This window comes from Brenneria sp. g21c3 (assembly GCF_040240345.1).
Taxonomy (GTDB): domain Bacteria; phylum Pseudomonadota; class Gammaproteobacteria; order Enterobacterales; family Enterobacteriaceae; genus Brenneria.
In genome coordinates this window covers 1-102,184 of sequence record NZ_JBEIAB010000017.1, presented here as the reverse complement: position 1 = coordinate 102,184, position 102,184 = coordinate 1, and the positions used below count along the sequence as shown (strand labels likewise).

Genomic DNA, 102,184 nt, shown 5'->3' with positions numbered 1-102,184 from the left:
GTCGCCCTGAACCGTTTCCCAGATCCATAGGCCGCAGGCTTCAATTTTTTTCTTTCCCTGTGAAAACCAGCTATCGGGCGCGGCGGTAAAAAACGCCAGTGCGTGAGTGAGTTGCTGTCCCATCAGTGGTGACCTCCTGTTATTGTATTTGCCTCTGTATCCGTGCTATTCACCGTGTCTCGCCAGAGACGCTACTGTGACCCAGGACTGGGCGGCGCCAGTTCGTAACGCACGTTGGCGGATTGACGGTAAAGTCGGCGTCCTGCAACAGTATCTCGCCCGGGGCGATATTGCGGATGCCGGTAAAGGTTATCTGGTGGCAATAGGTCTTGCTCAACCCCTCGCTGGAAGTGGAGGATTCCACATTGAGGTCGGTTGCGCCGGAAACAGACAGCCGGTAGCGGGCGAACGTGGCGGTTCAAGGAAGAAAGCGGCGTGGGTATCGCGGAATAATGCTCCATGCGGTTTCCTATTTTCTGTCCATTGAGAAATTTAAGCAGTGCATTATGCCGCAACAATCAATAAAACGGTAAGAGAATTAAGCGATGAAGATCACAATAATATTCTTTTAAATCAAATTGTTATTATGATAATAATATCATTTGTCATTATTAGAAATGAGGTGTTGGAATATTTATACGGCAGGATAAAGGGAATGTTAATGGTTGTCGTCCTGCTATGCGTAAACCGGCAAATCCGCATATAAGGCTTATCGCTATCCGGGTCATACTTCGAGCTGTATGCATTGGCCCTGTACAGGGCCAACACTTTGCGTTGTTCAAAGCGACGGCGTTTTGTCCCGCAACTGGCATTATTTAGGCTATAAGGTTGCCCATCAGCCGTCTTGTTTTGGCGGTTCCGCAGGCGATTTCGGCGGTTCCGCCGGGGACAGCGTGAGCATCAGGCCTTCCTGGCGCATCCGGGCGGCCTCGTCGGGCAGATGAAGGCGATCCAGCGCATCGGCGCGCCAGGCGTAGTCATAGGCATCCGGACGCTGATCCAACGCGGCGCGGAACGCATCGCTGGCCTGCTGCCATTCGCCATGTTGCATCGATAGCTGGCCTAGCGTGCTGTTCAGCAACGGCGTCGCGCCCTGTTGTTTGATCAACTGGCGCAACATTTTTTCCAACCGATCGGGATCGCCGGACTTCAGGCGCGGCATCAACAGAACCAGCCGCTCGTCATACTGGCGTTTGAGCCCGTCCAGAATGATTTTCTGGGCGGTATCGTGGTCGTCGCACTCGATAAGGTGCTCCACCATCGCCACCTGCAAAGGCACTTCATGGCGGACTTTCCGGCTCTGGTTATTCCACCACTGTTTCAGTTCTTCACTGCCGCCGTCGGCCATCGCCTGATTCATCAGGCCGATATACGCCTGCTGCTCCAGCGCCTGCAACTGCGCGTCGTCATGCAGGTTCGTTTTGCGCATCGCGGGAATAATATCCAGCAACGCGCCGTAGGCATTGGTGCGCAGGAAAGCCTGCTCCGCCAGACGCAACACTTCCGGGTGGCGCGGGGCGACTTCCAACAGGCGATCCACGCCGTGACGGGCGGCATGGTCTTCATGACGCGCCAACTGGATGCGTACCCGGGTAATATCCACCGGCAGCTGATCGGTATCGGCGATTTCCGCGGCGCGCTCCAGATATTGCTTGGTGCGGAATTCGTCGCCGCGCTGCTGCGCCGCTTCCGCCGCCATCAGATAGTTAACCACCGGCTGATCCGCATGATCGGCATTGCGGGCCATCAATTTCTCTACCTGTCGATAATCGCCTTCCGCCAGTTTGAGCAGCGCGGCCTTGGTCTGTTTTCTGGCCCGGCTGCGTTTGCGGCCCAAAAACCAACCGCGGGTGCGGGCGCCGGTATGGAAAATACGGCGGATCGCCCACTCGATAACCAGCAGCGCCAGGAACAGCAACACCAGCATGATGACCAGACCGGTTACGCTGGTTTCAATATTGTAGTTGTCCGTTTGAATCAGTACGTATCCCTGATGACCGGCGACCATCGGGCCGACGATCACCCCGGCGATCAGGATGAGGAACAGCAGCAAAATTTTCAGCATGTTCAGCCCTCCTGCCGCGTCGCTGGCGTTTGCGCCAGTAAGTTGCGTACTCGCGTCTGCATCAGTTTTTCCAGTAGCGGCTGGCTTTGCAGCGTGGTCGGCACATCCATTGAAACTGACTGCTGGCTCAACGCATCCACGCTTTCCAGAAAGGCCTGGGTGTTGGGATCGCTGGTATCAAAATAGGCCCTGACCCAGGTGGCGGCGGTTTCCAGCGACTGTCTGTAGGTTTCGTTCTGATGGCGCGGGATGGCCTGGGCGGCCACCAGCAGACGGGAGCGGATATTCTCGCGCAGATAAATATCCTGATTCGGCGCCAGCAGCGGTTCCGCCGCGCTATCGCGTCGGCGAACGGTGATGAATTCCGCGATAAAGTTATGCCAGCTCTTGCTGAGATTTTGCCGCCATTCGCTGAGAGAGGCCGACAGCTCGGTGCTGTTCTCATCCATCGGCGTTTCATCGCTATTGTTGTCGGCAAGGCGCAGGTTATCCACCTGATCGGTCAACTGGTTCACTTTCAGAATGATGCCGTCGAAGTCGATCTGGCTGACGCCCGCCAGCGCGCTGATGTCGTTGGTGAGCGCGCGGCGCACTTCAATCACGCTTGGGTCATTCATTTCCGCCAGGCTGGCGTCCGCGCTTTTCAGCAACGCGCCCGCCGTGGTGACGTCTTTATCGCTCCATAATTTGCGGCCCGCCATTTTCACCAGGAAATCCGCCTGGGATAACAGCCAGGTGTTGGTGTCGTGCTCGGTCAGCGACGCCAGTTTTTGACTCATCTCATCCGACTGGCGGGTTAATGCGTTAAGGCGCTGCTCGGTGGCGTTCAGTGATTGGCTATGCGACTGCTGCGCGTCTTCCCACTGCCGTTGCCCCTGGTTGTACTGTTGTTGCAACGCGCTCAACTGGGATTCCAGACGCTGGATGACGGCGGCTTTCTGCTGCTCTTGTTGTTGCGTGTAGTAGTAAAGCCCGCCGCTCAGCGCCAGCGCGATAATAATGGCTATCGACCCCAGCAAGACGCCGCTTCGTCCGGACGGTTGCGGTTTGGGCTCCTGCTGCTGATGCGCGGGCTCAACCCGTTCTGCCACCGTTTCGGATGGGGTCGTGGGGGTATTGTGTTCCGTCATAATGGTACATCCCATGATCAGGTTTATTGTAGTGCGCGCATAAGCGCATCGTTGTCGGCATTATCGGCGATACGAATATGACGCCAGCCGAGTTGGCGGGCCTGGACGGCCAGTCGTTCGCTAACCACTATCAACTGACAACCCAGTAACCAGGAAGCCCGATAGTAATCAGGCACTAAAGTATAGATCCGTTGTAGCATTTCTCCGCTGGTGATCACCAGCGTATCGATACCGGCCTGTTGCCAGTGGCGGCTTTGTTCCGGTCCGTCATAATGAACGGGGCGGCGCTGGTAACATTCGGCGTAACTCACTTTCGCCCCTCGTTGCGCCAGCGTGTCGCCCAGCAGTTCCCGACCGCCGTTACCCCGTAATAATAGTGCGTGTTTACCATTAACATACTGTAATTCTGGTAATTGCAGTAAACTTTCGCTGGTCTCGCGCTCTGTTGGGTAGGCGACATGCCGCGCGCTGACTTTATGCAGCGCCAGCGCGGTGGCGCGGCCGATGGCGTAATAGCTCGGGTTTGACGGCCAGCCGGCGCCGCTGCGGCTTAACAGCGGATCGGCATAATCGATGGCATGGCGGGACAGCGCGAAGAGCAGATCGCCGGGGCGCAAGCTCGCCAGCATGGCGGGCAATTGCGCCAGTTCGCCGCCCGGCGAAAATTCGATCAGCGGGCTGTGATAAGCGCTGTAGCCCCGTTTTCTTAAGCGGGTCACCAGTTGTTCACCAGCCGGAGACGGACGGGTAACCAGAATCGTCATGATGAGGGGATGTCCCGATAAACCGCCTGGAGAATGGCTTTGGCGCCTTTGGCCAACAGCTCTTCCGCCAGCGCGACGCCGATCTGTTCCGCTTCGGACGGTTTTCCCCGGCGCTCGCCGGTAATGATTCGGCCGCCATCCGGCGAGCCGACCAGCGCGCGCAGCCACAGCGTATCGCCGTCCAGTTCGGCGTAGCTGCCGATAGGCACCTGGCATCCGCCTTCCAGACGCAGGTTCATCGCCCGTTCAGCCTGCACGCGGACGGCGGTGGCGGCATGGTTGAGCGGAGAAAGCAGCCGGCGGGTTTGTTTATCGTCCTGCCGGCACTCAATGCCGATCGCCCCTTGTCCTACCGCCGGTAACGAAATTTCCGGGCTGAGCGGGCTGCGGATCCGGTCTTCCAGCTTCAGACGTTTCAGTCCCGCCGCCGCCAGAATAATCGCGTCATAGTCGCCGCTATCCAGTTTCGCCAGCCGGGTGCCCACATTCCCGCGTAAATCGCGGACGATCAGATCGGGGCGCCGGGCGCGCAACTGGCACTGACGGCGCAGGCTCGACGTGCCGACGCAACTGCCCGCCGGCAGTTGATCAAGATCGGCATAATGATTGGAGACAAAGGCGTCGCGCGGATCGTCGCGCTCGCAAATCGTCGCCAGACCGAGGCCTTCAGGAAATTCAGCCGGGACATCCTTCATTGAATGGACGGCGATATCGGCGCGATCTTCAAGCAGCGCCAGTTCCAATTCTTTGACAAATAATCCCTTGCCGCCGACCTTGGCTAAGGGGGTATCGAGGATAATATCGCCGCGGGTCACCATCGGTACCAGTTCTACCCGAAGTCCCGGATGGTGGCGGCTCAGCAATTGCTGAACATATTGTGCTTGCCACAGCGCCAACGGGCTCTGTCGGGTAGCAATTCTAATGATATTGTCTAACATGCTTGATACCGTTTTTATCGTTTTCCGGCGCCATCGTATCATTGATAGTGCGCCAGTGTCAGGTGACGGACATCGGAGTCCGCCGGCAAAACGGCAGAAAATGAACGGGTTTGAAATGACATGTGACAGGCCGGATTTCTCAGGCGATAATTAAAACCGTAATGAAAGCAAGGAGGATAAGTCTAACTTTCTTTACTTTCTTTACGCTTAATCAGCAAGGTGTTAAATTGATCACGTTTCCAGCAATATCTTGCCCAACATTCTGCTAAATATAACCGTTGGCAAGTCAGGAATACGTTTTTTCTAAGCACTGATAATCAGGCGAAACGTCTTGTACTTCTATATCGAGACTTTGAAGCAAAGACTGGATGCGATCAACCAACTGCGTGTTGATCGGGCTCTGGCCGCAATGAAACCTGCTTTTCAGCAGGTCTACAGTCTTGTGCCGATTTTATTACATTATCACCACCCACTCATGCCGGGCTATGTCGAGGGCAAGGTTCCTCACGGCATTTGCTTCCACACGCCTGATGAAAAGCAGCAACAATACCTGGATAAAATCGAACTGCGCTGGGGACCGTTTGCCGACTCCCACGATAAGGGCGAATTGCCGATTACCGGCGTCTACTCCATGGGCAGCACCTCGTCTATTGGACAGAGCTGTAGTTCCGATCTGGATATCTGGGTTTGCCATCAATCCTGGCTGGATAACGAAGAGCGTCAACGCTTACAGAAGAAATGCACCCTGCTGGAAGAGTGGGCCGCCGCGCAGGGCGTGGACGTCAGCTTCTTCCTGATGGATGAAAACCGCTTTCGCCACAATGAAAGCGGCAGTCTGGGCGGCGAAGATTGCGGATCCACCCAGCATATTCTTTTACTGGACGAGTTCTACCGCACGGCGGTCCGCATGGCGGGCAAGCGTATCCTGTGGAATATGGTGCCGGTGGAAGAAGAAGCGAATTACGATGAATATGTCCTGTCGCTGTACGCGCAAGGCGCGCTGGCGCCGAACGAGTGGCTGGATCTCGGCGGGCTGAGCACGCTGTCGGCGGAAGAATATTTCGGCGCCAGCCTGTGGCAGCTCTATAAAAGCATCGACTCCCCTTACAAGGCGGTATTGAAAACGCTGCTGCTGGAAGCCTATTCCTGGGAGTATCCGGATACGCGTCTGTTGTCCATGGACATCAAAAAACGTCTGCACAAAGGCGAGATCGTCTCTTTCGGTCTGGATCCTTATTGCATGATGCTGGAACGGGTGACGAATTATCTGACGCAGATAAACGATCCGACCCGTCTCGACCTGGTGCGCCGATGTTTCTATTTAAAAGTGTGTGAAAAACTTTCCAGCGACCATGCCTGCGTCGGCTGGCGGCGCCAGATTCTGCAACAGCTGGTGCAAGAATGGGGTTGGAGCGACGATCATCTGGCGATGTTGGATAATCGCGCCAACTGGAAGATTGAACGGGTACGTGAAGCGCATAACGAACTGCTGGATGCGATGATGCAGGCCTATCGCAACCTGATTCGCTTCGCACGGCGCAATAATCTGAGCGTCAGCGCCAGTCCGCAGGATATCGGCGTCTTGACCCGCAAGCTGTACGCCGCGTTTGAAGCGCTGCCCGGCAAGGTGACGCTGCTGAACCCGCAGATTTCGCCCGACCTGTCGGAGCCGAATTTAACCTTTATTTATGTGCCGATCGGACGTGCGAACCGCTCCGGTTGGTATCTGTACAATCAGGCGCCGTCGATGGATGCCATCATCAGCCATCAGCCGCTGGAATATAACCGCTATCTGAACAAGCTGGTGGCCTGGGCCTACTTTAACGGCTTGCTGACGCCGAAGACGCATCTGCACATTAAAGGCAGCGAACTGTGCGATATCACCCGTCTACAGGCGCTGGTGTCCGATGTTTCCAGCCATTTCCCCTTGCGTCTGGCGGCGCCGACGCCGAAGGCGCTGTACAGCCCGTGCGAAATCCGCCATTTAGCCATTATCGTCAATCTGGAACATGATCCCACCGCCGTCTTCCGCAATCAGGTGGGGCATTTCGATTTCCGGCAGATGGATGTGTTCAGTTTTGGTCAACAGCAGCAATGTCTGGTCGGCAGCATCGATCTGTTGTATCGCAATTCGTGGAATGAAGTGCGTACGCTGCATTTCAGCGGCGAACAGGCGGTGCTGGAAGCGCTGAAAACGATTCTGGGCAAGATGCATCAGGATGCGGCGTTGCCGGAGTCGCTGGAAGTGTTCTGCTACAGCCAGCATTTGCGCGGGCTGATTCGTACGCGCGTGCAGCAGCTGGTCTCCGAATGCATTGAGCTGCGCCTGACCAGCACGCGTCAGGAACCGGGTCGGTTTAAAGCGGTGAAGGTCGCCGGGCAAACCTGGGGACTGTTCTTTGAACGGCTGAGCGTTTCGGTGCAGAAACTGGAAAACGCCGTTGAATTCTATGGCGCGATTTCCAACAATAAACTGCAAGGCGTGCCGGTTCATATTGAATCCAGCCATGTGCATTTACCCCCGGTGGTCGATGGCGTCGCCAGCGAGGGCATTATCCAATTCTTCTTTGAAGATTTGGATGAAAATCAAGGGTTTAATATTTATATTCTGGATGAGTCCAACCGGGTTGAAGTGTATCATCACTGCGAAGGCAGCAAAGAGGAATTGGTGCGCGACGTGAGCCGTTTCTATTCCTCCTCTCACGATCGCTTTACCTATGGATCCAGTTTTATCAATTTCAATCTGCCGCAGTTTTATCAGATTGTGCAACTGGACGGCCGCACTCAGGTGATCCCGTTTCGCAGCAGCGCGCTTTCTCATCTTTGCATTACCCCGGTGCTCGGCGATGCCGCCAAAGGTATGCAACAGCGGTTACAAATATTTTAATTCCCGGCGCCCCGCAGGCGGGCGACGCGCCAGCCTCCTTTCTCCGTTAGTCGTAGCATGCCGTCGCAGACGGCTTAGCTGAAGCGCACCGTTTCTCCGGCCTGGGTGGAGCAGGCGGCGGACAGCAGCGACATGAAATCTTCTCCGCTGCGATCGCACACCCAGCGTTTATCCTGATAGTTGAAGTGATAACCGCCGGTTTTGGTCGCCAGCCAAATCTGGTGCAATGGCTCCTGACGATTGATGACAATTTTTGTTTTGTTTTCAAAGGTCAGCGTCATCACGCCGCCGTTGGTTTCGTAATCGATATCGGCATCCCCGTCGAATTGGTCCAGCGTTTCTTCCAGTTGCAGCATCAGTTCGTCGGCTAATTGATGGAACTCGCTATCGTTCATTTTCGATTCCTATTGATTTTCATGATCCACCTGCGATTATAGAGAGCATGCATGCATGAATTACAGGTCTTAATGTTATGAAAAAGGTATTTCGCCGGTTTTTTCTGGCGTTATCGCTGCTGGCGTTGTTCGGCTGCGGTCTTAAAGGGCCGCTTTATTTTCCGCCGGAGGGCAAGTCGGCATCGCCCGACGCTCAGCAGCAGAGTGCGGATCACACACAGCAAAAATCGTCCGCGCGGCAGTAACCGGCGATGGTGTCTGATATATCTATCATTATGTTTATAACAGGTCACGATAGCGTTTACCGCGTCCGGTTAAGCCAGCGGAGTCAGGATAATGCAGTTCGCTAAAATGCATGGGTTAGGCAACGATTTCATGGTTGTTGATGCCGTCACGCAGAATGTTTATTTTTCACCCGAGCTGATCCGCCGCTTGTCGGATCGGCACTGCGGCGTGGGATTTGATCAACTCCTGGTGGTTGAGCCGCCGTACGATCCCGAGTTGGATTTCCATTACCGTATTTTCAATGCCGACGGCAGCGAAGTGGCGCAGTGCGGCAACGGCGCGCGCTGCTTCGCCCGTTTTGTGCGTCTGAAAGGGTTGACCAACAAGCGTGATATCGCGGTCAGCACCCAGACGGGACGGATGATCCTCAGCGTTACGGAGGACGACCTGGTGCGGGTGAATATGGGGGAACCCAATTTCGAGCCGCAGCAGATCCCTTTTCGCGCCATGAAAGCCGAAAAAACCTACATTATGCGCGTGGAGGAACACACCGTATTATGCGGCGTGGTCTCCATGGGCAACCCTCACTGCGTGATGCAGGTGGAGGAGGCGGCGACCGCCAATGTCGAGGTGTTGGGGCCGTTGCTGGAAAGCCATGAGCGCTTCCCTGAGCGCGCCAATATCGGTTTTATGCAAATCGTTGACCGCAATACCGTCAAGCTGCGGGTTTATGAACGCGGCGCCGGCGAGACTCAGGCCTGCGGCAGCGGGGCCTGCGCCGCGGTGGCCGTCGGCATTCAGCAGGATCTGCTGTCTTCACAGGTCAAGGTATCGCTGCCGGGCGGCGATCTGGATATCCACTGGGATGGGCCGGGACATCCGTTATTCATGACCGGACCCGCAACGCATGTTTACGATGGGTTTATTCATTTATGAAGAATGTCGAGGAGCAGGCGGAACGCCAGATCGCACTCAGTGACGACATGGTGTTGCAGTTCCTGCAACAGAATCCTGATTTCTTTATCCGCAATGCCCGGCAGATCGAGCAGATGCGCATACCGCACCCCGTCAGGGGAACGGTATCGCTGGTGGAGTGGCAGTTGTCTCGTCAACGGCACCACATCACCCAGCTTGAGGAAGAAATCACGTTGTTGATGCAGCAGGCGGGCGTTAACGAATCGCTGTTCAATCGCCTGCTGGGCCTGCAAACCGAGCTGGCGGCGGCGGATAGCCTGATGGATATGCTGGACAGGCTGCAACGCTGGGCGCGCAAGCTCGGGCTGTCGGGCGCCTCGGTTCGTCTGTTCAGCGACAAATGGCGTATCGGCGCGCCGTCTGATTTCACCCATTTATCGCTGAATCGTTCGGCGTTTGAGCCGTTGCGTATCCAGCGTCTTGGTCAGGCCAACCATTATCTGGGTAATCTGAACGGCCCCGAACTGTTGCTGCTGTTGCCGCAGGCCAAACAGGTGGGATCGGTGGCGTTATCCATGCTCGGCGAGGATCACGACCTGGGGCTGCTGATCTTCACCAGCCGCGATAGCCATCACTATCAGGATGGCATGGGAACCGTGCTGTTGCAGCAGATGGCGATGACGATTCTCCCCGCCATGCTGGCGCGCTGGATTGAACGGGTATGAGCCAACCCGCCGCGCCCGTCGCTCCCCGGCTTCAGTCGCCGGTTGACGATTTCCTGCGTTACCTGAAGGTGGAGCGTCAAATGAGTCCGTTGACGCTGAGCAGCTACGCCCGTCAGCTTGCGGCGGTTATCGCCATGGTTTCGTCCGCCGGCGTGGATGACTGGCGAACGCTGGATGCGGCCGGCGTTCGCGCCGTGGTTTCCCGCAGTAAACGCGACGGGCTGCACGCGTCCAGTCTGGCGCTGCGGCTGTCCGCCCTGCGCAGTTTCCTCGATTGGATGGTTGCGCGCGGCGAACTGGGCGCCAACCCCGCCAAAGGCGTGTCGACGCCGCGAGTCGGCCGTCATCTGCCGAAAAATATGGACGTGGATGAAATGAATCGTCTGCTGGATATCGAGCTCGACGATCCGCTGGCGGTGCGCGACCGCGCGATGCTGGAAGTGATGTACGGCGCGGGTCTGCGTTTGGCCGAACTGGTCGGCATGGACTGCCGCCATATCGATCTGGACAGCGGCGAAGTCTGGGTGTTGGGTAAAGGCAGCAAGGAACGCCGGCTGCCGATGGGCAAAACGGCGGTAACCTGGCTTGAGCGCTGGCTGGCGCTGCGTGAGTTGTTCGGGCCGCAGGATGACGCCATTTTTATTTCCAATCAGGGCCGGCGTATTTCCATGCGCAATGTGCAGAAACGCTTTGCGGAGTGGGGGGGCAAACAAGGCGTCAATAGCCATGTTCATCCGCATAAGCTGCGTCACTCATTTGCCACCCATATGCTGGAATCCAGCGGTGATTTACGCGCGGTGCAGGAATTGCTCGGCCATGCCAATCTTTCCACGACGCAGATCTATACCCATCTGGACTTTCAACACTTGGCGTCCGTATACGATGCCGCACATCCACGTGCCAAACGGGGAAAACATTGATGCATTTTTACCGACCATTAGGCCCCATCCGTGCGATAACCTTCGATTTAGACGACACGCTGTACGATAACGCCGAGGTGATACGGCGCACCAAGCAGGAATCGATCGCTTTTTTGCAACAGTATCATCCCGGTCTGAAAGATTTTCAGGAAGCGGATTTACAGCGCCTGCGCGACGAACTACGGGCGCAAGAACCTGAAATCTATCACGACGTCACGGAATGGCGGCGGCGGGCGGTTGAACAGGCGATGAAGAACATCGGCCTGAATGCCGACGAGGCGATGTGGGGGTCAATGGCGGCGATGGACAACGTCGCCTATTGGCGCAATCAGATCGTCATACCGGAAGAGACGCATCGTACGCTGGCGACGCTGGCCGAGCAGGTGCCGCTGGCGGCGATCACCAACGGCAACGCCGATCCCTATCAGTTCGGCCTGGAGCGCTACTTTGCCTTTGTGCTGCGCGCCGGTCCGGACGGCCGCTCAAAACCGTTCGCCGATATGTATCATCTGGCGGCGGAAAAGCTCAATCTGCCGCTTAACCAGATTCTGCACGTCGGCGACGATCTTACCACCGATGTCGCCGGCGCCGTGCGCTGCGGGATGCAGACTTGCTGGATCAACCTGCGGCAAGGCGACCTGATGCATATCGATGATGCCCGCTTGCTGCCGCATATCGAAATTTGCCGATTGGCATCGCTGACAGCGTTGTTATAATCACCTGTATATATACCCAATAGATTATGGCGGACTATCCTGCCCGCCTTCGGGTCAACGTTTTGCGTTGTTAAAAAACGATCCCGGCGTTTTTTCACGGCGCGGGAAGCGGCTTAACCGTCATGGCGGTCAATGCTTCCGCCGCCTGAACGATGCCGGGTTTGTCTTGTGTCAATAATCAGTGGTGACCGTGTTGCTTCGCGACGATACGGTTTCCCGTCAACGGATACCGTACCTATGGACGTTTCTGCTCTACTCGATGGCCTCAACGACAAACAACGAGAGGCGGTAGCCGCGCCGCGCAGCAATTTACTCGTGCTGGCGGGGGCGGGCAGCGGCAAGACGCGGGTGCTGGTGCATCGTATCGCCTGGCTGTTGTCCGTCGAAGGCTGCTCTCCTTATTCCATTATGGCGGTGACGTTCACCAATAAAGCCGCGGCGGAAATGCGTCACCGTATCGAACATCTGATCGGCACCAGCCAGGGCGGCATGTGGATCGGCACCTTCCACGGTCTGGCGCACCGTCTGCTGCGCGCGCATCATCTGGATGCCGGCCTGCCGCAGGATTTTCAGATCCTGGACGGCGAAGATCAGCTGCGTTTGCTCAAGCGCCTGATTCGCGCGCTGAATCTGGATGAGAAACAGTGGCCGCCGCGTCAGGCCATGTGGTACATCAACGGCAAGAAGGACGAAGGTTTGCGTCCTCAACATATCGAAAGTTACGGCAATCCGATAGAACAGACCTGGCAGCGGGTTTATCAGGCTTATCAGGAGGCCTGCGACCGGGCCGGGCTGGTGGATTTCGCCGAGCTGCTGCTGCGCGCCCACGAACTGTGGCTGAATAAGCCGCATATTCTGAATCACTACCGCGAACGCTTTACCAATATTCTGGTGGATGAATTTCAGGATACCAACCGTATTCAATATGCCTGGATCCGCATGCTGGCGGGGGATAGCGCCAATGTGATGATCGTCGGGGATGACGACCAGTCGATTTATGGCTGGCGCGGCGCGCAGGTGGAAAACATTCAGCTCTTTCTCCAGGATTTCGCCGGCGCGCAAACCATCCGCCTGGAGCAGAATTACCGTTCGACCAGCAATATCCTGAATGCGGCCAATGCCCTGATTGCGCATAACGGCGGGCGTTTAGGCAAGAATCTATGGACGGAGGACGCGGAGGGCGAACCCATCTCGCTGTACTGCGCGTTTAACGAACTGGATGAAGCGCGTTTTGTGGTCAACCGGATTAAAGTCTGGCAGGAGAACGGCGGCGCGCTGAGCGATAACGCCATCCTGTACCGCAGCAACGCCCAGTCGCGCGTGCTGGAAGAAGCCTTGCTTCAGCAGAGCATGCCGTACCGCATTTATGGCGGCATGCGCTTCTTCGAGCGGCAGGAAATCAAGGATGCGCTGGCTTACCTGCGCCTGATCGCCAATCGTAACGATGACGCGGCCTTTGAGCGCGTGGTGAATACGCCGACGCGCGGCATCGGCGACAGAACGCTGGACGTGGTACGGCAAACCGCCCGGGAGCGGCAGCTTACGCTCTGGCAGTCCACGCGTACACTATTGCAGGAAAAGGCGCTGGCGGGCAGGGCAGCATCGGCGTTGCAGCGTTTCGTCGAGCTGGTGAATGCGCTGGCGGATGAAACCGCTGAAATGCCGCTGCATGTGCAAACCGACCGGGTGATCAAAGATTCCGGTCTGTGGAGTATGTACGAGCAGGAGAAAGGCGAGAAAGGACAGGCGCGGGTGGAAAACCTTGAGGAACTGGTTACCGCGACGCGGCAATACAGCTATCAGGATGAAGATCAGGATCTGATGCCGTTGCAGGCGTTTTTATCGCATGCGGCCCTGGAAGCGGGGGAGGGGCAGGCGGATGCCTATCAGGATGCGGTGCAGTTAATGACGTTGCACTCGGCGAAAGGGTTGGAGTTTCCGCAGGTGTTTATCGTCGGCATGGAAGAAGGCATGTTCCCCAGCCAGATGTCGCTCGACGAAGGCGGCCGGCTGGAGGAAGAGCGCCGTCTGGCCTATGTCGGGGTAACGCGCGCGATGCGAAAACTGACGCTGACCTACGCGGAATCCCGGCGTTTATACGGTAAAGAAGCCTATCACCGGCCGTCCCGCTTTGTCGGCGAACTACCGGCGGAGTGCGTCGAGGAAGTCAGGCTGCGGGCCAGCGTGTCGCGCCCGGTCAATCACCAGCGTCTTGGCACGCCGATAAGCGAAACCGACAGCGGTTATCGCCTGGGCCAGCGGGTACGGCATGCCAAATTTGGCGAAGGCACCATCGTTAATCTGGAAGGCAGCGGCGAGCACTGCCGGATTCAGGTGGCGTTTCAAGGGCAGGGCATAAAATGGCTGGTGGCCGCGTATGCCCGGCTGGAAGCGGTATGATTTAGACCTGGCGGCCAATCACCGGCGAGCGGTCTGGCAGACGTCGGACGAGAATAAAAAGAGCAACAAGGAGCAGCGGCATGACATTGAAGCAGATTGTGGATGCTTTACGTCAAAAGAAATGGGTGGATTTAACCCACCCGATAACGGGCGATATCCCGGTTTTCAGCGCTTTTGAGGGCGTGAAGCGTAAAACGGTGTTCAGCGTTGAACAGCACGGTTTTTTCGCGGAGGAAGTCACGTTTACCACGCCGACCGGAACGCATATCGATTCGCCGGGGCATTTTGTCGCGGGCAAGCGCTATCTGGATCGCATTGATAATAAAGAGTTATTACTACCGCTGTCGGTGATTCACAAGCAGGAAGCGGTCGATCGCGACCCGGACTACCGTCTGACGGTGGATGACGTTTTGCAGTTCGAGGCGCAATGGGGAACGATCCCGGCGGACAGTTTCGTCGCCTTCGCCAGCGGCTGGAGCAAAAGATGGCCGGACGGGCGGGCGTTCGACAACAAGGATGAGCAGGGAAACAGCCACACGCCGGGGTGGTCTATCGAAGCGTTAACATTCCTGTTTGAACAACGCGGCATCAGCGCTGTCGGACATGAAACGCTGGACACCGACGCCGCCGTGGATTTTCGCCGCCACAACGCGCTGATCGGGGAATATTACGTTCTGGATCAGAACGCGTATCAGGTCGAAGTGCTGAACAATCTTGAGCAGATTCCGCCCACCGGCGCCTATATTCACGTGATGTATCCCAACTTTGCCGGTACGGCGAGTTTCCCTGTGCGCGCCGTCGCCTACCTGCCGGAAGACGCCTGACTGGAAGTCGTTTGAATAGTAAGATAAATTATGCTGGCTGATTATAATCAATGGACTGTAATATAATGGGATTTCCGGTGTTAAACGTTTTATCCCTTGCCGCGGGGATTATTATTGGTTTTGCATTGGCTGAACTCGTCAGTCGATGCAAGGGCATGACGTACCGTTTTGGCGTGATATATTCCTTTGTGTTTTTTGTTACATCGATTATATTTTCGCTCTTAATATTTGTTGCTGCCAGTTATGACCCAACATATACTCATATTTCAATGAATTATATTCCGTTGCTTTGTGCATTGTTTTATGGTTTTGTTGTGTTGGTTGTCGCTATTTTTTATTCATTAATAAAAAGAAGCACAGCAAAAAAAACTTTTATCCGCTGTGCGCTTTGTTTTTATATTCCAGCTTTTTTTATTGCCTTAGCGATTTAATCCCAATCGAGCCGGTATCTGCCGGGTTGTTTGAGCCACAAGTGACGACAAGGATGAGTAGGTTCCGCCCACCGGCGCCTATATTCACGTGATGTAACCCAACTTTGCCGATACGGCGAGTTTCCCGGCGCGTGCCATCGCCTACCTGCCGGAAGACGCCTGACTGCCAGGCGGGCGTCTGGCAAAAGAGGCGCTTTTGCAAAGACAGCTTGTCACATATGCCATGTCCGACTGGAAGTTGTTTGAATAGTAAGATAAATTATGCTGTCTGATTATAATCAATGGACTGTAATATAATGGGGTTTCCGGTGTTAAACGTTTTATCTCTTGCTGCGGGGATTATTATTGGTTTTGCATTGGCTGAACTCGTCAGTCGATGCAAGGGTATGACGTACCGCTTTGGTGTGATATATGCCTTTGTGTTTTTTGCTACATCGATTGTACTTTCATTTTTTATATTTTTATTTCTTGACTCGGCTTTATCATCGCCCTATAGATATATTCCATTAAATTATATACCATTAGCCAGTGCATTGTTTTATGGTTTAGTTGTTCTGATGATCGCTGTTTTTTATTCACTAATAAAAAGAAGCACAGCGAAAAAAACCTTTATCCGCTGTGCGCTTTGTTTTTATATTCCAGCTTTTTTTATTGTCTTGGCAATTTAATCCCAATCGAGCCGGTATCTTCCGGATTGCTTGATCCACAAAACATCGGATAAAATAACGAAATCGCCGCCTTTGTTATTTTTATCCCTATAGTGTTGAAAATCAGAGTTGTGAATTTTCGCGATTTTATTTCCTATGAATTGATAATAGTATTTTTTCGCTGATTCATTTAATTGTGATGTTGCCATTAAAATAAATTTACCTCGAGTTAATATTCCATTATCTGTCCAAACACCTAAGAATTGGTCACTTCCATTATTATTTATAAACTCAAATGTATCCTTTACATAAACACCGATATATCTTGTGTCAAAATATACTTTATTGTCTGTATCGCGAAACGCTGTGCCTAATAACCCTGTTTTTAGGTTAAACGTACCTAAAGCACCATACATATCGTCTAAGGTATCGAATATGTTATAGGGAAATGTACATGCGGCTATAAAATTATTCTGATAATACTGCTCCATCTCTCGAGCGGAAACCACCGGTCTGCCGATAATATTATAACGGCCGAAAGTATATGCTCCACGGCCATCCCACCCCAGCGCTTTCAGGCGTTTCACTACCTGTCTTAAGCCAGCCGGAGAATAAGCCCGAGTGGTTATCAGCTCATCGAATTTTTCTTTCACCCGAGGATAGTTTAATACCCATGACATTTTTATCGTTTCTTCATCGCAATGTTCGCTGGGAATATACAGCGCTTTCGGCATATCACGCCCGGATTTCCAACTTTCCGGCATTGCCCAGGCTGGGGAGCTAAACCAGCGATCCAACAGTTTTGCCGAGCGCTTCCATCCCATCTTACGCATGGCGGCTGGAATTTCCGTTACCTGCAACGGAGTCACTTCAACGCTGGAGGATGCATTACGTTCTTTCAGTTTGGTTTTTGCTTCGCTAACAATAAATTGAGCATTTTTATCCAGGATCCCTAACGACGCATTCCTGTTTGCTGATGACAGTCCCATAATAAAGCCTCAAATTTTCGGTTTAGGTGCGGATATAGCGATTTGAACTTTTTTAGCGGAAACGGTAACGGCCTTTTGTGAAGCGTAGTTAGCGGTCGTTGCTACATCACAAGCAATCTCAACCCCCTCTTCCAGCAGTGTGTAAGCGATGTTTTCTTGGGCGTTGTTCTTTATAAAGAATGAATGGGTATAATGACCGTCCTCTCTGTTGCCGGCTATTGGGTCTGTTATCTGTTGCTGTGATTGTCTTACCTTTCCGGCTGATTCATCCTCATCAACCACGCTCCATTCGTGATTATTCTGCGTATGAATTGCGATGGCGCCGCAAGAGGTTTTATGTCCCTGAAGCACTCTGGCTCTGCCATCGATTAGAAAACTCCTATCCCCTTCAATGAATATTGACCAGCACTTACACTGTGGACACCAGAACTTATGACCTACCGTGACGGCATATTTCCCCATGACGACAAAACTGGGTTCACCTTCCATTAGCGTGCCGCCGTGGGTTGTCGTATCGCCTGTGGTTATGCAAGCTCGTAACATAACTTTCTCCATTTTTAATTATGTTATTGATTTAAGTTGTGATTTTTTAATGACTATCCCTGTAGACAAAACCACTTGATTACAAGGGGATTGTGGCTGGGGCGCAGTTATTTTGTTCAATTTCGCGCTTTTGTCTATAGCTGAGCGTCTAACATGAATTAACGGAATCATTGGCTTAAATGGCGTGGACATCTCACGCCGGAAGCAACCGATTTATATCGTTATCTAACGTACGGAGAAGGCACATCAGCCGCGGTTTTAAAGTTGACAGCCTTTTTCATCTCGGCGTAACATGCGCGCATCATTATTCCTGGAGGACTTACGCCTTGGACGCTCCCAGTCGATGCTGGCTCAATAACCTGACCATTAGGTACAACTTCTAAGGCTATCCTCCCGTTGCTGATAGCCTCAGTGGTTGTCAGCGATCTCTTCATCAATGTCGCTGTGAGTCAGATCCGTCGAACGGACTGAAACCTGCCGGTGACGCTTTCACCCTTGTTTCTCTGCTTCAATCGCGTTGTCCATTCTTTTCTGTTCATGAAAAAGGAAGCAGTGGCCTATGCTGAGCGCATTTAAACTGGATAATTGCCGTTTATCTCGTCTGGAGCTGGACGATTCCGATGATCTCACCTCCTCTGTCTGGGTCGATTTGATCGAGCCGGAAGTCGACGAGCGTGAGAAAGTACAAAATGAACTGGGACAAAGCCTGGCGACCCGGCCGGAGTTGGAAGACATTGAAGCGTCCGCGCGTTTCTTTGAGGATGAAGACGGGTTGCATATTCACTCCTTTTTCTTTTTTGAGGATGCCGAAGACCACGCCGGCAACGCCACCGTGGCGTTTACCATTCGCGACGGCCGTTTGTACACGCTGCGTGAACGCGAGCTGCCGGCGTTTCGTCTCTACCGGATGCGGGCGCGTAATCAGACGCTGGTCGATGGTAATGCCTATGAACTGTTGCTTGACTTATTTGAAACCAAAATCGAACAACTGGCGGACGAAATTGAAAATATCTACAGCGATCTGGAGTCGCTAAGCCGCATCATTATGGAAGGCCGTCAGGGCGACGAGTACGATGAGGCGCTTTCCACGCTGGCTGAGTTGGAGGATATCGGCTGGAAGGTGCGTCTGTGCTTGATGGATACCCAGCGTGCGCTCAACTTCCTGGTGCGCAAGGCCCGCTTGCCTTCCGGCCAGTTGGAACAGGCGCGCGAGATCCTGCGCGATATCGAATCCCTGCTGCCGCATAACGAATCCTTGTTCCAGAAGGTCAACTTCCTGATGCAGGCGGCGATGGGCTTCATCAATATCGAACAGAGCCGCATTATCAAGATATTCTCGGTGGTCTCCGTGGTGTTCCTGCCGCCGACGCTGGTGGCCTCCAGCTATGGGATGAACTTTTCGTTTATGCCTGAGCTGAAATGGTCATTTGGTTATCCGGCCGCCATCGTGCTGATGATCCTGGCGGGTCTGGCCCCTTATCTTTATTTCAAACGCAAGAACTGGCTCTGAAACGCGTCGCGCGCCCTGGTTTGCGGCGCGCGTTGACGTTTTCCCTCGCGCGATTAATTTCCATGTTAATTATTTGTACAATCCGTTTAGAATGGCGGCAGTCGTCATATTACTGAAACAGGTTGTGTGCATGCGCAATAGCTCACCCTTAATGCAATGGGGGATTCTGTTCTCGGTCTCGCTGGTGCTGGGTGTTGTGCTTCAGGTCTATCACGTTCCGGCCGCGTTGTTGCTTGGCCCTATGCTGGTTGGGGCCGTCATGGGACTGAACGGCGCAACCATTCGTCTTCCCCCCGTCTTTTTTGCCGGTAGCAACGCGGTGCTGGGTTGTCTGGTGGCGCAAAGCCTGTCGCTGTCAATCCTGATGCCTTTATTGGACCACTGGTTGATGGTGCTGTTTATTCTGCTGGCGACCCTCGCCGCCAGCGGGTTGTCCGGCTGGCTGCTGATGAAATTCAGCGAACTGCCCGGCACGACGGGCGCGTGGGGCGCGTCTCCCGGCGGCGCTTCGGCGATGGTGGCCATGGCGGGGGATTTCGGCGCGGATGTGCGGCTGGTCGCGTTTATGCAATATTTGCGCGTCCTGATGGTAACGGCGGCGGCGGCTTTTGTTGCGCGTATCAGCCTGGGGGACGGGGCTGCGCACAACAGCGCCATGCTGATATGGTTTCCGGCGCTGGACTGGCGTTTCCCGGCGACCCTGAGCGTCGCCTTTAGCTGCGCATGGTTAGGGCGGCGGCTGCGCATTCCCTCCGGCGCACTGCTGGGGCCGATGATTATCGGCTCGCTGTTGCATTCAACCGGCGCGCTGACCTTGCAGACCCCGGAATGGCTGCTGGCGCTGGCCTATGCGATTATCGGCTGGAGCGTCGGTTTATCCTTTACCCGGGCGATTTTTCTGCTGGCGATACGCACCTTGCCGCAGATGATGGCGTCGATTATCGGGCTGATGCTGTTGTGCGGCGCGATGGCGCTGATGGTGACTCGGGTTCTGCCGATTGATCTGCTGACGGCTTATCTGGCGACCAGCCCCGGCGGGCTGGATTCGATTGCCATTATTGCCGCGGGCAGCAACGTCGACATGGCCTTTGTGATCGCGATGCAAACGATGAGGCTGTTCGCGACCCTGATAGTAAGCCCGCTCCTGTCGCGTTTTATCTCCCGGCGCATCGCGCCGTGATGCCGGCGGCTTGCCGCTGTTTATGCCGGTGATAAAACGCATCCAGAATAAACAACGCCAGCGCGCTCCAGATAAAAGCGAAGGTAATCATTTTATCTTCGCCGAACGTTTCGCCATAGCAGGTCACGGCCAGCAGGAACGTTAAGGTTGGTCCCAGATATTGGAAGAAACCCAGCGTAGACAGGCGCAAGCGCATGGCGGCGGCGGTAAAAAACAGCAAGGGAATGGTGGTGATAATACCGGCGCACATTAAAAGCAGGTTTAACGATCCGCTGTTTTCAGCCAGATGACTGCTTGGCGTATCGGCAATAAAAAACAGGTAAACGCTCGCGGCCGGCAGCAGCCACAGGGTTTCAATCAGCATGCCGATCTGGCCGTCAATCCCGATTTTCTTTCTCAGCAGGCCATATAAGGCAAAGCTGAAAGCCAGTCCCAGCCCGATGACGGGCAGCGAGCCGAAGGTCCAGAGTTGGACCAGCACGCCGGCGACGGCCAGCGACACGGCCAGCCATTGCAGATGGCGGAAGCGTTCGCCCAAAAACAGCATTCCCAGCATGACGTTCACCAATGGATTAATGAAGTAACCCAGGCTGGCTTCCAGCATATGGTGGTTATTGACCGCCCAGATATACAGCAACCAGTTGCCGCCGATTAATACGCTGGTGAATGCGAGCAGCAGCAGGCGTTTGACGTTTTTACAGGCGACGCGAACCTGACGCCATTTCCGGCCGATGCTCAACAGGATCAACATAAAGAAAAACGACCAGATAATCCGGTGCGTCAATATTTCATCGGCGGGTACATGTTCGAGTAGCTTAAAGTAAACGGGCGCAATACCCCAGATGGTGTAAGCGCCCAGAGCGAAAAAAATCCCCTTGCGGGTTTGCTGCGCATCCATGGGTGACTCGATAGAAAAAACGATATGGAAAAATAAGAGTTTATCCAAAACCGGGGGCATTTTCATTGTTATCCTCAGCCCGCAAGGTAAATAGCGGGAACAGGTGGATAAAAGGTTAATTAATTGTTTTTTTATTCATTAAATGTGTTTCAGACCAGAAAAAACCGAGAAACGGCGGAACGTTGATTCAAATAGCGGCGAACTGTGTAAAATGGCCCCTTTGGATTTCATGTGAGCCGCTCAGGCGTTCTGATTGACTCGCCGGGGGCGGCCGTCGGGATCGCGGATTTCCGGCTGACGAACATGACGGGAAGTAGACGTAGCCGATCGCTCAGGAGAAGAAGTGAATGCGTAAAATAGTAGGCATGCTGGTGATGCTGTTGGCGATACATGCTCAGGCGGAAGAAGCAACAATAGAGTCGGTGCATGACAAGCCCGCCGTGCGCGGCAGCATCATCGCCAGTCTGTTACAAAAGCACGATAGTCCGTTTATTCTTTATCCGTACGAGAGCAACTATTTACTGTATACCTACACCAGTAATATTAATAAGACCGCGATACAGAGCTATAACTGGAGCAACGCCGCTCGCAAAGATGAAGTGAATTTTCAGCTTAGTCTTGGTTTTCCTCTGTGGCGGGGTATTCTGGGCGATAATTCGTTGCTGGGCGCGTCCTATACCCAGCGCTCATGGTGGCAAATGTCCAATAAAAGCCAGTCTTCGCCGTTTCGGGAAACCGATTACGAGCCGCAGGTTTTCCTTGGCTGGGCGACGGATTACTCCGTGGCCGGCTGGACGCTGCGGGATGTCGAAGTCGGCTTCAATCATCAGTCTAACGGCCGTTCCGAACCGACATCGCGGAGCTGGAATCGCGCTTATGTCCGCCTGATGGCGCAAAACGGCAACTGGCAGGTGGATGTGAAACCCTGGATCCGTTTTTCCGACAGCCGCGACGATAACCCGGATATCACCAAATATATGGGACACTACCGTCTGCGCGTCGGCTATGTCTGGGGCGACAGCGTCATCAGCGCGGAAGGCCGCTATAACTGGAACACGGGCTACGGCGGCGGCGAGCTGGGCTGGAGCTATCCGCTGACGGAACACGTGCGCTTCTATACCAAAGTCTTCAGCGGCTATGGCGAGTCGCTGATTGATTATAATCACCGCCAGACCCGTTTCGGGGTTGGGGTGACGCTAAACGATATGTTCTGATTCTCGTCCCCGCACGGCCAAGCCGGCGGGCGGGCATCGTGGCAATATGCACGTAAACATTGCAGTTTTATCGGACGACGCTGAAAATGGCGTCTGGTTGAATTCATCAGATTGGGGAAGGCGTGTCTACGGCGGAAGTGTTAAATAAGGAAGCGCTGGCTGTGCAAATCCTGCGGGAGACGTTCGGTTATCAGCAATTCCGGCCGGGTCAGCAGGAAATTATCAATGCGACCCTTAGCGGGCAGGATTGTCTGGTGGTGATGCCGACCGGCGGCGGGAAATCACTGTGCTATCAAATCCCCGCGCTGGCGATGGATGGCCTGACGCTGGTGGTTTCTCCGCTCATTTCGCTGATGAAAGATCAGGTCGATCAGCTTCAGGCCTATGGCGTATCGGCGGCCTGTCTCAATTCGACCCAAACCCGCGAGCAGCAGTTTGAGGTGATGGCCGGCTGTCGTTCCGGGCAGATCAAACTGCTGTATATCGCGCCGGAGCGTCTGACCACCGACAGCTTCCTTGACCACCTGATGCACTGGAATCCGTCCCTGATCGCCGTGGATGAAGCGCACTGCATTTCCCAGTGGGGCCACGATTTCCGCCCTGAATACCGGGCGCTGGGGCAGGTGAAACGCCACTTTCCCGGTCTGCCGGTTATTGCGCTGACCGCCACCGCCGATGAAACCACGCGGCGGGATATCCTCCGCCTGCTGGATCTCCAATCGCCGCTGATACAGGTCAGCAGTTTCGACCGGCCGAATATCCGCTATACGCTGGTGGAAAAATTTAAACCGCTCGATCAGCTATGGATGTTCGTACAGGGTCAGCGCGGCAAAAGCGGCATTATTTACTGCAACAGCCGGGCCAAGGTGGAAGATATCAGCGCTCGTCTGCAAAGCCGCGGACTGAGCGTGGCGGCGTATCATGCCGGCTTGGACAACGAGCGTCGGGCGCAGGTGCAGGAAGCCTTCCAGCGCGATGACCTTCAGGTGGTGGTGGCGACCGTCGCCTTCGGTATGGGGATTAATAAACCGAACGTCCGCTTTGTGGTGCATTTTGATATTCCGCGCAATATTGAATCCTACTATCAGGAAACGGGCCGGGCCGGACGCGACGGTCTGGCGGCGGAAGCCGCGCTGTTTTACGATCCCGCCGATATGGCGTGGCTGCGGCGCTGTCTGGAAGAGAAACCGGCCGGACAGCAGTTGGACATTGAGCGCCACAAGCTGAATGCGATGGGCGCCTTCGCCGAGGCGCAAACCTGCCGCCGTCTGGTGCTGCTCAACTATTTCGGCGAAGGGCGTCAGCAGGCGTGCGGCAACTGCGATATTTGTCTCGATCCCCCCAAGCGTTATGACGGACTGGTGGAAGCGCAGAAGGCGCTCTCCTGCGTGTACCGGGTGGGACAACGGTTTGGCATGGGGTACATCGTCGAAGTGCTGCGCGGCGCGAATAATCAACGTATTCGCGAGTTCGGTCATGACAAACTGCCGGTTTACGGCATTGGCCGCGACAAGTCGCATGAACACTGGATTAGCGTATTGCGCCAGCTGATTCACCTGGGGCTGCTGAGCCAGAATATCGCGCTGCACTCCGCGTTACAGCTTACGGAGTCGGCCCGCCCGGTGCTGCGCGGCGAAGTCCCGCTACAGCTTGCGGTTCCGCGGGTGATTAATCTGAAGCCGCGCGCCAGTCAGAAAACCTACGGCGGAAATTACGATCGTAAGCTGTTCGCCAAACTGCGCAAGTTGCGTAAATCCATTGCCGATGAGGCCAACGTTCCGCCCTACGTGGTGTTCAGCGACGCCACGTTGCTGGAGATGGCCGAACTGATGCCGATTACCGCCGCGGAGCTGTTGAATATCAACGGCGTCGGGCAGCGCAAACTGGAACGCTTCGGCGCGCCCTTTATGTCGATGATCCGCGATCATGTTGATAATGACGACGAATAATCGACGCTATTTCCCGTCTAACACCATAGGAAATCAATGATGCTCATGCTGTTTCTGACCGTCGCTTTGGTTCATTTCATCGCCTTAATGAGCCCCGGACCGGATTTCTTGTTTATTTCGCAGACGGCGGCCAGTCGTTCGCGCAATGAAGCGATGCTGGGCGTGCTGGGGACTTCTCTGGGGGTAATGGTCTGGGCGGCGATTGCCCTGCTGGGACTGCATCTGTTGCTACAGCAGATGGCCTGGCTGCATCGCGTCATCACCATCGTCGGCGGCGCCTATCTGTGCTGGATGGGGTGGCAGATGTTGCGGTCGGCGCGGCGCAAGGCGCAATCCCACACCGAGCCGGAGGCGGTGGTCGCGTTGCCGCGGCGGGGGAAAACTTTTATGCGCGGTTTGCTGACCAACCTGGCCAATCCGAAAGCCCTGGTCTATTTCGGCAGCGTGTTTTCGTTGTTTGTCGGGGACGGCGTCGGCGCCGGGGCGCGTTGGGGATTGTTCGCCCTGATTTCGGTGGAGACGCTGGTGTGGTTCAGTCTGGTGGCGCTGGTGTTTGCGCTCCCTGCGATCCGCCGCGCTTATCAACGCCTGGCCAAGTGGGTGGATGGCGTGGCCGGCGTACTGTTTACCGGCTTCGGGCTGCATCTGATTTTTTCCCGCTGACGTTACCTGCCGCGGACGGTAAATCCGGCGGCGTTCGTCTAGGCTTTTCTGGCGCTGGCCAGCAGCGCGCCGACCAGGATAAACAGCGAACCGAAAATCCTGTTCAATAGGCGCATCTGGCGCGCGCCCTTCAGCCAGCCGGAAATCCGCGTGGCCAGCGTGGCGTAGCCAATCATCACCACAATGTCCACGATGATGGTGGTGGCGCCCAGCACCAGATACTGAGCGGCCTGGGGCTGATGGGGAATAATAAACTGTGGAAACAGGGCAGCCAGAAACACAATGCTTTTCGGGTTGGTCAGATTAACCAGAATGGCGCGTTTCAGCAGCTTACGGCGCGGCATGGCGCTGGCCAGCGCATGCATATCCAGCGAGCCTGCCGAGCGCCACTGCTGGAGCCCCAGCCAAATCAGGTACGCCGCCCCCAGCCATTTCAATATGTCGAAAAACATCATGGATTGCGACAGCAGCGCGCCGAGTCCGATCCCCACCAACACGATGTGTACGGCCAGGCCAATCTGTAAACCGGCGATTGAGGCAATGGTGCCGCGATAGCCGTGGCTGATGCCGGTGCTCATGGTATTGATCGCGCCCGATCCGGGAGAAAGACTGAGAATGAATGTTGTTAATAAATAGGTTAACCACCAGTCGAAAGTCACTTGCGGATGCTCCCTGAATCCTGTTTTTGATTGCGACATCTACGGGCCAATGCGTTGCATTGTTGAAAATCGCTCCAGGCGATTTTTTACTCGCCTCATCCCTGAGGCTCGCCCTACGGGCCAACGCGTTGCATTGTTGAAAATCGCTCCAGGCGATTTTTTATGGCGGGCTATCCCTGCCCGCCCCCTACGGGTCGTTGCTGCGCAACGCTGAAAATCGCTCCAGGCGATTTTTTACTCGCCTCATCCCTGAGGCTCGCCCTACGGGCCAACGCGTTGCGTTGTTGAAAATCGCTCCAGGCGATTTTTTGTGACACAATACGCCGATACCTATATTTGTTCTATAGCTCACAAAAACTTTCCGCTAGCTTTACTGGTCTGCCCCGGAGATGTGTGATGATTCCGTATTGCGATAGCCTGTTAACGCGAGAAGCGCAGTTCTCCGCCTTCGCTAACGGAAAATTACTGGATTTTTGGCGTCGGCGCGACGAAGGGGAGATGATCGGCGTCGATAACGTGCCGATCCGTTTTGTGCGTTTTACGTCTTCCCGCCACGATAAACTGGTTGTCGTCTTTCCCGGTCGTATTGAAAGTTACGTAAAATACAGCGAAGTGGCTTACGATCTCTTTCATAATGGCTATGACGTGCTGATGATGGACCATCGCGGGCAGGGGCGTTCCGGGCGCTTGCTTGCAGACCGGCATCGCGGGCATGTATTGCGCTTCAGCGACTATGTGGACGATGTCGATTTGCTGTGGCAACAGCAAATCGACGTTCAGGCCTATACCCGGCGATTTGCGCTGGCGCATTCGATGGGCGGCGCCATTCTGGCTCAGTTTCTGGCGCGCCGGCCGGCGGCGTTTGATGCGGCGGCGCTGTGCGCGCCAATGTGCGGCATTCACTTGCCGATGCCGCACTGGCTGGCCTGGCGAATTGTTGACTGGGCGGAACGCCACCCCTCGGTGCGCGACTATTATGCGATTGGCACCGGGCAATGGCGGGCGCTGCCTTATATGGTCAATGTGCTGACCCACAGCCGCGCGCGTTATCAGCGCAGCGTCAGAGCTTATGCCGACGAGCCGGCGCTACGCGTGGGCGGGCCGACCTATCATTGGGTGCGCGAAGCCATTATCGTGGGAAAACAGTTACTGGCGATGGCCGCCGATATCACCACGCCGATCCTGCTGTTACAGGCTGGGGAAGACTGTGTGGTGGATAATCGCAGTCAGGATGCGTTTTGTCAGGCTCTGGCGCGAAGCGGCCACCCATGCGCGGGCGGGAAGCCGCAGATTATTAAAGGCGCCCGGCACGAAATTCTGTTTGAGAAAGATGTTATTCGCGCCGAGGCATTCGGGCTGATTCTGGCTCATTTTGCCCATTATCATTAAATTTTGCGGCGAGCGCCGCGACATCCACCAGAGGTTAGAACTCACCGTTATGTACCATGTTGTCGCTTCCGATTTAGATGGCACGTTATTGTCGCCCGACCATACTCTGTCTCCTTATGCGAAAGAAACCCTTAAGCTATTGACTGAAAAGGGTATTCATTTTGTGTTCGCCACCGGGCGGCACTATATGGACGTGGGACAAATTCGGGATGGCCTTGGCATCAGCGCATTTATGATCACCTCTAACGGCGCCAGAGTCCACAATACGCAGGGCGAGCTGATTTTCAGTCATAATCTGGATGGGGACATCGCCCGCGATCTCTTCGGCGTGGTACACCACAACCCGGATATGCTGACGCATGTTTATCGCGATGACGACTGGTTTATGAACCGCCAGCGCCCGGAAGAAGAACGGTTTTTCAAAGAGTCGGTGTTTAAGTACAAGCTGTTTGAGCCCGCTCTGCTGGAAACCGACGGCGTCAGTAAAATCTTTTTTACCTGCGATGAGCATGAACAACTATTGGCGCTGGAAGAGGCGATCAATGCGCGCTGGGGCGATCGCGTCAACGTGAGCTTTTCCACGCTGACCTGTCTGGAAGTGATGGCCGGCGGCGTATCCAAAGGCCACGCGCTGGAGCAGGTGGCGAAGATTATCGGTTTCTCATTGCGGGAGTGCATTGCTTTCGGCGACGGCATGAACGATTACGAAATGCTGTCGATGGCGGGCAAAGGCTGCATTATGCAAAACGCGCATCAGCGTTTGAAGGATTTGCTGCCGCAGTTGGAAGTGATCGGCAGCAACGTGGATAGCGCGGTGCCGAACTATCTGCGGGATTTGTTTCTGAGATAACGCCGGGCGGCGGCGATGTTGCCGTGACGCTCCACCTCATCGGTAAAAAGAACGCGACCGGCAGGGCGCGTTCTCGAAGTATGACCAGCCTTCCCAACTCCGTCATTCCCTACTAACGCGGGAATGACGGGGCGTAGCGGCGAATGACAATGGCGGAGAGCAAGGGCGCGTGTCCCGCTTTACGGCTGAGCTGCATATTTTCCCCCGGACGCGGTCGGTTCGCGCCGATCTCCTCGCTTCTTTCTAATCTGCCTTGCGCCGGATACGCTGCGGCCGCCGGTTCTCCTTTAGTGATATCAATCACGGTTGTGATTTTTAATCGCCATTTAATTTTCGTTTTGTGTTCGTTTTTGCTCTTTATCAAACATTACCCCTGCATTTTGTGTCTCAATAGCCTGGTGGAACGAGACGCGTGAAGCGAGGATATGATGCAACAGAAGGGGTCATACCGGGAAACCGATGTCATTGTGATTGGCGGCGGCGCGACGGGAGCCGGCACGCTGCGGGATTGCGCGCTGCGTGGATTACGCTGTCTGTTGCTCGAACGCCATGATATCGCGACCGGGGCCACCGGGCGTAATCATGGTCTGCTGCACAGCGGATCGCGCTATGCGGTGACCGACGGCGAATCCGCGCGCGAATGTATTGAAGAAAACCAAATTCTGCGGCGTATCGCCCGTCACTGCGTCGAACCCACCGATGGCCTGTTTATCACGCTGCCGGAAGACGATCTCGCTTATCAAACCCCGTTTATCGCCGCCTGCCGTCAGGCGGGGATCGCCGCGCAGGCCATCGATCCGCAAGAAGCCTTGCGGATTGAGCCGGCGGCCAACCCCGCGCTGATTGGCGCGGTTCGGGTGCCTGACGGTACGGTGGATCCTTTTCGGCTGACCACGGCCAATATGATCGATGCGCAAGAGCATGGCGCCGAGGTGCTGACCTACCATGAGGCGATCGGTCTGATCCGTCAGGGCGATCGTATTACCGGCGTGCGCGTTTTCGACCATAAAAGCGGTATGGCCAGCGAAATCTATGCGCAGGTGGTGGTGAATGCCGCGGGGATCTGGGGACAACATATCGCCGAGTATGCCGATCTGCGCGTGCGCATGTTTCCGGCGAAAGGGGCGCTGCTGATTTTGGGGCATCGTATTAACAACATGGTGATTAACCGCTGCCGTAAACCGGCTGATGCCGATATTTTGGTGCCGGGCGATACCATTTCGCTGATTGGCACCACTTCCACCCATATCGATTACGATCAGATCGATAATATGACGGTCACGCCCGCGGAAGTGGACACCTTGATGCGTGAAGGCGCCAAACTGGCGCCGCAGCTCGCGGCCACGCGTATTCTGCGCGCTTATGCCGGCGTTCGCCCGCTGGTGGCCAGCGATAGCGATCCGAGCGGGCGCAGCGTCAGCCGCGGCATTGTGTTGCTCGACCATGCCGGCCGCGATGGTCTGGAAGGTTTAATCACCATCACCGGCGGCAAACTGATGACCTACCGGCTGATGGCCGAATGGGTGACGGATAAAATCTGCGAAAAGTTGGCTCACCACGCGGTTTGTACTACCGCGCACCGGCCGTTGCCCGGTTCGGAACCCGCGCAGGAAGAGGCGGCGTCCAAGCCGTCCGCTTTCGCAAGGCCGTCGCAAAACCCGTCGCCGTCCTGGTCCGCGCCGCTACGGGGATCGGCGATTTATCGCCACGGCGAACGCGCCGATCGTTTGCTGTCCGGCGAACGTCTGGACAGCAGTCTGGTTTGCGAATGCGAGGCGGTGACCACGGGCGAAGTGCGTTATGCGGTGACGTCGCTCCAGGTGAATAACCTGGTTGATTTACGGCGGCGCACCCGCGTCGGGATGGGAACCTGCCAGGGCGAGCTGTGCGCCTGCCGGGCCGCCGGGCTGCTGTGTCGCTTCGGACAGTCGACGCCGCGGGAGTCCATCGTCCAACTGAGCCAGTTTCTGAATGAACGCTGGAAAGGCATTCGTCCGGTCGCCTGGGGAAACACCCTGCGCGAAAGCGAGTTTACCAGTTGGGTCTATCAGGGGTTGTGCGGTTTGACCGCCGACGACCGCGAGGAGGAACGCGATGCGCTATGACGTAGTCATTATCGGCGGCGGACTAGCGGGGCTGACCTGCGGCATTCGGCTCTCCGAGCAGGGGAAGCGTTGCGCCATCGTCAGCGCCGGGCAGAGCGCGCTGCATTTCTCTTCCGGCGCGCTGGATTTGCTGGCTTGTCTGCCGGACGGCCAGCCGGTCGTCCAACCTCTCGACGCGCTGGACGAGCTTGCTCGTCAGGCGCCGCGTCATCCCTATTCGCTGATCGGCGCCGAGCGGATCGCCGCATTATTGCCGCAGGCCCAGGCGCTGCTGGTTCGCTGCGCCATGCCGATGCTGGGAGACTATCGACGAAATCATCAGCGTATGACGCCGCTGGGCAAGTTTCGTCCCTGCTGGCTGAGTCCGCCGGATAGCGCGATCCGCGGTTTACCAGCGACGGCGGATTGGCGAAGACCGCTGGTGGCCGGCATTGAAGGCTTTCTGGATTTCCAGTCGCGGATTGTGGCCGGGACGCTGCAATCGCAGGGGATTGCCGCCCGCAGCGGCGAGTTGAAACTGCCGATGCTCGATCGGCTGCGGCGCAATCCCAGCGAGTTCCGGGCGGTGAATATCTCCCGCGTTCTCGATCGCGCGGAAAACCGGGCGGCGCTGGCGGAGGAACTGACGGTATTGGCGAGCGGCAACGACGGCGTGATTATGCCCGCCTGTCTTGGACTGGATTCGCCTTGCGCGCCGACCGAGCTGAGCGAGCTGTTGGGCAAACCGGTGCGGCTGCTGCCGACGCTGCCGCCTTCCGTGCCGGGGCTGCGCTTGCATCAGGGGTTGCTGCGTCGCTTTCGTCAGTCCGGCGGTATCGTCATGCCCGGAGACCGGGTGGAGCGGGCGATGCAGGATGCGCCGGAGATGGCCCTCTATACCCGCAATCATCAGGATATTCCGCTGCGCGCCAGACAGATTGTGCTGGCCAGCGGCAGTTTTTTCAGCAATGGTCTGCGCGCGCAGTTCGATAGGGTGGTTGAACCGGTCTTCGGGCTGGATGTGCGCTTTGCGGCGCAGCGGGAAGACTGGAGTCGGCAGGATGTGTTCGCCGCACAGCCCTATATGCAATTCGGCGTCATCGCCGATGAACAACTGCACCCCGCTATCGGTGGTAAAACGGCGGATAACCTGTATGCCGTCGGCGCGGTGTTGGAAGGGTTCGATCCCATTACGCAAGGGTGCGGCGCGGGCGTCTCGATGCTGAGCGCGCTGTATGCGGCCGACCTGATCCTGAAGGAGGGCCACGCATGAGTTTGCCGGCCGACAACAGCTTCGAAAATTGCATCAAGTGTACGGTGTGTACCACCTATTGCCCGGTATCGCGGGTTAACCCGCTCTATCCGGGGCCGAAACAGGCCGGCCCGGACGGCGAGCGGCTGCGTCGTAAAGATCCGGCCTTGTATGATGAAGCCCTGAAATATTGCACCAACTGTAAACGCTGCGAAGTGGCCTGTCCGTCGGACGTCAAAATCGGCGATATCATTCAGCGCGCGAAAGCCGGTTACAGCACGCACAAGCCTTCGTTGCGCGATGCCATTCTTAGCCATACCGATCTGATGGGCGCCGTCTCCACGCCTTTCGCCCCGTTGGTGAATACCGCCACCGGTCTGAAGCCGGTGCGTCAGCTATTGGATAAAGCGTTAAAAATCGACCATCGGCGTCAGTTGCCGAAGTATTCTTTCGGCACTTTCCGCCGCTGGTATCGCCGGCAGGCGGAAACGCAGCGGCGTTACCCCGAACAGGTCGCCTACTTTCATGGCTGCTACGTTAACTATAACCATCCTCAACTGGGTAAAGATCTGATCCGGGTATTTAACGCGCTGAATGTGGGCGTTCAACTGCTCAGTAAAGAGAAATGCTGCGGCGTGCCGTTGATTGCCAACGGGTTTCACGACCAGGCGAGAAAGCAGGCGCGGGTAAATATCCAATCGCTGGATGAGGCGATCAACGGCAAGTCCATGCCGGTGGTGGCGACCTCGTCCAGCTGCGCTTTCACGCTGCGCGACGAGTATCCGCATTTGCTGGACGTCGATACGCGCGCTGTCCGCGACGGCATTGAGCTGGCGACGCGTCAGCTCTACCGCCTGCTGGAAGAACAGGGAAGAGCATTGCCGTTACGCCCGCTGGCGCTGCGGGTGGCGTATCATACGCCCTGTCATCTGGAGAAAATGGGCTGGACCGCCTATACGCTGGCGCTGTTGCAGCGCATTCCCGGTATTGAGCTTATTGTGCTGGATTCCCAGTGCTGCGGCATTGCCGGCACCTACGGTTTCAAAAAGGAAAATTACGCCACCGCGCAGGGCATCGGCGCGCCGCTGTTTCGTCAGATTGAGGAAAGCGGCGCCGATGTGGTGATCACCGACTGCGAAACCTGTAAATGGCAGATCGAAATGTCCACCGGCAAGCCGTGCGAACATCCGATTACGCTGCTGGCGCGGGCGCTGATTCAGGCGTGAAGGGGCAGGGAAGCCCATGATAAAAAAAACCTAAACACCACCGCGCCTCTGCTCCGGAAAAGCACGGTAATGCTTAGGTTTTTGGCCGGCGTGACAAAACAGGCTAACGCAGTATAAAAAACAGACTACTCCGGCAATATAGCCGTCTGAAACGAGAAAACCGTGAACCCATCCACGGTTTTTCGCCCGCAGGTTTTACACCGGCGGTAAATCAAACAGCAGGATCTCGCTCTCTTTGTCGGCATGAATCGACAGCCTGTCTTCATCCCAAACGGCGAAAGCATCGCTGATGCCCGCCTGATGACCGTTGACGGTCACACTGCCGCGCACGACCTGGATCCAGACCCTGCGTCCGGCCTGCACCGGATAAATCGACTGTTCCTGCGCTTGCAGCGCCCAGCGCCACAGCGTCATATCCTGAAAAACCTTGAGCGAACCGTCACGGGCATCCGGCGACAGCACCCGTTGACGCCCCTGCGGCATGTCAAAACGCTTTTGCTCATAACGCGGCGTCAGTCCGGCTTTTTCCGGAATAATCCAGATCTGATACAGATGCAGCAACTCATCGCGGCTGGCGTTGTATTCCGAATGGCGAATCCCCGTACCCGCGCTCATGATCTGAAACTCGCCGGCCTGAATCTGCGCCTTGTTGCCCATGCTGTCCTGATGCTCTACCGTGCCGTTCAGCACATAGGTCAGAATTTCCATATCTTTATGCGGGTGCGTGCCGAATCCTTGCCCGCCTTCAATCCGGTCTTCATTGATGACGCGCAACGCCGAGAAACCCATGAACTCCGGCTCGTAATAATCCGCAAACGAGAAGGTGTGCCAGCTATCAAGCCAGCCATGATTGGCATGTCCGCGCTGCTGCGCTTTACGTGAATAGATCATGTCAGCGTCTCCCGTATATTCGTTACGTAAAGTCTAACGGGTCGCCGGGAATAAGATAGCGTAAAAAATTTAACGTTCCGTTCAAAAAATTTCCGGGAGACATTGCTGGCGGGGTGAATCACAGGCAAAAAAAAGCCAGCACCCGAGCTGGCTAAAATAAATACTGGAAGCAATGTGAGCAATGTCGTGCCTTCGCGGTAAAACCGACATCGTGATGTGAATATCATCCACATAAGCATACTTATCGGCTCCCCCGGAACGCACTGCAATAATAATCATTATCATTCTCGTCTGTAAAGCATTTTTTATAAGAGGCTTTCGGATCATTCCCCTGAGCTCGTCGCGATGTGCGATTTTTCATGGCGCGCGCTTGCGTTGCGCCGACGGCGTTTTTATGCGCGGCAACGCGGCAAAACGCCGCTCCTGATATGCCCTGAGCGCTTTTTTTGCTAGACTCCCGCTCAATATTTGCAGGCGTGCTCCGTGGATGATGAAGAAGAAAAGACCGGTTCTCCAGGATGTTGCCGATCGGGTGGGCATTACTAAAATGACGGTGAGCCGTTATTTGCGTAATCCGGCTCAGGTTTCCGCGGCATTGCAGGAAAAGATAGCCATCGCGCTTGATGAGTTGGGCTACATCCCCAATCAGGCGCCCAATATGCTCGCCAGCGCCACCAGCCGGGCGATTGGCGTTCTGCTGCCGTCGTTGACCAATCAGGTGTTCGCGGAAGTGCTGCGCGGCATTGAACGCGTCACCGATGCTCACGGGTATCAAACCATGCTGGCTCACTACGGTTATCATCCCGAAAAGGAAGAGCAGCGGCTGATGTCGTTGTTGGCCTATAACATCGACGGTCTGATTCTGGCCGAGCGTTTTCATACCGATCGCACCCGGCAGATGATTGATGTCGCGGGTATTCCCGTGGTGGAACTGATGGATTCGGTTTCTCCCTGTCTGGATATGGCGGTGGGGTTCGATAATTTCGAGGCGGCCCGGCAAATGACCCTGCATATGGTTTCGCTGGGATACCGCCATGTCGTTTATCTGGGCGCGCGGCAGGATGAGCGTACCATCACAAAATGTCGCGGTTATGAGCAGGCCATGCGGGATCGCCAACTGGCGAGCCACAGCGTGATGAGCGATTTGCCCTCATCCTATTCGCTGGGCGGCGAATTGCTGCGGCAGGCGCAGACCGAGTATCCGCAGGTCGATAGCGTTTTTTGTACTAACGACGACCTGGCCGTCGGCGCGATGTTTGAGTGCCTGCGCCAGGGATTGCGCGTGCCGCAGGATATGGGGATCGTGGGCTTTCATGGTCACGACATCGGTCAGACGACGGTGCCGAAGCTGGCCAGCGTGCTGACTCCCCGCGAGCGCATGGGACAAATCGGCGCGGAACGCCTGCTGCAACGCTTGCGGGGCGAACATGTTGAACCCGCCATGGTCGATGTGGGATTCACGCTGCTGGATGGCGGCAGCATTTAACGGCGGCCCCGCCACGATGTCACGCCTGCCGACGGCCGCGCAGCGCCTCGACGCAGCGGTTGACCACCTCCTCCATACTGCCGTCGATGTCGACCGTCAGCACGTCGGGTTCGTCGACGCCCGGCTCTTCCAGCGCGTCAAACTGGCTTTTTAGCAGCTCGGTCGGCATGAAATGTCCCGCCCGGGCTGTGTGCCGCGCCAGGATAAGATCAAAGCCGCCTTTGAGATAGAGAAAGGTCATTCCTTCATTATCGCGGCGTAAGCGCTCGCGGTAGCGTTTCTTCAATGCCGAACAGACGATGATGCCGGTTTCGTTTTTGTGATACAGACTGTAGGCGGCGTCGTTCAGGCGTTCCAGCCAGGGCGCGCGGTCTTCATCATTCAACGGCGTACCGCCGGCCATTTTCTGAATATTGGCGCGCGGATGCAGATCGTCGCCGTCAATGAACTTCGCATGCAGCGCCTGGGCAAGCCTGACGCCTACCGATGATTTCCCACTACCTGAGACGCCCATAAGAATAATGCTCTGGCCTGGCATAATTTGATCTCCATCCCAAAATGTAAATTAAATGAAACATATCAGTATCCGATCTTAACATGTTACCGATATCATGTTACCGGTATCAAATGGCGCTGTGACCTATCTCACAAACAATCAATCCCCCTGTCGGGGGATTGAAAGGATAATAAACATGACAGAAATTACATCTGCTTATAGTGCCGGCGTGCTGTTGCTGATTGCGGTAGGCGCAGTGGCCTTGTTACTCGTGCTGATTATGCGTTTTAAAATCCATGCGTTCCTTTCGCTGGTACTCGTCAGCCTGGTGACCGCGCTGGTAACAAAAACGCCTTATGAAAATATCGTCCCTACGTTATTGAGCGGTTTCGGTAGTACGCTGGCGTCGGTCGCCTTGCTGGTCGGTCTGGGGGCGATGATTGGACGTTTGCTGGAGATCACCGGCGGCGCCAATGTGTTGGCCGATACGCTGATCGTTAAATTTGGCGAGCGTCGTGCGCCGTTTGCGCTGGGTATCGCCTCATTGTTGTTCGGTTTCCCCATCTTTTTCGATGCCGGCCTGATCGTTATGCTGCCGATCATCTTCAGCGTGGCGAAGCGTTTTGGCGGTTCAACCCTGAAGTACGCGTTGCCCGCCGCCGGGGCATTTGCGGTCATGCACGCGTTATTGCCGCCTCATCCGGGGCCGGTCGCCGCCAGCGAACTGCTTGGCGCCAATATCGGTCTGCTGGTGATCGTCGGTCTGATTATCGCCTTTCCAACCTGGTACCTGGGGAGCTATCTGTTTGGTCTGTGGGCGGGCAAGAAGTTTCATTTACCGCTGCCTTCCACCTTCCTGGAGGAGGTCAAAGCCGATGAGCAACATACGCCGCCCTCGTTTTTAGTGGTATTGAGCGTACTGTTGCTGCCGCTGGTATTAATCTTCCTGGATACCGGACTGAATACGCTGACGGTCATGGGGGTGATCACCGGCGACAGCGCGGTGGTGCAGTTCCTGCGGATGTTGGGGAAAACCCCGGTGGCGCTGCTGATCACCGTGCTGTTTTCACTGATCATGTTCAGCGGACAGCATAGCCGCAGGCACCTTGATAAAGCTTGTGAAGGGGCGCTGGGGCCGGTGTGTTCCATTATTCTGGTGACCGGCGCCGGCGGTATGTTCGGCGGCGTCTTGCGCGCCAGCGGTATCGGTACGGCGTTGGCCGATATGCTGGCTGATAACGGAATGCCGGTGATTGTCGCCGCGTTCGTGGTCTCCGCCGCGTTACGTATCGCCCAGGGGTCGGCCACCGTGGCGTTGACGACCACGGCGGCGCTGATGGCGCCGGCGGTGGCGGCGACCACCGGGCTAAGTCAGTTCGATCTGTGCTTTATCGTCATCGCCATCGCCGGCGGCGCGACGGTGCTGTCGCACGTGAACGACTCCGGATTCTGGCTGGTCGGGCGTTTCCTGGAAATGGATGAGAAAACCACGCTGAAAACCTGGACGGTGATGGAAACGCTGATCGGCACCATTGCCTTCCTGTTGGCCGCGCTAGGCAGTATTTTCCTCTGATGATCCGACGGCGTGGCGGTAAGGTATGCCGCCACGGCCGTTGTTTCACAGCCGCATATACGCCCGCACGCCGTCCAGGAACATCTGCGTCGACAGCATCACCAGAATCAACCCCATCAATTTTTCCAGCGCGTTGACCCCTTTCTCGCCTAACAAGCGTAAAAACAGATTCGACATCAACAGGATAACGAAGGAAACCGACCAGGCGATAAAGAGCGCCAGCGTCAGGTGCGGCAGTTGATCGGGATATTGGTGGGACAGCAGCATCAGCGTCGCCAGAATCGACGGGCCGGACACCAGCGGGATCGCCAGCGGCACCAGAAAGGGCTCTTCCCCGGCGGGCAGGCCGGTGCTGCCGCCTTCCCGCGAGGGAAAGATCATGCGGATGGCGATCAGGAACAGTATGATGCCGCCGGAGATCGAGACCGTTTCGGTGCGCAGATTAAGAAAGGCGAGGATCCGCTCGCCGGCGAAAAGAAAGATCAGCATCAGCCCCAGCGCGATAAGCATTTCCCGAATCAGCACCACGCGTCGGCGTTTAGGATCCAGGTGTTTCAGCACCGACATGAAAATAGGCAGATTGCCGAGCGGGTCCATAATTAACAGCAACAGCACGGTTGCCGAGATCATTTCCGTCATTTCAGCGTCTTGCTCCTGAGCGTCAAAGTGGTACATCATCCTGCATAAGAAACGATGATATTAGAATGGCTGCTGAAAAACGTCATATTATCGAATAAATTCACTTGCGACTTTATGTACATTTTGTATGGTGGAAAGTCGTTATACCCCTCATCTTTCAAGTTGCAGGTGTGTCGGCTGCCAATCACCCGCACTGAAGTCTGCGCGCGGAGTTCGCTCGCTTGCCGCCTGCCCGCAACGCCCAGAGGGTGGTGGGTCTACTCTCTTAATGTATTTGCTATCAATTACTACACTAAGACAGCAGTCAGGATTCTTTTTGTTACTCCCAAGGTAGGACAGTTACCATGAAAAATGTTGGTTTTGTTGGCTGGCGCGGTATGGTCGGCTCGGTTCTCATGCAGCGTATGGTCGAAGAACGCGACTTCGACGGGATCCGCCCGGTATTCTTTTCCACTTCTCAGCACGGTGAACCGGCGCCCACGTTGGGAGGCCAGCAAGGCGTATTACAGGACGCTTACAGCCTGGAAGCGCTGCGGGCGCTGGATATCATCGTCACCTGCCAGGGCGGCGATTATACCAATGAGGTCTATCCGAAGCTGCGGGCAAGCGGCTGGCAGGGCTATTGGATTGACGCCGCCTCTTCCCTGCGCATGCAGGATGACGCCATTATTATTCTTGATCCGGTCAACCATGATGTGATCAGGCAGGGGTTGGATAAAGGCATCAAAACCTTTGTCGGCGGCAACTGCACCGTCAGCCTGATGCTGATGTCGCTGGGCGGCTTGTTCGCCAACGATCTGGTGGACTGGGTTGCGGTTTCCACCTATCAGGCGGCTTCCGGCGGCGGCGCGCGTCATATGCGCGAACTGCTGGTGCAGATGGGCCTGTTGCATGGCGAAGTGGCGAAAGAACTTCAGGATCCCGCCTCAGCCATTCTGGATATCGAACGCAAAGTGACCGCATTGACCCGCAGCGGCACGTTGCCGACCGACAATTTCGGCGCGCCTTTGGCCGGCAGTCTGATTCCGTGGATCGACAAACAGCTGGATAACGGCCAGAGCCGCGAAGAGTGGAAAGGTCAGGCGGAAACCAACAAGATCCTCGGCACCCGCCGCGCGATCCCGGTTGACGGTCTGTGCGTTCGCGTCGGCGCGCTGCGCTGCCACAGCCAGTCCTTTACCATCAAGTTGAAAAAAGATGTGGCGGTGCCGGAGATTGAACAAATGCTGGCGACCCATAATGATTGGGTGAAAGTGGTGCCGAACGATCGCGAGATCACGATGCGCGAGCTGACGCCGGCGGCGGTGACCGGTACGTTGTCCACCCCGGTCGGCCGGTTGCGCAAACTGAATATGGGGCCGGAATATCTGTCCGCCTTTACGGTGGGCGACCAGTTGCTGTGGGGCGCCGCCGAACCGCTGCGTCGTATGCTGCGTATTCTGCTGTAATCCTTCCTGCGATTTGGCGCGGCGCTGTTCAGGCGCTGCGCCAGGCCGTATTTGCGTATATAATTTCCCGCAAACTTACCCTATTTTACTGCTCTGCGAGGCTGACGGTGCAAAGACTGACGATTTCAATGGATGATCAACTGGCGCAGAACTTTGACGAACTGATGCAGCGCAAAGGGTATGCCAATCGTTCCGAAGCGTTTCGCGATATGCTGCGCCGCGAGCTGGGCGAGATGACGCTGGCGACGGATAAAAACGGCGCGTGCGTGGCGGTACTGAGCTACGTCTACGATCATCACGAGCGCCAGCTTTCCAGTCGGTTGGCCGATATGCAGCATGATCATCACGATTTAACGGTCTCCACCATGCATACGCATCTGAGCCATGAAGAGTGCGTGGAAACCATTATTCTGCGCGGCACGGCGTCACAGGTTGAACGTTTTGCCGAGTCCGTGATGGCGCAAACCGGCGTCCGCCACGGACGGTTGAATCTTATTCCGTTGTGACGTCTTCAATCCCGCATCGCCGGCGCAGACGGCAAGTAAAACGCCAACCCCTTGCCGGCTGAAGTTAAGCCAGATCAAGAAAGTATGATTTTTTTTATAAAGTTCATACTCTGCGGTTAAATCAGCCAATCCTATCTGTTATAAGTCGAACATAAAAAAATCGATAACAGGACAACCCCGCGTGAGCCAACTCCTTGTCGACGATGAAAATCGCGAGCTATTGCATGACGTGCAGCGCTACTGGACGACCCGGGCCGCCGGCTACAGTCAACTGAACGCCGCCGAATTAGCCAATGCCAAGCGCGCCGCCTGGCTGAAGAAAATCAACGAATACGCCCCGGACAAACCGGTATTGAAGGTGCTGGATATCGGCAGCGGGCCGGGGTTCTTTGCCGTCGCGCTGGCGCTGGCGGGGCATCAGGTAACGGCGGTCGATATCACGCAGGCGATGCTGGATCAGGCGCGCGGCAACGCGGCGCGCTACGGCGCCGAGATAAACTTAGTGTTATCGGATGTGCATTCATTGCCGTTTGCGGATAACCGCTTCGACCTGATTGTGACGCGCAATGTGACCTGGAACCTGGACGATCCGCAGTGCGCCTATGCCGAGTGGCATCGGGTGCTGGCCGCCGGCGGGCGGTTGATTAACTTTGATGCCAACTGGTATCTGCAACTGTTTGATGAACAAAGTCATCTTGGCTATCTGCAAGACCGGGCCAACGCCCGCTATCTGGGGCTGGACGATCACTACGTCGATACCGATACCGCGGCGATGGAAAACATTGCCCGCCAACTGCCGCTCAGCCGTGAACGCCGTCCGCAGTGGGATACGCAGGCGCTGCTGAAATGCGGCTATCGCAAGATCGCGCTGGACACCCGCGTTGGCGATGAACTGTGGGATGAGACGGAAAAGGTGAATTACGCGTCGACGCCGATGTTTTTGATCTGTGCGGAAAAGTAGCCGGCGGGGAACGAGATGCCGAATCGCAACATTATGCTGGCTCGACGGTTCTTCCGCGCTGTCGCGGCGATCGGCCTGACCCTGATCGCACTGGCGGCGTCGAATGGATTCGCCGCGGAAAGCGGGGCCGATCGTTCGATGTTGCATTACGCCAGCACCAAAGATATCCGCGACATTAACCCTCACCTCTATAGCGGCGAGATGGCCGCGCAGAACATGGTGTTTGAACCGCTGGTGGTGAATAGCGAACAGGGCGTGCGGCCGTGGTTGGCGCGGCGCTGGGAGGTCTCGCCGGACGGTAAACGTTATACTTTTCATCTGCGTCGCGACGTGACCTTCAGCGATGGCGAACCCTTTAATGCGCTGGCGGTGAAACTGAACATGGAGGCGGTACTGGCGAATTATCAGCGCCATGCCTGGCTGGAGCTGGTTCGCCAGATCGATAACGTCGAGGTCGTGGATGATTATACCGTCGCTCTTCAACTGAAAAATCCCTATTACCCCACGCTGGTGGAGCTGGGCTTAACCCGGCCTTTTCGCTTTATCTCGCCGAAAAATTTTATCAACGGTCAAACCCGACATGGCGTCAGCGCTTATGCCGGCACCGGCCCCTGGCTGCTGACGGCGCATGTGAAAAACCAGTATGCGGTGTTTGACGCCAATCCGCGTTATTGGGGAACGCCGCCGCGGCTTCATCGCGTGGTATGGAACGTGATCCCCGATGGTCAAAGCCTGTTGCTGGCGCTGGAGAAAGGCGATATTCAGCTTATTTTCGGCGCGGATGGCGACATGACGGACGGCGACAGCTTTGCGGCGTTGCAGGCAATGAATAAGTTTCATACCGCGATTAGCGAGCCGGCGGCCTCGCGGGCGCTGGTTCTGAACAGCAGCCGGCCGATTACCGCCGATCGCCAGGTACGGCTTGCCTTGCAGTATGCGGTGGACAAGCAGGCGATCGCGGAAGGGGTGATGGCGGGCAGCGAGAGCGTGGCGGAAACGCTGCTGGCCCGTAACGTGCCTTATGCCGACATCGCCGATCTGCCGGTCTACCGCTATGACCCGCGCAAAGCCAAAGCGCTGCTGGACGAGGCGGGATGGCGGCAACCCGCGGGGAGGGCAATCCGTGAAAAACAGGGCCAACCGTTGCGGCTGGTGTTCTCTTACAACACCAATAATGCCGGGGAAAAGCTAATCGCCGAAGTGATACAAAGCGATTTCCGCCAGGTGGGGGTTGAGGTTTCCTTGATCGGCGAAGAGAAACAGGCTTATCTGGACAGGCAAAAGTCCGGCGATTTCGACCTGCAATATTCGCTGTCCTGGGGCAAACCTTACGATCCGCAGTCCTATGTTTCTTCGTTTCGCCTGCCGTCGCATGCCGATTACCAGGGGCAAAAAGGGTTGCCGGACAAAGCTGAGTTGGATGCGCTGATTGGCCAGGTGCTGATTGCCGCGGATGAGGCGCAGCGCCGGGCGCTGTACCGGCGGATATTTATGATGCTGGCGCGGGAAGCGGTCTATATTCCTTTGACCTATGCCCGCGCCAAAGCCGTCTTCAGCCCTCATCTGCAAGGCGTGACGTTTAATCCTTCGCAGTATGAGATCCCTTTTGAAAAGATGTACTGGCGTTAAGCGGCGGGAGAACGGATGACGCGCTATTTCTTCCGCCGGCTGTTGTCGACGATCCCGCTGCTCCTGGCGATATCCTGGATTGCCTTTGCGCTGATCCAGCTTTCTCCTTCCGATCCCGCCGAGGTGGCGCTGCGCGTCAATATGGTGGAGCCGACGGATGAGGCGGTTGCGGCGATGCGCCATGAGCTGGGGCTGGATCAGCCATTCTGGCGGCAATACTTTTCCTGGTTGCAACGTTGTCTGCATCTGGATTTCGGCGCCTCGTTCGTCACCGGAACCAGCGTATGGCGGGAACTGATGACGGCGTTGCCCGCCACGTTGCGGCTGGCCGCCGGCGCGCTGGGCATGATTCTGCTGTTTTCGCTGTCGTTCGCCCTGCTGTGCGTGGCTACCCGCGGCCGCTGGCCGGACAAACTGCTGCGTACTCTGCTTTTCCTGCTTACCGCGATGCCGAACTACTGGGTTGGCCTGCTGCTGATTTGGCTGCTGTCAGTCAAACTGAATTGGTTGCCCGTCGGCGGCATGCAGGCGTCGGGGGCGCTGATATTACCCGCATTAACGCTGGCGCTGGGCTATCTCGGCACCTATGTCCGCCTGTTGCGCAGCAATATGCTGGGGCAGCTTAACCAGCCTTATGTCGCCTATGCCCGGGCCAGGGGATTAACCGAATGGCGGATCCTCTGGCGGCATGTGCTGATTAACGCGCTCTATTCGCCGCTGGTGGCGCTTGGCATGAGTATTCCCAAACTGATTGCCGGTACGCTGATTATCGAAAACGTTTTTGCCTGGCCCGGACTGGGACGGCTGTGCGTGACGGCGATCTTTAACCGCGATTATCCGATCATTCAGGCGTATATCTTGCTGATGGCGCTGCTGTTTGTGGCGGCGAACTTTATCATCGATCTACTGCAAATGCGGATTGATCCGCGTTTGCGGCGCGGTATCGCCGGATGAGCCGCGCGTTCTGGCTGCGTTGCAGGCAGGATCGGCTGGCGCTGACGTGCCTGTGTTTTCTGACGCTGCTGCTGCTGGCGGGATTGTTGGCGCCCTGGATCGCCCCGCACGATCCCCTGCTGGTTTCGTGGCGCGATAAATATCACGCCCCCGGCCCGCTTTATCCGCTGGGCGCCGATCATCTGGGACGCTGTCTGCTTTCTCGTCTGCTATATGGTATCCGCAGCACGGTATGGGTATCGCTATCGGCGATGGCGGTCGCCCTGGCGTGCGGCATGTTGATCGGCATGCTGGCGGGTTACTTCCGCGGGCGTATCGACGCCGTCTTGATGCGAATGTGCGATGTCATGCTGTCGTTTCCCGGCGAAGTGATGATTTTTGCTCTGGTCGGGATCCTGGGGCCGGGGCTGGGCAATATCATACTGGCGGTGCTGTTGGTGAAATGGGCCTGGTATGCCCGGATGATCCGCGGCATCGTGCTGCAATACAGCGACCGGCGCTATATTCATTACGCCAGGCTGATCGGCGGCACATCCCGTTATATCATCCTGCGGCATCTGCTGCCGGTAACCGCCGCGGAAACGGCGGTGCTGGCGACCACCGATACGGGGGCGGTGATCCTGCTGTTATCGGCGCTCTCTTTTATCGGACTGGGCGTACAGCCGCCCACGCCGGAGTGGGGCGCGATGCTGGGCGAGGCGAAAAACGTGATGATGATACACCCGGAGCAGATGTTGCCCGCCGGGATCGCCATCGTGCTGGCGGCGGCGGCCTTTAACTATCTGGGCGATTTTCTGCGCGATGTGCTGGACGGAGAGGATAAAAACTAAAGCGTCTTATCGCCGCTCACCGGTTCGTTGCCGCTGGGGATATTTATCTCTCGGCTTTAAGCCTGAGATTATTGCGCTGGTCCCGCTATCGCCTTTTTCTTTAACAAGAAAGGCAGAAACAACATGATATACGGGGCGATCAGCCAGACAAAACACCAGGCGCGAGAATACCCGGCGTAATTGATGCATCGGGTATTGCTGGAGATGACGGGCAAAAAGAAGATCAGGAAAATAAGGATCGCATAATCGCTACGATACGGGATCCACAGATAAAACAAAAACCAGCACAGCTGGAACGATAGAATACAGAAGTATTGCAGCTTACTGTCTCATCCATAACAGTCAAATGCTTTTACATATCCTCTTGTTATCGTTTTTATAAAAAAATTAATCATAAAACAGGCTCATAAAAATCATGTTGATAATTATAGTTAATATTATTGGAGCGACAAAGTATATGTAGGTTATAGCGGGAGTATGCCATTTTACATGCCCGAAGTGATGATAAAACCGATTCAGAAAAACAAACGCGCTGAATAATAAGATATTTACCACCGATTGCGTAGTAATAAAGAACAACAGCGACGGTCGCGTTTTTTTCAGCATAATAGTCACCACGAAAACCCTGATGCCTGATAATACAAATCAGGCATCGTTGATAAAGCGGTGAAGGATAGCCTAAGCATGATATCGCTAAGCCGCCTGACGCCGATCGTTGAGTAACTTTTTGGGCGAAATAAACGGCACGCGCACCTCGACGCGGGTAAAGCGCTCGGCCTCGCAGACGACGGTGATGCCGAAATGCGTACCGTAGCGGGCCTTGATGCGACGGTCCACCAGGTTCATCCCCAGACCATCTCCGCCGCTGGGCGGTTGATACATGCCGGCGTTGTCTTCCACCGTCAGCTCCAGCGTATTGGCGTGCAGGCGCCCGCTGATATGAATATGACCGACGTCGAACATCTGTGAAATGCCGTGTTTGATGGCGTTTTCCACAATGGGTTGCAGAGAAAAGGCCGGCAGCCGCGCCTCCAACAGCGAGTCCGGCAGCGTGATGTCCACCGTCAGGTGATCGGCGAAACGCGCTTTCTCTATTTCCAGATAAGCGTTCACATGTTCCATTTCGTCGCTGAGCGATACCTCGTCATTGCTGCGCTTCAGGTTTTTACGGAAAAAGGTCGACAGCGACAGCACCAGCTGACGGGCGTGGTCAGGATTGCGGCGTATCACGGCGGATAGGGTATTGAGCGCATTAAACAGAAAGTGCGGGTTAACCTGCGCATGCAGCAGCTTGATTTCCGACTGCGCCAGCAGTTGTTTCTGCCGTTCGAAGCGTCCGGCCAGAATCTGGGCGGAAAGCAAATGGGCAATCCCTTCTCCCAGCGTGCGGTTGATGCTGGAAAACAGCTTGTTCTTGGGTTCGTACAGCTTAATGGTGCCGATGACGCGCTGCTCTTCGCCGCGCAACGGGATCACCAGCGTCGATCCCAGTTTGCAGTTCGGTGAAATGGAGCAGGTGTAAGGCATTTCATTACCGTCGGCGTAGACCACCTGATTCTTCTCGATCGCCCGATGGGTGTGGCGCGAGGTGATGGGGGAATCTACGGTATGGTGGTCGTCGCCCAAGCCGATAAACGCCAGCAATTTTTCACGATCGGTAATGGCGACGGCCCCGACCCCCAGTTCTTCATAGAGGATGCGGGCGACGCGCATGCTGTTATGCTGATTGAAACCCTGTCGCAACGTGCCTTCGGCGCGGGCGGCGATTTTCAGCGCCTTGGCGGAAAAGGCCGAGGTGTACTTCTCAAAAATGGCGCGTCTGTCGAGCAGAATGCGCATGAACATCGCCGAGCCGACGGTATTGGTGATCATCATCGGCAGGGCGATGTCTCTCACCAGCGCTATCGCGTTATCAAACGGCCGGGCGACCAGCAGGATAATGACCATTTGCAGGATTTCCGCCACCAGCGCGGTTAAACCGACCACCAGAGGCCGAAACAGCAGATCGATACGGTTGCGCCGTGTCAGATAGCTGTGCAGCAAGCCGCCCAGCAGACCTTCGGCGATGGTCGACAGCATACAGGCCAGCGCCGTCATGCCCCCCATCGAATAACGATGAAGTCCGCCGGTGAGCCCGACCAGAAAACCGATCGACGGGCCGCCCAGCATACCGCCCAATACGGCGCCGGTGGCGCGGGTATTGGCAATGGAATCATCAATATGCAGGCCGAAATAGGTACCCATGATGCAAAACATGGAAAAAACCAGATAACACACCAGCTTATGGGGTAAGCGGATGGTGACCTGCATCAGCGGTATAAATAAAGGCGTCTTGCTTAACAGATAGGCGATCACCAGATAAACGCACATCTGTTGCAGTAAGGAAAGAATCAAATCGACCTGATTGACCATGGAGAATCACTCTCAGTAATGTTCGCGCCAACGGATTATACCCTTCATTTTTCAAGTTGCAGCGTTCTTGCGCTTCGCTCCGGCGGGCGTATTTTTTATTATCTTTATCATTTAGTTGGAATAGTATTTGCTGATTAATGATTTTTAGTATATCTGGCGCCTCTCTGAGACGAATTAATCCTGTGCAATTCATGCTAAATGTCCGCGGACATAACTTATTTGTATAAATATAAACAGAAAAATTAGGCATCGTCTCAGATATTCTCTGGTTATTTGGCTAAGCTAAATAGGTAATCATTGATGAGTGAATTATTTCACTCTGCGAATTATTTTATTATGAGCATTTTTATTGCTTATTATTTTTAATTCATTGTTTTTATTTGATTTTATTCAAAATGCCATCAGGGGGGATATAACCGCATCATAATGGCTTGTTTCTGTAACATATTTATTTAATTCAAATGGTTAATCAGAGGATGAATACCATGCTGGAGTTTTCTGATGCGATTAATTCACTTATTGCCGGGCATTATGCCGATCCCTTTTCGCTATTGGGGATGCATAAAACCTCACAGGGAATCGAGGTGCGCGCATTATTGCCTGATGCCCAGGACGTTTGGGTGGTGGAAACCCGTCGCGGTTGCAAAGTGGCGCAATTGCAACGTTATGATGAACGCGGTTTTTTTTGCGGCGTCTTGCCGCGCAGAAAAAATGCTTTTCACTATCAATTGGCTGTGACCTGGCAGCAGGAAACGTACCTGATTGAAGATCCTTATCGCTTCGGGCCGCTGTTGCAGGATCTGGATATCTGGTTACTGGCGGAAGGGACGCATTTACGCCCTTATGAACGCCTGGGCGCGCATGTGGAAACGCTGGACGGCGTGGCGGGTACGCGCTTTGCCGTCTGGGCGCCGAATGCGCGGCGGGTTTCCGTCGTCGGTCAGTTCAATTTCTGGGACGGCCGCCGCCACCCGATGCGTTTGCGCAAGGAAAACGGTATCTGGGAGCTGTTTCTGCCCGGCGTGGGGCAGGGGGAGTTGTATAAATATGAAATCATCGACCGTCATGGCCATGTCCGTCTGAAAGCCGACCCTTACGCTTTTGAAGCGCAGATGCGCCCGGATACCGCCTCGTTGATTACCGTCTTGCCGGAGAAAGCGCCGATCGATGAAGCGCGTCGCCAGGCCAATGGCTTGCAGGCGCCGATCTCGATTTATGAAGTGCATCTCGGTTCCTGGCGCAGACATACGGATAACAATTTCTGGCTTAGCTATCAGGAACTGGCGGAACAGCTTATCGCCTATATCAAGGAGATGGGGTTCACGCACATTGAACTGATGCCCATCAACGAACACCCGTTTGACGGCAGTTGGGGCTACCAGCCGCTCGGTCTGTATGCGCCGACGCGCCGCTTCGGCACGCCGCAGGATTTCAGAAAATTTATCGACGCCTTTCATGAGGCGGGCATCAACGTGCTGCTGGACTGGGTGCCGGGGCATTTCCCCGGCGATGAGTATGGTCTGGCGCAGTTCGACGGTACGGCGCTGTATGAATACGCCGATCCCCGCGAGGGGTTTCATCAGGACTGGAATACCCTGATCTATAACTATGGCCGCCATGAGGTGCGTAACTATCTGGCGGGCAACGCCCTGTTCTGGATGGAACACTACGGCATCGACGGTCTGCGGGTCGACGCCGTCGCCTCGATGATTTACCGCGATTACAGCCGCCTCGAGGGGCAATGGGTGCCGAATCACTACGGCGGCAGAGAGAATCTTGAGGCGATCGCGTTCCTGCGCTATACCAACCAGACGCTGGGCCACGCCGCGCCGGGCGTCATTACCGTGGCGGAAGAATCGACCGACTATCCGGGCGTGACCCTCCCTCCCGACTGCAACGGATTGGGATTTCATTACAAATGGAACATGGGCTGGATGCATGACACGCTGTCGTATATGCAGCTTGACCCGATTCACCGCAAATATCACCACGATCGGCTGACGTTCGGCCTGCTGTACGCCTACAGCGAAAATTTCGTCCTGCCGCTTTCCCACGATGAAGTCGTCCATGGCAAACGCTCCCTGCTCGACCGGATGCCCGGCGACGCCTGGCAGAAATTCGCCAATCTGCGGGCTTACTACGGCTTTATGTGGGCCTATCCCGGTAAAAAACTGCTGTTTATGGGCTGCGAATTCGCCCAGGGACGTGAATGGAATTACGACGCCAGTCTGGACTGGCATTTGCTGGACGAGCCGGAGGGCTGGCATCGCGGCGTGCAGCGCCTGGTGCGCGACCTCAATCATTGCTATCGCCGGCAGCCGCCGCTGTATCAATTGGATTTCCAGCCGCAGGGGTTTGAGTGGCTGGTGGCGGACGATCGGGAAAACTCGGTGTTTGCCTTTGTGCGGCGCGACGAGCAGGGCAATGAAATTCTGGTGGTCAGTAACTTTACCCCCGTTCCGCGCTACGGCTACCGCATCGGTATTAATCAGCCCGGCCGCTGGCGGGAAATTTTAAATACCGACTCCCATTACTACCACGGCGGCAATCTGGGTAATGAAGGCGCGGTTCACAGCGAAGAGATCGGTAGTCATCAGCGGCCGCAGTCGCTGGCGCTGACCATTCCTCCCCTGGCAACGTTGTATCTGGTGAGAGAGGCATGAATGACGGTATTGCAAACGGGCGGTCCAACCCCTCTGGGAGCGCGCTTTGATGGCGCAGGCGTTAATTTCGCGCTGTTTTCGGCACAGGCGCAGCGGGTGGAGCTCTGCCTGTTCGATGCGCATCAGCAGGAGCGGCGGCTGGAGTTAACCGCGCGCAGCGGCGATATCTGGCACGGCTATCTACCCGGCGCCAAACCGGGTTTGCGCTACGGCTTCCGGGTCGACGGGCCTTTCGACCCGGCGCAAGGCTTACGTTTTAACCCGCATAAGCTGTTGCTTGACCCGTGCTCCCGTCGGTTGGACGGCTGGGTGGCGGACGATGATTGCCTGCAAGGCGGCGTCGACGAGCGCGACGAGCGCGATAGCGCGGCGGTGATGCCCAAGTGCGTGGTCGTCGATGAAGATTACGACTGGCAGGACGATGCTTTTCCGCAGACGCCGTGGAGCCGGACCGTGATTTATGAAGCCCACGTGCGCGGGCTGACGCAATTGCACCCCGCTATCCCGCCGGCAATCCGCGGCAGCTATGCCGCGCTGGGCCACCCGGCGATTATCGATTATCTGCAAACGCTCGGCGTCACCGCGCTGGAACTGCTGCCGGTCCAGCAGCACGCCGACGAACCGCGGCTACAGCGCATGGGGCTGCGTAATTACTGGGGCTATAACGTGCTGCTGCCGTTCGCGGTGGATAACGGTCTGGCCGCCGGCGAGGATGCGCTGAACGAATTCCGCGATGCGGTTAAAGCGCTGCATCAGGCCGGTATCGAGGTCATTCTCGACGTGGTGTTTAACCACAGCGCCGAGCTGGACGCGGCGGGGCCGACCCTGTCGCTGCGCGGCATCGATAACCGCAGCTACTACTGGCTGGGCGAACGCGGCGAATACCATAACTGGACGGGCTGCGGCAACGTCCTGCGCCTTAACCACCCGGCGCTGGTCGACTGGGTGACGGACTGTCTGGTTTTCTGGCGCGAAACCTGTCGCGTCGACGGTTTCCGTTTCGATTTGGCGACGGTGCTGGGGCGCACGCCGGCATTCAACGCCGCGGCGCCGCTGCTGACGGCGATGAAAAACGACCGTCGGCTTGAGGGCTGCAAACTGATTGCCGAACCCTGGGATCTGGGCGACGGCGGCTATCAACTGGGGGGCTTCCCGCCGCCCTTCGCCGAATGGAGCGACCGCTATCGCGACGACATGCGCCGCTTCTGGCTGCATGGCGATGTTGCGCCCGGCGTTTTCGCCCGTCGTTTCGCCGCCTCCAGCGATATCTTCCAGCATCACGATCGCCTGCCTTACGCCTCGGTGAACAAACTGACCGCTCATGACGGTTTCACCCTGCGCGATCTGGTCAGCTTCAACCATAAACACAATGACGCCAACGGCGAGGATAACCGCGACGGCGCCGACAACAATTTCAGCAATAACCACGGCACGGAGGGGCTGGATGCCGACGAGGAGACGCAACGGCGGCGTCAGAATAGCCAGCGCTCATTGCTGACGACGCTGTTGCTCTCACAGGGGACGCCCATGCTGCTGGCGGGGGATGAACGGGGGAACAGCCAGCAGGGCAACAATAACGCGTATTGCCAGGATAACGAACTGACCTGGCTGCGCTGGGATGACGTCGACGAGGATCTGATCCGCTTTACCGCCGGGTTGATCCGCCTGCGCCGCGCGATACCGGCGCTGCAACAGGAAGGATGGTGGCGGGAAGGCGACGGCGCCGTGCAATGGCTGGATGCAACCGGGCGGCCGCTGACCGCGCAACAGTGGGAGCAGGGCGCTCCCAGGTTACAAATTTTGCTTTCGGAACGTTGGTTATTGCTGATCAACGCCAGCGAACGCCAGGAGGACTTCATTTTGCCGCCAGGGCCGTGGAAAGTCTCGCCTCCGTTCGATGGAAACGCGTACCGCATTAACGATGGGGTATGGCAAGGGCATGCACCGGCAGTCTGTATCCTTACAAAATAAGAAGGAGTGAGCCATGGTGAGTAACGACAAAAACGATCCCCTGATGCTGGCAAGACAATTACCGCTGAAGTCTGTGGCGCTCATTCTGGCGGGAGGCCGGGGAACCCGTTTAAAAGATCTGACGGCTTTGCGCGCCAAGCCCGCCGTTCATTTCGGCGGGATGTTTCGCATTATCGATTTCGCCCTGTCCAACTGCCTCAATTCCGGCATCCGCCGCATCGGGGTGATTACGCAATATCAGTCGCACACGCTGGTGCAGCATATTCAGCGCGGCTGGTCGTTCCTGAACGTGGAAATGAATGAGTTTATCGACCTGCTGCCTGCGCAGCAGCGTAACGCCGCCGCCGAACACTGGTATCGCGGCACCGCCGACGCGGTGTGTCAGAATCTGGATATTATCCGTCGTTACCGGGCGGAATATGTGGTGATTCTGGCGGGCGATCACATCTACAAGATGGATTATTCGCGCATGCTGATCGACCACGTCGAAAAAGGGGCGGAGTGTACCGTCGCCTGTCTGCCGGTGCCGCTGAAAGAGGCCAGCGCGTTTGGCGTCATGAGCGTCGACGCGCAGCATCGCATCCTCGATTTCAGCGAAAAACCGGCGCAGCCGATGCCGATGCCGGATAACCCGGAATTAGCGCTGGCGAGCATGGGAATCTATGTCTTCAATGTCGACTATCTCTATCGCCTGCTGGAAGAAGATCTCAGCGAGACGGAATCCAACCATGATTTCGGTCAGGATCTGATCCCGAAAATCGTCGCCCAACGCGCCGCCTGGGCCCATCCCTTTACCCTCTCCTGCGTCACCTCGGGCGACAGCAATCGCCCTTACTGGCGCGACGTCGGCACGCTGGAGGCTTATTGGCAGGCGAATCTCGATTTAGCGTCCGTGACGCCGGAGCTGGATATGTATGACCGCAGCTGGCCGATTCGCTCGGCGATTGAATCATTACCGCCGGCCAAATTCGTGCAGGACCATTCCGGCAGCCACGGTATGACCATGAACTCGCTGGTTTCGGGCGGTTGTATCGTGTCCGGTTCGGTGGTGACGCATTCGGTGCTGTTTCCCCGCGTGCGGGTCAATTCATTTTGCAGCATTGATTCGACGGTGTTGCTGCCGGACGTCGTCGTCGGCCGCTCCTGCCGTTTACGCCGCTGCGTCATCGATCGCGCCTGTCAGCTCCCGGACGGCACCGTTATCGGCGAAAACGCGGAAGAAGACAGCCGTCGGTTTTATCGCTCGGAAGAAGGGATCGTACTGGTGACGCGAGCGATGCTGGAAGCGGGGTAATCCCCGCCTAACACCCCGTCGTCCCCGCGGCAGTTGGCGGGGATCTGCTTTCGCCGGCGGCTCGGAGTTGCTGAGATTCCCGCCTGCGCGGGAATGACGAGGTAAGGGACGGGAATGACGGGTAACAAGAGATCATGAGATTGGGACAATTACAGGAGTAATGATGCGGGTATTACACGTTTGTTCAGAGTTATTTCCATTGTTGAAGACCGGCGGTTTGGCGGATGTTACCGGGGCATTGCCCGCAGCGCAGATTCAAGCCGGCATGGACGTCCGGGTTGTGCTGCCTGCGTTTCCCGATCTGAAGAAAGGTATTACCAATACGCAAATCGTGAGCGAACGGGATACGTTCGCCGGACAGGTCACTTTGCTGTATGGCTATTTTAACGGCGTCGGTATTTATCTGATCGACGCGCCGGCGCTGTATCAGCGAGCGGGCAGCCCCTACCACAATCCCGCGCAGTATGCGTATGCGGACAACTATTTACGCTTTGCGCTGCTGGGGTGGATGGGCTGCGAGCTGGCCGACGGGCTGGATCCTTACTGGCGGCCGGACGTGGTGCATGCCCATGATTGGCATGCCGGTTTGACGTGCGCCTACCTGGCCGCTCGCGGCAGACCGGCAAAATCGGTATTTACCGTCCATAATTTAGCCTATCAGGGTTTGTTCGACGCCCGACATATGGCCGAGCTGCAATTGCCGCCCGAATTTTTTCAGGTTTACGGGCTGGAGTTTTACGGACAGATTTCGTATCTCAAGGCGGGTCTCTATTACGCCGATCATGTGACCACGGTCAGTCCGACCTACGCGCATGAAATTACGTTGCCGGCATACGGCTATGGCATGGAGGGGTTATTAAAATCCCGTGAAGAAGAAGGGCGTCTGTCCGGCATTCTCAACGGCGTTGACGACGCCATCTGGAATCCGGCGCATGACTCGTTGCTGACCAGCCATTACAACCGGGATGTGCTGTTCAACAAGGCGGAGAATAAACGGCATCTGCAAACGGCAATGGGACTCAAACCGGATGAAAAAGCGCCGGTGTTCGCCATCGTCAGCCGTCTCACCAGCCAGAAAGGGCTGGATATCGCATTGAGCGCGGTGCCTGATTTGCTGGATCAGGGCGGACAACTGGTGGTGTTGGGGGCGGGGGATGCCGCCTTGCAGGAAGGATTTCTGGCCGCCGCGGCAAAGTATCACGGTCAGGTCGGGGTGCAGATCGGCTATCACGAAGCCTTCTCGCACCGCATTATCGGCGGGGCGGACGTCATTATGGTGCCGAGCCGGTTCGAGCCCTGCGGTTTAACGCAGCTTTACGGCCTGAAGTACGGCACGCTGCCGCTGGTGCGCCGCACCGGCGGACTGGCCGACACGGTTGCGGATTGTTCGCTGGAAAATCTGGCGGACGGTCTGGCGAGCGGTTTCGTCTTTAACGATAGCAACGTGGGATCGCTATCCAGGGCGATTCGCCGGGTATTTGTGCTGTGGGCGCGCCCGACGCTCTGGCGTTATGTGCAGCGTCAGGCCATGGCGATGGATTTTAGTTGGCAGGTCGCCGCGCAGGCTTATCGCGCGCTGTATCAACGCTTGTGGTAACCCTACTACTCACTGAGGGATGAATATTATGAACACGCCGTTTACGTATACTTCACCAACGCTCAGTGTGGAAGCGCTGAAACACTCTATCGCTTACAAGCTGATGTTCGCGATAGGCAAAGATCCGGCGATCGCCACCAAGCACGATTGGCTGAACGCCACGCTGCTGGCGGTGCGCGATCGTATGGTCGAGCGCTGGCTGCGTTCCAATCGGGCGCAACTGTCGCAGGATGTCCGTCAGGTTTATTACCTTTCGATGGAGTTTCTGCTGGGGCGCACGTTATCGAACGCATTACTGGCGATGGGACTGTATGAGGATTTGCAAGCCGCGCTGGACGGCATGGGGCTGGAGCTGGAAGATCTGCTTGAGGAAGAGAACGATCCGGGGCTGGGCAACGGCGGTCTGGGGCGGCTGGCGGCCTGTTTTCTGGATTCGCTGGCTACCATGGCGTTGCCGGGGCGCGGTTACGGCATCCGCTACGAGTATGGCATGTTCAAGCAGAACATCGTCAACGGGCAGCAGGCCGAATCGCCGGATTACTGGCTGGAATACGGCAACGCGTGGGAGTTCCCACGACACAGCACGCGCTACAAAGTGCGCTTTGGCGGCCGTATTCAGCAGGAAGGCGCTAAAGTCCGCTGGCTGGAAACCGAAGAGGTTATCGCCTGCGCCTATGATCAGATCATCCCCGGTTTTGATACTGACGCAACCAATACGCTGCGCTTGTGGAGCGCGCAGGCCAGTAATGAAATCAATCTGGGTAAATTCAATCAGGGCGACTATTTCGCCGCGGTGGAAGATAAAAACCATTCGGAAAACGTGTCGCGGGTGCTTTATCCTGACGATTCAACCTATTCAGGGCGCGAACTGCGACTGCGGCAGGAGTATTTCCTGGTTTCCGCCACGGTGCAGGACATCCTCAACCGCCACTGGTTGATGCATAAAACCTACGATAATCTGGCGGAAAAGTTTGCCATCCACCTGAATGATACCCACCCGGTACTGGCGATCCCGGAATTGATGCGGCTGTTGATTGACGAGCACAAGTTCAAATGGCAGGCCGCCTGGGATGTGGTCAGCAAGGTCTTTTCCTATACCAACCATACTCTGATGCAGGAAGCGCTGGAAACCTGGCCGGTGGATATGCTGGGCAAAATTTTGCCGCGCCATCTGCAATTGATTTTCGAAATTAACGAGTATTTTCTGGCGTTCGTGCAAAAAGAGATCCCCGACGACAACGATCTGTTGGCGCGGGTCTCCATCATTGAGGAGACCAACGGACGCAGAGTGCGCATGGCCTGGCTGGCGGTCGTCGCCAGCCATAAGGTCAATGGGGTATCGGAGCTGCATTCAGACCTGATGGTGCAATCGCTGTTCGCCGACTTCGCGCGTTTGTTTCCCAATCGCTTTTGCAACAAAACCAACGGCGTGACGCCGAGGCGCTGGTTGGCGCTGGCAAATCCTTCGCTCGCCAGAGTGCTGGACGATACCATCGGCCAGACCTGGCGTACCGATCTCAGCCAGCTTGACGAGCTAAAGCAGCATATCGACTATCCGGCGTTTGTGCAGCGCATCCGTCAGGCTAAATTAGAGAATAAAAAGCGGCTGGCGATTTATATCGCGGAAAACCTGAATATCGTGGTGAACCCGGAAGCGTTGTTCGACGTGCAGATTAAGCGGATTCACGAATACAAACGTCAGTTGCTCAATGTGCTGCACATCATCACGCTGTATAACCGCATTAAGGACGATCCTTCCCTTGATCGGGTGCCGCGCGTGGCGATTTTTGCCGGCAAGGCCGCATCGGCCTACTATATGGCCAAGCACATTATCAATCTGATCAACGATGTGGCGCAGGTGATCAACAACGATCCGGCGGTGCGCGATCGGCTGAAAGTGGTTTTTATCCCGAACTATAGCGTCAGTCTGGCGCAGATCATCATTCCGGCGGCGGATCTTTCCGAGCAGATCTCGCTGGCGGGGACGGAAGCCTCCGGCACCAGCAATATGAAATTCGCGCTGAATGGCGCGTTGACCATCGGCACCCTGGACGGGGCGAACGTGGAAATGCTGGAGCACATCGGCGAAGAAAACATGTTTATTTTCGGTAATACCGCCGATCAGGTGGAAGCGCTGCGCCAAAACGGTTACAACCCGCGCGAATATTACGATCAGGATGATGAACTGCACCGGGTGCTGACGCAGATCGCCACCGGCGTCTTCAGCCCGGACGACAGCCGGCGCTATAGCGATCTGTTTGATTCACTGGTGAATTTCGGCGACTACTATCAGCTGCTGGCCGACTACCGCAGCTATGTCGATACGCACGATCGGGTGGATGAGTTTTACCGTAACGAGGACGAATGGACGCGCAGCACCGCGTACAATATCGCCAGCATGGGTTATTTCTCCTCCGACCGCACCATCGGCGAATATGCCGAGGAAATCTGGAATATCAAGCCGATACGGTTGTAGCGGTTGATTGGCCGGCAAAGTTTAACACTCCGCCATTCCTGCCCCCCTCCCAGCCTCCCCCTTGTCAGGGGGAGGCGCTGATTTACCCGCACGCTTCCAGCTCGAATGCTGCGTTAATCCGGTATTTTACCCCGGCGACGACGCCGTTTTCCCCTTCATATACCACCAGAAAGCGGGTGCGCTCGCCGTCGTGATAAGTCAATGCGGCGCAGCCGCCTTTACCCAGCACCAACGTGTTGACGCTGCCCGATGACGTCACCACCGCATTCTCGCCGGTGGCCGTGATTGACGCGTTGTCGCCCGCATTGCTGATGCGGCTTTCACTGCCTGCCGCGCCGAGCTTGCACATATCTCCCACATTGGCGATGCTCGACGATTCGCCTACGCTGCCGATATAGCAGCGCATGCCGCTGTTGGCCGTGTGCGAGCCGCGTCCCGCGCTGCTGATTTTGACGGAGTTTCCGCTGTTGCTGATACGCGTTCGTCCGCCAAGGCTGCCGATGCGGCTGTGTTGACCGGTATTGCTGATCTTCGCGGCAAAACCGGCGCTGACGAGTTGGCAGGCGTGGCCCACGCTGGCAATGCCGCTGTTTTCGCCGGCATTGCCGATAAAATTATAGGGGCCGGATAACGCGATTTTACTGTGCAAACCAATGCAGCCGATATCCAGCGCCGGGTCGCTCGCGGCCAACCGCGTTTCGCCGGGGGAGCCTGACGCGCATTCTCCGGCATGGGGGCGGGGTTTTACCTGAACAACGCGGCTGTTGCCGTTCGTCAACTGTTCAACCATCGCCTGTATGGCGCTGAGTTCCTGCGTCATAAAGCGGGGCGAACCGGCGCCGAGCGCATAGCTGTATTCCACCAGACTCTCCAGCCATTCGGTATATCCGTCATGCATCAGCGCATGGTGAATATCCTGATATTCCGCGCCTTGCGGAAAGCGACGCAGGAACCAGCGATAAATTTGCGGACTGACCTGTAGCGCGTGTAGCTGCTGTTTGGTGATTTTTTTCATTCTCGCCTGCCGTTGCGTGCCGCTTTAGTGGCGATGGTAACCATCAATCATGCAGCGGAATGTCTGGGTCGGCGTCCGGCCGGTGGTGCATAGATAAATATGCCCGCACAGGAAAAACAGACCGGCGACGGCCAGCGCCAGGTGCAGCGGCAGCAGCCAGGCTTTGATCAGCACAAAATCGGCCGGCAGCCAGAGCGGATTGCTTAACAGTACGCCGGTTATCAGCAATGCGGGCAGCAGCGCGTACATCACGCCGAGGTAAGCGACCTGCTGTAGCGGATTAAACTTGGCGCGCGGCGTGGCCGGGAAGGGGTGATCTTCTCCTCTGATAATGCCGTACAGATAAAAGCGAACCTGTAAAAAAGCGCGTCGTCCCCAGCTATGACGGTCGATCAGATAATGATGTCCGTTGTCGCCGAAGGCATTAATCAGGACAAACGCCAGCCAACTGATTAATAACAGATAGCCGCATACCTCATGCAGGGCGACCAGCATGATGGTGTCTTTCACCGAGCCCACGGCGAAGTGGTTGAGCAGCCCGCTGGCGAGCAGCAGAATAAACAGCGACGCGTTGCTCCAGTGCCAGAGGCGGATGGCCCGTGAATAGAGATACACTTTTTCTTCATGTGACGGCGCGTGAGGTGGCGCGAGCTTGTAACGCAGCAGCCCGTGCAGCGTTAACACGCCCAGCATGCCCGCAAATAACACCCCGGCCAGAATCAGCCATACCGGCCAGAAATCAGGCGTATAGATATAAACATATTGGTAGAGCTGTTCCTGAAACAGCGCTGCGTTCGGCATAATATTCATACATTCACCTTTTCGACGTCATGCGGGCCGGGGCGGCGATAAATATGCGGCTTACCGACATCAGGCAATTGGTATTGATAATATTCATGCGTTTTCAGCCAGGTTTGCACGACGTCGCTGTCCTCGCGCCCAAAAATGAGCGCGCTCTGCGGGCAGGCGCTGACGCAAATGGGCGGAAAGCCTTTTTTCAGCCGGGATTCCAGACAGAAATCGCACTTGTCGGCGACGCGTGTGGTGGGATTAAGGTAACGCACCTGATACGGGCAGGCGGAAATGCAGTAGCTACAGCCGATGCATTTCGCTTTGTCGACCCGTACGATGCCGGTGCCGTCATCCCGGTAAGATGCGCCGGTCGGGCATACGGAGATGCAGGGCGCATCTTCGCACTGTTGGCAGGAATGACGGAAAAAGTGATAAATATTTCCCTGCTCCGGCGGCGTCATCGCAATATGGGCGATGCTCATACGCGCCGCGCCGACCGGGACTTTGTTCACTTTATGGCAGGCCACGGTGCAAATATTGCAGCCGTTACACCGCACTTCGTCGTGGATCATGGCGTAGCGCGCCGGTTTGCTTTTATTGGTTCCGCCGAAGGCGGAGAAGATCGGCGCGCTAAAAAAAATCACCGATCCCATGCCGAGGACAAATTTACGGCGTGAGCATGTCATCTTCCCTGCCTCCCAGAAAATGAATCGTTCAAAATCGGTTTTATTCGCGGTATCAACACTCGCTTTTTCATCGGTTCTCCAATGCGCCGGGCCGCGACTGCACGATGTCGGTCTTTTTCCCGTCGCGCGTTGATGGAAAATGGTTAAGGATTTTCATACTGTTCAACTTCAATCCATTCACATAGCCCCCAGGCCTTGCCGCGGCTCATGAACCGTTCACTGAACAAATAGGGCTCGCCGTTGGAGGCCGTGATGAGACGGATATCCTCAAATTCCTCAGACTGCTCGAAAAAGCGGAGCGCGCCGTCAATCTTTTCCTGATCGAAGGCGTAGGGCGGAAATCGCAGCATTTGCACCTTGTAAGGCCGCGGATAGGTTTGGCACTCGAAGCGGACGGTGTCCGCAATGGTTTTACAGATGTCCTGCTCGTGAGTGAAAACCAGAATCCGCGCATAGTTGTGACTCATGCTTTGATCCGAGTAGTAATACTGCGTTTCATCGTTGCCGATGGCGATAATGTCCGCGCAGCTATCGCTAGCGCCAATCTGTTCAAACAGCAGGCCGACGGTTTCCTCATCCAGTAAGTAAGGGGCCGTCTGAAGGCTCCGTCTGTCAACCAATTCGCCCGCGGCCGAACAGCGGCGGATATAATCCGCGACGGCTAAAAACGGCGCTTTCTGTTCGCTAACGTCGTTTGCCGCGGCATCGTCGTCCGCCGTTGCCGTAGGCCGCGGGGATAACGGCAGCAATAACCGTCTTCTGCTCATATCCAGCGGCGCGTCGTGTCGCTCTTCCGGCTCGGATGCCCCCGATGTGAATGATGTTGTGGTAGTCATGATCAATATCGCTATGCCGGGAGCAAATTACGCGCCGCCAGATCGTCGGCGATGTCTTCCATACCCAGTCTGATCAGCGTTTCCCGGGTCGGACAGCCGAGTTCGGGATCCCAACCCATTGCCGTATAGAACATCGTCAGGGATTTTTGCATATCCGCCCGATCCATCTTGTCGGTGCCTTCGGTAAACACCTGGATATCGGGATCTTTATCGAAAACCCAGTCGCAGATCTGATCGTGCTCGTGACGCATATCTTTGGTGTTCATCAACTTGACGGTGTAAGCGCGATGCAGGGTGAAGATGCGTTCGGCGGCCAAATCCAGACTGGCTTCCGTGGTGGGTTCCCCGGTCACCGCCGCGAAGAACTTGGCTTCCATGCCTAAGTCGCCGCGATAGCCACGGCTTTTGAGCGGTGAGGCGGTCATCGGCCAGACCCAGTTGCACAACGTAATGGCGTCATGCAGGCAGCTTCTGAAGATGGTCCATTGGGCATACTTCACTTTGTATTCGTTGATCGGGGTGTAATTCTTGGTGTCGTCGTAAGCATCGGGAGAACCGAATAATTCGCCGGCAATCTCTTTTTTCAGCGCCAACGGCAGTCCGCTGCCGATGTAGTTAATGTGGGTGTGCGTCATGGCATCGCGGTTAAACATGCAGTTGACGATCGACCCCACCTGCGCGGAGGCTTCATTGGCGTGGTGTACAGGGAAACCCATCGGCGACCAGAGCTTGTTCTTTTTGTCATTCCAGTAGGCGTCGCCCAGATCCCAGCGTTTGGCGATTTCATAAGAACCGTCGGCCAAATGGCTGAGTTCCCCGATACGATGCGCCAGCCGATGGTAAAAGTCCTTGATGAAGGCCGGATCGCCGGCTTCCAGCTGATCCCAACGGATGGCGTTGTATTCTTCGGCGGGCAGGACGCGTTTGAAGACGCCGTGGCTATAGCAGTAGATGAAATCGCGGTGCAACTGACCGTAATTGCACCATAGCCCCATGTCGTCAAAAATATTGAGTCCGACCAGATTGCCCACCACCTTGCCGTCGCCCTTTTCATCAAAATCTTTCGGCCCGTGCGGGAAGATGCTGGTGTGGACAAAGTTCGCCACACAGGTATTGCCGCCGGTGGCCGGTACGCCATATTGACTGGCCTGAGGGACGTGCAACTGCGACATACAGCGGATGGGGCAGGAGTGGCATCCGCCCATTTTTACCGTGTATTTTTCCGCCGCCGGGCCGAGATCGAAGACGGATTTCATGGTGCGGAAGCCCACGGTATTCTGGTTGCCGGGGGGAATTTCGCCGGTTTCCACCGGGCCGCCTTCCGCGGCTCCCCAGAACAGCCCCTTGCGCGCGGTCCAACGTGATTTCGGATCCGAGTATTCCGCCCAGGCTTGCGGGGTGCTGGGAACGACATGGTTGTTATTCGCGCCGATAAGCTCGGTCATCATGTAGTCGTTCAGGTTTTTCAGTTCTTCCCGATTGGCGACGTTGACGCCCTGGGTGCCGATGACCGAGATGGCTTTAAGATTCTTGGAGCCCAGCACCGCGCCCGTCCCGGCGCCGCCGCTGTGGTTACGGCTGTTCAGAATGCCGGACAACGGCACCAGATTTTCTCCGGCCGGGCCGATAGCGGCAACGCAGGCTTCGACATTGGTGGTGCGACAAATTTCTTCCGTGGTTTCCCGCGTGCCTTTTCCCCACAGGAACGCGGCATTTTCAATACTGACCTTATCGTCCTGAATATTAATCCACACCGGTCTGGGCGATTTCCCCTCGATAATAATGGCGTCGTAGCCGGCGTATTTCATATAGGCAGCGAAAAAACCGCCCATATGCGCATCGACGACTAAATGATCGCGGGTATAGGTAGATAATGAGGTGATATTAACGCGTGAACTACAAGGGGCGCCGGAGCCGGTTAATGGCCCGACGGCAAACACCACCTTATTGGCTTCGTCAAAAGGTTTGGTTCCCGGCGCCACCTCGTCGTACATGATTCTGTAGCCAAATCCCATTCCGCCAATAAATTTTTTATATTCGCTGGAATCTTCTTTGGTGATAGCGCCGGTGCTTAAATTGATTCGTAATATATTGCCAGTCCAACCGTTGATCATAATTTATTTCCTGCATGTGGGGCATCGTCACCGATAAATGGATAGCGATAAAAGCCGGGTGATTTAAACCGTAATCTCTTTCCAGTCGATGATGCTCAATGCGCCTGTAGGGCATGCGGCGGCGCACTCTCCGCATAAATTGCACTTACCGGACTTTTTGATCTGCGGATTAACTGTCGCCATCATCCACGGACAGGCGGTAGTGCAGGCGGAACAACCGATACAGCGTCGGTCATCGACAGTTATACAGCCGCGTTCCTCGTTATAGGCGATGGCTTTTATCGGGCAGACCTTCATACATTCGGGGTCTTTACACTGTCGACAGGTATCGGTGGTGAAATTAAGGTCGCCATACAGCCCGCCGCCGGAGCCGATGCCGCCGTCGCCGTAATAAAAATGACGGTGGATTTTCACCCGAGAGAAGAAGGAGCCAACGCTGCCGTAGTTATAGGCGGTGCAGGCGGTTTCACAGCGGTGGCAGCCCGTGCATCGGGCTCTTTTCGTCACCAGTACGCCTTTCGGTGTGGTGGTCAGCCCGACGTTGCCGCTGTTGATGTCTTCTTGTCTGCATCCCAATAAGGACAGCAGCGCCGGCGCGATAGTTATTCCTGCCAGGCCCTTGCCTGAAATGCGCAGGAACTCCAGTCTTGTTAATCCCAGATCCAGTAAAGGACGTTCAACCTGATTAGGCATTTAATTCTTATCCCCCGCATACCCGAATATCCCCTTTAACTTTCAAGTTGCAGAGGCGTCACCACCCGCGTGCTGAAACTTATCAGGAATAAATAAGCATAAATAAAACCTATAGCAAAATGTCAAAGATAAAATCGGCTGAAAATAAAGAGGCGACCTGATTTGAATATCGTTATATATTTATGTGAATAACGGTTGGCGTTTCCTGTTTAATTTCACCAATGGCATCCGATCAATTTGCTACCGATCCGATGTTCAGCGGCACATATAATGACTTTTCATACCCTAATGACGACCCTATTTCACGGTAGGTCACGCCTTTTACTATATGCCATTTTTATCTTTTTTATTAACCTTATTTATCCTGTGGTTATAATTTTTTTTATTATGTGATTAATGTCTTATAAATTATTTGTTTTTAATATAGTTATGCTTATTGATTCTTATTATTATTTAGAAGGCTAAAGGTTAAATAATTAATAAATATTTTTTGTGATAAGAATGTATAGTTCGTCATTTAGGTTAAATAATATTATTAATGGTTAATAATAGTTGTTTGTTTGTTATTTTTTGGCATGTCAGTGGAGGCGGGAATATCGGGAATTGATTGGGCTGGAATAATATTCTTTTTTGATTTATCTCGTAATATATGAAAATAAAGGGATGGATTAAAAATGATATACGCGCGGTTTCGGCTGGGGGATAAGCGATTTTGATGGTGAGAAATAACGGGAAAACGGCGTCGATACGATTTGGTGATGCAAAACGTTTACGAAGATGTAAACGTTTTGCTGGAGAGGAATTAATCGACTTTTGCCGCCTGATGGCGGTATGTATCCAGCCATTCGCTGATGCGCTGTTGCTGCGATTCATTTAACCACATACCCAATTTGGTACGGCGCCAGATCACATCGTCCAGTGCGACAGCCCACTCTTTGTCCACCAGATAGCGCAATTCCGCTTCATACAAATCATGACCAAAATGTTCGCCCAGGTCGCTGAGTCCCTTGCTATTCGCCAGAATCAACTCGCTGTGCGACCCGTATGTCCGGCTGTAGCGGCGGGCCAGCGCTTCCGGCAGATTAAAGCGGCGGCGCAGGGCGGCCGTATATTCATCACGCGAGCCGGCGATATCGCCGCCGGGCAGCACGGCGTCTTTGGTCCAGGCTTTGCCCGCCTGAGGATAGTATTTTTCTAATTTATCCAGCGCATGCTCCGCCAGCTTGCGATAGGTGGTCAGCTTGCCGCCGAATACGGATAACAGCGGTGCCTGACCCTGTTCATCGCTAACCGACAGCGTGTAATCGCGGGTGATGGCTTGCGGAGAATCTGATTCATCATCGCACAGCGGACGCACGCCGGAATAGGTCCAGACAATATCCTGACGGCTGAGCGGTTGTTTGAAGTGATCGTTATAGACGTCCAACAGGTAGTCGATTTCGCCCTCATCGATTTTTACCTGATGGGGATCGCCGTGATATTCCACATCGGTGGTGCCGATGATGGAGAACTCATCCTGCCAGGGGATCACAAAGACAATGCGATGATCTTTATTCTGTAGAATGTAGGCCTGCGGCTGATCGTGGACTTTAGGGACGACAATATGGCTGCCTTTGATCAGACGGATGCCATAGGGGGATTTTAGCTGTAAGCCGTCATCAAAAAATTGCCTTACCCACGGGCCGGTGGCGTTGACCAGACCTTTGGCGCGCCAGGTGAGCGTTTCCCCGCTGAGTGAGTCGACGACTTCAACCACCCACACTCCTTGTTCGCGGCGGGCGCTGACGACCCTGGCGCGGGTACGCACTTCGCCGCCGTGCTTAGCGGCTTCCTGCGCATTCAGCACCACCAAACGCGCATCATCCACCCAACAGTCAGAATACTCGAAACCCTGGGTCAATTCCGGCTTCAATACCGAGCCTACGCCGAATTTCACGCTTTTGCTGGCCGGCAGGCTGACGCGTTTGCCAATGTGGTCGTACATAAACAAACCGATACGGATCATCCACGCCGGGCGCAGATGCGGCTGATGCGGCAAGCGAAAGCGCATGGGGAAAATGATATGAGGCGCCATTTTCAGCAGGGTTTCACGTTCGGAGAGCGCTTCGCTGACCAAACGAAACTCATAATGTTCCAGATAGCGTAAACCGCCATGAATCAATTTAGAACTGGCGGAGGAAGTGGCGCAGGCCAGATCCTGCGCTTCCAGTAGCAGGACGGATAATCCACGCCCTGCGGCATCGGCGGCGATGCCGGCGCCGTTGATGCCGCCGCCGATCACAATCAGATCTTTGGTTTCCACGTTGTTCCTCCACCGTAAAATTAAATGTTCGTTTTCGAGCATTATAATAATCGTAAACAAACAAAGTAGCCAATAGTTAACCAAATAAAAACATTTATGCGTGATGAAGGTAACAAATTGACGATAATTGTCACATTAAAAAAGTGGGTATTAAAGGCGAAAAGAAAGGCGAGGGCAAAGTAACGGCGAATAATGCGCCGTCAATTTGCCTGCGGACGTCGTTTTTTCGGCGAGCGACCCAAAACTGTCATGTCAGCGAATTTGATACGCAGGCATCCCCTTCCGTGGGGCTTTTTTCCCAGGACAGTCAAAAATACGCCGATTCTGATCGGCGCCGGACGGGGTTTATAGGCTTACCGCTGCCCGTAATAGGCATTGGGGCCGTGCTTACGGTGAAAGTGTTTATTCATCAGATAGCCGTCGATCGGGCGTAGCCGTGGGTTAATGGAACAGGCAATCCACGCTATTTTCGCCACTTCCTCCATCACCACCGCATTGTGGACCGCTTCATCCGCGTCCTTGCCCCAGCAGAAAGGACCATGCTGATAAACGATAATGCCGGGAGTGTGACGCGGATTGCCGTCTCCGATTGTTTGAGCAATCACGATACCGGTATTTTTTTCATATTCCGCTTCAACCTCCTGCGAAGTTAGCGGACGGGTACAGGGAATATCGCCATAAAAATAGTCGGCGTGGGTGGTGCCCAGCGCCGGGATCGCCAGCCCGGCCTGCGCCCAGGCGGTCGCATGGGTGGAATGGGTATGGACGATGCCGCCGATTTGCGGATAGCGGCGATACAGTTCCAGATGCGTGGCGGTATCGGAGGAGGGGCGATATTTTCCTTCCACCACCTTGCCCTGCATATCCACCACCACCATGTCGTCTGCCTGCATGACCTCGTAAGCCACCCCGCTGGGTTTGATCACCATGAACTGCCGCTGCTTGTCTATCGCGCTGACATTGCCCCAGGTGTAGGTCACCAGACCGTGGCGCGGCAACGCCATGTTCGCCGCAAAAACCTGCTGTTTTAACTGTTGCATCATGCGACTTCCTCCACCAGCAAGCCGGCGCGGCTCATCTGTTGCTTGACCCAGTCACGCGCGGCGATAACTTCTTTAACCGGGTCGGAAGCGGTTTCACTCCACATTTCGATCAGATAAGGACCGCAGTAGCCGCTTTCGCGCAGCGTGGTAAAGCAGCGGGTAAAATCAACCACGCCGCTTCCGAACGGCACATTTTTGAACACGCCCGGTCGGGTATCTTTAACATGCACGGCGACGATGTGGCCTTTCCCTGCCTTCAGTTCCATCTGTACGTCGTTATCCCATGCCGACAGGTTGCCGATATCAGGATAAAGCTGGAACCACGGATTATTCAGATAGTTGGCATAGCCCAGCGCTTTACTGATGGAGTTCATTAGCGGATAGTCCATAATCTCCATCGCCAGCGTGACCTGCGCCCGGCTGGCCATTTCCACCGCCAGTTGCAGCCCGTTGCGAAAACGCTCGCGGGTCAGATCGTTGGCTTGCTGATAATAAACGTCATAACCGGCGAGTTGAATAACCCGGATACCGACATCCTGCGCCAGACGAATGGCCTTGAACATGATTTCCAGTCCGCGATCGCGGATCGCGTCATTTTCCGAGCCTAAAGGAAAGCGCCGATGGGCGCTCAGGCACATGGACGGAACGCGAATGCCGCTCACCGAAATCGCGTTGACCAGATCCAGGCGTTGCTCACGACGCCAGTCAAGCCGGGCCAGTCTGTCGTCGCTTTCATCCACCGACATTTCAACGAAGTCGAAGCCCAGCTCTTTCGCCAGTTGCAGCCGCGCCAGCCAGCTTTCGCCCGGCGGCAGCGCTTTTTCATAAATGCCGAGGGGGACGGTTTTCGTGAGCATGAGATCACCTTATCCCCAGAGCTGGGCGATGCTGTGTTTGAATTGACGAGCGGCGTCTACCGGATCCGCCGCATCACGGATGCTGCGGCCGGCGATAAACACATGAATGGGGATCCCCTTGAACAGCGGCAGGTCCGCCAGCGCCAGGCCGCCGGTGACGGTGACCTTAAAGCCCATGTCGGCCAGACGTCTGATGGCGCTGATATCCGCGTCGCTCCAGGCGATGCCCGCGGCCTGCGCATCCCTGCTGCGGTGATATACCACCTGCCGGATGCCGATATCGCGCCAGGCTTGCGCCTGTTCCCAGGTCCAGAACCCGGTCAGTTCGATCTGGACATCCCCGTTGAATTCGCGCGCCACTTCCAGCGCGCCGGCCGCCGTGTTGATGTCCGCGCAACAAATGACGGTGACCCAGTCTGCGTCGGCGGCAAAGCACATGCGCGACAGAATTTTTCCGGCGTCGGCGATTTTCGCGTCCGCCAGCACGATTTTATGCGGGTAAAGGGCTTTCAGATCGCGCACTGCGCGCACGCCCTCGCCGACGCACAGGATGGTACCCACTTCAATAATATCCACTTCTTCGGCAATCAGTCTGGTGGTGCGGTAAGCATCCGCCAGCGTTTGGTTATCCAGCGCAACTTGCAATAGGGGTAAATGAGACATCGCTAAACTCCTTAATCAGCATGCCGCGGCGGCGGCGTGGTCAATCAAATTCAGGACATCCTGCTCGCTGCGGCAGGCGCGGAGACGGTCAAAGTTGGCTTCATCTTCAAACAAATTCACGATTTGCATGATGCCCACTTCCTGATGGGTATGGGCGTCGACCGCCGCCATAGTGATCAAAATGTCGACCGGATCGTTATCGGCATGATTAAAGGGCAGCGGCGTTTTCAGGGTGACCAGTGCAAACCCGGTTTTCTTGACGCCCTCTTCCGGTCGGCCATGGGGCATGGCAAGGCCGGGAGCGATAACGAAATAAGGGCCGAATTGCTTTACGCCGTCCAGAATGGCCTGGTAGTAGCGCGGCTCGACGACATCGGCGGCGACCAGCAGATCGACGCCGATTTTCACCGCGTCCTGCCAGGTGCTGGCCTCGGCTTGCAGGCGTATGGAATGGTTTTCCGCCAGAGAATCACGTAGCTTCATCATCGTTCCTTATTGCTTTAAGTCCGCAGGAAAGTGCGCTTTGATGACGTCCATCAGCTTTGGCCCAAACTCGGCGGCGGAAAGCATATTGCGTACGCCGAGCACATATTTATTGCCGCTGACCGTGATTTCATCGGCGACATGCGTGGAAGCCACGATGATGTCCGCGCCGCTCAGTTCCGCTTTATATTCGCCTACGGCGCAGCTGTTTACGGTGTGGTCGACACCCTGCTGCGTTAGAAATTGGTCCACTTTCATTTTCATGATCATTGAGCTGCCTTGTCCGCAACCACATACGGCCAGAATTCGTACTGTCATAATGATTTCTCCATGGACTCGGTGAGTTTCTTTTCAGCGTCTTCTTCCGCCCGCAATGTCCGGCTGGCAAAGACCATATAAATTAAGGCAATTACGATAACGACGCTCATGAACCACAGGCCAAGCGTCAATCCCTGCATTAACGGCGGCGCCAGAATCGACCAATCCGCCATGCCCATCCAGGCGCTGAGGCCGGTCAGTTTTACCGCCCAGACGCAGCCGAATATTTCAATCATGCCCATCACCAGACAGATCTTCAGCGCCGCCCGCCAGCCGCCAAAGTGATTGGCGAAGACGCCGATGGTCGCGTTAGAGAAGAACATGGGAATAAAGCCGGGAATGATCATGATGGGGGAGCCGATAGCGATCAGGATGCCGATGGCGATTAACTGACCGATGGTACCCCACATGAATCCCCAGACCACGGCATTGGGGGCGAAGCTATAAATAGCCGCGCAGTCGATAGCCAGCACGGCGCCGGGAATCAACCGCTGGGAGATGCCGTTAAACGCTTCGGATAATTCTGCGACGAACATCCGCACGCCCTGCACGATGATGAAGATGGCGACGGCAAACTGAAAACCGGTTTGCAGGATATAAATGCTCCAGTGTGTTTTTCCCGCCATTTGCTGCACGACGTCCAGACCAAAGGAGAGCAGGATCGCGCCGAAGAATACCGTCATGACGATCGCGGTGGAGACAATATTGTCGTGGAAGATATTCAGCCAGCCCGGAAGTTTCAGGCTTTCCACGCTCTCTTCCTTTTTCCCCAGATAGGGGGCCAGCTTGTAAGCCAGCCAGGACGCAAACTGTTGCTGGTGTCCGATGGAGAAACCGCAGCCATCCGTCACCGCCTGCGTCGGTTTATACATCATGTTCGCCGTAATCCCCCAGTAGAGGGAAACCAGTACGGCGCTACAGATGATGGTGGTCCACATCGGGTAGCCGAGAATATAGAAGAATACGGCGAGCAGCCCCGCCTGCTGGAACATGATGTGGCCGGTAAGCATGATGGTGCGGATGCCGGTGAGCCGGCGCAGCAGGACGTAAACGATATTCAGCGCCAGCGCCAGCAATACCGCATAACCGACCCAGCTATAGGCTTCGCCCATGCGTTCGATGGTCGCCATCATGGAGGCGTAGGTATCCGATATGGCGCCGCTGATGCCATATACGTCGGACATTTTCGCCACGACGGGTTTGAACGTGCCGGTCAGAATGCCGGAGCCTGCCTGTAACAGCATAAAGCCAATGATCGTTTTGATCGTGCCTTTAATGATGACGGTGGCGCTTTTGCGCAGCAGCAGATAACCGAGGAACGTCACAATCCCCAGCAGCAGCGGGGCATTCGTCATGACCTGATTAAAGAAAATCGTAAAGATATTATAGAGGGTTTCCATAAGCACTCCGTTCGGCCTTTGGTCATCCTGTTGGGCGCCGTATTCGAATTGCGCCGGCGCGGCAGGTATTTTTTGTAGGGCCAGAACACTCTAACAATCATTAATAATCACAAAAAGGCGTTTATTGATTATTTGTGATTGGCTTCGCAAATATCGTTTATGATGACGAGGGTATTCAGATAAAAAAGCGAAGTAATATTTTTTGTCGTTACTTTTCATGTAATTAATCATTTTTAAATCGATGTTTCTCATTTGCCGTAAAATAGCGCGATGAAAATCCGCCGCCCTTGTTTGTGAAATAGTCGATTGTCACCATCAAAAAACGGTGATAAATTCTCAAAATAAAATCATTAGTTTTCACCAAGTGATCATTTACTGGTTTTTTTATTCAATCCTACGCCAAACCGATCGATGATGAGGTTCACACTATGAGTAAAATCGAGAGCATTACCCGTGAGTCATGGATTCTCAGTACCTTCCCGGAATGGGGAACCTGGCTGAATGAAGAGATAGAACAGGAACAGGTGGCGCCGGGAACGTTTTCCATGTGGTGGCTCGGTTGCACCGGCATCTGGCTGAAGTCGGAAGAGGGAGCGAATATTTGTGTGGATTTCTGGTGCGGCACGGGCAAACAGAGCCACGGTAATCCGCTGATGAAGTCAGGTCACCAGATGCAGCGTATGGCCGGCGTGAAAAAATTACAGCCCAATTTGCGCACCACGCCGTTTGTTCTTGATCCTTTCGCCATTCGCCAAATCGATGCGGTACTGGCGACGCACGATCATAACGACCATATCGATGTGAACGTGGCCGCCGCCGTGATGAAAAACTGCGACGCCAACGTCCCCTTTATCGGCCCGGAAAGCTGCGTCAATCTGTGGATCGGCTGGGGCGTGCCGCGTGAACGCTGCATCGTGGTGAAACCGGGCGATGTGATTACGATTAAAGATGTTGAAATTCATGCGCTCGACGCATTTGATCGCACCGCGTTGATTACGCTTCCGGTCGATGAAAAAGCCGCCGGCGTGCTGCCTGACGGCATGGATAAACGGGCGGTGAACTACCTGTTCAAAACCCCGGGCGGCAATCTTTACCACAGCGGGGATTCCCATTATTCAAACTATTACGCCAAACACGGGAACGAGCATCGGATCGATGTCGCGCTTGGCTCCTATGGCGAGAACCCGCGCGGCATCACCGATAAAATGACCAGTTCCGATATGTTGCGCATGGCCGAGGCGTTGAATGCCAAAGTCGTCATTCCGTTCCATCATGATATCTGGTCCAACTTTCAAGCCGATCCGCAGGAAATCCGCGTGTTGTGGGAAATGAAGAAAGATCGCCTGAAGTATGATTTCAAGCCCTTTATCTGGCAGGTCGGCGGCAAATTCACCTGGCCTCAGGATAAAGATAATCTGGAGTATCACTACCCGCGCGGATTTGATGACTGCTTTACCCTGGAGCCGGATTTACCGTTTAAATCTTTCCTGTAAAAGCACTGGATGCGTGGTTCGTGGGCGGCGTGGTCCGCCCGTTTTACCCCTCGTTTGTTCTTCGTATCGTTATCCGTAGACGCTATCCCGTGCGTACTTTTGACAAGTTATGATTCAAATTACCGAAAGCGCTCATTATAATCGGTGGTCAGAATCCATTTAGCGGGGCCAGTATGACCGAATCTCAGCGCCATAACGCCATCCTTGATTTCTTGCAGCGACAAAGGCAACTGACCGTTGCCGACCTGATTGAGCGCTTTGATGTTTCGCCCGCCACCGCCCGGCGTGATATCAATAAGCTTGACGAGTCGGGGAAGCTGCGGAAAGTTCGCAACGGCGCCGAAGCCGTCAATGTTCCGCGCCCGGCCTGGACGCCGCTCAATATTTATCAGGCGCACAATCTGGATGAGAAAATGCGTATCGCCAAAGCGGCGGCGCAGTTGTGTCGTCCGGGCGAGAGCGTGGTGATTAACTGCGGCTCGACGGCTTTTCTGCTGGGGCAGGAGATCTGCGGCAAAGACGTTCAGGTGATCACCAACTACCTTCCATTGGCGAATTACCTGATTGAACAAGAGCACGACAGCGTCGTCATCATGGGCGGGCAGTACAATAAAAGCCAGTCCATTACCCTGGCTCCGCAGGAAGGGGACGCCAGTCTTTATGCCGGACACTGGATGTTTACCAGCGGCAAGGGGCTGACGGTGGAAGGGTTGTATAAAACCGATATGCTGACCGCGATGGCGGAGCAAAAGATGCTTAACTATGTCGGCAAGCTGGCGGTGGTGGTGGACAGCAGCAAGATCGGCGAACGCGCCGGCATGCTGTTCAGCCGGGTGGAGCAGATCGACGTGGTGATTACTGGCAAACAGGCTAATGCGCAGATAGTGGCGCAGCTTCGCGAACTGAACGTGGAAGTGATATTGGTTTAAGAGGATTTTGTTATAACCCTATGGTTTGCCGGGTTTCATGCGATGTTTCACGGGTTACAATGATACCCTGTTCGTAGGTGCCTGGTGACTAATCAAGGTTATAACGCTTAATGGAACAATTTGTAGCGATTGATATTGAAAATGCGTATTCCCGCTGGCGACAGGGGGAGATTATCGTCGATATTCGCGATCCGCAGAGCTTTGCCGCCGCGCATGTACCCGGCGCGATACATCTGAGTAATGAAACCCTGTCTGAATTTGTGCGTGAGGCCGACTTTACCTCGCCGGTAATGGTCATTTGCTATCACGGCATCAGCAGTCGCAGCGCGGCGCAGTATTTGCTCAGCCTGGGCTTCGACGTGGTTTGCAGCGTTGACGGCGGTTTTGAAGCCTGGCAACAGCGCTACCCGCAGGCGATCGACAGCGGAGCATGATGCCCTTGTTATCCGCCGACGCTGATGGTTTTTCCTGAGCGTTACGCTTTTCACGGCGCATTCCTGGTATTTAACCTGGCGTTTGATGGGTTATTATCTATGGTTTCCATCATATTACTGTCGAGTACGCCCCGTATTCGAAACTATCCGGTAGACCACCATGATTCGAGTTATAGCCCTATCCAATCTACGTCTGGCCCAGGCGTTTGTTGATTACATGCAGACGCAGAATATCAGTCTGGAAATACGTGTGACGGGACAAGAGGCCGAGCTGTGGCTGGCGGATGAGGCGCAACTGGCGAAAGTGCGGCAGGCGCTGGATGTTTTTCTGCAAGATCCGCTCAACCCACGCTATCAGGCGGCAAGCTGGTCGACGGGATCGACCAATGCCGGTATCCAATATAAATCCTTTTCTTATCTGCAAACGTTGCAGCAGCACGCCGGGCCGTTGACGTTATTGATGATCGTCGCCGCTATCATGGTTTTCCTGCTGATGCAGGCTTTGGGTTATGAGCCGGTGATGGCGTGGCTGTCCTATCCGGATACCGGACAGGAACTACAGCTGTGGCGCTGGTTCAGCCACGCGTTGCTGCATTTTTCCGTCTTGCACATCCTGTTTAATCTGATGTGGTGGTGGTATCTGGGGGGGCCGGTGGAGAAAGTGCTGGGTACCCGGAAACTACTCATGATTACGCTGATATCCTCGGTGGCGAGCGGCTGGGCGCAATCCTGGTTTAGCGGTATCTACTTCGGCGGGTTGTCCGGCGTGGTGTATGCGCTGATGGGATACGTGTGGCTGCGGGGAGAAAGGGAGCCGGACGGACGTTTATTTATGCCGCGGGGTATGATGATTTTCGCGCTGCTGTGGCTGATAGCCGGATATTTCGATATTTTAGGCATGTCGATAGCCAATGCCGCGCACGTGGCGGGATTAGTCGTTGGGTTATTGATGGCCTTTTGGGATACCTATAATAAAACCGTCCGCCGGTAAATCCGGAATGCTTAGGGGATGAACGTGAAGCAAACACAACGTCATGAAGCCATCATTGAACTGGTGCGTCGTCAGGGGTATGTCAGCACGGAAGAGTTGGTCGAGCATTTTGCGGTGAGCCCGCAAACGATTCGTCGCGATCTGAATGATTTGGCCGCACAGAATAAAATCCACCGCCACCATGGCGGCGCGGCGTTGCCTTCAAGTTCGGTTAATACCGCCTATAATGACCGTAAGATGATGTGGTCTGAAGAGAAGGCGCGTATTGCCCGCCAGGTCGCCAGTCAGATCCCGGATGGCGCGACGCTGTTTATTGATATCGGCACCACGCCGGAAGCAGTCGCCCATGCGCTGATGCAGCATAAAAAACTGCGGGTGGTGACCAATAACCTGAACGTGGCGACGTTGCTGACGGCCAAAGAGGACTTTCGTTTAATCCTTGCCGGCGGCGAAGTCCGTAGCCGGGACGGCGGCATTATGGGTGAAGCCACGCTGGATTTTATCTCTCAGTTTCGTCTGGATTTCGGTATTTTGGGGATCAGCGGCATTGACATGGACGGCTCATTGCTGGAGTTTGACTACCATGAAGTACGCACCAAACGGGCGATCATTGAAAATTCTCGTTGTGTCATGTTAGTGACGGATCATTCTAAATTTGGTCGCAACGCCATGGTGAACCTGGGCAACATGGATTTGATCGACTATCTTTTCACCGATCAACTACCGCCACCTAGCGTACTGAAAATCATTGAACAATATAAGGTGCAGTTGGAGTTGTGCTAATCCAGGCGTGCCTTTTCCGTGGCGGACTATAGGGGAGAGGCACCATGTCGCAGTTTGCGTTTAACCCATCACAGTTTGCGGCGGCATTACTTCGCCAACAGCAGTATCTCGGTATTTCTTCTTTGAGTCTGATGACGCCGGCGCAGCGCTGGCGCGCCGTCAGCGCCGCGTTGGCCGAACAACTGGCGGCTCACCCCCTGTTTACCGCTCCGCCGCATGACTCGCCGGATCAGCCGGTACGGCGTCATGTCAACTATCTGTCGATGGAGTTCCTACCCGGTCGCCTGACGGGCAATAACCTGTTGAATCTGGGATGGTATGACGATGTCGCCGCCGTGCTGGCGGCGCAACGGATCGACCTGAGCGACGTGCTGGAGCAGGAAACCGATCCCGGTTTGGGCAATGGCGGGTTGGGGCGGCTGGCCTCCTGCTTTCTGGATTCGATGGCGACGGTCGGGCAGCCGGCAATCGGCTATGGTCTTAACTATCAGTATGGTCTGTTTCGCCAGCATTTTGCGCAGGGGCAACAGCAGGAAACCCCCGATGACTGGGGACGCGAGGATTATCCGTGGCGCTTTCCGCGCCCGGAGCTGGCGGTGGACGTCGGTTTCGGCGGTAGTCTGCAATCGCAGGATGACGGCGGCGAGCGATGGCTGCCGGCCTTCTACCTGCGCGGCGAAGCCAGCGATTTACCGGTGATGGGATATCGCAACGGCTTCACCCAGCCGCTGCGGCTCTGGCGGGCAACCCACCGCCATCCGTTCGACCTGACGCTGTTCAATGCCGGGCGTTATCTTCAGGCTGAACAGGCCGGTATTGCGGCGGCCAGTCTGACCAAGGTGCTGTATCCGAACGATAATCACGCGGCGGGCAGGCGTCTGCGGCTGATGCAGCAATATTTCCAGTGCGCCTGTTCGGTGGCCGATATTCTGCGCCGACATCAGCAGGCCGGGCGGAAGGTGTCGCAACTGCCCGATTACGAAGTCATTCAGCTTAACGATACGCATCCGACGCTGGCGATCCCGGAGCTAATGAGGCTGCTGTTGGACGAGCACCACATGGATTGGGATGAAGCCTGGTCGATAACGGGCCGCACTTTCGCCTACACCAACCATACGTTGATGCCGGAAGCGCTGGAGCGCTGGGACGAACGGTTATTTGCTCGGCTGCTGCCGCGCCATCTTGCCATCATCAGGCAAATCGATGCGCAATTTCACGTTCAGGTGGAACGGCAGTGGCCCGGCGACCGCCGGATATGGGCGAAACTGGCGGTGCGTCATCAGCGGCAAATCCGCATGGCCAACCTGTGCGTGGTGAGCTGCTTTGCGGTAAACGGCGTGGCGGCGCTGCATTCGGAACTGGTGGTGAAAGACCTGTTCCCGGAATATCATCGCCTGTGGCCGAACAAATTTCACAATGTGACCAACGGTATCACGCCGCGCCGCTGGCTGAAGCAATGTAATCCTGCGTTGTCCGCGTTGCTTGACGACTCGCTGGATACGGAGTGGGTGAACAATTTGCCCGCTTTACAGGGGTTGGAGCCTTATGCGGACGACGCCGGGTTTCGCGAACGTTACCGGCAGATAAAATACGGCAATAAGGTTCGACTGGCGGCCCGTTTGCAACAAGATTATGGGGTAACGCTCGACCCGCAAGCGCTGTTTGACGTGCAGATCAAGCGGCTGCATGAATATAAGCGCCAGCATTTGAATCTGCTGCATATTCTTTATCTTTATCGACAATTGCGTGATAACCCGCATCTGGATATAGTGCCGCGCGTCTTTCTGTTTGGGGCGAAGGCTGCGCCGGGCTATGTACTGGCGAAAAACATCATTTACGCCATTAACCAGGTAGCGGAAAAGATTAATCGGGACAGCCGCTGCAACGATCGCCTTAAGGTGGTATTCCTTCCTGATTACCGCGTATCGCTGGCCGAGTTGATGATCCCGGCCGCCGATGTTTCCGAGCAAATCTCCACGGCGGGCAAAGAGGCTTCCGGCACCGGCAATATGAAGCTGGCGCTGAATGGGGCGCTGACGGTGGGAACGCTGGATGGGGCCAATGTCGAGATGGCCCAACAGGTCGGCGCGGAAAATCTGTTCATTTTCGGCCATACGGTCGAACAGGTCAAAGCACTACAGGCGCAGGGATACCGCCCGTCTGACTATATCGCCGAAACCCCTTTACTGGGGGAAATACTGGATGAGCTGGGCAGCGGCGCATTTAGTCAGGGGGATAAGCAAGCGTTTGCGCCCTTGTTGGACAGCTTGCTGGAGGGCGGCGATCCCTATCTGCTTATGGCTGATTTTACGCCCTATTGTCAGGTGCAGCAGCGCGTGGATGCGACGTATCGTGAACCGGAAGAATGGACTCGCCGTTGTGTACTCAATACAGCCAGGATGGGAATGTTCAGCTCGGATCGGGCGATTCATGATTACCAGAAACGTATTTGGCAGATGCGTTGTTAAGGAAAAGCAAGATGGCATTCAAGGCGGGCAATTCGGCAATTCAATCGGTGGGTATTGCAGAAAGATACACGGATGCTTATGGCGAAGAACACGTTGTTGACGCGTCGATTCGTAACCGATTGCTGGCGATGATGGATCTCGCCGACAGCGGCAGTGCGCCGTTGCCGCCGGTAAGCGTTTTTCTTCAGGGGCAGGATGCCGTCATCGGATTGGCCGGCAACGGGGAATTTCACTGGACGCTGATGTATGAAAACGGCGGCCAGGTTCAAGGAGAAGTAACCGGCGGCACGCGCCTGACTCTCCCGGCCAAACTGCCTTTGGGCTATCACCACCTCACGCTAACGCAAGACCAACAGCGCTGGAATTGTCGAATCATCATCGCCCCTCATCGTTGTTACGAACCGGAAGCGCTGCTACAGGGCAAGCGCTGGTGGGGCGTGACCGTGCAGCTTTATACCCTGCGGTCGCAGAATAACTGGGGCGTGGGCGATTTCGGCGATTTGCGCCGGTTGGTGGAAGAGGTCGCCCGGCGCGGCGCGGCGTTTGTCGGTCTGAACCCGCTTCACTCGCTGTATCCGGCGGTTCCCGCAGCGGCAAGCCCATACAGCCCTTCTTCCCGTCATTGGCTGAATATTATTTATATCGACGTCAATCGGGTGGACGATTTTCAGCAGAGCCCGGAGGCGCAGCTCTGGTGGTTGCAGGATGACACGCAACAGACGGTGGCGGCCCTGCGCGCCGAGCGTTGGGTCGATTATGAACCGGTCATCACGCTCAAGCTGCACGCATTACGCCTGGCTTTTCGCTATTTTAATACCCGCAGCGTGCTGGATCCGCGCATCAGCGCTTTTCGCCAGTTTATGGTCAACGGCGGACAGAGTTTGCAGTTGCAGGCGACGTTCGATGCGCTACAGGCTCATTTGAAGCGTCGGGGCGAAAATTATACCGATTGGCTACAGTGGCCGGCCTGCTATCATGATGTTCACGGCGAGACCGTTAAATCGTTTCGCCATGAGCACGCCGATGAGATTACGTTTTATTGCTGGCTGCAATGGGTGGCGTATGAACAATTGGCGGAGTGTTTTTCGCACAGTAAGCAACTGGGCCTGCCTATCGGGCTGTATCGCGATTTAGCGGTCGGCGTTGCTCTGGGCGGCGCCGAGACCTGGGATGAACGGCAGCTATATTGTCTGGATGCCGCTATCGGCGCGCCGCCGGATCCGCTGGGGCCGCAGGGGCAAAACTGGCAGCTCCCTCCCATGAATCCCAATATGATGCAGCAACGGGGTTATCAGCCCTTCATTGATGTGCTGCGCAGTAATATGGCGAACTGCGGCGCGCTGCGCATCGACCATGTGATGGCATTAATGCGCTTGTGGTGGATACCAAAGGCGGAACCGGCCGCTAACGGCGCCTATGTGCATTACCCGCTGGACGACCTGTTAGCGATACTGGCGCTCGAAAGCCAGCGGCACCGCTGCCTGGTGATCGGTGAGGATTTGGGTACGGTGCCGCCGGAGATCGTCGACAAGCTGCATGATTTTGGTATTTATTCCTATAAAGTATTGTTCTTTGAACACGATGAAAAATACCGCTTCCGTTCGCCCGACACGTATCCTCGCCAGGCTTTGGCGACCATTACCACTCACGATCTCCCCACGCTGCGTGGTTATTGGCAGGCGGTGGATTTATCGTTGGGCAGGGATTTGGGGTTATATCCGAGCGCTGCGGTGTGGCAACAACAGCTTTATCTGCGCGAAAAATCGAAACAGGGACTACTGAATGCCCTGCACCAGCACGGACTGTTGCCGCAAAGGGTGGGGCGTAATTCATCGCTGACGACCATGGGCGCGCCGCTTAACCGGGGCGTTCAGCGTTACATGGCGGACAGCGCCAGCGCCCTGGTGGGATTTCAACTGGAAGACTGGCTGGATATGTCCGCCCCGGTGAACGTGCCGGGAACCCATCGGGAATATCCGAACTGGCGGCGCAAACTGAGCCGTACGCTGGAATCGATCTTTGCCGATCGCTATCTGGAACGTTTGATTCGCGACATCGATCTGCGGCGCGGCGCGCCGGTCAAATAGCCTGTACTCCCCTGATGATTATGCCTGGCTCGGGTATTGAGCCGGGCATGATCTTCAGTGAAAACGCGGTTTGTAGCCGATATTGAACGCCCATACTTCGCGATGCGACGGACGGCGGCGTAACGGGCGGAATGAAATAAAAAGTTACGTTTGATTGCATGCGTTACATGGCGCATCATTTTCATAAGGAATATGTTTTACCTGATAAGAATAATGGGGGTGAAACGGGGTAATAATTATGTCATATCATAGTTGTCCGAAATGCGGAAGATTGGTTACGCTTCAACAATCTACCTGTCCGCACTGTTTATCCGATCTGCGATATAAGAGAACCAATTTCACCAAGGAATGTATAAAATTCAGCGCCTTTATTTTATTGGCGTTGTCGTTAGTGATGGTTAAATATGATCATCATTTGTTTTCGTTTGATTCATTATTTATTGCGATTGTGTCAATTGCCGCTTTGATTGTTATCGCCATTTTAATTTTACAAGAAAAACGTCATGAAAATAGAAGGTAAAATAAAAAATATACAATACCGTTATTATCGAGTTTCGCATGCGATACGGCTGACGATGGCGTTCCTTTGCTGTTTGCTGATTTTCTCAAAGATCAAAACCATAGAAGATGTATCATGGATATTTATCACGCTGGTCGTGATAATGGGGCCGATGTCCTATAAAGGCAGTGTTTATCCGCGGGCCATCCAGCGTGTTCTGGGGACGCTGATAGGGATTTTTTTCAGTATCGCTTCCTTTTATATCGGCAAATATAATGCTTTTTTAGCGCTGATCCCCATCGCGATGGGCATATTCACCTGTGGTTATCTGGTGTTGAGTAAAGTACCTTATGCCGCGATTCTTATCGGGATTTCGCTATCGGTGGTGGTGACCGCCACGGAAGGGAATCTGGATATCGCCCTGTGGCGGATATCCGATATCTTTATCGGTTGTCTGATAGCGGTGATTTTTTCCAGCATATTTCCACATAAGGCGAGTATTCACTGGGATATTGAGTTATTCAAGCTTATCTCGAATTTACATCTGCTTTATGCCGCCAATCTGTCGAGGAACATTTTCACTAAACTGGATTTGCGCCGCTTAAATATAAAAAACAAGAAGATTGTCGCGGATATTATCAAGCTGTCTGGCCCTGCGCAGAAAGAAACCAAGGTTGATAAATCAGTTTATGCCAGTGTTCAGGCGTGCATTCAGGATCTCACCTCCTATCTGGTATTAATAGAAATGGCCTATTGGGAGTGCGAGGTCAGTCATAAAATTATTAATAGAACCTCGTTGTCCGCGCAAGTCAATAACGCCATTCAGTACCGCTTCGTTATGTTGGAATCCTTTATTCGCGACAATATCAGAGATACGGAGGGAATGAAGAAATTCCATTATCGCGAATTTAAAGACGAGGTGATGCTTGAGCTGAAAAAAATCACCTGCAATCAGCCGGAAAATGCGCAACAACAGGATTTGGCGGTAGAAAATCAGATTTACGGCTACTTCTATTTAGGCATGAAAATTATCGATCGACTGGATACGCTGATTGAACTGCTGTATGCGATGAAAGACGAGTGCGAGAACAAACATTTTCATCTGATACCGCACAAAGGGCAATAGCAAGGCATTGAAGCGCCGGGCGTCAACCCGGCGACCGGGAACCGGCTCTCAATAACCGGAAAGCGCCGGATCAGTAGTAGGAGTGCTCGCCGCGCTGGTGCTCGGTGAGATCGCGCACGCCCTTCAACTCAGGGAATTTTTCCAGTAATTCTTTCTCAATCCCTTCTTTCAGCGTGTAGTCGACCATGGAACAACCGTTGCAACCCCCGCCGAATTGCAGAATCGCCAGTCCGTCATCGGTGATTTCCATCAGCGTAACGCGGCCGCCGTGGCCCGCCAGCTGTGGGTTGATCTGCGATTGCAGTACGTATTCCACGCGCTCGATCAACGGCGCGTCGTCGCCGACTTTACGCATTTTGGCGTTAGGCGCCTTCAGCGTCAGCTGGGAACCCAGTTGATCGGTAACGAAATCGATCTCGGCATCTTCCAGATACGGCGCACTGAGTTCGTCCACATAAGCTGAAATTTTTTCAAATTTCAGTTCAGTGTCACTGGCTTCAACCGCATCCGGAGGACAGTAGGACACGCCGCATTCCGCGTTGGGCGTGCCGGGATTGATGACGAAAACACGGATTTGCGTGCCTTCTTCCTGTTTCGCCAGCAATTTTACAAAGTGTTCCTGAGCAGCGTCGGTAATACGGATCATAATGTTAAACTCAATGTTGATCATACTTATCGGTTATAATACGCCCATCCTCCCGCCAACTACAAGGTTCGGCACAAACACCAGACCTGAACGCTCGCCGCTCCCTGGGCCAGCAATACCCGGCTGACTTCCGCCGCCGTACTGCCGGTCGTCACCACATCATCCAGCAACGCCACCTGTTCCCCCGTCAATATCGCATTACAGGCAAAAGCGCCCTGTAGGTTTTTCCGCCGTTCTCCGGCGCTAAGCTGTTGTTGAAGCCGGGTTTGGCGCAGGCGTTGCAGCGCCTGAGGCTCATAAGTACAGGCTAGCCAGCGCGCCAGCGGTCGGGCTAACAGTTCGGTCTGATTAAAACCGCGCGCCCAGTGACGCCGTTGGTGTAAAGGCACGGTCACCAGGCGATCCGGCCGCGACAGCGAAGACGGCGCCGGCAACGCGCGCTCACGGTAGCTTGTCAGCCAGCGCAATAAGAGCTGACGGGCCAGAACCGGCGCCAGTTCCGTTTTACCGTGAAACTTAAGCAGCTTCACCAACGTGTTCAGCGGCGGAATATAGTCGCTGACAAACGTCAGGCTTTGCCAGGGCGGCGGATTTTGCAGGCAGCGGCCGCACTGTCCGGCGGGATCGCCGCTCGGCAGACCGCAGCGCGGACAACATGGCGGCAGGGCCGGCAAATGACGCTGACAGAAAGAGCAAATCCCGTGTCGGCTGTGATAAAGGGGCAGGCGGCATAGCCAGCAGTGTGCCGCGATGGTTAACATAGGCGCTTCCCTGAGATAATTTTCCTTAAAGCAGGATGATAATTGATGAAATCGTTGTATTGGCAGACTGAAGGCGCAGGCAACACGGATCTTGTGCTGCTGCACGGCTGGGGGCTGAATGCGCAGGTATGGCATTGCATTTCGCCGCGACTGGCGCCGCATTTTCGTCTGCATCTGGTGGATCTGCCCGGCTATGGCAGAAGCCGGGGATTCGGCGCGCTGTCGCTGGAGGAGATGGCGGCAACGCTGCTGGCTCAGGCGCCTGAACGCGCCATCTGGCTGGGCTGGTCGCTGGGCGGACTGGTCGCCAGCCGGGTTGCATTAAGCGCGCCTCAGCGGGTGAACGGGTTGATCACCGTCGCCTCCTCTCCCTGTTTTAGCGCCAGAGATGAGTGGCCCGGCATTAAATCGGAAGTGTTGCACGGATTCCAGCAGCAGCTCAGCGAAGACTTCCAGCGCACCGTCGAACGTTTTCTGGCGCTGCAAACGCTGGGGACGGCCAGCGCCCGGCAGGATGCCCGTTTGTTGAAGCGCGTGGTGCTGGAGCAGGCCATGCCGCCGGTCGAGGTGCTGAACGGGGGGCTGGAGATCCTGCGTCAGGCGGATCTACGTCAACCGATGACGGCGCTGAGCGTGCCTTTACTGCGGATCTATGGCGCGCTGGATGGGCTGGTGCCGCGCCGGGTGGCCGGGTTGTTGGATCGGTTATGGCCGCGCTCCGCCTCGGTGGTGGTGCCGAAAGCCGCGCATGCGCCCTTTATTTCCCACCCTGACGAGTTCATCGAACAGATTCTGGCGTTTAGCCGGCGGCCGGACGTGGCCGGCGGATGTGAGCAGACGCCTTAAATGCTGTCAACGTTCATCAAACTGTAAAAAAAAGTAACTACGGTATGTCCTGCTAATATCCAATCCAAGGACATCACAATGAAAGCTCGTTGGTTACTGCCCTTACTGTTTGTTTCCGCATTGCCAGGAATGCTTCAGGCACAAGCCATTTACCCGATCGATCGCGCGACGATGCTGGCGGGTGGAAAATTCGATTTTAAGGTTGAGTTTGACGAAGTATTAAAGCCGGACGATATTCGTATCCTGATCAACGGCAAAGACTATCAGCAGGTATTCGGCAAGTCAGCCACCTTTGTCGAACGCGAAGATGGCGAGAACGCCTCCGCCGTTTGGGTGCGGGATGTGAATTTGCCCACGGCGGGTAAATACGTCGTGGAGGCGCAGGCCAAAGGGAAAAATGCTGAAGTGACGTGGGATGTCTATCAGACGCCCGACACGCGGAAAGCCAAGAATGTGATCCTGTTTATCGGCGACGGTCTGTCGGTGGCGCACCGCACCGGCGCCCGTCTGCTCTCCAAAGGCATTACCGAAGGGAAGGCCGACGGACGTCTGGCGATTGACGACCTGCAATACATGGCGTTCGCCGGCACCTCCAGCACCGACTCCATCGCGGCGGACAGCGCCAATACCATGAGCGCCTATATGACCGGCCATAAATCCGGGGTGAATGCGCTGGGCGTTTACGTCAGCCGTAGCAAAAATTCGCTGGATCATCCGAAACAGGAAACGCTGGGCGAATTGATTACCCGTTCGACCAACATGTCCGTCGGCGTAGTCAGCGATGCCGAGATTGAAGACGCCACCCCGGCTGCCGTCGTGTCCCACACCCGTCGTCGCGCGGACAAAGCCGAAATCGTCGAAATGTTTCACAACGTCAAGCCCAGCGTGATTCTGGGCGGCGGCTCGGCCTATTTTCTGCCGAAGAGCACGCCGGGTTCCAAACGCAAAGACGAAAATAACTATGTGGAAAAATTCCGGCAGGACGGCTACACGCTGGTGACCGACGCGGATGCGCTGAAGAAGAATGCGTCTCAGGCCACCAAACTGTTGGGGCTGTTCCATACCGGCAATATGGATGGCGTGCTGGATCGCCGCTTGCTGAAGAACGACGTCAGCAAAAAATTCCCCAACCAGCCGGATCTGACCGAAATGACCCAGGCGGCGCTGGACGTGCTGTCTAAAAACAAGGACGGTTTCTTCCTGATGGTGGAATCCGCGCTGATCGATAAGGCTTCGCACCCGCTGGATTGGGAACGCGCGTTCTATAACACCATCATGTTGGATCAGTCGGTGGCGATCGCGCAGAAGTTTGTGGAGAAAAATCCGGACACGTTGATCATCGTGACGGGCGACCATACGCACGGCATTTCCATCATCGGTACGGTGGATGACGACAAGCCGGGGACGGAAATGCGCGAGAAAGTCGGCGTGTATGAGGATGCCGGCTATCCGAACTATCAGGACGCCGATAAAGACGGCTATCCGGATGACGTGAATGTCTCTAAACGTCTGGCGGTGTTCTTCAATAACTATCCTGATTATTACGAAACCTTCCGGCCGAAACTGGATGGCACTTTCGTCCCCGCGATTAAGAACGAAAAAGACCAGTACGTCGCCAACAAAGCGTATGAAAAAGTGCCGGGCGCGGTGTTCCGCGAAGGTATTCTGCCGCGTTCTTCCGACACCGGCGTTCACTCGGTTGACGATATGGTGATTCAGGCCAGCGGCCCGGGCGCGGAGCGGATTCGGGGCTATATGGAAAACACCGACCTGTTCCGGGTGATGGTGGATGCGCTGGCGCTGAAAGCGCAGGATAAAAAGTAACGGATCGCCATGATTAAGTTCAATGGCAATCCGACGGGGGAGACCCTGCCAGCGTTTGGTGCTATGCATGATCCCCTCCCTGCCTCCCCCTTTGCAGGGGGAGGCACCGCAACTCTCCTGCGAGGGAGAGTGCTGGGGTGGGGGCAATCTCCGACGGCGAGTTCTCCAGCAAGCGCGCTATCTATCTGGTTGAAAATCATCTCGCTGATCGTGCTGTCGGCGCTGTCGGCGCGAGCCAACGCGGCGGCGTCCGAACTCGCCTTCGACCGGCTTTACTCGTCTTATGGCGTACTGGGTTTGGAGTTTTCGGATCAAGTCAAAACGTTAGCCGGCAAGCGGGTCGCGATGCGCGGCTTTATGGCGCCGCCGTTGAAAGCCGAATCGCAATTCTTCGTGTTAACCAAAATGCCGATGGCCTTGTGTCCTTTCTGTTCCTCTGATGCCGACTGGCCGGAAGACATCGTCGTGATTTATCTCGCCAGGCGGCAAACCTTCGTGCAGAACAACGCGATGATTGCCGTGGAAGGCGTGCTGGAGTATGGCTCATGGACCGATCCGGAAACCGGCTTCGTCAGCCTGCTGCGCCTGCGCGACGCGACATTCGATACCTTGTAGGAGTAACCATGGCTGAGCTACTGATTCAGGGCTTGAATGTCACTTTCCCCGATACCTCGGATGCGGTGCTGGATATCCCGGCGCTGCATATCGCCGCGGGAGAACAGGTGGCGGTAATGGGCCCCTCCGGTTCAGGAAAAACCACGCTGGCGAATGCCATTACCGGTATGGATAACAGCGGCGTCGGCAGCGTGTTCTGGGGGCCGCAGGATATCCGGCGACTGAATGAGGCCGGGCGCGATCGCTGGCGTGCCGGACACGTCGGGCTGGTGATGCAGGATTTCCATTTATTTCCCGGCATCAGCGCGTTGGAAAACGTTCTGCTGCCCGCGCATTTTCATTATTGGCGTATCCCGGCGGCGCTGAAGCAACGCGCCATCGATTTGCTGTCGCAGGTCGGGCTGGCGACCGGCAATCGGCCGGTGGAAGTATTGTCTCGCGGCGAGAAGCAGCGGGTCGCCGTGGCAAGGGCGTTATTGAGCGCGCCGCAAATCATTGTGGCGGACGAGCCGACCGCCAGTCTGGATGCGCGCAGCGGCGAGCAAATCGCCGATCTGCTGGCCACGCTGGCGCGCAGCAATAACGCCACGCTGATCGCCATTACCCACGATAAGCGTCTGGCATCGCAGATGACGCGTTGTCTGCAACTGGAGAAGGGGCGACTGGTCTCGGACCGCGCTCGACAGGAGACGGAATAATGATCCCATGGCGTTTGATTTGGGTTGACTGGCGCCGATTATGGCCGGGCGTATTGGTGGTGGTGTTGCTGATAGCGACGGCGACGGCGTTAAGTATTTCCGTCAGCTTACAGGAGAGGGCGTTGCGCATGGGCAGCGCAAAAGCGGCGGAGCGTTTTGATCTGGTGATCGGCGCGCCGGGCAGCGAAACGCAACTGGTGCTGTCGTCGGTTTTCCTGCAACCCTCGGCCCTGACGCTGATCCCCGCGCAACTACTGGACGATCTGGCTAACAATCCGCTGGTGGCCTGGGCGGCGCCGGTGGCGTTCGGCGATTTCTATCAAGGCATGCCGATTGTGGGTACCACGGCGCCTCTGGTGACGGACAACGGCAAGCGCAAGCTGACGGCCGGCCGACTATTTAAGCAGAATTTTGAAGCGGTGGTGGGGGCGAATACCGGTTTGGCGCTGGGCGATACGTTCAGCCCGGTCCACGGACAGATCGGCGCCGAGGGCGCGCACGCGCATGAAGACGTAACCTATACCGTGGTCGGCATGTTACCTGCGGACGGCAGCGCCTGGGATAAAGCGATTCTGGTGCCGGTTAACGCGGTGTGGCTGGTGCATGGCGTCCATCCGCCGCATGACCGCCATGAGGATGAATCGGCTCACGACGCGCACGAGCGCCATGATGACGACCATCATCATGACGACCCCCACGCCGATGAACATCATGGCGATGAACACGAGGCCGACGATCATCATGTTGATGAACAGCATGGGGCTGGCGAACGCCATGATGAAGCGCAACATGCAGGCACCGCGGAACACGCCGATGAACATCATCACCCGGCGGGGGTGCCGGCCATTGTGGTGAAACCCAAGACGATTGCCGGCGCATACCAACTGCGTTCGCTGTACCGCAGCAACACGACCCAGGCGGTGTTTCCCGGTGAAGTGCTGGTGAAGCTGTACGCCATTCTGGGCGATATCCGGCAACTGCTGGCTTACATCTCGCTGGGTACGCAGGCGTTGGTCGGCGTGGCGGTGGCGATGGTGGCGGTGATTCATCTTAAACAACGGCAAAGGCAAATCGGCGCGCTGCGGGCGTTCGGCGCGCCGCGTTATGGCATTTTCGCGCTCATCTGGTGCGGGCTGATGTCGCTGGTCAGCGTCGGGGTGCTGTTGGGGGTCGGTATCGGTTATGCCGCCGCAAGGGCGATTGCGCTGATGATGAGCGAAAAGAGCGGCTTTGTGCTGCCCGTCACGCTGGAACAGGATGACGGGATGTTCGTGCTGATCCTGCTGTTGGTTGCGGCGGCGGTGCTGACCGTTCCCGCGCTGCTGGCTTACCGCCAGTCGCCCGCGGTGGCGTTGCGGGGGGAATGATGGCCTGGATCCGGCTTCGGCGATAAGGTGTTGTCCCTGCGCAAGCCAGAATAACCTATGCGTAGCGCTTTGCATCTTTGCGGCGTCATTATCGTTTTTAGCTGGTCGCTGTCCCATGATTGGCGGCATGTCATCATCATGGGCGTTGAGTGCATGAGAAACGGCATGATTGCTATCGCACCCCCTCTCTTCTGTGGGGCCAGGTGAATATTTTTAATCGGCGTGAGCGAACCGGACTAAGGCGTGAATTGCGGCAAAATCCTACCGAACCTGAGCGTCGGCTTTGGCGGACAATTCGGCAGCGCCAGTTAGGCGTAAAATTCAGAAGACAGCATGGGATTGGTATTTATATTGTCGATTTTTATTGCGCTGAACGCCATTTGGTCATTGAGGTCGACGGCGACAGTCATTTTTCGGCGCAGGGCGGCGAGTATGATGGCTTACGGGATGCGTATATCCGTTCTCTGGGGTTACGCGTGTTGAGAATATCCAATACCGACATTATGCAGAATATCGATGGCGTATTGATGTTGATTAGCGACATGCTGGCATCTTCCACATGTAAGTGAATCGCTTTTGCCGTATGGCTTGACCCCCACCCGGCCTCCCCCTTGTCAGGGGGACGCGCCAACCTGCTCCCTCCCCTGCGAAGGGGAGGGTTGGGGTGGGGTCGGTCAGACGCGGATCAACGCTTTTTAAACGCGGCGGCCAGCGCGTCGCTCATGGCGCTGTTGCCTGCCGTCGGCGCGCTGGTCTGGCGCGAACGGGATTTACCCGCCGGGCGGTTGCCCGACGCGTTATTCTCGCGCGCGCCGCCGCTACGACGCACGGCGGTTTCCCCCGGCTGTTCGTCCAGCCGCATGGTCAGCGCAATGCGCTTGCGTTGCAGATCGACCTCCATCACCTTTACTTTCACGATATCGCCGGCTTTCACCACCTTGTGCGGATCGTCGACGAAGCGGTCGGCGAGAGAAGAAATATGCACCAGCCCGTCCTGATGGACGCCGATATCGACAAAGGCGCCGAAGTTGGTCACGTTGGTCACCGAGCCTTCCAGAATCATGCCCGGCACCAGATCGTTGAGGGTCTCCACGCCGTCGGCGAAGCTGGCGGTTTTGAACTCCGGACGCGGGTCGCGGCCGGGTTTTTCCAGCTCTTTGATAATGTCGGTCACCGTCGGAACGCCAAAACGTTCATCGGTGAAATCCGACGCTTTCAGATTGCGTAGCTCGCCGGGGTTGCCCATCAGTTCCTGTAGCGCCTGTTCGGTGGCGGCCAGAATACGTTCCACGACCGGATAGGCTTCCGGGTGAACGGTAGAGGCGTCCAGCGGGTTGTCGCCATGATTGATGCGCAGGAAGCCGGCGCACTGTTCAAAGGCTTTCGGCCCCAGACGGCTGACTTTCAGCAACTGCTCGCGGTTGCGGAAACGGCCGTTTTCATCGCGCCAGGCGACGATATTCTGCGCCATCATCCGCGTTAAGCCCGCCACGCGGGTCAGCAGGGCGACGGAGGCGGTATTCAGATCGACGCCGACGGCGTTAACGCAGTCTTCCACCACCGCATCCAGCTTTTTCGCCAGCAGGCTCTGGCTGACGTCGTGCTGATACTGACCGACGCCGATGGATTTCGGGTCGATTTTCACCAGCTCGGCGAGCGGATCCTGCAAGCGGCGGGCAATAGAAACGGCGCCGCGCAGGGAAACGTCCAGATCGGGGAATTCCTGCGCGGCTAATTCCGACGCCGAATACACCGAGGCCCCGGCTTCGCTGACGATCACCTTCTGCGCTTTGACGTCCGGGAACTGTTTTTGGGTATCGAGGAAGAAGCGTTCGGTCTCGCGCGAGGCGGTGCCGTTGCCGATCGCCGCCAGTTCGACCTGATGTTTGATGCACAGGGCGGCAACGATGGCGGCGGCTTTGGCGGCCTGGCCGGTATGGGGATAAATGGTGTCGGTGGCGACCAGCTTGCCGGTGGCATCCACCACCGCGACTTTCACCCCGGTGCGTAAACCCGGATCCAGCCCCATGGTGGCGCGCATGCCCGCCGGCGCGGCCATCAGCAGGTCGTGCATGTTGCGGGCGAAGACATTGATCGCCTCGTCTTCCGCTTTTTCACGGATGCTGCCCATCAGTTCGGTTTCCAGATGCAGCAGGATCTTGATGCGCCAGGTCCAACTGATGACCGCGCGCCGCCAGCTGTCGGCCGGGGCATTCCCGAGGCGCAGATTCAGGTGGTCGATGATGATCTGTTCGCAGTAGCTTTCGCGCGGCGCTTCCTCAAACTGCGGGTCGGCATTCAGCGAGAGCTGCAATACCCCCTCGTTGCGGCCGCGGAACATCGCCAGCGCGCGGTGGGACGGCACCTGGGCGATCGGCTCGTGATGGTCAAAGTAGTCGCGGAATTTTGCGCCTTCGTCCTCTTTCCCTTCGATGACGCGGGAGACCAGATGCGCGTTTTTCCACAGGTAATGACGGACTTTCGCCAGCAGCGCGGCGTCTTCGGCGAAGCGCTCCATCAGAATATAGCGTGCGCCGTCCAGCGCGGCTTTGACGTCCGCCACGCCTTTGTCGGCGTCGACATAAGCGAGCGCCGCCTGCTCAGGTTCCTGAGCGGGATCTTGCCATAGTCCGTCGGCCAGCGGTTCCAACCCGGCTTCAATCGCAATCTGTCCGCGCGTACGGCGTTTGGGTTTGTAGGGCAGATAGAGATCTTCCAGCTCGGTTTTGCTCAGCGTGCCGTTAATGGCGCCGGCGAGTTGGTCGGTCAGCTTGCCCTGTTCGTCGATGGATTTCAGAATTGTCTGGCGACGATCTTCCAGTTCTCGCAGGTAACTCAGGCGGGTTTCCAACTGGCGCAACTGGGTATCATCCAGCCCGCCGGTGACCTCTTTGCGGTAACGAGCGATAAAAGGGACCGTGTTTCCCTCGTCCAGCAGGCGGACGGCGGCGTCGACCTGCTCCGTTCTGGCCTGCAATTCGCCGGCGATGATCTGGCTTAATGAATCATTCATAGGTCTGATATCGATAGTCATCAATTAATGGATTAAATAGCTGGAGGACAGTTATACGGATTGACGGCGGAAAATACCAGTCGTACCCGTCTGAGAAAAAAGGGGGAGATAGCGTTCCCACAAGGGGCGGCGATTGTGGTAGCTTCAAATATGCCGCTCGGTAAACCGGCGCGCATGGCGACACGGGCAGGATAAATTTTATCTGAATCAATATTACATAAAATTATTATAACGACGCTGTGTTTTTAGCGTATTTAATAGTGTTGTTGCATGGCGGGTCGACCCCGGCAAAAGATAACAACCACGATGACTAATTCGGTCGGGAGAGATATCGATGACAGTAAGAAAGTCCACCCTGATAGTTGACGGACAGGACGATGTCACGCTGGATATTCGTTCAGGGGTGATGGGAAAAAATGGCGTGGATATCCGCCCGTTCGGCGACAAAGGATTATGCAGTTACGATCCCGGCTTCGCCAATACGGCGGGATGTGAATCGGCCATTACCTACATTGACGCCGCCGACAGCGTGTTGCTGCATCGGGGATTCCCGGTCGAGCAACTGGCCGATCAATGCGACTTTACCGAAGTCTGTTATATCCTTCTGCACGGCGACGCGCCTTCGCAGGAAGAGTACGCCAAATTCGCCAATAACATTACCCGTCATACCCTGGTCCATGAGCAAATTAGCCGTATGTTCAGCGGGTTCCGGCGCGACGCTCACCCGATGGCGCTGATGTGCGCGGTGGTGGGGGCGCTGGCGGCGTTCTACCACGACGTGCTGGATATCGATAACGCGGAGCACCGTGAATTGGCCGCCATCCGGCTGTTGTCGAAAATGCCGACGCTGGCGGCGATGTGTTACAAATACTCTATCGAGCAGCCGGCCGTTTATCCCCGCAACTCGCTTTCCTATACCGGCAATTTCCTGCATATGCTGTTTTCCATTCCGGCGGAAAAGTATGAGGTGAACCCGGTGCTGGAAAACGCGATGAATCGGATCCTGATCCTGCATGCCGACCACGGTCAGTGTCCGTCCACCATGGCCGTCCGGGCCTCCGGTTCGTCCGGCGCCAATCCGTTCGCCTGTATCGCGGCGGGACTGGCGTCAATGTGGGGGCCGATGCACGGCGGCGCCAACGAAGCCTGCATGCGTATGCTGGAAGAGATCAAAACGGTGGATCGTATTCCCGAATTTGTGCGCCGGGCAAAAGAGGGGGGAACATCGCTGCGGCTGATGGGATTCGGCAACTCGGTTTATCATCACTTTGATCCGCGGGCCGCCATCCTGCGTAAAACCTGTTATGACGTGCTCAGCGAGTTGGGAATGGAGGATAGCCTGCTACAGGTCGCCATTGAGCTGGAACATATCGCCATCACCGATTCGTACTTTCTGGAGCATAAGCTCTATCCCAGCGCCGATTTTTACACGGCGGTCATTCTGAAGGCGATGGGGCTGCCGTCATCGATGTTTACGGTGATTTCCGCCGTCGGCCGCACGGTGGGGTGGATTGCTCACTGGAATGAGATGCATGGGCGGGAGCTCAAGATTTATCGCCCCACGCAGATTTATACCGGCCAGCCGCGCCGTGATTACGTCTCCAGACTGGATAAATAACGCCGGATCGCACGACGGACAGGATAGCCCTCGCCGAACGATCAAGGCTCGGCTGCCCGGAGCGAAGCGCCCCTGCGGGAACCCCAACTCCGGTTTTTCTCCCGATGCGCTGAAATGCGCGGCATGAGTCGCTGCGGTTTTAGCGCAGCCAGTTGGTTTTCGCCAGTTCAATCACTTCATCGCCGCGTCCGTTGATGATGGCGCGCAGCATGTAAAGACTAAAGCCTTTGGCCTGATCCAGTTTGATTTGCGGCGGCATCGCCAGCTCCTCGGTGGCGGTGATGACGTCGACAAGCACCGGGCCGTCGAAGGCGAACGCCTCTTCCAGAGCGGCGTTCAGCTCAGACGCTTTCTCCACGCGAATGCCTTTAATGCCGCAGGCGTTGGCGATCGCCGCAAAATTGGGATTTTCCAATTCGGTGCCGTCCGTCAGATAACCGCCGGCCTTCATCTCCATGGCGACAAAACCCAGCACGCTATTATTGAACACCACGATTTTCACCGGCAATTTGAGCTGGGCGACCGACAGAAAATCGCCCATCAGCATGCTGAAGCCGCCGTCGCCGCTCAGCGAAATAACCTGACGCTGGCGATCGATCGCTTGCGCGCCCAGCGCCTGCGGCATGGCGTTGGCCATTGAGCCGTGACTGAACGAACCGATCAGGCGGCGTTTGCCGTTCATTTTCAGATAGCGCGCGGCCCAGACGGTCGGCGTTCCCACGTCACAGGTGAAGATGGCGTCTTCACTGGCATAATGGCTGATCTGTTGCGCCAGATATTGCGGATGGATCGCCTGTTTATCGTTGGCGGTCGCCAGTTCGTCGAGCCCTTTGCGCGCATCGGCATAGTGTTTCAACGCTTTGTCGAGGAATGCGCGATGGGTTTTGACCTCTAATCGCGGCAATAAAGCGTCCAGCGTGGATTTGATATCGCCGACCAGCGCCATGTCGAGGTGGCAGTGCGAGCCGAGGCTGCCGGGATTGATATCGATCTGCACGATGGCGGCGTCGGCCGGGTAGAAGGCGCGATAAGGAAACTGCGTACCCAGCAGCACCAGCGTATCGGCGTTCATCATCGCGTGGTAGCCGGATGAGAAGCCGATCAGACCGGTCATGCCGACGCTATACGGGTTGTCATATTCAATATATTCCTTGCCGCGCAGCGCGTGTACCACCGGCGCTTTCAGCGCGGCGGCCAGTTGCACCACTTCATCATGCGCGCCCGCACAGCCGCTGCCGCACATCAGGGTGATATTTTTCGCCCCGTTCAGCAGTTCGGCCAGCTTGCGGATCTCGCTTTCGTTGGGCTGAACAAGGGGAGGCTGCGGCGGATACCACGCCGCTGAAGCCTCTTCCGGCGCGGGCTTCAACGCCACATCGCCGGGCAGCACCACCACGGACACGCCGCGATCGAGAATCGCTTTGCGCATCGCGATGCCCAGCACCTGGGGAAGCTGTTCCGGATTGGAAACCAGCTCGCAGTAGTGGCTGCACTCGCGAAACAGTTCCTGCGGATGGGTTTCCTGAAAGTAGTTGCTGCCGATTTCGCTGGAAGGAATATGCGCCGCGATGGCGAGCACCGGAACATGATTGCGATGGCAATCGAACAGACCGTTAATCAGATGCAGGTTGCCCGGCCCGCAGGAGCCGGCGCACACCGCCAGTTCGCCGCTAATCTGCGCTTCGGCGCCGGCGGCGAACGCCGCCACCTCTTCATGACGCGTGGGCATCCATTCGATGGTACCCATGCGGTTCAGACTATCGCTCAACCCATTAAGCGAATCCCCGGTGACGCCCCAAATGCGTTTTACGCCTGCGCTTTCCAGCGTTTTTGCTACTAAAGCTGCAACGGACTGTTTCATACTTTTTCGCCTTTTTTAATGAATGGCTCTTTTCCTGATTACGAATCATTCCACTGAAAAAGCATACACCCATTACGCCAGATGGGGCGGTCAGGCGTGGGTTAAAATTGTGAACTGATGTTGTCAGAGGGCGGGATAACGGTCAGAAGCGGGGTTTTGTCTCCCGGCGGGTTAAATCGCCGGGAGGCGGGAATCCGATGTCGGTTGGCGCTTGACGGTCGTCGGTTATTCACGGCGAATGCGGCGGGCGACATGGTTTCCCAGCGATTGCAGCAGTTGCACCAGTACGATCAGCACCAGCGCCGTGGCGACGGTGGCGAAGGTGTCGAAACGTTGATAACCATAGGTGATCGCCAGATCGCCGATGCCGCCGCCGCCCACGGTGCCGGCCATGGCCGTCGCGCCGATCAGGCCGATGGTGGCGGTGGTCAGGGCTAAAATCAGCGACGACAGCGCTTCGGGCAGCATGAAATACCAAATCGCCTGTAAGGGCGTGGCGCCCATCGCCTTGGCCGCCTCGATAATGCCTTCATCCACCTCCAGCAGCGAGTTTTCCACCAGGCGGGAAATATACGGGGCGATAAAGACAATCAACGGTACGATGGCGCCCGGCGTCCCGATGGTGGTGTTCACGATAAGCCGCGTTAACGGCAGGATGGCGATCAGCAGGATAATGAACGGCAGCGAACGAATGATATTCACCAGCGGGTTCAGCACGTTGTAGAGCAACGGGCTTTGCAGCAGTCCGCCGGGGCGGGTGACGACCAGCAGAATACCGAGCGGAATGCCGAACAGCGAGCCCAGCGCCAGCGATACGCTGACCATCACCAGCGTGTCGTGCAGCGCCAGGATGAATTGATCGGCGGTGATTGCGGTTTCAAACATGGCTAGGGCTCCTGAATAATCACGCCGGCGGCGGCCAGATAATCCATGGTCTGTGTTATCTGCTCGGCATTGCCGTTTAACAGCACCATCATGAAGCCGAGCGTGGTGTCCTGAACTTCGGACATGCTGGCGAACAGAATGGTGATCTCCACGTCGAATTGTTTAATGGCGGTGGAGATCACCGGTCGACTGGCCGACTGTCCCACGAATTCCAGGCGCAGCAGCTTGCCGCTTTGCGCATCGAGGCTCCGCGCCAGACTGTCGGGCAGACGATCCTGAAGCACCGTGCGAACGAAGTTGACCGTGGTGGGGTGGGCGGGACGACCAAACACCTCAATCACCGCGCCCTGTTCAATCACCCGGCCTTTTTCGATGACCGCGACCTTATTACAGATCTTTTGGATAACCGACATTTCATGGGTGATGAGCACGATCGTAATGTTGTACTCGCGGTTGATGCGTTTTAACAGCAGCAGTATCTGCGCGGTGGTTTGCGGATCGAGCGCCGAAGTCGCCTCATCGCAGAGCAGAATCGACGGGTTCATGGCCAGCGCGCGGGCAATCCCGACGCGTTGTTTCTGGCCGCCGGACAGCTCATTCGGATAGCTGCGGGCGCGATCGCCCAGACCGACATATGCCAGCAGTTCGGCCACCCGCTGGCGGATGAATGCCTTGCTCTTACCCGCCAAAATGAGCGGCATCGCCACGTTCTGAAAGACGGTTTTCGACCTCAGCAAACTGAAATTCTGGAAGATCATGCCGATATCCCTTTTCAGGACGCTTAACTGACGCCGATGCAGGGTATCCAACGACACGCCGTTAATGAGAACCTCGCCGGCGGTTGGGGTTTCCAGCGTATTGATCATGCGCAGCAACGTACTTTTCCCCGCGCCGCTGTAGCCGATAATGCCGAATACATCGCCCTTCTCTATGCGTAAATGAATATCCTGTAATGCGTTAACGGCGATCCCTTTACGCTGAAAAGTTTTACTCACATTTCTCAGCTCAATCATTATTTTTCACTCATGAACTTCCGCCGGAGCATTACTTTAAATAATCGGGCAACAGATAACCGTCATACTGCGAATGACTTTGGATGTATTGTTTAAATTCCGCCGAGTGGTAACCGGCAATAATATCTTTGGCGAATTGCGCGTCTTTATTTCTGCCGGCGACCGTCACCACGTTAATAAAACCCTGCGTGGGGTTCTCAAGTTGCAGCGCGGAATTCAGCTTGATGCCGCTCGATACCGCAAAATTGCCCTGAATGGCGCCGTAGTCGACATCCGGCAATGCCCGCACCTGTTGCGCGTTATCCATCTCTTTCAAAATGATTTTATACGGGTTTTCACTGATGTTTTTCTGTGAGAACGTCGCCGGCTCCGCATTATCCGCAATCTTGAGCCAGCCTAAATCCTGCAACAGCAGCGCCGCCCGATATTCGTTCGACGGCTGGTTGGGTACCGAGATCACGGTGCCGGGCGCCGGTTTATCCACCCGCTGATGTTTTTGGGAGTAGAGCCCCATCGGCGGCGTCGGCACCTGTACGATGCCCACATTCTCAATGCCCAGACGTTGGTTTACCGATTGCAGGTATACCGGGTGCTGCATAATATTGGCGTCGATATCCCCGGTATTGACCGCATGATTAACCTGGATGCCGTCGCTGAAATCAAGATATTCAATTTTATAGCCTTTCTGTTGTAAATAAGGCGCCACCCCCTGAGTAAACTGTTCTTTATACGGGCCGGGATTAAAACCCAGCTTCAGTGTTTTATCGGCGTCGGCTCCCTGTGCGGTAAAGGTACTCATTAAGGCTACGGCAGAAAAAAGTAATGTGGGGATACGCCATTTCATTTTTTATATCCTGATAAATAATAGAAATATTCTATTGGTGCGATGATGAGAAAACCGTATCGACGATTCAAGCATGCGGGATATGGGTTGAAAACAATGAATTTGGTGTTTTCTTATCTGTTTTTTTGCTAATGCGATGTTTGCTATTTACGGCTGGAACGGGCGGAGAGTTTATCCGGCGCAGCCTGTCGCGTCATCAGATCAGGCTCGCCGAAGCGGTCGCGTAGTCTTAATTTTTCTGCTGCGTATCGGCGTCGTCGTTGGCCTGGATGAAAGGCGCGATGTAACGCTGATGGCGAGACGGTTTTAGCTGCCGGAGATCGACTAACACCAATCCGTCGATGCAGTGATTGAAATCCGGATCGATACCGAAATCAATGAACTGCACCCCGCCATGTTCACAGAGTTCCGAATACTGTTTGTAAAGCGTGGGGATGCCGCATCCCATATTGCTGAGCATACTTTTCAGCCGGGTTAAATCCTGCTGGTAATCAGTGCCTGCAAACTGTTGCAGCACATCGGGCAGCGATGCGGGATAAGGGCGGCGCGAGCGGGCCAGCGGTTGGCCGGGCGCAAAATGCAGCCGGTAAAATGCGATCAGTAAATCCCGCGCCGCCGGCGGCAGCGTGCCGGACAGGGATACCGGACCGAACAGATAGCGGCACTGCGGATAGCGCGCCAGATAGGCGCCGATACCCAGCCAGAGGTAGTCCAGTCCCCGTTTGCCCCAATATTTGGGTTGGATGAAGCTGCGCCCGAGTTCGATGCCGGATGCCAGGATCGGGTGCATCTCTTCGCCGTAATGGAACAGGCTGTGGCTGTACAGGCCGTTTTTCCCTTTCCTGGCGATTTGCTCCGCCGTGGGAATAAAGCGATAGGCGCCGACGATTTCCAATGCATTCTCATCCCACAGAATCAGATGCAGATAGTCGTCGTCATAGCTATCCAGATCGCGCCGCTGGCCCGAGCCTTCGCCCACTGCGCGAAAGGCGATTTCCCGCAGTCGTCCCAGTTCGCGCAGCAGCGGCGCATAATCCTCCGCCCCCCGGCGATACAGATACACCTTTTTACCATCAGGCGTGGTGCCCAATGTTTCGCAATCGGCCAGCGCATGTTTTAACAGCACGCGATCCTCGGCCAGCGCGATAGGCTTTTCTGCGGCGAAACAGCCGGGTTTTCCTTTTCCCAGCCGGTAAACATGACGGCGAAAACGCGCCGCCAGATCGTGAGTCGGTAGGTGGCCCTGGCTCCAACCGGCGTAGGGAATCTGCGCGCCGATGCGGATCTTGAGTCTGTGTCCGGCCTGATGAAACATTTCCCTGACCAGCAGCAGCGTTGATAGCGGCCGGTAGATAAGAGAGGTGCAATAAAACAGGACGCTGTTGCGTCCGCTGATATGTATGGGAACGATCGGCGCGCGGGCTTTGCCGGCCATGCGGATAAAACCGCTGTGCCAGCGACCGTCGCGGATCCCCCGCAGGCTGATTCTGGAAACCTCGCCGGCCGGGAACACAATAATCGCGCCGTCGTGATCCAAATGCTGTTGTATGGCGGTAATCTGCCGGCGTTTGGTGCGGTTATTGAAGTTATCAACCGGGAAGAACAGGTTTTTCAGCGGCTCAACGTAGGCGAGCAGCTGGCTGGCGACGATACGAACATCGGGCCTGACGCCAGCGACCGTGCGCAGCAACGCCAGACCGTCGAGAGAACCGATCGGATGATTCGCCACCAGCACCACGGGGCCCTGACTGGGAATGTTTTCTAAATCCCCTTCGACCATCTCACAGGCGAAGTTGAAATGGTCGAGGATCTGTTCAACCAGATCCAACCCTTTCAAATGCGGATAGCGTTGAGCGAATTGCTGGATTTCATTTTCAAATAGCAGAGAACGCAATACGGTTTTCTGCCAGGGTGGCGTATGGCGATGCGGGGCAAGATCTTGCAAAATGGCATCTAAGCTAAACATAAGTCGTTCTCCGTAACCCACCGTTGCCAAAAGTAAGGGATGGAGGTGACACCTTTATGTCAGCGTAGAAATAATATTCACATTATTTCCTCATTAACGCCGCCTGGCTGCGAATGCGCAGGCGGAATGAATGATTGCCGTGACGCGCGCTATTCTTCTTCGTATCTGGTATAGGTTATCGCATTGACGAACCACTGCCTGAGACCGTCCGGCGTATTGACGGTAAACTCTTCGTCGACCTCCTTTTTCAACAACGCGCGCGCCATTGGCGAATCAATGGAAATATAATCCTTTGATTCACCATAGATTTCATCCGGGCCGACGATGCGAAAGCGTTTTACCTGACCCTCTTCGTTTTCAATCTCCACCCAGGCGCCGAAGAAGACTTTCCCGTCCTGCTGAGGGGAATAGTCGACGATCTGTAGTTCGGTCAGACACTTTCTTAAGTATCGGACGCGCCGGTCGATCTGGCGCAACAGACGCTTGTTGTAGGTGTAATCGGCGTTTTCAGAGCGATCTCCCAAACTGGCCGCCCACGACACAATTTTGGTTATCTCGGGCCGTTTCACATTCCAGAGATGGTCATGTTCTGCCTTGAGCTTATTATATCCTTCGCGGGTGATCAGTTTTGTTTTCACTCGTTCTCAATCTCATGCTATTTGGGGAACTCGCGAACATTATATCAAGTCTTGCCGATATATTGGTTTCCCGGGCTTGCCTGGATAAGCTGACGGGGTGCGTTCGTCTGACGTCTTCAAACCCTATCGGTTAGCATGATTTTGCCGGAATTTAACGCATTTCGTGAGCGCTATAACGCTGGAGCCATGACTTCGCATAGCGAATAGCGGTGGATTTATGGCAAGGTAACGGCAAGACGTCACAGGAAATGATTGATTACACGAATTTTAATATGCTTTGTAACAATTTTGCCTAGAATGTATACCAGAAACGACTGTCAGTAATTCGTGTGTTTCTGAACAATAGCGGCATCGGCGCTATTACGCCTTTGGAGAAAGAGAATGCAAGAGAACTATAAAATTCTGGTTGTAGATGACGACATGCGTCTGCGCGCGCTGCTGGAACGTTATCTTACCGAACAGGGTTTTCAGGTACGTAGCGTTGCCAATGCTGAACAGATGGATCGTTTATTGACCCGCGAGTCCTTTCACCTGATGGTGCTGGACCTGATGCTGCCGGGGGAAGACGGTCTGTCTATTTGTCGCCGTCTGCGCAGCCAAAGCAACCCTATGCCCATCATCATGGTGACGGCGAAAGGGGAAGAAGTCGACCGTATCGTCGGTCTGGAAATCGGCGCGGATGATTATATTCCCAAGCCGTTTAACCCACGCGAACTGCTGGCCCGCATTCGCGCGGTGCTGCGCCGTCAGGCCAATGAACTGCCGGGCGCGCCCTCGCAGGAAGAGGCGATCATCGCGTTCGGCAAATTCAAGCTGAATCTGGGAACGCGTGAAATGTTCCGTGATGACGAGCCAATGCCGTTGACCAGCGGCGAGTTCGCGGTGCTTAAAGCCCTGGTCAGCCATCCGCGGGAACCGCTGTCGCGCGACAAGCTGATGAATCTGGCGCGCGGCCGCGAATACAGCGCGATGGAGCGTTCCATCGACGTGCAGATTTCCCGTTTGCGCCGCATGGTGGAAGAAGATCCGGCGCACCCGCGCTATATCCAGACGGTTTGGGGTCTGGGCTACGTCTTTGTGCCGGACGGCAGTAAAGCATGAGGCGATGGCGCTTCTCTCCGCGCAGCTCATTTGCCCGGACGCTGTTACTGATTGTCACGCTGTTGTTCGTCAGCCTGGTGACCACCTATCTGGTGGTGCTGAATTTCGCCATTTTACCGAGTTTGCAGCAGTTCAATAAGGTGCTGGCCTACGAGGTAAGAATGCTGATGACCGACAGCCTGCAACTGGAGGACGGCACGACGCTTGAAGTGCCGCCGGCGTTCCGACGTGAGATTTACCGTGAGCTGGGTATTTCGTTATATACCAATGCCGCGGCGGAGGAGAGCGGCCTGCGTTGGGCTCAGCATTACAAGTTTTTGAGCCAGCAGATGGCGCAACAGCTGGGCGGTCCCACCGACGTGCGGGTTGAGGTAAGCAAAAATACCCCGGTCGTGTGGTTGAAAACCTGGCTGTCGCCGGATATCTGGGTGCGGGTGCCGTTAACCGAAATTCATCAGGGGGATTTTTCTCCGCTTTTCCGCTATACGCTGGCGATCATGCTGCTGGTGATTGGCGGCGCCTGGCTGTTTATTCGCGTACAGAACCGACCGCTGGTTGAGCTGGAACACGCGGCCTTACAGGTTGGGAAAGGGATTATTCCGCCGCCGTTGCGTGAGTATGGCGCCTCGGAAGTGCGTTCGGTCACCCGCGCCTTTAATCAGATGGCGTCCGGCGTGAAGCTGCTGGCTGACGATCGCACCCTGCTGATGGCGGGAGTCAGCCACGACCTGCGTACGCCGCTGACGCGCATCCGTCTGGCGACGGAGATGATGAACAAGAACGATGATTATCTGGCTGAATCCATCAATAAAGACATTGAAGAGTGCAATGCGATTATTGAACAGTTCATCGACTATTTGCGCACCGGCCAGGAAATGCAGACGGAGGTCGCCGACCTCAATGCCATCATGGGCGAGGTCGTGGCCGATGAAAGCGGTTATGAACGTCAGATCGACAGTGAGTTCTGCGAGGGCGAACTGCTCGTCCGCGTCAGTCCGTTGTCGATTAAGCGCGCCGCGCTTAATCTGGTGGTCAACGCCGCCCGTTACGGCAACGGATGGATAAAGGTCAGTACCGGCCGGGAATTGCAGCGCGCCTGGTTTCAGGTGGAGGATGACGGCGAGGGAATTGACCCCGAGCAGTTAAAGCACCTGTTCCAGCCGTTTGTACGGGGCGACAGCGCGCGCACCACCAGCGGCACGGGGTTGGGGCTGGCGATTGTGCAACGAATTATTGATGCCCATAACGGCGCGTTGGATATCAGCACCAGCGAACGCGGCGGGCTTTGTGTTCGCGCTTATTTGCCTTTGCTGCCCGAACTTGCTGATTCACACAGTGGTTCAGCGAAAGAATAGCAAGAATAAGGCGCGGGAGCCGCGCCTGAATTTGATGATCACTCCCTCACGACAAAATCTTACTCTCCCAGCTATGTTCGTTATCCTCGCGTAGCGCGTTGTTATTAACCTTCTTATCATCAGAATGAGATTCCATTGTTTTCGTTTATACACTTACATTAATAATAGTGATGATTAATATTATTTACATGATAATAATTTGATTTTTAATCATATTTTAAATATTTCTTCATCAAAACCCCTTGCCGATCTGATCATATTTTCGGCATAATGCGCGCCATAAAATTCCTCAATGGACATGAAAAGGAAACCGCATGGAGCGCAATTTCGCCATACCCTCGTCTTTTTCTTCGTTAACCGCCACGTTCGCCCGCTATCAACTGTCCGTTTTTGGCTGCGCCGGCCTGGACGTGGAGTCCTTCAGCGTCAGCGAGGGGCTGTTGCTGGCCGCCGCCTTTACCTTCAATCCGCCGGGCAGGCAACTGGGCGGCATCACGCTGCCTGACGTCACGCCGCCGCGTTCGGTTCACGGGGTGGTGACGCAGTTTCAGCGGCTGTCGCCCGTCGCGCACGCGGCTTATACCCTGACGTTTGAAAGCGGCTCGGTAATAACGGGGCGGTTGGACGAAAAGGGTTATGCGCGGCATGAAAACCTACCGGACGAACCCGGCAACGTGCGTTACGAACTGCCGCCGCCCAAACCCGAGCCGCTGTGGGAGCCATGGCGATCGATGCTGGATGAGTCTGATATATGGTCGGGTACGACAACAGGAGGCAATAACTGATGGGACAGCAACTCACTCACGCACTGGCGTTTTTTACCGCCGCGCCCGATAGCTGGTTTTCACAGGGAAAGAAAAAAATTGAAGCCTGCGGCCTATGGATCTGGGAAACGGTTCAGGGCGAC

Annotated in this window: 86 protein-coding genes; 51 read left to right on the top strand and 35 right to left on the bottom strand. The window is 55.7% G+C overall.

Annotation, left to right across the window (positions count from 1 at the left end; translation table 11 throughout):
* Window positions 1–835: 835 nt before the first annotated feature.
* The 4 genes from hemY to hemC are packed head-to-tail and all read right to left on the bottom strand — an operon-like array spanning window position 836 to window position 4,897.
* Window positions 836–2,065, bottom strand: a complete 1,230-nt coding sequence (hemY, locus tag ABRZ28_RS19860) for a protoheme IX biogenesis protein HemY (protein ID WP_330521263.1) — start codon at window positions 2,063–2,065, stop codon at window positions 836–838.
* Window positions 2,066–2,067: 2 nt separating this feature from the next.
* Complete coding sequence (gene hemX, locus ABRZ28_RS19855; RefSeq protein WP_330521262.1) at window positions 2,068–3,195, bottom strand: uroporphyrinogen-III C-methyltransferase; 1,128 nt, start codon at window positions 3,193–3,195, stop codon at window positions 2,068–2,070.
* A gap of 23 nt (window positions 3,196–3,218) precedes the next feature.
* Entirely contained in the window at window positions 3,219–3,959 is a 741-nt protein-coding gene (gene hemD, locus ABRZ28_RS19850; RefSeq protein ID WP_319605750.1) for a uroporphyrinogen-III synthase, read from the bottom strand.
* Window positions 3,956–4,897, bottom strand: a complete 942-nt coding sequence (gene hemC, locus ABRZ28_RS19845; protein ID WP_319605751.1) for a hydroxymethylbilane synthase — start codon at window positions 4,895–4,897, stop codon at window positions 3,956–3,958. Before hemC ends, hemD begins: the two co-directional genes overlap by 4 nt.
* 331 nt (window positions 4,898–5,228) lie before the next feature.
* Between hemC and ABRZ28_RS19840 the strand changes: the two genes are divergently transcribed.
* On the top strand, window positions 5,229–7,784 hold the full coding sequence (locus ABRZ28_RS19840) for a class I adenylate cyclase (RefSeq protein ID WP_319605752.1): 2,556 nt from the start codon (window positions 5,229–5,231) through the stop codon (window positions 7,782–7,784).
* Between the two features lie 74 nt (window positions 7,785–7,858).
* Here the strand turns inward: ABRZ28_RS19840 and cyaY are convergent, their stop codons facing one another.
* Window positions 7,859–8,179: an iron donor protein CyaY gene (cyaY, locus tag ABRZ28_RS19835; RefSeq protein WP_319605753.1), complete on the bottom strand. Its 321-nt coding sequence runs from the start codon at window positions 8,177–8,179 to the stop codon at window positions 7,859–7,861.
* Window positions 8,180–8,256: 77 nt separating this feature from the next.
* On the opposite strand from cyaY, the gene lptM reads away from it, so the two are divergent.
* The 9 genes from lptM to ABRZ28_RS19790 all read left to right on the top strand — a co-directional run bounded on the left by lptM (window position 8,257) and on the right by ABRZ28_RS19790 (window position 16,003).
* Window positions 8,257–8,424 carry an LPS translocon maturation chaperone LptM gene (gene lptM / locus ABRZ28_RS19830; RefSeq protein WP_330521260.1) on the top strand — a complete coding sequence of 56 codons (168 nt, stop codon included), beginning with the start codon at window positions 8,257–8,259 and terminating at the stop codon, window positions 8,422–8,424.
* 91 nt (window positions 8,425–8,515) lie between these two features.
* Complete coding sequence (gene dapF, locus ABRZ28_RS19825; protein ID WP_319605755.1) at window positions 8,516–9,340, top strand: diaminopimelate epimerase; 825 nt, start codon at window positions 8,516–8,518, stop codon at window positions 9,338–9,340.
* Window positions 9,337–10,044: a DUF484 domain-containing protein gene (locus ABRZ28_RS19820; RefSeq protein WP_319605756.1), complete on the top strand. Its 708-nt coding sequence runs from the start codon at window positions 9,337–9,339 to the stop codon at window positions 10,042–10,044. The genes dapF and ABRZ28_RS19820 overlap by 4 nt, the downstream gene beginning before the upstream one ends.
* Complete coding sequence (gene xerC / locus ABRZ28_RS19815) at window positions 10,041–10,964, top strand: tyrosine recombinase XerC (protein ID WP_330521259.1); 924 nt, start codon at window positions 10,041–10,043, stop codon at window positions 10,962–10,964. The genes ABRZ28_RS19820 and xerC overlap by 4 nt, the downstream gene beginning before the upstream one ends.
* Window positions 10,964–11,680 carry a 5-amino-6-(5-phospho-D-ribitylamino)uracil phosphatase YigB gene (gene yigB, locus ABRZ28_RS19810; RefSeq protein WP_330521258.1) on the top strand — a complete coding sequence of 239 codons (717 nt, stop codon included), beginning with the start codon at window positions 10,964–10,966 and terminating at the stop codon, window positions 11,678–11,680. Before xerC ends, yigB begins: the two co-directional genes overlap by 1 nt.
* Window positions 11,681–11,917: 237 nt before the next feature.
* Window positions 11,918–14,080 carry a DNA helicase II gene (gene uvrD / locus ABRZ28_RS19805; RefSeq protein WP_319605759.1) on the top strand — a complete coding sequence of 721 codons (2,163 nt, stop codon included), beginning with the start codon at window positions 11,918–11,920 and terminating at the stop codon, window positions 14,078–14,080.
* A gap of 80 nt (window positions 14,081–14,160) precedes the next feature.
* Window positions 14,161–14,904: a cyclase family protein gene (locus ABRZ28_RS19800; protein ID WP_330521257.1), complete on the top strand. Its 744-nt coding sequence runs from the start codon at window positions 14,161–14,163 to the stop codon at window positions 14,902–14,904.
* A 65-nt stretch (window positions 14,905–14,969) separates the two neighbouring features.
* On the top strand, window positions 14,970–15,335 hold the full coding sequence (locus ABRZ28_RS19795; RefSeq protein ID WP_330521256.1) for a hypothetical protein: 366 nt from the start codon (window positions 14,970–14,972) through the stop codon (window positions 15,333–15,335).
* 296 nt (window positions 15,336–15,631) lie between these two features.
* The gene (locus tag ABRZ28_RS19790) at window positions 15,632–16,003 is read left to right on the top strand and encodes a hypothetical protein (protein WP_330521255.1); all 372 of its coding nucleotides are present in this window, start codon (window positions 15,632–15,634) and stop codon (window positions 16,001–16,003) included.
* On the opposite strand, the gene ABRZ28_RS19785 is transcribed toward ABRZ28_RS19790, so the two are convergent.
* Together ABRZ28_RS19785 and ABRZ28_RS19780 are read right to left on the bottom strand one after the other, a co-directional pair.
* Complete coding sequence (locus tag ABRZ28_RS19785) at window positions 16,000–16,971, bottom strand: DUF6402 family protein (RefSeq protein ID WP_330521254.1); 972 nt, start codon at window positions 16,969–16,971, stop codon at window positions 16,000–16,002. The two genes, ABRZ28_RS19790 and ABRZ28_RS19785, sit on opposite strands and share 4 nt — an antisense overlap.
* 9 nt (window positions 16,972–16,980) lie before the next feature.
* Entirely contained in the window at window positions 16,981–17,514 is a 534-nt protein-coding gene (locus ABRZ28_RS19780; RefSeq protein WP_330521253.1) for a PAAR domain-containing protein, read from the bottom strand.
* Between the two features lie 559 nt (window positions 17,515–18,073).
* On the opposite strand from ABRZ28_RS19780, the gene corA reads away from it, so the two are divergent.
* Both corA and ABRZ28_RS19770 read left to right on the top strand, forming a co-directional pair.
* Window positions 18,074–19,024 (top strand): magnesium/cobalt transporter CorA, encoded by a 951-nt coding sequence (gene corA / locus ABRZ28_RS19775; protein WP_319605761.1) that lies wholly within the window; start codon window positions 18,074–18,076, stop codon window positions 19,022–19,024.
* A gap of 130 nt (window positions 19,025–19,154) precedes the next feature.
* Window positions 19,155–20,204, top strand: coding sequence for an AbrB family transcriptional regulator (locus ABRZ28_RS19770; protein ID WP_330521252.1), 1,050 nt, complete (start codon window positions 19,155–19,157; stop codon window positions 20,202–20,204).
* Here ABRZ28_RS19770 and rarD read toward each other — a convergent pair.
* Window positions 20,179–21,102, bottom strand: a complete 924-nt coding sequence (gene rarD, locus ABRZ28_RS19765) for an EamA family transporter RarD (protein ID WP_330521251.1) — start codon at window positions 21,100–21,102, stop codon at window positions 20,179–20,181. The two genes, ABRZ28_RS19770 and rarD, sit on opposite strands and share 26 nt — an antisense overlap.
* 347 nt (window positions 21,103–21,449) lie before the next feature.
* On the opposite strand from rarD, the gene pldA reads away from it, so the two are divergent.
* The 3 genes from pldA (at window position 21,450) to rhtC (ending at window position 24,928) form a co-directional block, all read left to right on the top strand.
* Complete coding sequence (gene pldA / locus ABRZ28_RS19760) at window positions 21,450–22,316, top strand: phospholipase A (RefSeq protein WP_319605764.1); 867 nt, start codon at window positions 21,450–21,452, stop codon at window positions 22,314–22,316.
* A 122-nt stretch (window positions 22,317–22,438) separates the two neighbouring features.
* Complete coding sequence (recQ, locus tag ABRZ28_RS19755) at window positions 22,439–24,265, top strand: ATP-dependent DNA helicase RecQ (RefSeq protein ID WP_319605765.1); 1,827 nt, start codon at window positions 22,439–22,441, stop codon at window positions 24,263–24,265.
* 39 nt (window positions 24,266–24,304) lie between these two features.
* Window positions 24,305–24,928 carry a threonine export protein RhtC gene (gene rhtC / locus ABRZ28_RS19750; RefSeq protein WP_319605825.1) on the top strand — a complete coding sequence of 208 codons (624 nt, stop codon included), beginning with the start codon at window positions 24,305–24,307 and terminating at the stop codon, window positions 24,926–24,928.
* Between the two features lie 38 nt (window positions 24,929–24,966).
* Here rhtC and rhtB read toward each other — a convergent pair whose 3' ends face one another.
* A complete protein-coding gene (rhtB, locus tag ABRZ28_RS19745; protein WP_330521250.1) occupies window positions 24,967–25,587 on the bottom strand; it encodes a homoserine/homoserine lactone efflux protein in 621 nt (206 codons plus the stop codon).
* 396 nt (window positions 25,588–25,983) lie between these two features.
* Between rhtB and pldB the strand changes: the two genes are divergently transcribed.
* From pldB to glpC, 5 genes are all read left to right on the top strand, one after another.
* Window positions 25,984–26,976: a lysophospholipase L2 gene (gene pldB / locus ABRZ28_RS19740; RefSeq protein WP_319605826.1), complete on the top strand. Its 993-nt coding sequence runs from the start codon at window positions 25,984–25,986 to the stop codon at window positions 26,974–26,976.
* A gap of 49 nt (window positions 26,977–27,025) precedes the next feature.
* Window positions 27,026–27,826 (top strand): sugar/pyridoxal phosphate phosphatase YigL, encoded by an 801-nt coding sequence (yigL, locus tag ABRZ28_RS19735; RefSeq protein WP_319605767.1) that lies wholly within the window; start codon window positions 27,026–27,028, stop codon window positions 27,824–27,826.
* 425 nt (window positions 27,827–28,251) lie between these two features.
* Window positions 28,252–29,931 carry an anaerobic glycerol-3-phosphate dehydrogenase subunit A gene (glpA, locus tag ABRZ28_RS19730; RefSeq protein WP_330521249.1) on the top strand — a complete coding sequence of 560 codons (1,680 nt, stop codon included), beginning with the start codon at window positions 28,252–28,254 and terminating at the stop codon, window positions 29,929–29,931.
* Window positions 29,921–31,183, top strand: a complete 1,263-nt coding sequence (glpB, locus tag ABRZ28_RS19725; RefSeq protein ID WP_330521248.1) for a glycerol-3-phosphate dehydrogenase subunit GlpB — start codon at window positions 29,921–29,923, stop codon at window positions 31,181–31,183. The genes glpA and glpB overlap by 11 nt, the downstream gene beginning before the upstream one ends.
* Window positions 31,180–32,388: an anaerobic glycerol-3-phosphate dehydrogenase subunit GlpC gene (gene glpC / locus ABRZ28_RS19720; RefSeq protein ID WP_330521247.1), complete on the top strand. Its 1,209-nt coding sequence runs from the start codon at window positions 31,180–31,182 to the stop codon at window positions 32,386–32,388. The genes glpB and glpC overlap by 4 nt, the downstream gene beginning before the upstream one ends.
* Window positions 32,389–32,583: 195 nt before the next feature.
* Here glpC and ABRZ28_RS19715 read toward each other — a convergent pair whose 3' ends face one another.
* The gene (locus ABRZ28_RS19715) at window positions 32,584–33,279 is read right to left on the bottom strand and encodes a pirin family protein (RefSeq protein WP_319605771.1); all 696 of its coding nucleotides are present in this window, start codon (window positions 33,277–33,279) and stop codon (window positions 32,584–32,586) included.
* Between the two features lie 490 nt (window positions 33,280–33,769).
* On the opposite strand from ABRZ28_RS19715, the gene gntR reads away from it, so the two are divergent.
* Window positions 33,770–34,765: a gluconate operon transcriptional repressor GntR gene (gntR, locus tag ABRZ28_RS19710; RefSeq protein WP_330521264.1), complete on the top strand. Its 996-nt coding sequence runs from the start codon at window positions 33,770–33,772 to the stop codon at window positions 34,763–34,765.
* Window positions 34,766–34,784: 19 nt separating this feature from the next.
* Here the strand turns inward: gntR and ABRZ28_RS19705 are convergent, their stop codons facing one another.
* A complete protein-coding gene (locus tag ABRZ28_RS19705) occupies window positions 34,785–35,303 on the bottom strand; it encodes a gluconokinase (RefSeq protein WP_319605772.1) in 519 nt (172 codons plus the stop codon).
* 154 nt (window positions 35,304–35,457) lie between these two features.
* Here ABRZ28_RS19705 and ABRZ28_RS19700 point away from each other — a divergent pair, with 154 nt between their 5' ends.
* Window positions 35,458–36,834, top strand: a complete 1,377-nt coding sequence (locus tag ABRZ28_RS19700; protein WP_330521246.1) for a GntP family permease — start codon at window positions 35,458–35,460, stop codon at window positions 36,832–36,834.
* 45 nt (window positions 36,835–36,879) lie between these two features.
* Here ABRZ28_RS19700 and ABRZ28_RS19695 read toward each other — a convergent pair whose 3' ends face one another.
* Window positions 36,880–37,473 (bottom strand): YhgN family NAAT transporter, encoded by a 594-nt coding sequence (locus ABRZ28_RS19695; protein WP_319605774.1) that lies wholly within the window; start codon window positions 37,471–37,473, stop codon window positions 36,880–36,882.
* Window positions 37,474–37,817: 344 nt separating this feature from the next.
* Between ABRZ28_RS19695 and asd the strand changes: the two genes are divergently transcribed.
* The 6 genes from asd (at window position 37,818) to opp1C (ending at window position 43,801) form a co-directional block, all read left to right on the top strand.
* Window positions 37,818–38,921 carry an aspartate-semialdehyde dehydrogenase gene (gene asd / locus ABRZ28_RS19690; protein WP_319605775.1) on the top strand — a complete coding sequence of 368 codons (1,104 nt, stop codon included), beginning with the start codon at window positions 37,818–37,820 and terminating at the stop codon, window positions 38,919–38,921.
* Between the two features lie 107 nt (window positions 38,922–39,028).
* A complete protein-coding gene (nikR, locus tag ABRZ28_RS19685) occupies window positions 39,029–39,427 on the top strand; it encodes a nickel-responsive transcriptional regulator NikR (protein WP_319605776.1) in 399 nt (132 codons plus the stop codon).
* Window positions 39,428–39,608: 181 nt separating this feature from the next.
* Complete coding sequence (locus tag ABRZ28_RS19680) at window positions 39,609–40,388, top strand: class I SAM-dependent methyltransferase (protein WP_330521245.1); 780 nt, start codon at window positions 39,609–39,611, stop codon at window positions 40,386–40,388.
* A 15-nt stretch (window positions 40,389–40,403) separates the two neighbouring features.
* On the top strand, window positions 40,404–42,017 hold the full coding sequence (gene nikA / locus ABRZ28_RS19675) for a nickel ABC transporter substrate-binding protein (protein WP_330521244.1): 1,614 nt from the start codon (window positions 40,404–40,406) through the stop codon (window positions 42,015–42,017).
* A gap of 15 nt (window positions 42,018–42,032) precedes the next feature.
* Window positions 42,033–42,971 (top strand): nickel/cobalt ABC transporter permease, encoded by a 939-nt coding sequence (gene opp1B, locus ABRZ28_RS19670; RefSeq protein WP_330521243.1) that lies wholly within the window; start codon window positions 42,033–42,035, stop codon window positions 42,969–42,971.
* Window positions 42,968–43,801, top strand: coding sequence for a nickel/cobalt ABC transporter permease (opp1C, locus tag ABRZ28_RS19665; protein WP_330521242.1), 834 nt, complete (start codon window positions 42,968–42,970; stop codon window positions 43,799–43,801). The genes opp1B and opp1C overlap by 4 nt, the downstream gene beginning before the upstream one ends.
* Before the next feature lie 693 nt (window positions 43,802–44,494).
* Here the strand turns inward: opp1C and ABRZ28_RS19660 are convergent.
* Window positions 44,495–46,213 carry a LytS/YhcK type 5TM receptor domain-containing protein gene (locus tag ABRZ28_RS19660; protein WP_319605781.1) on the bottom strand — a complete coding sequence of 573 codons (1,719 nt, stop codon included), beginning with the start codon at window positions 46,211–46,213 and terminating at the stop codon, window positions 44,495–44,497.
* Between the two features lie 485 nt (window positions 46,214–46,698).
* Here ABRZ28_RS19660 and glgB point away from each other — a divergent pair, with 485 nt between their 5' ends.
* From glgB to glgP, 5 genes are all read left to right on the top strand, one after another.
* Entirely contained in the window at window positions 46,699–48,876 is a 2,178-nt protein-coding gene (glgB, locus tag ABRZ28_RS19655) for a 1,4-alpha-glucan branching enzyme (RefSeq protein WP_330521241.1), read from the top strand.
* On the top strand, window positions 48,877–50,847 hold the full coding sequence (gene glgX / locus ABRZ28_RS19650) for a glycogen debranching protein GlgX (RefSeq protein WP_330521240.1): 1,971 nt from the start codon (window positions 48,877–48,879) through the stop codon (window positions 50,845–50,847).
* Between the two features lie 13 nt (window positions 50,848–50,860).
* The gene (gene glgC, locus ABRZ28_RS19645) at window positions 50,861–52,141 is read left to right on the top strand and encodes a glucose-1-phosphate adenylyltransferase (RefSeq protein ID WP_319605784.1); all 1,281 of its coding nucleotides are present in this window, start codon (window positions 50,861–50,863) and stop codon (window positions 52,139–52,141) included.
* Between the two features lie 163 nt (window positions 52,142–52,304).
* Entirely contained in the window at window positions 52,305–53,738 is a 1,434-nt protein-coding gene (gene glgA, locus ABRZ28_RS19640) for a glycogen synthase GlgA (protein ID WP_319605828.1), read from the top strand.
* 28 nt (window positions 53,739–53,766) lie between these two features.
* Window positions 53,767–56,214: a glycogen phosphorylase gene (glgP, locus tag ABRZ28_RS19635; RefSeq protein WP_319605785.1), complete on the top strand. Its 2,448-nt coding sequence runs from the start codon at window positions 53,767–53,769 to the stop codon at window positions 56,212–56,214.
* An 82-nt stretch (window positions 56,215–56,296) separates the two neighbouring features.
* Here the strand turns inward: glgP and ydhT are convergent, their stop codons facing one another.
* The 13 genes from ydhT to ABRZ28_RS19570 all read right to left on the bottom strand — a co-directional run bounded on the left by ydhT (window position 56,297) and on the right by ABRZ28_RS19570 (window position 69,416).
* Entirely contained in the window at window positions 56,297–57,229 is a 933-nt protein-coding gene (gene ydhT, locus ABRZ28_RS19630) for a protein YdhT (RefSeq protein WP_319605786.1), read from the bottom strand.
* Between the two features lie 24 nt (window positions 57,230–57,253).
* Window positions 57,254–58,039 (bottom strand): thiosulfate reductase cytochrome B subunit, encoded by a 786-nt coding sequence (phsC, locus tag ABRZ28_RS19625; RefSeq protein ID WP_319605787.1) that lies wholly within the window; start codon window positions 58,037–58,039, stop codon window positions 57,254–57,256.
* On the bottom strand, window positions 58,036–58,707 hold the full coding sequence (locus ABRZ28_RS19620; protein ID WP_319605788.1) for a 4Fe-4S dicluster domain-containing protein: 672 nt from the start codon (window positions 58,705–58,707) through the stop codon (window positions 58,036–58,038). The genes phsC and ABRZ28_RS19620 overlap by 4 nt, the downstream gene beginning before the upstream one ends.
* Before the next feature lie 143 nt (window positions 58,708–58,850).
* Complete coding sequence (locus ABRZ28_RS19615; protein ID WP_330521238.1) at window positions 58,851–59,543, bottom strand: YdhW family putative oxidoreductase system protein; 693 nt, start codon at window positions 59,541–59,543, stop codon at window positions 58,851–58,853.
* Window positions 59,544–59,554: 11 nt separating this feature from the next.
* Window positions 59,555–61,657 (bottom strand): aldehyde ferredoxin oxidoreductase, encoded by a 2,103-nt coding sequence (locus ABRZ28_RS19610; protein WP_330521237.1) that lies wholly within the window; start codon window positions 61,655–61,657, stop codon window positions 59,555–59,557.
* 63 nt (window positions 61,658–61,720) lie between these two features.
* Complete coding sequence (locus tag ABRZ28_RS19605) at window positions 61,721–62,350, bottom strand: ferredoxin-like protein (protein ID WP_319605791.1); 630 nt, start codon at window positions 62,348–62,350, stop codon at window positions 61,721–61,723.
* Between the two features lie 802 nt (window positions 62,351–63,152).
* The gene (gene glpD / locus ABRZ28_RS19600) at window positions 63,153–64,652 is read right to left on the bottom strand and encodes a glycerol-3-phosphate dehydrogenase (RefSeq protein WP_330521236.1); all 1,500 of its coding nucleotides are present in this window, start codon (window positions 64,650–64,652) and stop codon (window positions 63,153–63,155) included.
* Between the two features lie 353 nt (window positions 64,653–65,005).
* Complete coding sequence (locus tag ABRZ28_RS19595; RefSeq protein ID WP_319605829.1) at window positions 65,006–65,692, bottom strand: L-ribulose-5-phosphate 4-epimerase; 687 nt, start codon at window positions 65,690–65,692, stop codon at window positions 65,006–65,008.
* Window positions 65,692–66,552 carry an L-ribulose-5-phosphate 3-epimerase gene (locus ABRZ28_RS19590; RefSeq protein ID WP_319605793.1) on the bottom strand — a complete coding sequence of 287 codons (861 nt, stop codon included), beginning with the start codon at window positions 66,550–66,552 and terminating at the stop codon, window positions 65,692–65,694. The genes ABRZ28_RS19595 and ABRZ28_RS19590 overlap by 1 nt, the downstream gene beginning before the upstream one ends.
* Window positions 66,553–66,561: 9 nt before the next feature.
* A complete protein-coding gene (locus ABRZ28_RS19585; RefSeq protein WP_319605794.1) occupies window positions 66,562–67,215 on the bottom strand; it encodes a 3-keto-L-gulonate-6-phosphate decarboxylase UlaD in 654 nt (217 codons plus the stop codon).
* A 15-nt stretch (window positions 67,216–67,230) separates the two neighbouring features.
* Window positions 67,231–67,698 carry a PTS ascorbate transporter subunit IIA gene (gene ulaC, locus ABRZ28_RS19580; protein WP_319605830.1) on the bottom strand — a complete coding sequence of 156 codons (468 nt, stop codon included), beginning with the start codon at window positions 67,696–67,698 and terminating at the stop codon, window positions 67,231–67,233.
* 9 nt (window positions 67,699–67,707) lie between these two features.
* Window positions 67,708–68,016 carry a PTS ascorbate transporter subunit IIB gene (gene ulaB, locus ABRZ28_RS19575; protein ID WP_319605795.1) on the bottom strand — a complete coding sequence of 103 codons (309 nt, stop codon included), beginning with the start codon at window positions 68,014–68,016 and terminating at the stop codon, window positions 67,708–67,710.
* On the bottom strand, window positions 68,013–69,416 hold the full coding sequence (locus ABRZ28_RS19570) for a PTS ascorbate-specific subunit IIBC (protein WP_319605796.1): 1,404 nt from the start codon (window positions 69,414–69,416) through the stop codon (window positions 68,013–68,015). The genes ulaB and ABRZ28_RS19570 overlap by 4 nt, the downstream gene beginning before the upstream one ends.
* 428 nt (window positions 69,417–69,844) lie before the next feature.
* Between ABRZ28_RS19570 and ulaG the strand changes: the two genes are divergently transcribed.
* From ulaG to ABRZ28_RS19530, 8 genes are all read left to right on the top strand, one after another.
* A complete protein-coding gene (ulaG, locus tag ABRZ28_RS19565; protein WP_319605797.1) occupies window positions 69,845–70,909 on the top strand; it encodes an L-ascorbate 6-phosphate lactonase in 1,065 nt (354 codons plus the stop codon).
* Window positions 70,910–71,082: 173 nt separating this feature from the next.
* Window positions 71,083–71,838: an HTH-type transcriptional regulator UlaR gene (gene ulaR / locus ABRZ28_RS19560; protein WP_319605798.1), complete on the top strand. Its 756-nt coding sequence runs from the start codon at window positions 71,083–71,085 to the stop codon at window positions 71,836–71,838.
* A gap of 110 nt (window positions 71,839–71,948) precedes the next feature.
* Window positions 71,949–72,272: a thiosulfate sulfurtransferase GlpE gene (gene glpE / locus ABRZ28_RS19555; RefSeq protein ID WP_330521235.1), complete on the top strand. Its 324-nt coding sequence runs from the start codon at window positions 71,949–71,951 to the stop codon at window positions 72,270–72,272.
* Window positions 72,273–72,432: 160 nt separating this feature from the next.
* Window positions 72,433–73,263, top strand: a complete 831-nt coding sequence (glpG, locus tag ABRZ28_RS19550; protein WP_319605802.1) for a rhomboid family intramembrane serine protease GlpG — start codon at window positions 72,433–72,435, stop codon at window positions 73,261–73,263.
* Between the two features lie 24 nt (window positions 73,264–73,287).
* The gene (locus ABRZ28_RS19545) at window positions 73,288–74,046 is read left to right on the top strand and encodes a DeoR/GlpR family transcriptional regulator (protein ID WP_319605803.1); all 759 of its coding nucleotides are present in this window, start codon (window positions 73,288–73,290) and stop codon (window positions 74,044–74,046) included.
* 44 nt (window positions 74,047–74,090) lie between these two features.
* Entirely contained in the window at window positions 74,091–76,514 is a 2,424-nt protein-coding gene (malP, locus tag ABRZ28_RS19540; protein ID WP_330521234.1) for a maltodextrin phosphorylase, read from the top strand.
* An 11-nt stretch (window positions 76,515–76,525) separates the two neighbouring features.
* Complete coding sequence (gene malQ / locus ABRZ28_RS19535; RefSeq protein WP_330521233.1) at window positions 76,526–78,601, top strand: 4-alpha-glucanotransferase; 2,076 nt, start codon at window positions 76,526–76,528, stop codon at window positions 78,599–78,601.
* A 503-nt stretch (window positions 78,602–79,104) separates the two neighbouring features.
* On the top strand, window positions 79,105–80,226 hold the full coding sequence (locus tag ABRZ28_RS19530) for an FUSC family protein (protein WP_330521232.1): 1,122 nt from the start codon (window positions 79,105–79,107) through the stop codon (window positions 80,224–80,226).
* 70 nt (window positions 80,227–80,296) lie between these two features.
* Here ABRZ28_RS19530 and nfuA read toward each other — a convergent pair whose 3' ends face one another.
* Both nfuA and gntX read right to left on the bottom strand, forming a co-directional pair.
* Window positions 80,297–80,872, bottom strand: a complete 576-nt coding sequence (gene nfuA / locus ABRZ28_RS19525; RefSeq protein WP_330521231.1) for a Fe-S biogenesis protein NfuA — start codon at window positions 80,870–80,872, stop codon at window positions 80,297–80,299.
* Window positions 80,873–80,931: 59 nt separating this feature from the next.
* Complete coding sequence (gene gntX, locus ABRZ28_RS19520) at window positions 80,932–81,633, bottom strand: DNA utilization protein GntX (protein ID WP_330521230.1); 702 nt, start codon at window positions 81,631–81,633, stop codon at window positions 80,932–80,934.
* Between the two features lie 45 nt (window positions 81,634–81,678).
* On the opposite strand from gntX, the gene bioH reads away from it, so the two are divergent.
* The 6 genes from bioH to ABRZ28_RS19490 all read left to right on the top strand — a co-directional run bounded on the left by bioH (window position 81,679) and on the right by ABRZ28_RS19490 (window position 87,552).
* Window positions 81,679–82,479 (top strand): pimeloyl-ACP methyl ester esterase BioH, encoded by an 801-nt coding sequence (bioH, locus tag ABRZ28_RS19515; protein ID WP_330521229.1) that lies wholly within the window; start codon window positions 81,679–81,681, stop codon window positions 82,477–82,479.
* 78 nt (window positions 82,480–82,557) lie between these two features.
* Window positions 82,558–84,303 (top strand): alkaline phosphatase, encoded by a 1,746-nt coding sequence (locus ABRZ28_RS19510; RefSeq protein WP_319605810.1) that lies wholly within the window; start codon window positions 82,558–82,560, stop codon window positions 84,301–84,303.
* Window positions 84,304–84,312: 9 nt separating this feature from the next.
* The gene (locus tag ABRZ28_RS19505; protein ID WP_330521228.1) at window positions 84,313–84,918 is read left to right on the top strand and encodes a hypothetical protein; all 606 of its coding nucleotides are present in this window, start codon (window positions 84,313–84,315) and stop codon (window positions 84,916–84,918) included.
* Between the two features lie 8 nt (window positions 84,919–84,926).
* Complete coding sequence (locus ABRZ28_RS19500) at window positions 84,927–85,616, top strand: ABC transporter ATP-binding protein (protein ID WP_330521227.1); 690 nt, start codon at window positions 84,927–84,929, stop codon at window positions 85,614–85,616.
* Window positions 85,616–86,983, top strand: coding sequence for an ABC transporter permease (locus ABRZ28_RS19495; protein WP_330521226.1), 1,368 nt, complete (start codon window positions 85,616–85,618; stop codon window positions 86,981–86,983). The genes ABRZ28_RS19500 and ABRZ28_RS19495 overlap by 1 nt, the downstream gene beginning before the upstream one ends.
* 203 nt (window positions 86,984–87,186) lie before the next feature.
* On the top strand, window positions 87,187–87,552 hold the full coding sequence (locus tag ABRZ28_RS19490) for an endonuclease domain-containing protein (RefSeq protein ID WP_330521224.1): 366 nt from the start codon (window positions 87,187–87,189) through the stop codon (window positions 87,550–87,552).
* 116 nt (window positions 87,553–87,668) lie between these two features.
* Here ABRZ28_RS19490 and ABRZ28_RS19485 read toward each other — a convergent pair whose 3' ends face one another.
* The gene (locus tag ABRZ28_RS19485; RefSeq protein WP_330521223.1) at window positions 87,669–89,996 is read right to left on the bottom strand and encodes a Tex family protein; all 2,328 of its coding nucleotides are present in this window, start codon (window positions 89,994–89,996) and stop codon (window positions 87,669–87,671) included.
* A gap of 334 nt (window positions 89,997–90,330) precedes the next feature.
* Here ABRZ28_RS19485 and ABRZ28_RS19480 point away from each other — a divergent pair, with 334 nt between their 5' ends.
* The gene (locus tag ABRZ28_RS19480) at window positions 90,331–91,614 is read left to right on the top strand and encodes a citrate synthase (RefSeq protein WP_319605816.1); all 1,284 of its coding nucleotides are present in this window, start codon (window positions 90,331–90,333) and stop codon (window positions 91,612–91,614) included.
* A gap of 139 nt (window positions 91,615–91,753) precedes the next feature.
* On the opposite strand, the gene poxB is transcribed toward ABRZ28_RS19480, so the two are convergent.
* The 6 genes from poxB to greB form a co-directional block, all read right to left on the bottom strand.
* A complete protein-coding gene (gene poxB, locus ABRZ28_RS19475) occupies window positions 91,754–93,475 on the bottom strand; it encodes a ubiquinone-dependent pyruvate dehydrogenase (RefSeq protein ID WP_319605817.1) in 1,722 nt (573 codons plus the stop codon).
* 225 nt (window positions 93,476–93,700) lie between these two features.
* Window positions 93,701–94,360: a methionine ABC transporter permease gene (locus ABRZ28_RS19470; RefSeq protein WP_319605818.1), complete on the bottom strand. Its 660-nt coding sequence runs from the start codon at window positions 94,358–94,360 to the stop codon at window positions 93,701–93,703.
* Window positions 94,361–94,362: 2 nt separating this feature from the next.
* Window positions 94,363–95,373, bottom strand: a complete 1,011-nt coding sequence (locus ABRZ28_RS19465; RefSeq protein ID WP_330521222.1) for a methionine ABC transporter ATP-binding protein — start codon at window positions 95,371–95,373, stop codon at window positions 94,363–94,365.
* A gap of 31 nt (window positions 95,374–95,404) precedes the next feature.
* Window positions 95,405–96,172 (bottom strand): MetQ/NlpA family ABC transporter substrate-binding protein, encoded by a 768-nt coding sequence (locus ABRZ28_RS19460; protein WP_442878732.1) that lies wholly within the window; start codon window positions 96,170–96,172, stop codon window positions 95,405–95,407.
* A 274-nt stretch (window positions 96,173–96,446) separates the two neighbouring features.
* Entirely contained in the window at window positions 96,447–98,183 is a 1,737-nt protein-coding gene (gene olsF, locus ABRZ28_RS19455) for a bifunctional ornithine lipid synthase OlsF (protein WP_330521219.1), read from the bottom strand.
* Window positions 98,184–98,332: 149 nt separating this feature from the next.
* Window positions 98,333–98,821 (bottom strand): transcription elongation factor GreB, encoded by a 489-nt coding sequence (gene greB / locus ABRZ28_RS19450; RefSeq protein ID WP_319605822.1) that lies wholly within the window; start codon window positions 98,819–98,821, stop codon window positions 98,333–98,335.
* Between the two features lie 381 nt (window positions 98,822–99,202).
* Between greB and ompR the strand changes: the two genes are divergently transcribed.
* The 3 genes from ompR (at window position 99,203) to ABRZ28_RS19435 (ending at window position 102,062) form a co-directional block, all read left to right on the top strand.
* Window positions 99,203–99,922 carry an osmolarity response regulator transcription factor OmpR gene (gene ompR / locus ABRZ28_RS19445; RefSeq protein WP_005969424.1) on the top strand — a complete coding sequence of 240 codons (720 nt, stop codon included), beginning with the start codon at window positions 99,203–99,205 and terminating at the stop codon, window positions 99,920–99,922.
* Window positions 99,919–101,277: a two-component system sensor histidine kinase EnvZ gene (envZ, locus tag ABRZ28_RS19440; RefSeq protein WP_319605823.1), complete on the top strand. Its 1,359-nt coding sequence runs from the start codon at window positions 99,919–99,921 to the stop codon at window positions 101,275–101,277. Before ompR ends, envZ begins: the two co-directional genes overlap by 4 nt.
* A 314-nt stretch (window positions 101,278–101,591) precedes the next feature.
* A complete protein-coding gene (locus ABRZ28_RS19435) occupies window positions 101,592–102,062 on the top strand; it encodes a hypothetical protein (protein ID WP_319605824.1) in 471 nt (156 codons plus the stop codon).
* The last annotated feature ends 122 nt before the right edge of the window (window positions 102,063–102,184 follow it).

What these genes read in the sequence shown, in the direction of transcription:
- hemY (WP_330521263.1), bottom strand. Translation starts at nt 2,065, where the DNA reads ATGCTGAAAATTTTGCTGCTGTTCCTCATCCTGATCGCCGGGGTGATC.
- hemX (WP_330521262.1), bottom strand. Translation starts at nt 3,195, where the DNA reads ATGACGGAACACAATACCCCCACGACCCCATCCGAAACGGTGGCAGAA.
- hemD (WP_319605750.1), bottom strand. Translation starts at nt 3,959, where the DNA reads ATGACGATTCTGGTTACCCGTCCGTCTCCGGCTGGTGAACAACTGGTG.
- hemC (WP_319605751.1), bottom strand. Translation starts at nt 4,897, where the DNA reads ATGTTAGACAATATCATTAGAATTGCTACCCGACAGAGCCCGTTGGCG.
- cyaY (WP_319605753.1), bottom strand. Translation starts at nt 8,179, where the DNA reads ATGAACGATAGCGAGTTCCATCAATTAGCCGACGAACTGATGCTGCAA.
- lptM (WP_330521260.1), top strand. Translation starts at nt 8,257, where the DNA reads ATGAAAAAGGTATTTCGCCGGTTTTTTCTGGCGTTATCGCTGCTGGCG.
- dapF (WP_319605755.1), top strand. Translation starts at nt 8,516, where the DNA reads ATGCAGTTCGCTAAAATGCATGGGTTAGGCAACGATTTCATGGTTGTT.
- ABRZ28_RS19820 (WP_319605756.1), top strand. Translation starts at nt 9,337, where the DNA reads ATGAAGAATGTCGAGGAGCAGGCGGAACGCCAGATCGCACTCAGTGAC.
- xerC (WP_330521259.1), top strand. Translation starts at nt 10,041, where the DNA reads ATGAGCCAACCCGCCGCGCCCGTCGCTCCCCGGCTTCAGTCGCCGGTT.
- yigB (WP_330521258.1), top strand. Translation starts at nt 10,964, where the DNA reads ATGCATTTTTACCGACCATTAGGCCCCATCCGTGCGATAACCTTCGAT.
- uvrD (WP_319605759.1), top strand. Translation starts at nt 11,918, where the DNA reads ATGGACGTTTCTGCTCTACTCGATGGCCTCAACGACAAACAACGAGAG.
- ABRZ28_RS19800 (WP_330521257.1), top strand. Translation starts at nt 14,161, where the DNA reads ATGACATTGAAGCAGATTGTGGATGCTTTACGTCAAAAGAAATGGGTG.
- ABRZ28_RS19795 (WP_330521256.1), top strand. Translation starts at nt 14,970, where the DNA reads ATGGGATTTCCGGTGTTAAACGTTTTATCCCTTGCCGCGGGGATTATT.
- ABRZ28_RS19790 (WP_330521255.1), top strand. Translation starts at nt 15,632, where the DNA reads ATGGGGTTTCCGGTGTTAAACGTTTTATCTCTTGCTGCGGGGATTATT.
- ABRZ28_RS19785 (WP_330521254.1), bottom strand. Translation starts at nt 16,971, where the DNA reads ATGGGACTGTCATCAGCAAACAGGAATGCGTCGTTAGGGATCCTGGAT.
- ABRZ28_RS19780 (WP_330521253.1), bottom strand. Translation starts at nt 17,514, where the DNA reads ATGTTACGAGCTTGCATAACCACAGGCGATACGACAACCCACGGCGGC.
- corA (WP_319605761.1), top strand. Translation starts at nt 18,074, where the DNA reads ATGCTGAGCGCATTTAAACTGGATAATTGCCGTTTATCTCGTCTGGAG.
- ABRZ28_RS19770 (WP_330521252.1), top strand. Translation starts at nt 19,155, where the DNA reads ATGCGCAATAGCTCACCCTTAATGCAATGGGGGATTCTGTTCTCGGTC.
- rarD (WP_330521251.1), bottom strand. Translation starts at nt 21,102, where the DNA reads ATGGATGCGCAGCAAACCCGCAAGGGGATTTTTTTCGCTCTGGGCGCT.
- pldA (WP_319605764.1), top strand. Translation starts at nt 21,450, where the DNA reads ATGCGTAAAATAGTAGGCATGCTGGTGATGCTGTTGGCGATACATGCT.
- rhtC (WP_319605825.1), top strand. Translation starts at nt 24,305, where the DNA reads ATGCTCATGCTGTTTCTGACCGTCGCTTTGGTTCATTTCATCGCCTTA.
- pldB (WP_319605826.1), top strand. Translation starts at nt 25,984, where the DNA reads ATGATTCCGTATTGCGATAGCCTGTTAACGCGAGAAGCGCAGTTCTCC.
- yigL (WP_319605767.1), top strand. Translation starts at nt 27,026, where the DNA reads ATGTACCATGTTGTCGCTTCCGATTTAGATGGCACGTTATTGTCGCCC.
- glpA (WP_330521249.1), top strand. Translation starts at nt 28,252, where the DNA reads ATGATGCAACAGAAGGGGTCATACCGGGAAACCGATGTCATTGTGATT.
- glpB (WP_330521248.1), top strand. Translation starts at nt 29,921, where the DNA reads ATGCGCTATGACGTAGTCATTATCGGCGGCGGACTAGCGGGGCTGACC.
- glpC (WP_330521247.1), top strand. Translation starts at nt 31,180, where the DNA reads ATGAGTTTGCCGGCCGACAACAGCTTCGAAAATTGCATCAAGTGTACG.
- ABRZ28_RS19715 (WP_319605771.1), bottom strand. Translation starts at nt 33,279, where the DNA reads ATGATCTATTCACGTAAAGCGCAGCAGCGCGGACATGCCAATCATGGC.
- gntR (WP_330521264.1), top strand. Translation starts at nt 33,770, where the DNA reads ATGAAGAAGAAAAGACCGGTTCTCCAGGATGTTGCCGATCGGGTGGGC.
- ABRZ28_RS19705 (WP_319605772.1), bottom strand. Translation starts at nt 35,303, where the DNA reads ATGCCAGGCCAGAGCATTATTCTTATGGGCGTCTCAGGTAGTGGGAAA.
- ABRZ28_RS19700 (WP_330521246.1), top strand. Translation starts at nt 35,458, where the DNA reads ATGACAGAAATTACATCTGCTTATAGTGCCGGCGTGCTGTTGCTGATT.
- ABRZ28_RS19695 (WP_319605774.1), bottom strand. Translation starts at nt 37,473, where the DNA reads ATGACGGAAATGATCTCGGCAACCGTGCTGTTGCTGTTAATTATGGAC.
- asd (WP_319605775.1), top strand. Translation starts at nt 37,818, where the DNA reads ATGAAAAATGTTGGTTTTGTTGGCTGGCGCGGTATGGTCGGCTCGGTT.
- nikA (WP_330521244.1), top strand. Translation starts at nt 40,404, where the DNA reads ATGCCGAATCGCAACATTATGCTGGCTCGACGGTTCTTCCGCGCTGTC.
- opp1B (WP_330521243.1), top strand. Translation starts at nt 42,033, where the DNA reads ATGACGCGCTATTTCTTCCGCCGGCTGTTGTCGACGATCCCGCTGCTC.
- opp1C (WP_330521242.1), top strand. Translation starts at nt 42,968, where the DNA reads ATGAGCCGCGCGTTCTGGCTGCGTTGCAGGCAGGATCGGCTGGCGCTG.
- ABRZ28_RS19660 (WP_319605781.1), bottom strand. Translation starts at nt 46,213, where the DNA reads ATGGTCAATCAGGTCGATTTGATTCTTTCCTTACTGCAACAGATGTGC.
- glgB (WP_330521241.1), top strand. Translation starts at nt 46,699, where the DNA reads ATGCTGGAGTTTTCTGATGCGATTAATTCACTTATTGCCGGGCATTAT.
- glgX (WP_330521240.1), top strand. Translation starts at nt 48,877, where the DNA reads ATGACGGTATTGCAAACGGGCGGTCCAACCCCTCTGGGAGCGCGCTTT.
- glgC (WP_319605784.1), top strand. Translation starts at nt 50,861, where the DNA reads ATGGTGAGTAACGACAAAAACGATCCCCTGATGCTGGCAAGACAATTA.
- glgA (WP_319605828.1), top strand. Translation starts at nt 52,305, where the DNA reads ATGCGGGTATTACACGTTTGTTCAGAGTTATTTCCATTGTTGAAGACC.
- glgP (WP_319605785.1), top strand. Translation starts at nt 53,767, where the DNA reads ATGAACACGCCGTTTACGTATACTTCACCAACGCTCAGTGTGGAAGCG.
- ydhT (WP_319605786.1), bottom strand. Translation starts at nt 57,229, where the DNA reads ATGAAAAAAATCACCAAACAGCAGCTACACGCGCTACAGGTCAGTCCG.
- phsC (WP_319605787.1), bottom strand. Translation starts at nt 58,039, where the DNA reads ATGAATATTATGCCGAACGCAGCGCTGTTTCAGGAACAGCTCTACCAA.
- ABRZ28_RS19620 (WP_319605788.1), bottom strand. Translation starts at nt 58,707, where the DNA reads ATGACATGCTCACGCCGTAAATTTGTCCTCGGCATGGGATCGGTGATT.
- ABRZ28_RS19615 (WP_330521238.1), bottom strand. Translation starts at nt 59,543, where the DNA reads ATGACTACCACAACATCATTCACATCGGGGGCATCCGAGCCGGAAGAG.
- ABRZ28_RS19610 (WP_330521237.1), bottom strand. Translation starts at nt 61,657, where the DNA reads ATGATCAACGGTTGGACTGGCAATATATTACGAATCAATTTAAGCACC.
- ABRZ28_RS19605 (WP_319605791.1), bottom strand. Translation starts at nt 62,350, where the DNA reads ATGCCTAATCAGGTTGAACGTCCTTTACTGGATCTGGGATTAACAAGA.
- ABRZ28_RS19595 (WP_319605829.1), bottom strand. Translation starts at nt 65,692, where the DNA reads ATGCAACAGTTAAAACAGCAGGTTTTTGCGGCGAACATGGCGTTGCCG.
- ABRZ28_RS19590 (WP_319605793.1), bottom strand. Translation starts at nt 66,552, where the DNA reads ATGCTCACGAAAACCGTCCCCCTCGGCATTTATGAAAAAGCGCTGCCG.
- ABRZ28_RS19585 (WP_319605794.1), bottom strand. Translation starts at nt 67,215, where the DNA reads ATGTCTCATTTACCCCTATTGCAAGTTGCGCTGGATAACCAAACGCTG.
- ulaC (WP_319605830.1), bottom strand. Translation starts at nt 67,698, where the DNA reads ATGAAGCTACGTGATTCTCTGGCGGAAAACCATTCCATACGCCTGCAA.
- ulaB (WP_319605795.1), bottom strand. Translation starts at nt 68,016, where the DNA reads ATGACAGTACGAATTCTGGCCGTATGTGGTTGCGGACAAGGCAGCTCA.
- ABRZ28_RS19570 (WP_319605796.1), bottom strand. Translation starts at nt 69,416, where the DNA reads ATGGAAACCCTCTATAATATCTTTACGATTTTCTTTAATCAGGTCATG.
- ulaG (WP_319605797.1), top strand. Translation starts at nt 69,845, where the DNA reads ATGAGTAAAATCGAGAGCATTACCCGTGAGTCATGGATTCTCAGTACC.
- ulaR (WP_319605798.1), top strand. Translation starts at nt 71,083, where the DNA reads ATGACCGAATCTCAGCGCCATAACGCCATCCTTGATTTCTTGCAGCGA.
- glpE (WP_330521235.1), top strand. Translation starts at nt 71,949, where the DNA reads ATGGAACAATTTGTAGCGATTGATATTGAAAATGCGTATTCCCGCTGG.
- glpG (WP_319605802.1), top strand. Translation starts at nt 72,433, where the DNA reads ATGATTCGAGTTATAGCCCTATCCAATCTACGTCTGGCCCAGGCGTTT.
- malP (WP_330521234.1), top strand. Translation starts at nt 74,091, where the DNA reads ATGTCGCAGTTTGCGTTTAACCCATCACAGTTTGCGGCGGCATTACTT.
- malQ (WP_330521233.1), top strand. Translation starts at nt 76,526, where the DNA reads ATGGCATTCAAGGCGGGCAATTCGGCAATTCAATCGGTGGGTATTGCA.
- ABRZ28_RS19530 (WP_330521232.1), top strand. Translation starts at nt 79,105, where the DNA reads ATGAAAATAGAAGGTAAAATAAAAAATATACAATACCGTTATTATCGA.
- nfuA (WP_330521231.1), bottom strand. Translation starts at nt 80,872, where the DNA reads ATGATCCGTATTACCGACGCTGCTCAGGAACACTTTGTAAAATTGCTG.
- gntX (WP_330521230.1), bottom strand. Translation starts at nt 81,633, where the DNA reads ATGTTAACCATCGCGGCACACTGCTGGCTATGCCGCCTGCCCCTTTAT.
- bioH (WP_330521229.1), top strand. Translation starts at nt 81,679, where the DNA reads ATGAAATCGTTGTATTGGCAGACTGAAGGCGCAGGCAACACGGATCTT.
- ABRZ28_RS19510 (WP_319605810.1), top strand. Translation starts at nt 82,558, where the DNA reads ATGAAAGCTCGTTGGTTACTGCCCTTACTGTTTGTTTCCGCATTGCCA.
- ABRZ28_RS19505 (WP_330521228.1), top strand. Translation starts at nt 84,313, where the DNA reads ATGATTAAGTTCAATGGCAATCCGACGGGGGAGACCCTGCCAGCGTTT.
- ABRZ28_RS19500 (WP_330521227.1), top strand. Translation starts at nt 84,927, where the DNA reads ATGGCTGAGCTACTGATTCAGGGCTTGAATGTCACTTTCCCCGATACC.
- ABRZ28_RS19495 (WP_330521226.1), top strand. Translation starts at nt 85,616, where the DNA reads ATGATCCCATGGCGTTTGATTTGGGTTGACTGGCGCCGATTATGGCCG.
- ABRZ28_RS19485 (WP_330521223.1), bottom strand. Translation starts at nt 89,996, where the DNA reads ATGAATGATTCATTAAGCCAGATCATCGCCGGCGAATTGCAGGCCAGA.
- ABRZ28_RS19480 (WP_319605816.1), top strand. Translation starts at nt 90,331, where the DNA reads ATGACAGTAAGAAAGTCCACCCTGATAGTTGACGGACAGGACGATGTC.
- poxB (WP_319605817.1), bottom strand. Translation starts at nt 93,475, where the DNA reads ATGAAACAGTCCGTTGCAGCTTTAGTAGCAAAAACGCTGGAAAGCGCA.
- ABRZ28_RS19470 (WP_319605818.1), bottom strand. Translation starts at nt 94,360, where the DNA reads ATGTTTGAAACCGCAATCACCGCCGATCAATTCATCCTGGCGCTGCAC.
- ABRZ28_RS19465 (WP_330521222.1), bottom strand. Translation starts at nt 95,373, where the DNA reads ATGATTGAGCTGAGAAATGTGAGTAAAACTTTTCAGCGTAAAGGGATC.
- ABRZ28_RS19460 (WP_442878732.1), bottom strand. Translation starts at nt 96,172, where the DNA reads ATGAGTACCTTTACCGCACAGGGAGCCGACGCCGATAAAACACTGAAG.
- olsF (WP_330521219.1), bottom strand. Translation starts at nt 98,183, where the DNA reads ATGTTTAGCTTAGATGCCATTTTGCAAGATCTTGCCCCGCATCGCCAT.
- ompR (WP_005969424.1), top strand. Translation starts at nt 99,203, where the DNA reads ATGCAAGAGAACTATAAAATTCTGGTTGTAGATGACGACATGCGTCTG.
- envZ (WP_319605823.1), top strand. Translation starts at nt 99,919, where the DNA reads ATGAGGCGATGGCGCTTCTCTCCGCGCAGCTCATTTGCCCGGACGCTG.
- ABRZ28_RS19435 (WP_319605824.1), top strand. Translation starts at nt 101,592, where the DNA reads ATGGAGCGCAATTTCGCCATACCCTCGTCTTTTTCTTCGTTAACCGCC.